This window comes from Luteimonas sp. MC1828 (genome assembly GCF_016461615.1).
GTDB lineage: Bacteria > Pseudomonadota > Gammaproteobacteria > Xanthomonadales > Xanthomonadaceae > Luteimonas.
The window spans coordinates 845,121-959,117 of record NZ_JAEMNY010000001.1; the positions used below are offsets into that span (position 1 = coordinate 845,121).

At 67.6% G+C, this 113,997-nt stretch carries 104 protein-coding genes, 5 tRNA genes and 3 pseudogenes (2 of these 112 running past the window's edge); 24 read left to right on the forward strand and 88 right to left on the reverse strand.

Features of this window, described 5'->3' with window-relative positions; translation table 11 throughout:
* On the reverse strand, positions 1–710 hold the 5' portion of the coding sequence (locus tag JHB91_RS03955; RefSeq protein ID WP_199471616.1) for a Fe(3+) ABC transporter substrate-binding protein. It extends 382 nt beyond the left edge of the window; 710 of the gene's 1,092 nt are visible here — the first part of the coding sequence; its start codon is at positions 708–710; its stop codon lies beyond the left edge, outside the window.
* A 183-nt stretch (positions 711–893) separates the two neighbouring features.
* On the opposite strand from JHB91_RS03955, the gene JHB91_RS03960 reads away from it, so the two are divergent.
* Positions 894–1,451 carry a YaeQ family protein gene (locus tag JHB91_RS03960; protein WP_199372485.1) on the forward strand — a complete coding sequence of 186 codons (558 nt, stop codon included), beginning with the start codon at positions 894–896 and terminating at the stop codon, positions 1,449–1,451.
* On the opposite strand, the gene queA is transcribed toward JHB91_RS03960, so the two are convergent.
* Complete coding sequence (gene queA, locus JHB91_RS03965; protein ID WP_199471619.1) at positions 1,436–2,467, reverse strand: tRNA preQ1(34) S-adenosylmethionine ribosyltransferase-isomerase QueA; 1,032 nt, start codon at positions 2,465–2,467, stop codon at positions 1,436–1,438. The genes JHB91_RS03960 and queA overlap by 16 nt on opposite strands.
* Positions 2,468–2,480: 13 nt before the next feature.
* Positions 2,481–2,912, reverse strand: a complete 432-nt coding sequence (locus JHB91_RS03970) for an Lrp/AsnC family transcriptional regulator (protein WP_199372483.1) — start codon at positions 2,910–2,912, stop codon at positions 2,481–2,483.
* Positions 2,913–3,047: 135 nt separating this feature from the next.
* On the opposite strand from JHB91_RS03970, the gene JHB91_RS03975 reads away from it, so the two are divergent.
* Positions 3,048–4,538, forward strand: coding sequence for an aminotransferase class III-fold pyridoxal phosphate-dependent enzyme (locus tag JHB91_RS03975; protein WP_199471621.1), 1,491 nt, complete (start codon positions 3,048–3,050; stop codon positions 4,536–4,538).
* A 371-nt stretch (positions 4,539–4,909) separates the two neighbouring features.
* Here the strand turns inward: JHB91_RS03975 and JHB91_RS03980 are convergent, their stop codons facing one another.
* Together JHB91_RS03980 and JHB91_RS03985 are read right to left on the reverse strand one after the other, a co-directional pair.
* On the reverse strand, positions 4,910–6,346 hold the full coding sequence (locus tag JHB91_RS03980; protein ID WP_199471624.1) for a metallophosphoesterase family protein: 1,437 nt from the start codon (positions 6,344–6,346) through the stop codon (positions 4,910–4,912).
* A complete protein-coding gene (locus JHB91_RS03985) occupies positions 6,343–7,467 on the reverse strand; it encodes a phytase (protein WP_199471627.1) in 1,125 nt (374 codons plus the stop codon). The genes JHB91_RS03980 and JHB91_RS03985 overlap by 4 nt, the downstream gene beginning before the upstream one ends.
* A 163-nt stretch (positions 7,468–7,630) precedes the next feature.
* Between JHB91_RS03985 and JHB91_RS03990 the strand changes: the two genes are divergently transcribed.
* The 3 genes from JHB91_RS03990 to JHB91_RS04000 all read left to right on the forward strand — a co-directional run bounded on the left by JHB91_RS03990 (position 7,631) and on the right by JHB91_RS04000 (position 11,359).
* Positions 7,631–9,949 carry a TonB-dependent receptor gene (locus tag JHB91_RS03990; protein ID WP_199471630.1) on the forward strand — a complete coding sequence of 773 codons (2,319 nt, stop codon included), beginning with the start codon at positions 7,631–7,633 and terminating at the stop codon, positions 9,947–9,949.
* Positions 9,950–9,993: 44 nt separating this feature from the next.
* Positions 9,994–10,623, forward strand: a complete 630-nt coding sequence (gene upp / locus JHB91_RS03995) for a uracil phosphoribosyltransferase (protein WP_199471633.1) — start codon at positions 9,994–9,996, stop codon at positions 10,621–10,623.
* Between the two features lie 82 nt (positions 10,624–10,705).
* Positions 10,706–11,359 carry a winged helix-turn-helix domain-containing protein gene (locus JHB91_RS04000; RefSeq protein WP_199471635.1) on the forward strand — a complete coding sequence of 218 codons (654 nt, stop codon included), beginning with the start codon at positions 10,706–10,708 and terminating at the stop codon, positions 11,357–11,359.
* A gap of 8 nt (positions 11,360–11,367) precedes the next feature.
* Here the strand turns inward: JHB91_RS04000 and JHB91_RS04005 are convergent, their stop codons facing one another.
* From JHB91_RS04005 to rsmD, 7 genes are all read right to left on the reverse strand, one after another.
* Positions 11,368–12,264, reverse strand: coding sequence for an MBL fold metallo-hydrolase (locus tag JHB91_RS04005; protein ID WP_199372476.1), 897 nt, complete (start codon positions 12,262–12,264; stop codon positions 11,368–11,370).
* A 26-nt stretch (positions 12,265–12,290) separates the two neighbouring features.
* Positions 12,291–12,908, reverse strand: coding sequence for a hypothetical protein (locus tag JHB91_RS04010; RefSeq protein ID WP_199372475.1), 618 nt, complete (start codon positions 12,906–12,908; stop codon positions 12,291–12,293).
* Between the two features lie 15 nt (positions 12,909–12,923).
* Positions 12,924–14,705: a gamma-glutamyltransferase gene (ggt, locus tag JHB91_RS04015; RefSeq protein ID WP_199471637.1), complete on the reverse strand. Its 1,782-nt coding sequence runs from the start codon at positions 14,703–14,705 to the stop codon at positions 12,924–12,926.
* Positions 14,702–14,956 carry a YfhL family 4Fe-4S dicluster ferredoxin gene (locus JHB91_RS04020; protein ID WP_199372473.1) on the reverse strand — a complete coding sequence of 85 codons (255 nt, stop codon included), beginning with the start codon at positions 14,954–14,956 and terminating at the stop codon, positions 14,702–14,704. Before JHB91_RS04020 ends, ggt begins: the two co-directional genes overlap by 4 nt.
* A gap of 63 nt (positions 14,957–15,019) precedes the next feature.
* Positions 15,020–15,517 (reverse strand): hypothetical protein, encoded by a 498-nt coding sequence (locus JHB91_RS04025; protein WP_199471640.1) that lies wholly within the window; start codon positions 15,515–15,517, stop codon positions 15,020–15,022.
* A 49-nt stretch (positions 15,518–15,566) separates the two neighbouring features.
* A complete protein-coding gene (gene coaD / locus JHB91_RS04030; RefSeq protein WP_199372471.1) occupies positions 15,567–16,070 on the reverse strand; it encodes a pantetheine-phosphate adenylyltransferase in 504 nt (167 codons plus the stop codon).
* 67 nt (positions 16,071–16,137) lie between these two features.
* Positions 16,138–16,761, reverse strand: coding sequence for a 16S rRNA (guanine(966)-N(2))-methyltransferase RsmD (gene rsmD / locus JHB91_RS04035; protein WP_199471642.1), 624 nt, complete (start codon positions 16,759–16,761; stop codon positions 16,138–16,140).
* A 69-nt stretch (positions 16,762–16,830) separates the two neighbouring features.
* Here rsmD and ftsY point away from each other — a divergent pair, with 69 nt between their 5' ends.
* From ftsY to JHB91_RS04050, 4 genes are read left to right on the forward strand one after another with little or no spacing between them, the layout of a single operon-like run.
* A complete protein-coding gene (gene ftsY, locus JHB91_RS04040) occupies positions 16,831–18,126 on the forward strand; it encodes a signal recognition particle-docking protein FtsY (protein ID WP_199471643.1) in 1,296 nt (431 codons plus the stop codon).
* Positions 18,123–19,361, forward strand: coding sequence for a hypothetical protein (locus tag JHB91_RS13880; RefSeq protein WP_233398509.1), 1,239 nt, complete (start codon positions 18,123–18,125; stop codon positions 19,359–19,361). The genes ftsY and JHB91_RS13880 overlap by 4 nt, the downstream gene beginning before the upstream one ends.
* Positions 19,358–20,440: an A/G-specific adenine glycosylase gene (gene mutY / locus JHB91_RS04045; protein ID WP_343225050.1), complete on the forward strand. Its 1,083-nt coding sequence runs from the start codon at positions 19,358–19,360 to the stop codon at positions 20,438–20,440. The genes JHB91_RS13880 and mutY overlap by 4 nt, the downstream gene beginning before the upstream one ends.
* On the forward strand, positions 20,437–20,712 hold the full coding sequence (locus JHB91_RS04050; RefSeq protein ID WP_199471645.1) for an oxidative damage protection protein: 276 nt from the start codon (positions 20,437–20,439) through the stop codon (positions 20,710–20,712). Before mutY ends, JHB91_RS04050 begins: the two co-directional genes overlap by 4 nt.
* On the opposite strand, the gene JHB91_RS04055 is transcribed toward JHB91_RS04050, so the two are convergent.
* A complete protein-coding gene (locus JHB91_RS04055; protein WP_199471646.1) occupies positions 20,688–21,143 on the reverse strand; it encodes a DUF6491 family protein in 456 nt (151 codons plus the stop codon). The two genes, JHB91_RS04050 and JHB91_RS04055, sit on opposite strands and share 25 nt — an antisense overlap.
* A gap of 151 nt (positions 21,144–21,294) precedes the next feature.
* Between JHB91_RS04055 and JHB91_RS04060 the strand changes: the two genes are divergently transcribed.
* Positions 21,295–21,370, forward strand: a tRNA-Phe gene (locus JHB91_RS04060).
* Positions 21,371–21,456: 86 nt separating this feature from the next.
* A complete protein-coding gene (dinG, locus tag JHB91_RS04065) occupies positions 21,457–23,586 on the forward strand; it encodes an ATP-dependent DNA helicase DinG (protein WP_199471647.1) in 2,130 nt (709 codons plus the stop codon).
* Positions 23,587–23,594: 8 nt separating this feature from the next.
* Here dinG and JHB91_RS04070 read toward each other — a convergent pair whose 3' ends face one another.
* The 4 genes from JHB91_RS04070 to JHB91_RS04085 all read right to left on the reverse strand — a co-directional run bounded on the left by JHB91_RS04070 (position 23,595) and on the right by JHB91_RS04085 (position 28,486).
* Positions 23,595–23,804 carry a hypothetical protein gene (locus tag JHB91_RS04070; RefSeq protein ID WP_199471648.1) on the reverse strand — a complete coding sequence of 70 codons (210 nt, stop codon included), beginning with the start codon at positions 23,802–23,804 and terminating at the stop codon, positions 23,595–23,597.
* Between the two features lie 89 nt (positions 23,805–23,893).
* Entirely contained in the window at positions 23,894–24,928 is a 1,035-nt protein-coding gene (locus tag JHB91_RS04075) for an SDR family oxidoreductase (protein ID WP_199471650.1), read from the reverse strand.
* An 87-nt stretch (positions 24,929–25,015) separates the two neighbouring features.
* Positions 25,016–27,484 carry a DNA ligase D gene (gene ligD, locus JHB91_RS04080; protein WP_199471652.1) on the reverse strand — a complete coding sequence of 823 codons (2,469 nt, stop codon included), beginning with the start codon at positions 27,482–27,484 and terminating at the stop codon, positions 25,016–25,018.
* 9 nt (positions 27,485–27,493) lie between these two features.
* Positions 27,494–28,486, reverse strand: coding sequence for a Ku protein (locus JHB91_RS04085; protein WP_199471655.1), 993 nt, complete (start codon positions 28,484–28,486; stop codon positions 27,494–27,496).
* A 150-nt stretch (positions 28,487–28,636) separates the two neighbouring features.
* Here JHB91_RS04085 and JHB91_RS04090 point away from each other — a divergent pair.
* Positions 28,637–28,711, forward strand: a tRNA-Val gene (locus tag JHB91_RS04090).
* 55 nt (positions 28,712–28,766) lie between these two features.
* On the opposite strand, the gene JHB91_RS04095 is transcribed toward JHB91_RS04090, so the two are convergent.
* The 6 genes and pseudogenes from JHB91_RS04095 to JHB91_RS04120 form a co-directional block, all read right to left on the reverse strand.
* Positions 28,767–29,990: an EAL domain-containing response regulator gene (locus tag JHB91_RS04095; protein WP_199471658.1), complete on the reverse strand. Its 1,224-nt coding sequence runs from the start codon at positions 29,988–29,990 to the stop codon at positions 28,767–28,769.
* On the reverse strand, positions 29,987–30,361 hold the full coding sequence (locus tag JHB91_RS04100; protein ID WP_199471660.1) for an Hpt domain-containing protein: 375 nt from the start codon (positions 30,359–30,361) through the stop codon (positions 29,987–29,989). Before JHB91_RS04100 ends, JHB91_RS04095 begins: the two co-directional genes overlap by 4 nt.
* Before the next feature lie 123 nt (positions 30,362–30,484).
* Positions 30,485–31,135 (reverse strand): M15 family metallopeptidase, encoded by a 651-nt coding sequence (locus tag JHB91_RS04105; RefSeq protein ID WP_233398600.1) that lies wholly within the window; start codon positions 31,133–31,135, stop codon positions 30,485–30,487.
* 54 nt (positions 31,136–31,189) lie between these two features.
* Positions 31,190–32,791 (reverse strand): annotated as a pseudogene (locus tag JHB91_RS04110) (serine hydrolase); the annotation flags it as partial.
* 19 nt (positions 32,792–32,810) lie between these two features.
* Positions 32,811–35,861: a carboxypeptidase regulatory-like domain-containing protein gene (locus JHB91_RS04115; RefSeq protein ID WP_199471662.1), complete on the reverse strand. Its 3,051-nt coding sequence runs from the start codon at positions 35,859–35,861 to the stop codon at positions 32,811–32,813.
* 41 nt (positions 35,862–35,902) lie between these two features.
* Positions 35,903–37,426, reverse strand: coding sequence for a transglutaminase domain-containing protein (locus tag JHB91_RS04120; protein ID WP_233398511.1), 1,524 nt, complete (start codon positions 37,424–37,426; stop codon positions 35,903–35,905).
* Between the two features lie 184 nt (positions 37,427–37,610).
* Here JHB91_RS04120 and JHB91_RS04125 point away from each other — a divergent pair, with 184 nt between their 5' ends.
* The 4 genes from JHB91_RS04125 (at position 37,611) to JHB91_RS04140 (ending at position 42,289) form a co-directional block, all read left to right on the forward strand.
* Complete coding sequence (locus JHB91_RS04125) at positions 37,611–38,996, forward strand: SH3 domain-containing protein (RefSeq protein WP_199471664.1); 1,386 nt, start codon at positions 37,611–37,613, stop codon at positions 38,994–38,996.
* A gap of 37 nt (positions 38,997–39,033) precedes the next feature.
* The gene (locus tag JHB91_RS04130) at positions 39,034–40,134 is read left to right on the forward strand and encodes a dipeptide epimerase (RefSeq protein WP_199471666.1); all 1,101 of its coding nucleotides are present in this window, start codon (positions 39,034–39,036) and stop codon (positions 40,132–40,134) included.
* Positions 40,135–40,146: 12 nt separating this feature from the next.
* Entirely contained in the window at positions 40,147–40,998 is an 852-nt protein-coding gene (locus tag JHB91_RS04135; protein WP_199372451.1) for a MurR/RpiR family transcriptional regulator, read from the forward strand.
* Positions 40,999–41,059: 61 nt separating this feature from the next.
* Positions 41,060–42,289: a cation:dicarboxylase symporter family transporter gene (locus JHB91_RS04140; RefSeq protein ID WP_199372450.1), complete on the forward strand. Its 1,230-nt coding sequence runs from the start codon at positions 41,060–41,062 to the stop codon at positions 42,287–42,289.
* Between the two features lie 43 nt (positions 42,290–42,332).
* On the opposite strand, the gene JHB91_RS04145 is transcribed toward JHB91_RS04140, so the two are convergent.
* Positions 42,333–43,961 carry an FMN-binding glutamate synthase family protein gene (locus tag JHB91_RS04145; RefSeq protein ID WP_199372449.1) on the reverse strand — a complete coding sequence of 543 codons (1,629 nt, stop codon included), beginning with the start codon at positions 43,959–43,961 and terminating at the stop codon, positions 42,333–42,335.
* 124 nt (positions 43,962–44,085) lie between these two features.
* On the opposite strand from JHB91_RS04145, the gene JHB91_RS04150 reads away from it, so the two are divergent.
* Positions 44,086–44,265, forward strand: coding sequence for a hypothetical protein (locus tag JHB91_RS04150; protein WP_199373275.1), 180 nt, complete (start codon positions 44,086–44,088; stop codon positions 44,263–44,265).
* 8 nt (positions 44,266–44,273) lie between these two features.
* On the opposite strand, the gene JHB91_RS04155 is transcribed toward JHB91_RS04150, so the two are convergent.
* The 6 genes from JHB91_RS04155 to JHB91_RS04180 form a co-directional block, all read right to left on the reverse strand.
* Positions 44,274–44,360, reverse strand: a tRNA-Leu gene (locus JHB91_RS04155).
* A gap of 102 nt (positions 44,361–44,462) precedes the next feature.
* On the reverse strand, positions 44,463–45,611 hold the full coding sequence (locus tag JHB91_RS04160) for an MraY family glycosyltransferase (RefSeq protein WP_199471668.1): 1,149 nt from the start codon (positions 45,609–45,611) through the stop codon (positions 44,463–44,465).
* A 278-nt stretch (positions 45,612–45,889) separates the two neighbouring features.
* A complete protein-coding gene (gene galE, locus JHB91_RS04165; protein WP_199471670.1) occupies positions 45,890–46,900 on the reverse strand; it encodes a UDP-glucose 4-epimerase GalE in 1,011 nt (336 codons plus the stop codon).
* A complete protein-coding gene (locus JHB91_RS04170) occupies positions 46,897–47,907 on the reverse strand; it encodes an NAD-dependent epimerase (RefSeq protein WP_199471672.1) in 1,011 nt (336 codons plus the stop codon). The genes galE and JHB91_RS04170 overlap by 4 nt, the downstream gene beginning before the upstream one ends.
* 73 nt (positions 47,908–47,980) lie before the next feature.
* Positions 47,981–49,480 (reverse strand): catalase, encoded by a 1,500-nt coding sequence (locus JHB91_RS04175; RefSeq protein ID WP_199372445.1) that lies wholly within the window; start codon positions 49,478–49,480, stop codon positions 47,981–47,983.
* Between the two features lie 142 nt (positions 49,481–49,622).
* Positions 49,623–50,492, reverse strand: a complete 870-nt coding sequence (locus JHB91_RS04180) for a MerR family transcriptional regulator (protein ID WP_199471674.1) — start codon at positions 50,490–50,492, stop codon at positions 49,623–49,625.
* Positions 50,493–50,589: 97 nt separating this feature from the next.
* Here JHB91_RS04180 and JHB91_RS04185 point away from each other — a divergent pair, with 97 nt between their 5' ends.
* The 3 genes from JHB91_RS04185 to JHB91_RS04195 are packed head-to-tail and all read left to right on the forward strand — an operon-like array spanning position 50,590 to position 52,828.
* Positions 50,590–51,138, forward strand: coding sequence for a fasciclin domain-containing protein (locus tag JHB91_RS04185; RefSeq protein ID WP_199471676.1), 549 nt, complete (start codon positions 50,590–50,592; stop codon positions 51,136–51,138).
* A 35-nt stretch (positions 51,139–51,173) separates the two neighbouring features.
* The gene (locus JHB91_RS04190) at positions 51,174–51,404 is read left to right on the forward strand and encodes a DUF378 domain-containing protein (RefSeq protein WP_199372442.1); all 231 of its coding nucleotides are present in this window, start codon (positions 51,174–51,176) and stop codon (positions 51,402–51,404) included.
* Positions 51,404–52,828 (forward strand): deoxyribodipyrimidine photo-lyase, encoded by a 1,425-nt coding sequence (locus JHB91_RS04195; protein ID WP_199471677.1) that lies wholly within the window; start codon positions 51,404–51,406, stop codon positions 52,826–52,828. The genes JHB91_RS04190 and JHB91_RS04195 overlap by 1 nt, the downstream gene beginning before the upstream one ends.
* Before the next feature lie 61 nt (positions 52,829–52,889).
* On the opposite strand, the gene JHB91_RS04200 is transcribed toward JHB91_RS04195, so the two are convergent.
* The 54 genes and pseudogenes from JHB91_RS04200 to JHB91_RS14090 form a co-directional block, all read right to left on the reverse strand.
* Entirely contained in the window at positions 52,890–53,420 is a 531-nt protein-coding gene (locus tag JHB91_RS04200) for an outer membrane beta-barrel protein (protein WP_199471679.1), read from the reverse strand.
* Between the two features lie 150 nt (positions 53,421–53,570).
* Positions 53,571–54,284, reverse strand: coding sequence for a hypothetical protein (locus tag JHB91_RS04205; protein WP_199471680.1), 714 nt, complete (start codon positions 54,282–54,284; stop codon positions 53,571–53,573).
* A 276-nt stretch (positions 54,285–54,560) separates the two neighbouring features.
* Entirely contained in the window at positions 54,561–54,914 is a 354-nt protein-coding gene (locus JHB91_RS14050) for an excalibur calcium-binding domain-containing protein (protein ID WP_343225051.1), read from the reverse strand.
* 83 nt (positions 54,915–54,997) lie between these two features.
* A complete protein-coding gene (locus JHB91_RS04215; RefSeq protein ID WP_199471685.1) occupies positions 54,998–56,344 on the reverse strand; it encodes a phosphomannomutase in 1,347 nt (448 codons plus the stop codon).
* Positions 56,345–56,413: 69 nt separating this feature from the next.
* Entirely contained in the window at positions 56,414–56,893 is a 480-nt protein-coding gene (locus JHB91_RS04220; protein WP_199471687.1) for a VanZ family protein, read from the reverse strand.
* 21 nt (positions 56,894–56,914) lie between these two features.
* Complete coding sequence (locus JHB91_RS04225; RefSeq protein ID WP_199471689.1) at positions 56,915–57,493, reverse strand: GNAT family N-acetyltransferase; 579 nt, start codon at positions 57,491–57,493, stop codon at positions 56,915–56,917.
* Complete coding sequence (locus JHB91_RS04230) at positions 57,490–58,188, reverse strand: sugar transferase (RefSeq protein ID WP_199471690.1); 699 nt, start codon at positions 58,186–58,188, stop codon at positions 57,490–57,492. The genes JHB91_RS04225 and JHB91_RS04230 overlap by 4 nt, the downstream gene beginning before the upstream one ends.
* Position 58,189: 1 nt before the next feature.
* Positions 58,190–59,377 carry a UDP-N-acetylglucosamine 4,6-dehydratase gene (locus JHB91_RS04235; RefSeq protein ID WP_199471691.1) on the reverse strand — a complete coding sequence of 396 codons (1,188 nt, stop codon included), beginning with the start codon at positions 59,375–59,377 and terminating at the stop codon, positions 58,190–58,192.
* Positions 59,374–60,552 (reverse strand): LegC family aminotransferase, encoded by a 1,179-nt coding sequence (locus JHB91_RS04240; protein WP_233398512.1) that lies wholly within the window; start codon positions 60,550–60,552, stop codon positions 59,374–59,376. The genes JHB91_RS04235 and JHB91_RS04240 overlap by 4 nt, the downstream gene beginning before the upstream one ends.
* Positions 60,545–61,693, reverse strand: coding sequence for a glycosyltransferase family 4 protein (locus JHB91_RS04245; protein WP_343225052.1), 1,149 nt, complete (start codon positions 61,691–61,693; stop codon positions 60,545–60,547). The genes JHB91_RS04240 and JHB91_RS04245 overlap by 8 nt, the downstream gene beginning before the upstream one ends.
* A complete protein-coding gene (locus JHB91_RS14085; protein WP_233398513.1) occupies positions 61,690–62,361 on the reverse strand; it encodes a glycosyltransferase in 672 nt (223 codons plus the stop codon). Before JHB91_RS14085 ends, JHB91_RS04245 begins: the two co-directional genes overlap by 4 nt.
* 544 nt (positions 62,362–62,905) lie before the next feature.
* Entirely contained in the window at positions 62,906–64,042 is a 1,137-nt protein-coding gene (gene wecB, locus JHB91_RS04255; protein WP_233398514.1) for a UDP-N-acetylglucosamine 2-epimerase (non-hydrolyzing), read from the reverse strand.
* A complete protein-coding gene (locus tag JHB91_RS04260) occupies positions 64,039–65,145 on the reverse strand; it encodes an NAD-dependent epimerase/dehydratase family protein (protein ID WP_199471694.1) in 1,107 nt (368 codons plus the stop codon). The genes wecB and JHB91_RS04260 overlap by 4 nt, the downstream gene beginning before the upstream one ends.
* Before the next feature lies 1 nt (position 65,146).
* Positions 65,147–66,181 (reverse strand): polysaccharide biosynthesis protein, encoded by a 1,035-nt coding sequence (locus JHB91_RS04265; protein ID WP_199471696.1) that lies wholly within the window; start codon positions 66,179–66,181, stop codon positions 65,147–65,149.
* Between the two features lie 19 nt (positions 66,182–66,200).
* The gene (locus JHB91_RS04270) at positions 66,201–67,382 is read right to left on the reverse strand and encodes a glycosyltransferase (protein WP_199471700.1); all 1,182 of its coding nucleotides are present in this window, start codon (positions 67,380–67,382) and stop codon (positions 66,201–66,203) included.
* A gap of 12 nt (positions 67,383–67,394) precedes the next feature.
* Positions 67,395–68,096 (reverse strand): class I SAM-dependent methyltransferase, encoded by a 702-nt coding sequence (locus tag JHB91_RS04275; RefSeq protein WP_199471701.1) that lies wholly within the window; start codon positions 68,094–68,096, stop codon positions 67,395–67,397.
* 84 nt (positions 68,097–68,180) lie between these two features.
* On the reverse strand, positions 68,181–69,098 hold the full coding sequence (locus JHB91_RS04280; protein ID WP_199471704.1) for a glycosyltransferase family A protein: 918 nt from the start codon (positions 69,096–69,098) through the stop codon (positions 68,181–68,183).
* Positions 69,098–70,330, reverse strand: a complete 1,233-nt coding sequence (locus JHB91_RS04285; RefSeq protein ID WP_199471707.1) for a glycosyltransferase — start codon at positions 70,328–70,330, stop codon at positions 69,098–69,100. Before JHB91_RS04285 ends, JHB91_RS04280 begins: the two co-directional genes overlap by 1 nt.
* A gap of 8 nt (positions 70,331–70,338) precedes the next feature.
* Positions 70,339–71,589 (reverse strand): hypothetical protein, encoded by a 1,251-nt coding sequence (locus JHB91_RS04290; RefSeq protein ID WP_199471710.1) that lies wholly within the window; start codon positions 71,587–71,589, stop codon positions 70,339–70,341.
* The gene (locus JHB91_RS04295; RefSeq protein ID WP_199471712.1) at positions 71,586–72,608 is read right to left on the reverse strand and encodes a hypothetical protein; all 1,023 of its coding nucleotides are present in this window, start codon (positions 72,606–72,608) and stop codon (positions 71,586–71,588) included. Before JHB91_RS04295 ends, JHB91_RS04290 begins: the two co-directional genes overlap by 4 nt.
* A gap of 20 nt (positions 72,609–72,628) precedes the next feature.
* On the reverse strand, positions 72,629–73,921 hold the full coding sequence (locus JHB91_RS04300; RefSeq protein ID WP_199471714.1) for an oligosaccharide flippase family protein: 1,293 nt from the start codon (positions 73,919–73,921) through the stop codon (positions 72,629–72,631).
* Positions 73,918–75,885, reverse strand: coding sequence for an acyltransferase family protein (locus tag JHB91_RS04305; protein WP_199471716.1), 1,968 nt, complete (start codon positions 75,883–75,885; stop codon positions 73,918–73,920). The genes JHB91_RS04300 and JHB91_RS04305 overlap by 4 nt, the downstream gene beginning before the upstream one ends.
* Positions 75,875–76,327 carry an NAD-dependent epimerase/dehydratase family protein gene (locus JHB91_RS04310; protein ID WP_233398515.1) on the reverse strand — a complete coding sequence of 151 codons (453 nt, stop codon included), beginning with the start codon at positions 76,325–76,327 and terminating at the stop codon, positions 75,875–75,877. Before JHB91_RS04310 ends, JHB91_RS04305 begins: the two co-directional genes overlap by 11 nt.
* Positions 76,328–76,351: 24 nt before the next feature.
* Positions 76,352–77,635 (reverse strand): Vi polysaccharide biosynthesis UDP-N-acetylglucosamine C-6 dehydrogenase TviB, encoded by a 1,284-nt coding sequence (gene tviB / locus JHB91_RS04315; protein ID WP_199471718.1) that lies wholly within the window; start codon positions 77,633–77,635, stop codon positions 76,352–76,354.
* A 28-nt stretch (positions 77,636–77,663) separates the two neighbouring features.
* Entirely contained in the window at positions 77,664–79,004 is a 1,341-nt protein-coding gene (locus tag JHB91_RS04320; RefSeq protein ID WP_199471720.1) for an O-antigen ligase family protein, read from the reverse strand.
* 132 nt (positions 79,005–79,136) lie between these two features.
* Entirely contained in the window at positions 79,137–79,565 is a 429-nt protein-coding gene (locus JHB91_RS04325; RefSeq protein WP_199471722.1) for a hypothetical protein, read from the reverse strand.
* Between the two features lie 148 nt (positions 79,566–79,713).
* Positions 79,714–80,133: a hypothetical protein gene (locus tag JHB91_RS04330; RefSeq protein ID WP_199471724.1), complete on the reverse strand. Its 420-nt coding sequence runs from the start codon at positions 80,131–80,133 to the stop codon at positions 79,714–79,716.
* A gap of 116 nt (positions 80,134–80,249) precedes the next feature.
* Positions 80,250–81,416 carry a hypothetical protein gene (locus JHB91_RS04335; protein WP_199471727.1) on the reverse strand — a complete coding sequence of 389 codons (1,167 nt, stop codon included), beginning with the start codon at positions 81,414–81,416 and terminating at the stop codon, positions 80,250–80,252.
* A complete protein-coding gene (locus JHB91_RS04340) occupies positions 81,413–82,756 on the reverse strand; it encodes a DnaJ domain-containing protein (RefSeq protein WP_199471730.1) in 1,344 nt (447 codons plus the stop codon). Before JHB91_RS04340 ends, JHB91_RS04335 begins: the two co-directional genes overlap by 4 nt.
* 12 nt (positions 82,757–82,768) lie before the next feature.
* Positions 82,769–85,072, reverse strand: coding sequence for a polysaccharide biosynthesis tyrosine autokinase (locus JHB91_RS04345; RefSeq protein WP_199471733.1), 2,304 nt, complete (start codon positions 85,070–85,072; stop codon positions 82,769–82,771).
* 30 nt (positions 85,073–85,102) lie between these two features.
* A complete protein-coding gene (locus JHB91_RS04350) occupies positions 85,103–85,807 on the reverse strand; it encodes a polysaccharide biosynthesis/export family protein (RefSeq protein WP_199375640.1) in 705 nt (234 codons plus the stop codon).
* Between the two features lie 33 nt (positions 85,808–85,840).
* Positions 85,841–86,632 carry a CpsB/CapC family capsule biosynthesis tyrosine phosphatase gene (locus JHB91_RS04355; RefSeq protein ID WP_199471736.1) on the reverse strand — a complete coding sequence of 264 codons (792 nt, stop codon included), beginning with the start codon at positions 86,630–86,632 and terminating at the stop codon, positions 85,841–85,843.
* Between the two features lie 494 nt (positions 86,633–87,126).
* Positions 87,127–87,200 (reverse strand) — tRNA-Cys (locus JHB91_RS04360).
* Positions 87,201–87,277: 77 nt separating this feature from the next.
* Positions 87,278–87,353: transfer RNA gene (locus tag JHB91_RS04365), tRNA-Gly, on the reverse strand.
* On the reverse strand, positions 87,344–87,991 hold the full coding sequence (pgsA, locus tag JHB91_RS04370) for a CDP-diacylglycerol--glycerol-3-phosphate 3-phosphatidyltransferase (RefSeq protein ID WP_199375636.1): 648 nt from the start codon (positions 87,989–87,991) through the stop codon (positions 87,344–87,346). Before pgsA ends, JHB91_RS04365 begins: the two co-directional genes overlap by 10 nt.
* Positions 87,988–89,871, reverse strand: coding sequence for an excinuclease ABC subunit UvrC (uvrC, locus tag JHB91_RS04375; protein WP_199471738.1), 1,884 nt, complete (start codon positions 89,869–89,871; stop codon positions 87,988–87,990). Before uvrC ends, pgsA begins: the two co-directional genes overlap by 4 nt.
* The gene (locus JHB91_RS04380) at positions 89,868–91,292 is read right to left on the reverse strand and encodes a redoxin family protein (protein WP_199375632.1); all 1,425 of its coding nucleotides are present in this window, start codon (positions 91,290–91,292) and stop codon (positions 89,868–89,870) included. The genes uvrC and JHB91_RS04380 overlap by 4 nt, the downstream gene beginning before the upstream one ends.
* 72 nt (positions 91,293–91,364) lie before the next feature.
* Positions 91,365–91,763, reverse strand: coding sequence for a hypothetical protein (locus tag JHB91_RS04385; RefSeq protein WP_199375631.1), 399 nt, complete (start codon positions 91,761–91,763; stop codon positions 91,365–91,367).
* Between the two features lie 102 nt (positions 91,764–91,865).
* A complete protein-coding gene (gene kdsB, locus JHB91_RS04390) occupies positions 91,866–92,645 on the reverse strand; it encodes a 3-deoxy-manno-octulosonate cytidylyltransferase (protein WP_199471740.1) in 780 nt (259 codons plus the stop codon).
* Between the two features lie 2 nt (positions 92,646–92,647).
* Positions 92,648–93,649, reverse strand: coding sequence for a tetraacyldisaccharide 4'-kinase (gene lpxK / locus JHB91_RS04395; protein ID WP_199375627.1), 1,002 nt, complete (start codon positions 93,647–93,649; stop codon positions 92,648–92,650).
* Entirely contained in the window at positions 93,646–95,466 is a 1,821-nt protein-coding gene (gene msbA, locus JHB91_RS04400) for a lipid A export permease/ATP-binding protein MsbA (RefSeq protein WP_199471742.1), read from the reverse strand. The genes lpxK and msbA overlap by 4 nt, the downstream gene beginning before the upstream one ends.
* Positions 95,463–95,909: a biopolymer transporter ExbD gene (locus JHB91_RS04405; protein WP_199375623.1), complete on the reverse strand. Its 447-nt coding sequence runs from the start codon at positions 95,907–95,909 to the stop codon at positions 95,463–95,465. The genes msbA and JHB91_RS04405 overlap by 4 nt, the downstream gene beginning before the upstream one ends.
* Positions 95,910–95,916: 7 nt before the next feature.
* Entirely contained in the window at positions 95,917–96,597 is a 681-nt protein-coding gene (locus JHB91_RS04410; protein WP_199471744.1) for a MotA/TolQ/ExbB proton channel family protein, read from the reverse strand.
* A gap of 31 nt (positions 96,598–96,628) precedes the next feature.
* Positions 96,629–99,007 carry a DNA internalization-related competence protein ComEC/Rec2 gene (locus JHB91_RS04415; RefSeq protein WP_199471747.1) on the reverse strand — a complete coding sequence of 793 codons (2,379 nt, stop codon included), beginning with the start codon at positions 99,005–99,007 and terminating at the stop codon, positions 96,629–96,631.
* Positions 99,008–99,511: 504 nt separating this feature from the next.
* The gene (lolD, locus tag JHB91_RS04420; RefSeq protein WP_199471750.1) at positions 99,512–100,252 is read right to left on the reverse strand and encodes a lipoprotein-releasing ABC transporter ATP-binding protein LolD; all 741 of its coding nucleotides are present in this window, start codon (positions 100,250–100,252) and stop codon (positions 99,512–99,514) included.
* Positions 100,245–101,486 (reverse strand): lipoprotein-releasing ABC transporter permease subunit, encoded by a 1,242-nt coding sequence (locus JHB91_RS04425; RefSeq protein ID WP_199375616.1) that lies wholly within the window; start codon positions 101,484–101,486, stop codon positions 100,245–100,247. Before JHB91_RS04425 ends, lolD begins: the two co-directional genes overlap by 8 nt.
* Positions 101,487–101,512: 26 nt before the next feature.
* Complete coding sequence (locus JHB91_RS04430; RefSeq protein ID WP_199471753.1) at positions 101,513–101,983, reverse strand: hypothetical protein; 471 nt, start codon at positions 101,981–101,983, stop codon at positions 101,513–101,515.
* On the reverse strand, positions 101,913–102,161 hold the full coding sequence (locus JHB91_RS04435; RefSeq protein ID WP_199375757.1) for a succinate dehydrogenase assembly factor 2: 249 nt from the start codon (positions 102,159–102,161) through the stop codon (positions 101,913–101,915). The genes JHB91_RS04430 and JHB91_RS04435 overlap by 71 nt, the downstream gene beginning before the upstream one ends.
* Before the next feature lie 5 nt (positions 102,162–102,166).
* Entirely contained in the window at positions 102,167–102,592 is a 426-nt protein-coding gene (locus JHB91_RS04440) for an MAPEG family protein (RefSeq protein ID WP_199471756.1), read from the reverse strand.
* 52 nt (positions 102,593–102,644) lie between these two features.
* The gene (locus tag JHB91_RS04445) at positions 102,645–103,436 is read right to left on the reverse strand and encodes a succinate dehydrogenase iron-sulfur subunit (protein WP_199471759.1); all 792 of its coding nucleotides are present in this window, start codon (positions 103,434–103,436) and stop codon (positions 102,645–102,647) included.
* Positions 103,437–103,448: 12 nt separating this feature from the next.
* The gene (gene sdhA, locus JHB91_RS04450; RefSeq protein ID WP_199471761.1) at positions 103,449–105,239 is read right to left on the reverse strand and encodes a succinate dehydrogenase flavoprotein subunit; all 1,791 of its coding nucleotides are present in this window, start codon (positions 105,237–105,239) and stop codon (positions 103,449–103,451) included.
* A 15-nt stretch (positions 105,240–105,254) separates the two neighbouring features.
* The gene (gene sdhD, locus JHB91_RS04455; RefSeq protein ID WP_199471763.1) at positions 105,255–105,668 is read right to left on the reverse strand and encodes a succinate dehydrogenase, hydrophobic membrane anchor protein; all 414 of its coding nucleotides are present in this window, start codon (positions 105,666–105,668) and stop codon (positions 105,255–105,257) included.
* Positions 105,665–106,054, reverse strand: coding sequence for a succinate dehydrogenase, cytochrome b556 subunit (gene sdhC / locus JHB91_RS04460; protein WP_199375606.1), 390 nt, complete (start codon positions 106,052–106,054; stop codon positions 105,665–105,667). The genes sdhD and sdhC overlap by 4 nt, the downstream gene beginning before the upstream one ends.
* A gap of 84 nt (positions 106,055–106,138) precedes the next feature.
* A pseudogene (locus JHB91_RS14090) lies at positions 106,139–106,225 on the reverse strand (DUF1674 domain-containing protein); the annotation flags it as partial.
* A gap of 106 nt (positions 106,226–106,331) precedes the next feature.
* On the opposite strand from JHB91_RS14090, the gene JHB91_RS04470 reads away from it, so the two are divergent.
* The 4 genes and pseudogenes from JHB91_RS04470 to JHB91_RS14030 all read left to right on the forward strand — a co-directional run bounded on the left by JHB91_RS04470 (position 106,332) and on the right by JHB91_RS14030 (position 109,575).
* Complete coding sequence (locus JHB91_RS04470; protein ID WP_199472652.1) at positions 106,332–107,219, forward strand: folate-binding protein YgfZ; 888 nt, start codon at positions 106,332–106,334, stop codon at positions 107,217–107,219.
* Positions 107,220–107,343: 124 nt separating this feature from the next.
* The gene (locus tag JHB91_RS04475) at positions 107,344–107,829 is read left to right on the forward strand and encodes an OmpA family protein (RefSeq protein ID WP_199471764.1); all 486 of its coding nucleotides are present in this window, start codon (positions 107,344–107,346) and stop codon (positions 107,827–107,829) included.
* Between the two features lie 100 nt (positions 107,830–107,929).
* Positions 107,930–108,352 (forward strand): annotated as a pseudogene (locus tag JHB91_RS14025) (transporter substrate-binding domain-containing protein); the annotation flags it as partial.
* Between the two features lie 65 nt (positions 108,353–108,417).
* Positions 108,418–109,575: an EAL domain-containing protein gene (locus tag JHB91_RS14030; RefSeq protein ID WP_199471766.1), complete on the forward strand. Its 1,158-nt coding sequence runs from the start codon at positions 108,418–108,420 to the stop codon at positions 109,573–109,575.
* A 21-nt stretch (positions 109,576–109,596) separates the two neighbouring features.
* Here the strand turns inward: JHB91_RS14030 and JHB91_RS04485 are convergent, their stop codons facing one another.
* The 4 genes in view from JHB91_RS04485 to JHB91_RS04500 are tightly spaced (at most 60 nt apart) and all read right to left on the reverse strand, a layout consistent with a single transcriptional unit that may run on beyond the window.
* Positions 109,597–111,879, reverse strand: a complete 2,283-nt coding sequence (locus JHB91_RS04485) for a thiamine pyrophosphate-dependent enzyme (protein ID WP_199471768.1) — start codon at positions 111,877–111,879, stop codon at positions 109,597–109,599.
* A gap of 19 nt (positions 111,880–111,898) precedes the next feature.
* Positions 111,899–112,540: a glutathione S-transferase family protein gene (locus JHB91_RS04490; protein WP_199471770.1), complete on the reverse strand. Its 642-nt coding sequence runs from the start codon at positions 112,538–112,540 to the stop codon at positions 111,899–111,901.
* The gene (locus JHB91_RS04495; RefSeq protein ID WP_199471773.1) at positions 112,537–113,091 is read right to left on the reverse strand and encodes a GNAT family N-acetyltransferase; all 555 of its coding nucleotides are present in this window, start codon (positions 113,089–113,091) and stop codon (positions 112,537–112,539) included. Before JHB91_RS04495 ends, JHB91_RS04490 begins: the two co-directional genes overlap by 4 nt.
* Before the next feature lie 60 nt (positions 113,092–113,151).
* Positions 113,152–113,997, reverse strand: partial view of an acyl-CoA dehydrogenase family protein gene (locus tag JHB91_RS04500; protein WP_199375594.1) — the 3' portion only. It continues 324 nt past the right edge of the window; only the last 846 of its 1,170 coding nucleotides appear in the window; the start codon falls outside the window, past its right edge; the stop codon is at positions 113,152–113,154.

Sequence of the window (113,997 nt, forward strand, 5' to 3'; positions counted from 1 at the left end):
TTGGCCAGGCCGATGTCGCAGATGCCGGCGAGGATGTCGCGGGCCACGTCGCGGTCGCCGCCGGCCGCCTTGCGCGCCAGGTTGGCCTTGACGCCGCGCAGCCAGGTTTCGGTGGCCTCGGCGCCGTCGTGCGCGATCATCGCGGCGAACAGGCTGGTGTTGTACGGGTGCTGGCCGGAGCGGATGCACACCCTGCCCTTCCACTTCGGATCTGCAAGGTCCTCGTAGGCGAAGGAGTCCAGCGCCAGGTCGCGGTGCGCGTACAGCACGCGGTCACGCAGCGACAGCGCGAACCAGTGGCCGTCCGCGCCGCGCAGGTGCGCCGGAATGGCGGCCTCGAGCACGTCGGAATCGATCGCCTGGGTATGGCCCGCCTCGACGACATCCAGCAGGTTGCCGGTGTCCACGGTCATCAGCACGTCGGCCGCCGAACGCTCGCCTTCCGCCTTCAGGCGCTCCATCAGCCCGTCCTTGAGCAGCACCGTGTTGACCGTGATGCCGGTATCGCGGGTGAACGCGTCAAGCAGTGGCTGGATCAGTCCCGGCTCGCGCGTGGTGTACAGGTTCACCTCGCCCGCCGCGGCATCGGCCTGCGGCGTCGTGGCGCCGGCATCCTCCGCGGACGGCGCCTGCTTGCCGCAGGCGGCGAGCAGCAGCGCGGCGCATGCGGCAGCGAGAAGTGCGGCGGGACGGTTGGATCGGGACGGCATCTGCACGGGAGCTCCTGGGATCGTTCGCGGGCGTGGCCACGGCTGCAGCCGTAACGGGCGGTAATGAGAATCACTATTGTCTCACCGGTCGCCGGCAGCGGCTAGCCACAGGCGCGCGGGCCGGGCTCGAGGCCGGAGCCCGGCCGAAAGCGCCTACAATCGCCTGCTTTGCGCGGACCCCCCATGGCCCCCAACGCCACCGTCTACAAGGTCGAGCTGCAGGTCAGCGACATGGACCGGCACTACTACGCCCTGCACAACCTCACCCTGGCGCAGCACCCGTCCGAAACGCCCGGCCGGCTGATGGTGCGCCTGCTGGCGTACGCGCTGTTCGCCGAAGAGCGCCTGGAGTTCGGCCGCGGCCTGAGCAACGAGGAAGAACCCGACCTCTGGCGCCGCGACTACACCGGCGACATCGAGCAGTGGATCGACCTGGGCCAGCCCGATGAAAGCCGCATCCGCAAGGCGGCAGGACGCGCCAGGCAGGTGGTCGTTGTGACCTACAGCGGCGGCGGCGCCGCGATCTGGTGGGGCAAGAACGCGGCCGCGCTGGCGCGCATCAGGAACCTGGTCGTGGTCGACATCGGCGCCGACACCGTGGCCGCGATGGAAGGCCTGCTCGAACGCGGCATGCGCCTGACCGCGATGATCCAGGACGGCGAGCTGCAGCTGATGAGCGATGCGGCCAACGTCGTGTTCACCCCGCGCTGGCTGCAGGGCGGCCCTCAGTCCTCCGGATAAAGCAGCATCGCGTCGCCGTACGAGAAGAAGCGGTAGCGCTCGCGCACCGCATGCGCGTACGCCGCGAACACCCGGCCCTTGCCCGCGAACGCCGACACCAGCATCAGCAGGGTCGATTCCGGCAGGTGGAAGTTGGTGAGCAGCACATCGGCCGAGGTGATGCGGTAACCGGGGAAGATGAAGATGCTGGTCTCCCCCGCGAACGGCCGCAGCACGCCGTCGACCGTCGCCGACTCCATCGCCCGCACCACCGTGGTGCCCACCGCCACCACGCGCCCGCCGGCCGCGCGCGTCGCGTGCACCTGGTCCACAAGCTCCGCACCGACGTTGATCCACTCGCTGTGCATGTGGTGGTCGCGCACGTCGTCCACGCGCATGGGCTGGAACGTCCCGGCGCCGACGTGCAGGGTGACGTGGCCGAAGTCGACGCCGCGCGCGCGCAGCGATTCCAGCAGCACTTCGTCGAAATGCAGGCCCGCGGTGGGCGCGGCCACCGCACCCGACTCGCGTGCGAACACCGTCTGGTAGCGCTCCGCGTCGTCGGCGCCGGCATCGCGCTGGATGTAGGGCGGCAGCGGCAGGCGGCCGGCCTTCAGCAGCCACGACTCCAGTGCCCCCTCGACATGGAAGCGCAGGTGGTGGAAGGCGCCGTCGCTTGCCAGCACTTCGGCCTCGCCGCCGGCGTCGAACAGGATCCGGTTGCCAGGCTTCGGCGTCTTGCTGGCGCCCACCTGCGCACGGGCCTCGTTGCCCGGCAGCAGGCGCTCGATCAGGATTTCCACGCGCCCGCCGGTGCCCGCCTTGTGGCCGAACAGGCGCGCCGGGATCACCCGTGTGTCGTTGAACACCAGCAGGTCGCCGCTGCGCAGGAACTCCGGGAGGTCACGGACGTGGCGGTCTTCGAACGTCGCCACCGCAGGCGGCACCACCAGCATGCGGCTGGCCGAACGCTCGGCCAGCGGCGCCTGTGCGATCAGCGCCTGCGGCAGGTCGAAATGGAAATCGGACTTCTTCACTGCAGGGGTTCCGTCAGCGCTGGAATTTGGTGGAAAGGACGAGCGACGAGGTGGTGCGCTCAACACCGTCGAGCGCACCGATGTGGTCGGTCAGCGCATCCATGTCGCCGATCGTCGGCACCACGGCCTGCGCCACCAGGTCCCACGGTCCGCTGACCGACTGCAGGCTGCGGAGTTCCGGCATGTTCCGCAGCGCCTCGACCACCGCCGGCGCCTGCTTGGGGAACACGGTGACCATGATCAGGGCGCGGATGCGCTCGCGCTCGTAATCATCCTTCACCCGCACCGTGTAGCCGGCAATCACGCCCATGCGTTCCAGGCGCTCGATGCGGCTCTGGACCGTGGTCCGCGACAGTTGCAGGCGCCGTGCGATCTCGGCGGTGGACGCGCGCGCGTTCTCGCGCAGCAGCGACAGCAATGCCTCGTCGGAGCCGGTCAGTTTCATCTCGCCCATTCCGTACGTCGATTCGACGAAAGCTACCCGACTATTGCGCAATTCGCACCTACCAAGCGCCGAACCCATGGCGATAATAGAAGGCGAGGCGCCGGAGGGTGCCACTCCAACCCGAGGATCCGCACCATGTCCGTGACCGCCAAGCTCGCCACGCTCCGCGCCCGCAAGGGCCACCGCCGCACCACCGGCCTGGATGACGCCACCGTGGAGCGCCTGGCCGCGGGCCATGCCGACCTCGCCGCCGTGATCGACGCGGCCGCCGCGGAATTCTCCCGTATCGAAGCCGAGTTCGACGACCTCCTCGACCTCGACGAGGATGCGCAGATCCAGGCGGTGCAAGCGGGCTACGTCAACTTCTATCCGCAGGACGGCGTGAACCCGTATGTCGCACTCGTCGCGCGCGGGCCGTGGATCGTGACCCTCAAGGGCGCGGTGCTGTACGACACCGGCGGCTACGGCATGCTCGGCTTCGGCCACGCGCCGCAGGCGGTGATCGATGCGATGGCCAGGCCGCAGGCGATGGCCAACGTCATGACGCCCAGCCTGTCGCAGCTGCGCCTGGACCGCGCGCTGCGCACCGAGATCGGCCACAGCATCGGCGGCTGCCCGTATGCCGCCTTCATGTGCCTCAACTCCGGCTCCGAGTCGGTGTCGCTGGCCGCGCGCATCGTCGACACCAACGCCAAGACCATGACCGACCCCGGCGCCCGCCACGCCGGCCGCACGATCAAGCGCCTGGTGGTCAAGGGCGCCTTCCACGGTCGCACCGAGGCGCCGGCGCTGTACTCCAACTCCTCGCGCAAGGCCTACGAGGGCGCGCTGGCCAGCTACCGCCACGAGGACAGCGTGATCGTCGTGCCGCCCTACGACCTGGCGGCGCTGAAGCAGGCCTTCGCCGATGCCGATGCCAAGGGCTGGTTCATCGAGGCGATGTTCCTGGAGCCGGTGATGGGCGAAGGCGATCCCGGCCGCGGCGTGCCCGTGGCGTTCTACGCCGCCGCGCGCGAGCTCACGAAGGCGCATGGTTCGCTGCTGCTGGTCGACTCCATCCAGGCCGGCCTGCGCGCCACCGGCGCGCTGTCGATCGTCGACTACCCCGGCTTCGAGGGGCAGGAGGCGCCGGACATGGAGACCTACTCCAAGGCGCTCAACGCCGGCCAGTACCCGCTGTCGGTACTTGCGGTCAACGCGCGTGCTGCCGGCGTCTACAAGCGAGGCACCTACGGCAACACCATGACCGCCAATCCGCGCGCCGCCGATGTCGGCGTCACGGTACTGGGCCTCGTCACCCCCGAAGTGCGCGCCAACATCCGCGCCCGCGGCCAGCAGGCGCTCGAGAAGCTCGAGGCGCTCAAGGCCGAGCTCGGCGGCCTGATCACCAAGGTGCAGGGCACCGGCCTGCTGTTCTCCTGCGAGCTGGCACCGGGCTTCAAGGGCTACGGGGCGGGTTCGTCGGAAGAGTGGCTGCGCGAGCGCGGCCTGGGCGTGATCCATGGCGGCGAGAACTCGCTGCGCTTCACCCCGCGCTTCGAGATGTCGGAAGACGAGCTGGACCTGGTGGTGTCGATGGTCAAGCGCGCGCTTCTCGAAGGCCCGCGGGTGCAGGCTGCGGCCTGATCACCTCCCCCTGCTACTCCGTGGCCTGACGGGCCCCGTGGTGGCCGTGAGGCCTTCGCGGCTCATGTCCCCCGGCATCCGCCTCGCGGCGGATGCCTCCTCCTTGACTTCCCCGCGAAGGCCTCACGGCCACTTTGGGGCCGGGTGGCGGCTGTGGGTGCGGGAGAGCAAAGGCCAGGCCGAGGAGCAAAGGCACCGACCAGAGAGCAAAGCATCAGATCGCGGGGTGTGCCTTTCAACCCCCGCGTAATGCGGCGCAGCGGGTGCCAAGGGCCTTGAGGGCGAAGTCAAGGAGGAGGCATCCGCTGCAGGCGGATCCGGGGGACATGAGTCCTCAAGGCCCTTGGTACCCGCCACCCAAGTGAAGCGCCCTACTCCCAGCAGCGGTCCGTACGGCCTTTCAGCGTCGCCGAGCGGCCACAGTCACGCTGCTCGATACGGTCTTCGGTGTGTTCGACAATCCGCCGCCCCGAAACCCGGTCGCCGATGAGCGAGAAGGCGTCGTAGAGGCGGCCGGTTGCGGTGCGTGCCTCGTAGCGGAGCGTGTCGCCGTCGATGCGGATGACCTGGAAGAGCTGGGTGTCTTCGGCCACCGGCGCCATGGTCTCGCGGGCTTCCATCGAGAGCAGGTACTGCTTGGCGCCGGCCACCGACACCACGTACTGCGGCGTCGCCCTGCCGGCATCGCCGGCGCGGCGACCGTAGGTGTGGTCGTGGCCCTGCAGCACCAGGTCGACGGAATGGCGCTCGAGCACCGGCATCAGGTGCCGGCGCAGCACCCGGTTGTCGCGACCCTCGCGCGGCGAATACATCGGCTGGTGGATGGCCACGATCGTCCAGGCGCGCGGGCTGTCGCGCAGCACGCCGTCGAGCCATGCGGCCTGCGCCCTGGCGGTACCGAGGTCCAGCGCCGAGGTGCCGTCGAGCACCACGAAACGCGCGTCGTGCATGTCGAACCAGTAGGTGGTGGCCTCCGCCCCCGGCGCGCCGTTGCCGGGCAGCGCGAACATGTGCGGCCAGTGCGCGCCCAGCACGCGGCGCTCCTGCGGCGTGTCCTCGAACTCCTCGAAATACTCGTGGTTGCCGGCCAGGGGCGCGAGCAGCATGGTCGACGCCAGCGGTGCCGCGATGTCGGACCACTCGCCCCACTCGTTGTCGTCTTCGCCGTCGCCACCGCTCACCAGGTCACCGGCGAACAGCGCCAGCCGCGCCTTGGGGGCGTGGCGCATCGCCTCGAGCACCACGCGCGTGACGAGGCTGGCGTTCTTGTTCTGGGTGTCGCCGAAGTACAGGAATTCGAGAGGCGTACCCGGAGCCGCCGCCGTGCGCAGCTGCCGCCACGGGCTCCACCAGCCGTTGCCGCCCTGCACGCGGAATGCGTACAGCGTGTCGGGCTGAAGACCGCCCACCGTTACCTGGTGCTGGTGACCGGCGCCGTTCTCCGTGGTGAACGCGCGGCTGTGCGCCGCCAGGCTGCGCGTCACGCCCATGTCGGGCGAATCGCCGGCGACCACCAGCTCCAGCCTTGGCGCATCCACGCCGTAGGCAGTGCGCCACGACACCTGGAAGCCGCTCGCAGGATCCCCGGCCGGTGAGGCGACGATGCGGTCGGGGTGTGCGGCCGGCGCGTAGCGCAGGTCGCCGGCGGGCACCAGGGTGTTGGGCTCCACTTCGCGGGTGTCGCCCGCTGCGGTGCCTGTCATGTCTCGCGACGCCGCCGGGCTGGCCACGGCCAGCGCGAAGAGCACCGCCAGCAGCAGGCGGCCTGCCCCGCGCGACGCCATGCCACCCACGGTCAGCGCGTTCATCGGGTGCATGCCGGCAGGTCGAGCGCGGACGCGATCTCGCGCCAGTCGATCGCCACCGCGCCCTGGTCGTCGTGCACCGCATACAGCACGCCGTCGGGAAACTGCGCGGTCGGTGCGTCATGCAGCCAGATGCCGTCGGTGTTGGCGACCGTCGACCCTGCGACTGCACCCGCATGCTCCAGCGTGTCGCGCGCGAACAGATGGAATGCGGTGCTGCCCTTGCCCTGTTCGGTGGTGATCCACCAGCCACCACCATCCGCGCAGGTCTTGAGCACGATGCCCTCGGCCTGCGCCTGCAGGAACTCGGCACCGATGGTGCGGCCGCTGAACGCGCCGGCCAGATCGTAGACCTTGAACTCGTTGGCGTAGGTCTCGTCTTCCTCGGCGATCAGCAGGCGGTCGTTGGCGGGATCGCCCCACAGGGATTCGACAACGCGCAGCGCGCCATCAGCTGACGTGTCGCCGAAGGCACCGACATGGCGGGTAGCGAAGCCGTCGCCCCGCGGCGAGAGGGCGAAGCGCTGCACGCGTCGACCGAGTTCCTGCAGCGGCGGCAGGATGTCATCGCCGGCCGCGTCCACGCCGGCCATGTAGGCGTCGGTGACATACACCTCGTAGCCGCCGTCGACTTCGCCCACCCACAGGCCGTATGGCAGCTGCAGCACGTCGGCGCCGAACTCGGCCACCGTCTCCATGCCCGGTAGGCGCAGCACCTGCACGCGCCGGTTGTCGCGCTCGACCACGAACGCGAAATCATCGACCACGGCGATGCCGTTCGGCCGGTCGAACTGGCCCGCGCCCGCGCCGCGCCCGCCGACATGACGCAGGAATGCACCCGTGCCGGCGTCGTACACCACCAGCCGATGCGTGGCCTTGGCTGTGGCCAGCAGCAGCACGTTGCCATCGGCGCCGGTCCAGCTGGCAACCGAGTCGATGTTGTCGTCAGGCGTCATCGGCGTGGCGAAGGCTTCAGGCACAGCGACAGCATCGATGCTTGTGGCCTGACGCGCGGCTTCCCGTGCCCGGTCGGCGCGGTCTTCGCCATCCTCGACCGCCGGCTTGCCGGAACAGGCAGCAAGCAACAGGACGGAAACGGCAACGGAAATCAGGCGCTGGGGCATCGGGGATCAACCTTGGATCAGGGGCGCGCGTGTCACGCAAGCGAAACATCATCCCCGCGCTCCATGACGACTGGATTGCAGGGCATCGGACCCGGCAACGGTCACATGCATGCCATGCGCGTGCCATTCAATACGCCGATCACTTCGCTTCCGGATCCGCTGCATGAACCGCATCTTCAAGGCCACCCTTCTTTCGCAGGCGCTCATGCTTGCACTGGTGGCACCGGCCGCACTTGCACAGGCCACGGCCCCCGATGGCTCGGCCGATGCGGCAGGCGAACCCAGGCAGCTCGATTCGGTTGTCGTGCAGGGCGAGATCACCTATCGCAACCGCACCACCGACACGGCGCCGGTGCTCAGCTACGACCTCGAGTATTTCCAGCGCTTCGAGCCGAACACGGTGGGCGACATGGTCAAGCGCCTGCCCGGCGCGGCGTTCGTCGGCTCCGACATCATGGAGTTCGACGGCGTGCAGCTGCGCGGCATGGGCGGCGGCTACACCCAGGTGCTGATCAACGGCAAGAAGGTGCCGGGTGCCGGCGACGACCGTTCGTTCTGGGTCGACCGCATCCCGGCGGACATGGTCGACCGCATCGAGATCCTGCGCAGCAACAGCGCCAACCGCTCGGGCGACGCCATCGCCGGCGCGATCAACATCATCCTGCGCGATGCCTACGAGTTCGACGGCGGCTACCTGCGCGTCGGCGTGAACCGCGCGCACGACGGCGAAGTGAATCCGACGTTCGGCGCCGTCGCCAGCGGCGAGGCGCTCGGCGGCCGAATCCTCGCCGGCATCAACGTGCAGGACCGCTACCGCGCCAAGTTCAAGCGCTCCGACCGCTTCACCGATCCATCGATGGAGGAACTGGTCAGCTGGGAGGACCAGACCGAAGTGAAGGACGGTCGTGACTATTCCGGCAACCTGTCCTGGACCGCGGACGTGGGCGACACCGGGCGATTGAGTGTCGACGGCTTCTACGTCAAGACCGACCGCGACGTGACCGAAGTGTCCTTCGAGGAGGAATACGACGACGGCGAGGTGATCACCTCCAACGTGCCGGGCCTTGGCACGGTCAACCAGAAGAACTGGGGCCTCGGCGCCGAGTACCAGTTCGACATGGCGGGCGGCCGCACCACGTTCGGCGTCGACCACGCGCGCTTCGAGGACGACAGCATCGAAAGCGAGGAGGCGCATGCCTACGTCGACGGCGAATGGGACGAATCCGAGGCCGAGGCCGAGGCGCTGGATGCGAAGGACGCCGAAACAAGCTTCACGGTCGCCCACAAGCGGCCGCTGGGCGCCAGCGACATGGAGTTCGGCCTCGACTACCGCGCGAAGAAGCGCGACCTGACGTACTCGTTCTATGAAGGTGCGGCCGACAACGAGGGCGACCCGCTGGTCTACGCGCTCGACGGCATTGTCGCCAGCGTGATCGAGGAAAAGCGCCTCGATCCCTACCTGATGTTCTCAGGCACGCACGGCATCCTCTCCTGGGAGACCGGGCTGCGCCTGGAGACCACCAGGTCCGACATCCGCTACAGCGAGGACGGCGAGGTCGAGGGTGCCGCGAGCAAGGACTACAACGAACTGCTGCCGTCGCTGCACCTGAAGTGGGCCCTGACCGATGCCGACCGCCTCAGCCTGTCGCTGGCCGGCAGCATCAAGCGCCCCGACTTCAACGAGCTGGTGCCGGCCCTGCTCGACGGCGAATTCGGCGACAACGACTACATCGGCAATCCGCAGCTCGACGCGGAAACCGCCAACGGCCTCGACTTCGGCTACGAACGTCGCCTCGGCAAGCGTGGCGTGGTCGGCATCAACCTGTTCTACCGCGACGTCAGGAACCTGATCGAACTGGTGAATACCGGCGAGCCTAGCGAGGAAGCGCGGGACGCCTGGGACGACATGGTGGAGGACGGCGACTACGCCAGCGTCGAGGAGGCCATGGCGGCGGAACCGGCCGAAAGCTGGCTGTTCACGTCGGCCAACGTCGGCGACGGCAAGGTCTACGGCGTCGAGTTCGACCTGTCGACCCCGCTGTCGGCGTTCGGCTTGGACAGCACCGGCGTGTTCCTGAACTACGCGTACGTGAAGTCGGACGTCGAAGACTTCATGGGCAAGCGCCGCTTCAACAACCAGGCCCGATCGGCGTTCAACGTCGGCTTCATCCAGGATCTGCCCTCGCTGGCCGCGAGCTTCGGCGTGACCTATCGCAAGCAGGGCGACGCCTACGAGCGCATCGTGGGCGAGGAAGTCACCATCCGCTACGGCGAGGACCTGGAAGCGTTCGTCGAGAAGCGCATCGGCAACAGCCTGTCGCTGCGCCTGTCAGCCGCCAACCTGCTGGATGCGTCGAAGGACGAGTTCTTCCACAAGTTCGACACCCTCGGCGACCAGCTGGCGCGCGACCACAAGGAGTACGAGCTGGAGACCGAGGAAGCCGGCCCGGCCTGGCAGCTGGTCATGCGCTGGGCGTTCTGACCCGCTTGCTGCAGACTTCCCGCATTCGCACGCCGGGAACCCGCATGAAGATCGTCGAAGTCCGCCATCCGCTGGTGCAGCACAAGCTCGGCCTGCTGCGCCGCGCCGACAACAGCACCAAGACCTTCCGCGAGCTGTCGGCCGAGGTGGCAACCCTGCTCACCTACGAGGCCACCGCCGACCTCGAGACCGAAGAGGCCGAGGTGGCCGGCTGGGCCGGCCCCGTGCGCGTGACGCGCATCAAGGGCCGCAAGGTGACCCTGGTGCCGATCCTGCGCGCGGGGCTGGGCATGCTGCCCGGCGTGCTGGATCTGATCCCGGCCGCCAAGGTCAGCGTGGTCGGCATCAAGCGCGATGAAGCGTCGCTCGAGGCCGTGCCGTACTACGAGAACCTGGTGGGCGAAATGGCCGACCGCACCGCGCTCATCCTCGATCCGATGCTGGCCACCGGCGGAACCCTCATCGCGACCGTCGACATGCTCAAGGCCGCCGGCTGCAGCCGCATCAAGGGGCTGTTCCTGGTGGCGGCGCCGGAAGGGCTGCGCGCGCTGCAGGCACGGCACCCGGATGTCGAAGTATTCACCGCCGCGATCGACGAACGCCTGGACGACACCGGCTACATCCACCCCGGCCTCGGCGACGCCGGCGACAAGATTTTCGGCACCCGCGCCTGAGTCCATTGGCGCGGCGCGCGACTGGCCGGGCCGGTGGCCTGCCTGGTGCACGCCTGGCGTTGGGCCAAGTGTGGCCAGCCCCTTGTTCACGCTGTTTTCGGGTCCTGCCGGCTCCCGCCGGTCGCATGCGACCGACGGCGCACTGGCCGGTGCGCACTGGCTGTTCGGACGCAACCGCCTCGACATCGAAAGCCACCAGCTGATCCGCGACGGCTACCGCACGCAACTCGACGAACGCGCCTTCGCGGTGCTCACCTGCCTGCTTCGCCACGCTGAGCAGGTCGTGCCACGCAGCACGCTGGTGGCCGACGCCTGGCCGGGCGTCGCCCATGTGAACGACAGCGCGGTGTCCAAGACCATGCGCCGGCTTCGCATCGCACTCGGCAGCGAAGCCGGCCGGACCCTGTCCACCGTCTACGGCGTGGGCTACCGGCTGACGACGCCGGCGGTCCTGGTACCGGCGGGGGCAACCCTGCCACAAGCCAACGGCACGGCGGTGTCGGTTCCAGGTTCGCCACGTCCCCGGCTGCCAGGCCCCGGCGTACCGGAGCCGGCGCGCGCGCAGGACATTCCCGCGCAACCCGAAATCTCGACCGCCGCAGGCGTCCGCCCTGAAGCGGCCAGTGTGCGCGAACGCACCGACCGCGCCCGCCGGCACCGCCAACTGGTCATTGCCGTGCTGCTGCTGTCGGCGCTGCTGGCCGCCTGGCTGCTGCTCGCGCCCGTGGCACGCTGACCGCCGGGTCAGCCCGTGGCGCCCAGGCTCCGCGCCTGCAGCCCTGCCATGCGGTGCTCCGCCGTGAACCGGCCGCGGTCGTCGCGCGCCAGCTGTGCCAGTGCGAATTCCGGGTCATGCGTGAAGAACAGGTGCACGTTGCGCGCCAGCTTGTCCTCCAGGAACGCCTGCTTCTCGTCGATCAGGGTCTCCGCGCAGCGGTCGTAGCCCATGGTGATCGGCACGTGCACCCAGGGCAGTCCCGGCACCAGGTCGGCGCAGAACACCACGCCGCCGTGCGGCTCGCCGTCGCGCAGGTCCGGGCCCAGGATCTCGGCCAGCATCATCCCCGGCGTATGCCCGTCGCTGTAGTGGAAGCGCACGCTGTTGCCGAGCGCCGGCGTGTGCACGCCGTCCACCAGCTCCAAGCGCCCGCTGGCCTCCAGCAGGCCGGGAAGCTCGGGGATGTAGCTGGCACGGTCGCGCGAATGCGGGTGCGTCGCGCGTTGCCACTGCTCGCGGCCGACCACGAAGGTGGCGTTGGGGAACAGCAACGACGGCGCGGCACCCTCCGACCACGCGGCCAGCAGGCCGCCGGCGTGGTCGAAGTGCAGGTGGCTCAGCACCACCACGTCGATGTCCTCGTGGCTGAAGCCCGCGGCCGCCAGCGAGTCGAGCAGCACGTGGCGGTCCTCGGTGACGCCGAAGCGCTCGCGCAGCTTTGGCTCGAAGAACGCGCCGATGCCGGTTTCGAACAACACCGTGCGACCGGCGAGTGGCGTGGCCAGCAGGCAGCGCGTGGCGAGCGGGATGCGGTTGGCGTCATCGGGCGCCGCCCACTTGGCCCAGACCGCACGCGGTGCGTTGCCGAACATCGCGCCGCCATCGAGCTTCTGGGTGTTGCCGTCGATCGACCAGAGTTTCATGGGCCGATAGTAGACCTTCGCGCGCCTCAGTCGGCCGAAGTCGTGCCGAAATGCAGCATGAAACGGCCATCTTCGGGATCGGTCGCCACCACCTCGACCGGCGCCATGGTTCCATCCAGCGCCAGCCTGCCCTGCCCGCTGGCATCGGGCTCGGCACTCGGCAGCCGCAGCCGGCTGCCACGCCAGGCCTTGACCGTCACCAGCGCCCCCGCGGCGGCAACCCGGAGCCTGGTCCGCGCGTCGGCCGGAAGCGCGACGTTGCGGCCGGCGGCATCGTCGAGGGCGTCCTGCTGCAGCACGAACAGCGGCTCACCATCGGCTTCGACCGCGAAGCGCCAGTCGGTGGTGCCGACCGAGCCATCGCGCAGCACGACGATGCGCTCGAGCTGCAATCCGAGGCGGCGTTCGGCCGGCGCGACCGGCGGGGCATCGGCAGCGCCCGCGATGCTTGAGGGCGAGGAAGGTGCCGGCGCAGCGGCGATGGCAGCGGCAGGCGCGTCCTGCAGGGCTCGGGCGCGACGCTGGGCGTCGAGTTCAAACAGGTTGCCGATCAGCGTGGTCAGCGCGACCAGGAAGAACACGGTCGCGGCGAGCTTGGCCGGCAACTTCAGGTACCACGGCTTTGCTGGCTGCTGTCCGGACACGGCGGGCCCCCGGGCTTATCGGCTGCGCGCCGGCGCCGCGGCTTCGACGGCCGCCTTGCCGACCGGATTGCGCGGGTCGCTGCCGCCCTCGAGTGCGTCGGTCGTGCGGTCCCACGCCACCGTCTGCAGGTTGCCCCACACGTGGCTGGAGGCACGGCCGTCGGGCTCGGCCTTCGGCAGGTCGACCACGTGCCCCATCGCCTGCAGCGCGCGCGCGACTTCAGGGGTGAACGTACCGGTCTCGGCCGAGATCCGGTCCGGCATCCACTGGTGGTGGTAGCGCGGCAGGGCGGCGACGTCCTGCGCTGACAGCCCCGCGTCGTAGCCGAGCATGCCGAGCAGCACCATGGTGATGATGCGCGTGCCGCCGGGCGTGCCGAGCACCGCGATGCGCTCGTCGGAGACCATGAAGGTCGGTGTCATCGAGCTCAGCATGCGCTTGCCGGGCTTCGGTGCGTTGGCGTCGTAACCCATCACGCCGAAGGCGTTGGGCGTGCCCGGCATGAGCGCGAAATCGTCCATCTCGTTGTTGAGCAGCACGCCGGTACCCGGCGCCACCAGCCCGGAGCCGTACAGCAGGTTCACCGTCTGCGTCGCGCCGACGCGGTTGCCTTCCGCGTCGATGATCGAGAAGTGGGTGGTCTCCTCGTCTTCCAGCGGCGTGGGTGCGCCGGACAGCAGTTCGCTGGGCGTCGCCTTGTCGGGATGGATGGTGGCGCGCAGGCCGGCGGCGTAATCCGGGCTGGTGAGCAGGCGCTGCGGCACCTTCACGAAGTCCGGGTCCCCCAGGTAGAAGGTGCGGTCGCGGAACGCGCGGCGCATCGACTCCACCACCAGGTGCGTTGCCTGCGCCTCGGGCAGTGCATCGAGGTCGTACGGCGCCAGGATCTGCAGCATCTGCGCCAGCGCGATGCCGCCCGACGACGGCGGCGGCGCGGTCACCACTTCCCAGTCGTGGTAGCGGAAGCGGATCGGCTCGCGCACGCGCACGCGGTAGGCGGCGAGCTCTTCGGCCGTCCATTCGCCGCCGGCGTCGCGCACGCCGGCCACGAGCTTTTCCGCCACGTCGCCGCGATAGAAGCCGTCGAAGCCGCCGTCGGCCAGCGCCTGCAGCGTCCGCGCCAGGTCCGGTTGACGGAACACGTCGCCTTCGGCGATCGGCCGGCCACCGGCCAGGTACACCTCGCGGGTGCCGGGATAACGCTCCATCACTTCGCGCCGCGCCTGGTAGCCGCGCGCCATGCGCGCATACACCGGGAAGCCCTCGCGGGCGATGCGGATCGCCGGTGCCAGGCTGCGCGAAAGCGGCAGCCGGCCATGTTCGGCCTGCAGGTGCACGAACGCGGCCGGCAGGCCGGGGATGCCGGCCGACCATGCGCCGTTGGTGGCGCGGTCGCGGTCGAAGCCGCCGTCGGCCAGCACATAGCGCTCCGGAGTGGCCGCGGCCGGCGCGGTCTCGCGCGCGTCCACGAACAGGTCCTGGCCGCTGGCGGCATCGTGCAGCAGGAAGAATCCGCCGCCGCCGATGCCGGAGCTGATCGGCTCGACCACCGACAGCACCGCCGACACCGCGATCGCGGCGTCGAAGGCGTTGCCGCCGTCGGCCAGGATCTCGAGGCCCGCATCGGTGGCCAGCGCGTGCGCCGAGGCCACGGCGACGCCCGGCGGCCTGGCCGCAGGCGCGCCGGAGGTCGCGGTGGCGGCAACGGCTTCGCCATCGGCCACGCTGGCGCACGCCGGCACGAGGGCCAACAGCAGCGACAGCGCGCCAAGGTGCAGCAGGTTGCGAAGGCTCATGCAGCGTTCTCCCGCAGCCGCATGAGCTTGGCAAGCAGCTGGTCGTGGGTTTCAGGGATGTCGGGATCGGGGTCGATGCACTCGACAGGACACACGACGACGCACTGCGGCTCGTCGAAATGCCCCACGCACTCGGTACAGCGCGCGGGATCGATCACATAGATGGTCTCGCCCTGCGATATCGCATCGTTCGGGCATGCCGGCTCGCAGACGTCGCAGTTGACGCAGAGCTCGTTGATACGCAGGGCCATGGGCTCATTGTAGACCTAGCCCGCAAGGACCGCCGCCGGGGGATGCCGGCGGCGGCGCCTGGATCACTTCGCTTCGATGAAGACGTAGTCGACGCCGGCGGGGGCAACCGCGGCCGCGACGCGCTCGTTGTCGGCGGCAGCACCGATGAACAGCACGCGCACGCCCTTCATGGTGTCGGCCGGCACGTCGGCGAACGACTGCACCACGATGTCACCCATGCGGGTGGAATCAGCCGAGGCGTAGGCCAGCAGGTTGCCCTTGACGATGCCGCGGGCCACGTCGCCCTTGGCCTTGTCGAGCAGGCGCTCGTAGGCGCCGGTCTGGTCCTCGGCGCCGGCCGTGGACGGCAGGAAATACACGTAGGGCTGGTTGCTGATGCCCTCCATGTTGCGCGTCACCACGTCGGAGACGTAGGCGCGCCACGCCGAGTCGTCGGAGCCGGCGGCAGGTGCGGTCAGCGCGGCCTGGACGGCGACCGGCGCGGCTTCTTCCTTCTTGCACGCGGCCAGCAGCGGGAGTACGAGGCAGGCGGTCAGGAGCAGGCGGGACATCGTGTTCATTTCAGGTTCCCCATGTTTTCTGGAAGGCCGGACCATATGGTTCCGGTGGTCAAAGCTTGGTGCGCCGCCATTCGGCCTGCAGCGCATCGGCCACTGCCGCCGGCACGAATCCCGAGACATCGCCGCCAAGGCGTGAGATCTCGCGTACCAGCGATGATGAGATGAAGCCATATTGTTCCGCGGGGGTCAGGAACAGCGTCTCGACTTCGGGAATCAGGTGGCGGTTCATGCTGGCCAGCTGGAATTCGTACTCGAAATCCGACACCGCGCGCAGGCCGCGCAGCAGCACCCCGCCGCCGACCTCGGCAACGAAGTGCGCCAGCAACGAGCCGAAGCCCAGCACTTCCACATTGGGGTGCGCGGCCAGCGCTTCGCGGGCCAGCTCGACGCGCAGCGCCAGCGGCAGTGCCGGACCCTTGCCCGGGCTTTCGGCAACGCCGACGATCAGTTTCTCGAACAGCGGCGCCGCCCGGTCCACCAGGTCGACGTGGCCGTTGGTGATCGGATCGAAGGTGCCGGGATAGACGGCGATCCTGTTGCGTGCTGTGGTCATCGCGTCGCTGCGCCGGGTCGGGTGGCTTGGGCCGCGGCGAGTGTAGCAGCGCGGCGGCAGGCCGGGCTCAAGCGGGTCCGTTCCCGGCGGCGTCGGCAGTCGCGTGGCGATAGAGCGCGTGGCGCGCATCGCGCGTTGCGGACTCGCGGTGCAGGCGCCAGCCCGCACCGGGATCGGGTGCCACGCCGGCGGGCGATTCCAGGTACAGCCACGCGTCGCGCGCGAGCCACGGCGGCAGGCGCTGCAGCGCCGCGGCCCAGGCGCCGTCGGCGAACGGCGGGTCGAGGAACACCAGATCGAAGCGGCCGTGCACGGGCAGTCGCAACCATTCCAGCGCGTCGGCACGCACCACCTTGGCGGCGTCGCCTGCGTGCAGGCGTTCGCAGCTTTCGTGCAGCGACTGCACCAGCGCCGGATCGCGTTCGACCAGCAACGCTTCGGCGGCACCGCGCGACAGCGCTTCAAACCCGAGCGCACCGCTGCCGGCGAACAGGTCGAGCACGCGCGCACCGTGCAGCATCGGCTGCAGCCAATTGAACAGGGTCTCGCGCGCGCGGTCGGACGTCGGGCGAAGGCCCGGCGCGTCGGCCACCGGCAGCTTCGACCCACGCCACTGGCCGCCGATGATGCGGACGCTGCCCGCGGGCCTGGCGCGTGGCGAAAGGGTCGGAATGTGGGCCGGTGGTACCATGCCGCGTCATTGTCCGCGCTCGCGCGGCCATGTGCACCCCCTCCCCCACACGGTCCGGTTGCCATCGCAATGGTCAGCTTTTTCCGCCGCAAGAAACCCGAAGCAGGCACCGGCGGAGGGCATGCCGGCAGGCCGAAGCTGGACATCGAGGCGCTGGCGGCGGCGTTTCCGAACGCCCCGGGCACAGAGCCGTCGGGTTCCGACGCAGGCGACCACACCGACGACGCGCGCGCCGCGCCGGTCGCCGATGCGATCGACGCGACCGCCGGTACTTCGCCGTCGACGGAAGCCGAGACAGCAGCCGAAGCCAAGGTGCAGGCGTTCATGGATGCGGCGGTCGCCGCGCCTGTTGCCGCCCAGTTGCCACCAGCGCAGGTCCCGATCGAAGCGCCGATACCGACCACGCCCGGGTCATCCGGAACCCAGGAAAAGCCGGCCGCGGCACCCGGCAAGTCGGGCTGGCGCGAACGGCTGAAGGGCAGCGGCTTCGCCCGCGGGCTTGGCGGCCTGTTCTCGCGCAACCCGCGCCTTGACGACGACCTGCTCGACGAGATCGAGACCGCACTGCTCACCGCCGACGTCGGCGTCACCGCCACCACCCAGCTGGTCGAGTCACTGCGCAAGCGCATGAAGGCCCGCGAGTTCGCCGATGCCAACGCGATGCTCGGCGCGCTGCGCGGCGACCTGATCGCCATGCTCGAGCCGGTCGCGCGGCCGCTGGTGATCGACCCGGCGGTGCGCCCGTTCGTGATCCTCACCGTGGGCGTCAACGGCGTCGGCAAGACCACCACCATCGGCAAGCTGGCGCGGCGCTACAAGGACGAAGGCCGCAGCCTGATGCTGGCCGCCGGCGACACCTTCCGCGCCGCGGCGGTCGCTCAGCTGCAGGCCTGGGGCGAGCGCAACGGCGTGCCGGTGATCGCGCAGGGCCAGAACGCCGACGCTGCCTCGGTGGCGTTCGACGCGCTGCAGGCGGCGCGCGCGCGCGGCACCGAAGTCCTGATCGCCGACACCGCCGGGCGCCTGCACACCCAGCAGGGGTTGATGAACGAGCTCGGCAAGATCAAGCGCGTGCTCGGCAAGCTCGACGACGCCGCGCCGCACGAGGTGCTGCTGGTCATCGACGGCACCACCGGCCAGAACGCGCTGTCGCAGCTGCGCCAGTTCCACGCCGCGGCCGGCGTGACCGGGCTGGTGGTCACCAAGCTCGACGGCACCGCCAAGGGCGGCGTGGTGTTCGCGCTGGCGCGCGAGTTCGGCATTCCGATCCGCTACGCCGGCATCGGCGAGCGCCCCGAGGACCTGCGCGTGTTCGACGCCGAGGCCTTCGTCGACGCACTGCTGCCGGAAGCGCTGGGCGCGTGACGCGGCGCCGCGTTGCCGCCTGGCTGGCGGGGACGCTTGCGCTCCTGCTGCTTGCCGCCGCCATCGTGCTGTCGCTGCTGGCACAGCCGCAGCGACTTTCGCGGCTGGCGCTGGACACGGTGGGCGGCATCCTCGGGCTGGAGATCAGCGCTTCGGGTGAAGCGCGCTACCGCCTGCGCGGCACGCCGATGCTCGAAGTGCGCGACGTCGTCGCGCGCCAGCCTGGTGCCGCCACGCCACTCTTGCGCGCAGAGCGTGTGTTCCTTTCCCTGCCATGGTCCACGCTGCGCAACCGCGCCGCGCCGCTCGAGCTCGACCGCATCGAACTCGACGCTCCCCGGCTTGATGTCGCTGCGCTCACGGCCTGGCTTGCCACGCGGCCACCCGGCGACGGCCGGATCCCCACGCTGCGCAATGGCCTGCTGGTCAACGACGGTCGCATCGACGGCGACGGCTGGCACGTCGAAGCGCTCGGGCTGTCCCTGGACGCGCTGCGCGCCGGCGCGCCGCTGGCCGCGAAGGCACGCGGTCGCCTCGTGCTTGCGCCGCCCACGGCGGTCCAGTTCGACCTGCGCATCGCTGCCGAACGGGTCGAGAACGGCAGCGGCGCCGCCGTCACCGGCCGCGCCACGCTGGACAATGGCAACTGGCGACTGCCCGCCTACGTCACCGTATCCGGGCCGCTGCGCTACGACGCCGGCACGCTCCGCGTGCAGCCGCTGCGCTTCGGCGCAAGCGCGCGCTACGACGGCGGCGACACCACGCTGCCATTCGCGCTCGGGCTGCATGGACCGCTGCGCCTGCGCGACAGTGCGTGGTCGCTCGCGCCGGCCGAGATCGTGCTGCACGGCGAAGGCGTGGTGCCCACGCTCGATGCGCGCGGCCGGATCGCACTGTCGCGCGCACTGCTGCTGGAGCTGTCCGGGCGCATGGCAGCATGGCCGCAGGCCTGGCCGACGCTGCCGCCGCCGCTGGACGCACCGGACAAGCCGCTGCCCTTCTCCATCGCCTACGCCGGCTCGGCGTCGCGTGGCGACCCGGTGGCCGTGCAGCTTGCGCGTGGCGACGCGCGCGCCGAAGCCGTGTTGCGCATCGCCGAAATCCTCGCCTGGTCGCAGTCCGCCGCGGACGACTCACCGCTGCCGCCGCTGCGTGCCCGCGCCACCGCGCCGCGCATCGAAGTGCCGGGTGGCGTGCTGGAAGGCGTGGAAGTGACGATCGAAGAATCGCCGTGAGCGAAGTTGCCGACAGCGGCTTCGCGCCGCGGCTCCTCGCGTGGTTCGACATCCACGGCCGCCATGACCTGCCCTGGCAGCACCCGCGCTCGCCGTATCGGGTGTGGCTGTCGGAAATCATGCTGCAGCAGACCCAGGTGCGCGTGGTGGTGCCCTACTTCGAGCGCTTCGTGGCCGCCCTGCCCGACCTGCCGGCGTTGGCCGCCGCGCCGCTGGACGACGTGCTCGGGCTCTGGTCGGGTCTGGGCTACTACGCGCGCGCGCGCAACCTGCACGCCGCGGCGCGCGCCTGCGTCGACCACCACGGCGGCGAACTGCCGCGCGACTTCGACGCACTGCTGGCGCTGCCGGGCATCGGACGCAGCACCGCCGGCGCGATCCTGTCGCAGGCCTGGGGCGACCGTTTCGCCATCCTCGACGGCAACGTCAAGCGCGTGCTGGCACGCGTCCACGGCGTCAGCGGCTGGCCCGGCCTGCCGGCGGTCGAGAAACAGCTCTGGCAGCACGCGCAGGCGCAGCTGCCCGACGCGCGCCTGGCCGACTACACCCAGGCGCAGATGGATCTCGGCGCCACCCTGTGCACGCGCCACGAGCCGGCGTGCATCCTCTGCCCGCTGCAGGACGGCTGCGTCGCACGCTTCCAAGGTCGCGTCACCGAGCTGCCCACGCCGAAACCCGGCAAGGCGCTGCCGCAGCGCGAAGCCGTTCTGCTGCTGCTTCGCGACAGCGAAGGCCGCGTGCTGCTGCGCCGCCGCCCGCCGGCCGGCGTCTGGGCCCAGCTCTGGTCGCTGCCGGAGGCCGACGACCATGACACCGCGCGTGCGCTGTTCCACGCCCATGTCGACGGTGACTACTCGCAGGGCGAGGCCCTCGAGCCGATTGCCCACGCTTTCAGCCACTACCGGCTGAGGCTGCTGCCGCTGCGCTGGCGCGCAGTCGCCCCCGCCGCCGCGGTGGGCGACAATGACGACCTGCGCTGGGTATCGCTAGACGCGATCGATGCCCTCGGGATCCCGGCGCCCGTCAGGACACTGCTCGACGCGCAGTTCGCCGAGCAGCAGGAGGATCCGCCGCCATGAGCCGCACCGTGTACTGCGAATACCAGAAACAGGAGGCCGAAGGCCTCGCCTTCGTACCGTGGCCGGGCGAACTGGGCAAGCGCGTCTTCGCGCACATCGGCAAGGCCGGTTGGGCGGCATGGCTGGCGCACCAGACCATGCTGATCAACGAAAACCGGCTGTCGCCGCTGGATCCCGCGCACCGCGCCTTCCTCGAAGGCGAGATGGAGAAGTTCCTGTTCGGCGGCGGCGCCGAAACGCCCGCCGGCTACGTGCCCGAAGACGCTTCCTGATCTTCGCGGGCCGCCTTCTCGGCGGCCTTGACCTTGCTGGTGTCGAGCGGACGGATCTCGCTGATGCGGCACGGGATCTGCATCGAACCCTGGCCGCTCGCCAGCACCTTGTCGAAGCGCGCCGAAACGCGCCCAGCCTGGCTGCTGGTGACCGCGATCACCGGGGTGTAGTCGATGTCCGGGCAAGGGCCGTCCAGGTCCAGCAGCCACGCGCGCCTCGGGCCGGTCCACAGCGCGATCGCGCCGTCGCCCAGCGGCGTCCAGCCGGTGATGCTCCCGTGGAACGGGAAGCTGTTGACCGGCGAACCCGCCGCGGCGCGATAGATCGCGAGTTTTTCCGCGGCGCCGACTCCGCCACCCGTCGCACAACCCGACACCAGCAATACCGCCGCCAGGGCCATGCCCATCCGGGCAATCGTTTTCGTGGACATCGTCGCCTCCCGCCGCAGTGCGGCATCTACCATCCGTAACGCCATCATGCAACGCGCGGAATGCGCCCGGAGCGACACCCCACAAGCAGGTTCAGCTGCCGTGATGCTTGCCGCACGCGCCCCGCCGCCGTATCATTCCGCGCTCGCCAGTGGCCGGGTAGCTCAGTTGGTAGAGCAGGGGATTGAAAATCCCCGTGTCGGGGGTTCGATTCCCTCCCCGGCCACCATTGCGAGGAAAATCGTGGACCCGTAAGCCCTGCATGGCATTCGCCCTGCGGGGCTTTTCGTTGGTGGACGTGGGAAAATCCACGCCATGAATGATTCCGGGCCGCAGCCCACGGCCCAACAGGCCACCGCCACCACGCGCGTCCTCACCGAAGCACTGAAGACCGACATCCGCGCCGCCTACAGCAGCCTGCAGGACAACACGCCCGGCTTCAGCACGCGGCGTGCGCAGAGCCACATGATCGGCGTGGTCTCGCGGGCCCTGGCTACCAGCGGCGGCATCGGCATTGCCGAAGCGCCGACCGGCGTCGGCAAGAGCCTCGCCTACCTGACCGCCGGCGTGCCGATCGCGCTGGCCACCGGCAAAAAGCTGGTCATCAGCACCGGCACCGTCGCCCTGCAGTCGCAGCTGGTCGGGCGCGACATTCCGGCGTTCCTCGCCGCGACCGGGTTGCAGGCACGCGTGGCGCTGGCCAAGGGCCGCACGCGCTACCTGTGCACGCGCAACGCGGCCGAGATGCAGGGGGGATCGAGCCAGGATGCGATGTTCCCCGACGAGGAGCCGCTGTACGACCGTCCGCTGTCCCCGTTCGAGATCGAAGCCGCGACGCGCCTCCTCGAGGCATATACCGATCGCCTGTGGGACGGCGACCTGGATGCCGCGCCGGAAGTCGTCAGCCCTGCCCTGCGCAGCCAGATCACCACGCCGGCATCGGCCTGCGCGGGACGTCGCTGCGGCTATGCCGCGCAGTGCCCGGTGCTGACCGCGCGCACCACCGTGCGCGACGCGCAGATCGTGGTCACCAACCACGCATTGCTGCTGTCGTCGCTGTCGCTGGGTGATGCGGAAAACAGCCAGCCTTTGCTGGCGGCGCCCGCGGACATGCTGCTGGTGCTCGATGAAGGCCACCACGTTGCCAGCGTCGCCATCGACCAGGGCGCGGCGCGCCTGCCGCTGGGCGACATGGCCAAGCGCGTGGCGCGGATGCAGGGCCTGGTGACCGCCAGCTACCGTCTGGTCGGCAAGGAGACGATCGGCACGCTGCTGCCGAGCGACGCCGTCGAGCTGGCGGCGCGCGTGGCCAAGGCGCTCAAGGCTTTCCGCGTCGAACTCGAACACGCCTGGACTCCCGAACCCGGCGATCGCGATCCGATGTGGCGCGCGCCGCACGGCCGCCTGCCGGTGGACTGGATGCCCGCCGTGGAAGAGCTCGGCGACGACACCCGCAGCCTGTTCAACTGGGTGCACGCCGCGCAGCAGATGGTCGCCAAGTCGAAGCAGGATGATCCGGCCAAGGAGCGCCTGCAGCGCAACCTTGGCATGGCGCTGGAGATGGTCGAGGAACAGCACGCGCTGTGGTCGGGCTGGCGCCGCGAAGACCGGGAAGGACAGCCGCCCATGGCGCGCTGGCTGACCCAGGCCCGCGACGGCGACCTGGTCTGCCACTGCTCGCCGGTCTCGGCCGCGCAGGTGCTGCGCCAGCTGCTGTGGAAGGACGTCGACTCGGTGGTGATGACATCGGCCACGCTGACCGGCGGCGGCGATTTCCAGGCGTTCGCCATCGATACCGGGCTGCCGGATCACGCCGAGATGGTGAGCCTGCCCTCGCCGTTCGACCTGCCGCGCCAGGCGCAATTGATCATCCCGAAGTTTCCGGCCACGCCCGATGACCGCGAAGGCCATCCCGTAGCCGTCGCCAACTACCTCGAGCGCGAGCTGGACTGGGGCAAGGGCAGCATGGTGCTGTTCACCTCGCGCTGGAAAATGGAAAAAGTCGCGGAGCTGATGTCGGATGCGCGCCGCAGGCAGATCCTCGTGCAGGGCATGGGCAACAAGTCGCAGACGGTTGCCGACCACGTCGCACGGATCGCCGCCGGCAAGGGTTCCGTGCTGTTCGGCCTGAACTCGTTCGGCGAGGGCCTCGACCTGCCCGGCGAGGCCTGCACCACGGTGGTGATCACCCAGGTGCCGTTCTCGGTGCCGACCGACCCGCAGACCGCCACCTTGAGCGAATGGCTGGAGAGCCGTGGCCACAACGCCTTCAACCTGATCGCGGTGCCGCACGCGCTGCGCACGCTGACACAGTTCGCCGGGCGGCTGATCCGCACGTCCACCGATACCGGGCGCGTGATCATCCTCGACTCGCGGCTGCTCAGCCGCCGCTACGGCAAGCGCATCATCGACGCGTTGCCGCCGTTCGAGCGCGTGATCGGCTGAGGCGCCGGCTAGGGCTTCGCGGGGCCGCGCGGCTTCGGATCGGATTCGGTCGTGCGTTGCGTGCCGCCGTGGAAGTTGCGATCCACATCGTCCGGCGCTTCCGGCGATACCGTGTTGCGGTCGCCGGACCCGTGCGGGTATTCGCGCTGTTCGCGGTGTGCGTCCTCGCCTGCGGGACGGTCCTTGCGGACGTCGGGCTTCTTGTCACCGTGGGGCATGAGATTGGCCTCGCTTGCGGGGTATCCGATGCTCGTCCAAGGCGCGTGCGCTGCGCGTCAATTCCACGACACGAGCGCGTGTACGCGCGTCACCCGCGCGGCCCGCCCATCACCGGCAGGATCACGCCGTTGACGTACGACGACATCACCGGTGATGCCAGGAACACATACGCCGGTGACACTTCCTCAGGCTGCGCAGGGCGTTTCATGTCGCTGTCCTTGCCGAACTCCGCGACGTCCTCCGGCGGCTTGTCGGCCGGGTTGAGCGGTGTCCACACGGGGCCGGGCGCCACGCAGTTCACGCGGATGCCGCGCTCCAGCAGGTTGGACGCCAACGACATGGTGAATGCGTGGATCGCGCCCTTGGTCGCCGAATAGTCGAGCAATTTCGGACTGCCGAAGATGCCTGTCTCCGAGCCGGTGTTGATGATGCTGGCGCCGCGCTCCATGTGCGGCAGCGCGGCGCGCGCCATGTGGAAGTAGCCGGCGATGTTGGTCTGCAGCGTTTCCTGCAGATGACGGTTGCCCAGGTCTTCCAGGCGCTCGACGTGCTGCTGGAAGGCAGCATTGTTGACCAGCACGTCCAGCCGGCCGAAGGCCTTGACCGCCTTGCGCACGGCCTTCTTGCAGAATTTCGGATCGCGCACATCGCCGGCGATCACCAGGCAGCGCCGGCCTTCGGCCTCGACGTGGCGCTTGGTGAGCGCGGCATCTTCGTCTTCATCGAGGTGCATCACCGCGACATCGGCGCCTTCGCGTGCGAACAGCACCGCCACCGCGCGGCCGATGCCGGAATCGCCGCCGGTGATGATGGCCGCCATGCCCTCGAGCTTGCCGCTGCCGATGTAGTCCGGCGCCTCGAAGCGTGGTGCGAGTGCCAGCGCATGCTCGTGACCCGGCTTGGGCAAGTGCTGCGCGGGCATCGGATTCTCGGGCTGTCGACGCGTGCCGGCCTGCGTCGCCTTTTTGGCGGCCTTCTTGCCCGCCTTCTTCGACACGCGCCTGGAGGCGGCGTCGGCCTTCGACTGGATGTCGCGCTGGCGCGCCACCGTGGCGCTGGCGCCGTCGTCGCTCGCCACCGTCGCGGCCGTGGCTGCCTTGCGCTTGGTCGTCTTCTTCGCCATGTCCATGCTTCCAGGTCCACCGGTGGTCCGAGACTGCCACCACCTCCGTGGTCACTCCGTCATGCAGGCCCTCACCGCAGGCGCGCGTCACTCCCAGCTCGGCAGTTCCTGCTCGAGCGTTGCGAATCCTTCCCACGGATCCTTGCGCAAGCGCGCGGCCCGCTGCTTCGCCTTGGCGAGGTCGAACGCCGCGGGCCCGGCCACCTTGCCCAGCTCGTCCCAGCGGATCGGCACCGCCACCGGCGCGCCCTTGCGCGCGCGCAGCGACCACGACGCCACGCTGGTGGCGCCGCGCGCGTTGCGCAGCCAGTCGATGAACATCTTTCCGGAGCGCTTGGCCTTGGACATGGTGGCCACGTAGCGGTCCGGAGCCTGCAAGGCCATCGCTTCGGCAAAGCCACCGCAGAACGCGCGCACGTCGTCCCAGTCCGGGCCGCGCGTGATCGGCGCCACCACGTGCGCGCCCTTGCCGCCCGACAGCCGCACGAAGCTCTCGAGGCCGGCTTCGGCGAGCCGCGCCCGCACATCGCGCGCCGAACGCACCACGTCCGCCCAGCCCAGCCCTTCGCCGGGGTCGAGGTCGAACACCAGCCGGTCCGGCAACTCGGGATCGTCGACCCGCGAACCCCAGGGATGGAACTCCAGCGTGTTCATCTGCACCAGGTCGATCACGCCGGCGATGTCGTCGATGTAGAGGTACGGTTCCTTGCCGCTCTTCTGCTTCAGCACGATCGAGCGCACGTCGTCGCCGAGACTCTCGGCGTGGTGCTTCTGGAAGAAGCACTGGCCCTTGGTGCCGTCAGGGCAGCGCAACAGCGAAAGCGGGCGCCCGGCCAGTTCCGGCAGCATCCAGTCGGCGACGCTGCGGTAGTACTCGGCCACGTCGCCCTTGGTGTACTTGGCGCCTTCGAACACCACCCGGTCCGGGCTGGTGATGCGCCCGGCCGTCACTTCGTCCTTCGCCACCTGCGGTTCCTCCACGTCTCGCGCCGCCTTGTCGATGCGCAGGCGCTTGAAGGCGGCCTGGCGAAGCAGGCCCTCCTTGGCCCACCCGCGGAACGCCACTTCGGCCACGAGTTCCGGGCGCACCCAGTGCACGGTGCGCAGCGGCAGCGCGATATGGCCGGGCAGCTCCACCGTCGCCTGCTTTTGCTCCAGCTTGCGCAGCCGCGCGGTGAGGTCACGCAGCATGGCGTCGTCGAAGCCGGTGCCCACGCGTCCCACGTAGCGCAGCCCGCCGCGCTCACGGGTGGCCATCAGCAGCGAGCCGAAGCCGGTGCGGCTGCGCTTGGGATCGGTGTAGCCGACCACCACGAACTCGTCGGCCGTCTCGTGCTTCACCTTCAGCCAGTCGTTGCCGCGGCCACCTCGGTAGAGACTGTCGGCACGCTTGCAGATAACGCCCTCGATGCCTTGGCGTCCGGTCTCGGCGAACACCTCGGCACCATGGCCGACGACGTGGTCGCTGTAGGCCAGCAGGTGCGGCGCCGCGGGCAGCAGCGACTTCAGCAGCGTCTTGCGCTCGGTCAGCGGCGATCCGCGCAGGTCGATGCCGGCCAGGCCGACGAGATCGAACACCAGGTAGCGCAGCGCGGCCTTCGAGGTGCCATCGATCACCCGCTGCAGTTCGGAGAAATCGCTGTGGCCGTCAGGGCCCAGCACCACCAGCTCGCCATCCACGCAGGCGTCGGACACCGGCAGCGCGCCGACGGCTTCGACGACTTCGGGGAAGGTCTTGTCCCAGTCCAAACCACCGCGAGAGCGCAGGCGCGCCACGCCATCGACCATGTCGACCATCAGCCTGTAGCCGTCCCATTTGATCTCGTGCAGCCAGTCGTCGCCCGGCGGTGCCGCACCCCGCAGCGTGCAAAGCTGCGGTTCGAAGCCGGCCGGAACGCCCGTGTCCTTCGCGCCCGAAAGCGCCAGTGCGGCCTTGCGCCAGCGGGCGTCGGCCTTGCGCGGGGCGCGGGGCTTGGCGGGCTTGGCGGGCTTGGCGGCCTTCGCGGCCTTGGTCGTCTTCGCGGCGCGGCGCGGTTTCGACGGCGCCTCCACCAGGTCGTCGGCCTCCATGTCCGCGGCATACGCGTCGCTGCGCTTCATCAGCAGCCATTGCGCCTGGCGCCCCGCCTTCTTCGTGCGCACCAGCTTCCACGCACCCTTCAGCTTGCTGCCACTGAGGGTGAAGTCGAGCTTGCCCGCGGCGATGCCCTCGAGCGGGTCGCCGTCGCAGGCCCAATGGCCATGGTCGAAGACGTCCACGTGGCCGGCGCCGTAATGCCCTTCGGGGATGTCGCCGGCAAAGCTGGCGTAGGACAGCGGATGATCTTCCACCTCCACCGCCAGGCGCTTTTCCCCGGTGCGCAGCGAAGGGCCTTTCGGCACGGCCCAACTCTTCAGCGCGCCATCGGCCTCGAGGCGGAAATCGTAGTGGCGGCTGCTGGCGTGGTGCAGCTGCACCACGAAGATCGGGCGGTGGCCGACGCTGGTCGGGGCTTCACCCGACGGCTCGGGGGTCCCGTCGAAGCGCCGCTTGCGGGCGTATTCGCGCAGGCTCACGGCGCAGCCTCACCCGGCCTTGAGGGCAGGACCCTTCTCGGTCTTGCGCGCAGCCGCCTTTTTCGTGGCCACGGCTTTCTTCGCGGGAGCCTTCTTCGCCGCGGCCTTTTTCGCCGCCTTCTTCGCAGGCGCCTTTGCCGCGGCGGCCTTCTTCGCGGCTGGCTTGCCGTCGTCGACCGCGGCCTTCTTCGCGGGCGTGCGCTTGTTGCTGCCGATGCTCTTCTGCAGCAGCGCCATGAAATCCACGACGTTCGTCGCCGCGCCCTCGGGCGCCTCGAACTCGCTTTCAGGCGGCCTGGCCACCGTGCCGTCGGCCTTCATCTTGTCGCGGATGACCTTTTCCAGCCGCTCGCGGAACTCGTCCTTGTAGCCCGCCGGATCCCACTCGCCGCTCATCGACGCGATCAGCTGCTTGGCCATCTCCAGCTCCTTGGGGCTGATCCGGTAGTCGGCGGACTTGCCCTCCGGCAGGCGGTAGTCCGCCGGTTCCACCAGCTCCTGCGGGTAGCGCAGCAGCATCAGCATCAGCGCGTCGTCGCGCGGCAGCACCGCGGCCAGGTATTCGCGGGTGCGGATCACCACCCGCGCGATGCCCGCCTGCGCGGTGGCCTTGAGGGTCTCGCGCAGCAGTACGTAGCCTTTCTCGGCCTTCTTGGCCGGCACCAGGATGTAGGGCTTCTCGTAGTACTCCGGCGGGATGGCGGAGGCGTCGACGAAGGTCTCGACCTCCACCGTCTCATGGCTCTCCGGCGCGGCGGACTTGATGTCCTCCTGCTCCAGCACGACGTAGCTGCCCTTGTCGTACTCGAAGGCCTTGACGATGTCCTTCCAGGGCACTTCCTCGCCGGTCTCGGCGTTGACCCGCTCGTAGCGCACCGGATTCTTGTCGCGCGAATCCAGCATGCGGAAATGCAGGTCGATGCGGCGCTCGCCGGACATCAGCGATACGGGGACGTTGAGCAGGCCGAACGACAGGGTTCCGGTCCAGATCGGGCGCGCCATGGCGTGCCTCGCGAGAGTGTGGGGTTGTCGACGCTAGGACGGGCGCGGTGAGACACGGGTGAAGCCTGCGGCGGCCATTGCGGGCCGTATTGCCACGCCCGGACCCTTGCCATGCACCGCGGGTGCTGCTGTATACTTGCCAGCTCTTTCGGGCGGTTAGCTCAGCGGTAGAGCATTGCCTTCACACGGCAAGGGTCACAGGTTCGATCCCTGTACCGCCCACCAGATTCGCGCTTGCAAAAACCCCCGGTTTCCCGGGGGTTTTTTGTTGGCCGCGACCTCAGCTGCCGAGCACGCCCTCGCGCAGGCGCGGCCAGGCGTCCAGCCATTCCGCCACGTCGCCGGCCGGCATCGGCTCCGCCACCAGGAAGCCCTGGAACATGCCGCAACCAAGCGCGCGCAGGCAGGCGAGATCCTCGGCGTTGTCCACGCCTTCGGCCACCGTGTCGACATCGAGCTCGCGCGCCAGCGCCAGCGCGGCCTGCACGACCGCGCGCCGCGAGGCGTCCCCGGCCACGCCCTGCACGAATGCCCGGTCGATCTTCAGCTCCGAGAACGGCATGTCGCGGAGTTGCGCGAGCTTGGTGAAGCCGTTGCCGAAGTCATCCAGCGCCAGGCGCACGCCTTTCAGCCGCAGCCGGCTCAGGATATCGAGCTGCGCGCGCGGCTCCGTCGGCAGGCGCGATTCCGACAGCTCCAGCACCAGGCGCTCCAACGGAAAACCGGCCTCGTCGGCCAGGGCTGCCAGGCGGTCGGGGAAGTCCAACCTGCCGAGGCTGGCGAGCGACACGTTCACGGCCACATCCAGCCCGCCGGGCACCTTCCAGGAGCTTGCGTGGTCCAGCGCATTGACCAGCACCGTCCGCGTCAGCGGCGTCACGAGGCCGGCGCTCTCGGCCAGCGGCAGGAACTCCGCTGGCGGGACGACGCCGCGCACCGGGTGCTGCCAGCGCGCCAACGCCTCCACGCCCACGACCGCGCCGGTGCGCAGGTCGATCTTGGGCTGGTAGTGATTGAAGATATCGCCCGCGAGGATGGCCGCTTCCAGCTCGGCGGCGTCCGCGGACGAGGTTGATTGCGTGGGGCCATCAGTCCACGCCGCGCCGACGCCGGCGACCTCGCGCGCCTGCAGCAGCGTGCGCAGGCTGCCAGGGGTGACCGGCTTGGCCAGGCTGCCGAGCACGTCCAGGCCCTGCTGGCGGGCAAGCTGCTCGACCACCTGCAGCACGCGCGGCTCCGCGCCGCTGATCAGCACAAGCCCGCCCCGGAATTGCGTGTCGGCCAGGTGGCGCACGAATTCCACACCGTCCATCCCCGGCATGCGCAGGTCGCAGAACACCAGACCGAAGTCGGCGGGCGCCTGCGCCAACCGTTCAATCGCGTCCGCACCACTCGAACTCAGTTCGATGCCGGCGTAGCCGCTGTCCTTCAGGCCCATCGCGCGCAGCTGGATCTGCAGCAGGCGGGTGGTGAAATCGTCGTCGTCGACTATCAGGATCTTCAAGCGTTGCTCCTTCCCTGCCACGGCGACGCAGGCGGCTGCGCCGCACGCCAATGCCGCATCGCCGCGAGCGCGGCATCAAGTTCCCCCACCACCGCGGTGACCGCGGGTTTGATCCGGGCGAGGCGGCCCGCCCCCCCGTACGCCTCGAGTTCGGCGCACAGTTCTCCCAGCACCATCGCGCCCAGCGCGCGGGACGAGGATTTCAGCGAATGGGCGAGCATGGCCGCCTGTCCGGCATCGCCGGCCGCTGCGGCCTGCAGCAGGCCCGCACGCATCCCGGTCGCGACCTCGTCGAAGCATTCGACGAGTTCCACCATGGCTTGTGGCTCGTCACCCGAAATATCACGCAGCACCCGCACGTCGAATGGCATGCCCCCTCCCCTGGAGCAGCTGGATCACGACGATTGCTGCCTTGCAACATGCTACCGGGAGCGCCTCTAGCGGCCCGTGCGGGCTGTCACACACCCGGGTTACAAGTTCAAACCGGAACTGGCCTACCGCACAGGGAAATCGTGGAAGGTCGCCGGCGCCGGCTCCGGAGCCAGCGTGTAGTGCCACCACTCCATCGGATAATTGGCGAAGCCCGCCTCTTCCATCGCGGTGCGCAGCAGCTCGCGGTTGCGGCGCACCTCCGGCTCGGTGCCCGGATGGTCGGTATTGGCACTCGCGTCGAAGAAATCGAACGGCGTGCCCATGTCGAGTGCCTCGCAGCGGTCGCCCTCACAGCGCAGCAGCGTCAGGTCGACGGTCGCGCCGCGGCTGTGGCCGGAGCGTTCGGAGATGTAGCCGCCGAGCAACGCGTGCTTGTCGATGTCCGGGTAGTACGCCGCCTTGGTGGACTGGTCGGTCGGGTCGGTCGCCCAGCGCACGAAGCTGCGCACGGCGCGCATCGGCCGGTAGCAGTCGAAGATCCGCAGGCGGTGACCATCGCGCCGCAGGGCAAGCTCGACCCGGGCCAGCGCCTCTGCCGCCGGGCGCAGCAGGTAGCAACGCGGCGCTTCATAGCCGTCCACCGGTGCCCCGGTGAAGTTGTCGCTGCCCGAATAGCGGATGTCGAGGTCGATGCCCGGTGCCAGCGTGGCGATGTCGACCATGCCTGCGGCTGCCGTTTCGCCGCTCTCCACAGCACAATCGCCGACGCGCATGAATGCCAGGTCCTCAAAGTCGTAGCTGAAGTCCGCGTCGGGATCGACCTTGGCCATCGCAAGCCGGGCCGGTCCACCACCCTCGCCTGCGCGGAAGTCGAGCCAGGCGTGCGCGTCGCTGTCGAGCGTGTCCCACTCGACCAGCATGCGATCGCCGGACGCCATGACCCGGCCGGCAAGCCTGGGCGACTTCGCGGCCGCGATGCGGACCTCGCCGCCGCGCTGGCAGACCGATGCTTCGCCGAACCACGGGTCGCGGTAGACACCCAGCCAGCGCGCCATCTCAGCCGGCTCCACAGGCGTACGCGCCACGGCGACGGTCTGCGAAGCAGCGGCGCCATCAGCGCCAACATCGTCATCAACGCGCATCGCTGCACGCTCCGCGGCCAGCGCATCGGCGTAGTAGGCCACCGTGCGCGCTTCCTGCGGCGCGGTGAACTGCTTCACCAGCACCTGGTTCAGCACCGTGCGCGCCTCGTCCGCGTCGCCATTGACCAGCAGTACGAAACCGACCCCCTTCTCCGGCAGCAGCGTCAGCGCCGAGTACATGCCCGACAGCGTGCCCGTGTGCGAAACCTTCCACGTGCCGTCGACGTCGGTCAGCCGCCAGCCATAGCCGTACGCGGAAAAATGACTGCCATCCCATTCGCGCATGCGCCGCGACAGCGGCATCGGCATGTGCGCCACCCACGCCGCCTCGCGTTGGCCCTGCGAAAGCCAGGGCTTGCCATCGACCAGCCCGTGCCGATCCGGCTGCAGCCACATCCGCGCCCAGGCCAGCATGTCGTCCAGGCTGCAGCGGATGCCGCCGGCCGCGGCCATCGGCATGTTCGCGACCACGTCGCCATCGCTACGCACCGCGACATTGCGCCCATCGCGGCGCGCGTGCGGCAACGCCACATTGCCCGCCTCGACGGCGTTCCACTCGCCAACGCGGCAGCGCTCAAGTCCGAGTGGCGCAAACACCTCGCGCCGCATCAGCTCTTCGTACGACGCCCCACCCGCTGCCGCCGCGACCTCCCCGGCCACGATGTACAGCGTGTTGTCATATGCATAACGCGAACGGAAGCTCCAGCGCGGCTTGAGGTGCGCAAGGCCGGCCACGACTTCGGCGCGAGTGAACGCGTTGGGCTCCGGCCACAGCATCAGGTCGCCCGCGCCCGGCCCCAGCCCACTGTTGTGGATCAGCAGGTCGCGCACCTGGATCTCGCGCGTCACCCAGTCCTCGTGCATGCGGAAGCCCGGCAGGTGATTCACCACCGGGTCGTCCCATGCGAGCTTGCCGGCGTCGACCAGCCGCGCGAGAAGCGCCGCGGTCATCGCCTTGGAATTGGATGCGATCTTGAAAATGGTGTGGCGATCAACGGGAACGCCACTTCCGGCTGCGAGCTCGCCGCGAACCTCGACCTGGCGCACCTCACCGTCGACGATCACACCAACCGCGATGCCCGGCAGGTCGTAACGCGCGACCGCGTCGTCCACCGCCGCGGTGATCGCCGCGGACGGCGCTGCCCCGCCGGCGTGGCCCGGGCCAGGCACGAAGAAAGCCGCGACGGCCAGCGTCGCGGCGCAACAAGCACGATTCAACATGTCAGGCCCTGCCCCTGGAGTCTTCGCATGCCCACCGGCGGCTGACCGGCGGTGGGCATGCATCATCACGACTTCGAACCGCGCATCAGAAGTTCCAGCTCACCACCAACTGCGCGTAGCGCGGCGACTGCCAGCGGGTACCGGTGCCGAAGGTGGAGCGGCGCTGGCCCGGGTTGCCTTCGTAGCGGCCGCGCACGTTGATCACTTCCTGGTCGTTGAGCAGGTTGTAGACCGACAGGCGGGCCTTCAGATCGATGCCTTCCACCGGCAGTTCCCAGGTGACGTTGGCGCCGAGGTTGTAGGTCCACGGCATACGGCCGAAGGCGCCACGCTCGGTGCGCTCGTACACGCGGTCCTGCCAAGGGCCGGTGCAGCTGGCCACGCACAACCAGCCGGTGCCGCCGCCGCTGCCCTCGCTGGTGTAGCTTGCCACCGCGAAGTTCTCGTCCGGCCAGGTGACGCCGAATGCCGTGATCGGCCCGCCCGACAGCGCGGTCAACGTGCCACCAACGCTCCACATCTCGTTGAACCGGTAGCTCCCGCGCAGCTTGATCTGGTGGCGGCGGTCATTGAACAGGTCACCGTAGCGGTCGTTGTTGGCCGGGTGGTCCCAGTGCTGGACCATGCCGGTGTCGCCGTAGTTGGTGTCCGAGTTCACCGGTCCCTCGTGGTTGCCCTCCGACTTCGACCACAGGTAGGAGGCGTTGAACGCCCACTTGTCGTCCCAGGCGCGGTCGATCTGGAACTCAACGCCGGTGTAGGTGCGCTTGGGCTTGGAGTACCCGATCACCCGGTTGCTGCCCCCGGTGATGTAGCCCTCCTTGGAGGTGTCGATGGTCACCCAGCCGTCCTGCGCACAGCCCTGCCGGGTGGTGCCCCAAAGCGTCAGCGTGTCGCCCGGGTTGGCAATCGGCCACAGGTCGATGCTGCTGCTGCCAGGGACCGCCGACATCGGGTGGCGCACGCCGCAAAGTGCGTTGATGCGGATGTCATCCATCGCGTTGGGCATGCGTCGGTAGGTGGCGTTGACGCCCCAGGACCACGCTTGGCTGATCATGGTCTGGAAGCCTACGATTGCCTCGTCCTGGTACACCGCGTCGATGTCCCGGTCCACGCTCTGGCGGGTGTCGCGCACGCTCAGGTTGAACTGGTCGTCGACCGCGCCGATCTGCGGGCCGATGATCGGCGCCATGTACGGCGCACCCGTCACCGGGTTGGTCGCGGCGTTCCAGCCATTCAGCGCGTAGAACGTGCGTTCGTCGAGCAGGCCACCGGCGAAGTTGTAGCTGATGATGCTGGTGACCGGCATGTAGTAGCGGCCCAGGTTGCCGAACAGCTTGGTGGTGCCGTCGCCCTTCATGTCCCAGGAGAAGCCGAACCGTGGCGACACCAGGTCGTCCATCTTGATGAAGCTGGCTCCGGTCGCGTTCTTGTTGTCGAAGGTGTCCACGCGCACCCCGAGGTTGACCAGCAGGTTCGGCGTGACGCTCCAAACGTCTTCCAGGTAATAGGCGCTGGCCTCGATGTCGAACACGCCGCCGTCCGCGCGCTCGCGCGCCATCAGGAATGCATTGACCCCCACGGGAAGCGGCGTGCCGTTGTCGAGCACCTGGGTGGGGCTGGTGCGGCCGTACGCGGTGTACTGCACGCCGTCGCCCGGGTAGAAGGTCACCCGGTCGGTGGTCATCAACTCGTGGTCCCAGCCGAAGCGCAGCAGGTGGTCGCCCACCGCCCACTCGAAGTCCAGGCGCTTCGCTTCGCGCTCATCCTCGTGCGAGACCACGTTCGACCCAGGGTGGCAGCCGAGCTGAGGGCTGCCCATGCCGCGGTAGACGGCGCCGTAGGACGCGTTGTTGTAGGTGACCCAACTGCAGAGCGCATCCTGCGGCGAGCGCAGGAAGCTGCTGCTGCGGTTGAGGCCGTACATGGCCTTGGCGGTGAAGTTCTCACCGAAGTGCCCCGTATAGGTGAGCGATCCGCTCTTGCCGCCGCTCGACGACGTCGACTGGCTGGGCGGCGCGGTGCCGACCGTGCGGCTGGCAAAATTGTAGTTGTAGAGCGCGGTGTCGGAATCGCCCTCGTCGGAGAACGCAAGCAACTCGAGAAGGTGGTTGTCGGACAACGCCCAGTCGACCTTGGTGCCCCAGAATCCGTTGCTGCCCTCGCGTTCGCTCCAGCTGCTGCCGCCGGCATTGGTGAAGCCCGCGTTGCTCTCCCGCTGCTCGTACATGGCGAACATGAAGAGCCGGTCGCGCACGATCGGACCCGACGCCCAGACGTTGGCCTTGGTGAAGCTGCTGCGATCGTGGCTCGCGCGCACGTTGACGCTGCCATCGGCGTAGAAATGGTCATCGCCCGAGCTCTGCCATGCGCTCGGTTCGAAGGTGAGCTCCATGCCGCTCTCGAATTCGTTTCCGCCGGAACGGCTCACGGCGTTGATCACGCCGCCGGTGCTGCGACCGAACTCCACGGAGTAGCCGCCGGTCTTGACCTGGAACTCCCTGAAGAACGCGAACGGCGCCGTCGAGAAGCTCTGGCGACGATAGAAGTCGGTGACGTTCAGGCCATTGATGAAGACCGAATTTTCCGCCACCGACGAGCCGCCGAACGACATGCCGCCGAAGCTCGAGTTGCCACCGATCACGCCGGGCGCCAGCATCGCGACCGAACTGAGGCTCTGGTCGACCGGCAGTCGCGAGATCTCCTCGCGGGTCACGTTGGTGGCGGTCTCGGTCGATTTGACGTCGACGCGGTTGACCACGCGCTCACCGACCACGGTCACTGCGGCCATGTTGGCCACGCCACCGCCACTACCGAGGTTCACAGTGGTCGTGCCGCCAAGCGACACGGCCACCGGCACCGGCTCACCGACCGCCTGCCCGTCGCGGATCACCTGCACGTTGTAGTTGCCGACTTGCAGCGAACCAAGGCGGTAGGTGCCGTCCGCACTCGCCGTGACGTTGCGCGTGGCGCCCGTGTCCACGTTGGTCACCTGGACCTGGTCGCCTGCGCTGGCGCGGCCCGCCACCGAGCCGGTTGCGCTCTGCGCCATCACCATCGGCGTCATGGTGGACATGCACGCTCCCAGCGCGATGCTGAGTGCGGCGCGACGGAATCTGGTACGGCTGGCCTTCATTGCGGTTCTCCCCGGAACATGTGCGTGATGATTGGCTGTGGTCAGGTACGTTCATCGGCATCGGGCGGCAGCAGCTGCCACTCGAAGCCGTAATCCCACTGGTCGAAATACAGGTTGCCCCCCGTCCACTCGGCTTCCCCGCGCTGCAGGTCGACGGTCTCCGAGCGGAAGTGCTGCTTGGCCGGCACGAGTTCGCGCGACCAGTCGTCGTTGAAGGCGATGCGGTACGCATCCATGCCGCCCAGGTAGAACCCTGCGAGCGCATCGCCGGCGCCCGGCAGGCGGCCGAAGGTGACATCCATCGGCACCCAGCCATACGGGGCCAGGTACATCCAGCCCCAGTCGTGCATGTTGTTGTAGTCGCCGTCGGAGAAGATCCAGCCCGACTGCCAGCGCGCGGGAATGCCGTTCATGCGCAGCAGCGTGATCAGCAGCAGCGTCTGCTGGCCGCAATCTGCGTGGCCTTGCTCGAGCGCGTGCTGGCCGATGTTGCTGATGGTGGAGTACTCGCGCGCGCCAGCCCACGGCAGCGCATCCACCGCAGCGAACAGCTTCTGCGCGATGCGGTACGGGTTGGTCTCGCCAGCCACGACCTGTGCGGACTTCAGCCGCATGGCATCGTTGAACACGACGTGCGGCGCGCGTTCGGCCACGAACGGCGCGAGCTCCGGCGTGATCTTCGCCGCCACCACCTTGTCGGGATCGATGCCGGCGTACTGGCCGAACGTGGTCAGTTCGTAGCTGATCGAGAACGCGGTCGGCTTGCCGGCAACGGCGGGGGCCTCGAGGTACACGGTCCGCTGCAGCGTGCTTTCGGGCGCGATGCGGTGCGCGCCGGGCACGCTCGACAGGAACCGGATGTCTTCCTGCTGCCCCGCAAGCGCGCGCGGATACGGGATCCACACACGTACGGTCTCACCGGCCGGCACCGCATCGGCATCCACGGTCAACGACTGGGTCACGCGCACGCGGCGCGGCGCCACGGCGCGCGCGCCGCTGGCCAGGGCAGCGTCGCGCACCTCGGCGTGGTGCGGATGCGCGGCTTCAAGCGGGCTGTCGTTGAACTTCGGCGGCGCGGCGCGGCGCTGCCGGGCTTCCCCGCTCAGGCGATACAGGTTGGAGGGCCCGCGGTTGAACCAGCGGCGCTGGCCATCGATCACCCGCGCTTCGATCAATCCGGCCGCATCCCAGCGCGCGAACTCGGAGTCGTCGAGGTCGGGAATATCGCGGCGCAGGCGCGCCTTGGCCGCATCTTCGTCAAGGCTGAAGTCGATCAGGATGCGGCGCATGCGCTCGCGCTGGAATTCAAGCGCCATGCGCTGGCCGGAGGTGAGTCCCTCCTGCGCGAGTGCGGCGGCGATCAGCTTGTCGGCGCCGGCAAAGTCGCCGGCATCCACCAGCTCCACGATCGCCACAGGTGCCGCGAGCCGCGCGCCGATGTCGGCGTTGGCAGTGCTGGCGTGCGAAGCCAGCGGCGACTGGCCGGCGCTCGCCTGCATGGCAGTCGCAAGCAACAGCACGCACGCTCCCCATCGCAGCAGGCTGTGGCCCGCACGTCGTGGCATCCGGTCGGAAAAAACGCCTGCGATCTGCACCCCTGACCCACTCCTCGCCCCTGGGGAACGGCTTCGATGGCTGTGTAACATGGCGTTCACAGGTCGTCAATAATTTATTCTTTTGTATTGATTTCCGCGAATGATGTATTCCATGATCAAGCCCGGCCTCGACATTCCGGGGAGGGGACGACCCATGCGATTCGCAGCCCTGCTGCTCTGCCTGCTGTTCGCCGCGCCCGCGCTGTCCGCGCGTGAACCGGTCTCCACGCCTGCGCACGACGTGCCGGGCATCGTCGAGGCGCAGCTCGCGCCGGACTACTGGATTGCGCGCCTGCGCCAGCCCGACCGCGTGATCCTCAGCCGCGACCAGATCGCGCAGCAGAACGTGCGCATGCACGACGAAGATCCCTCACTGCACGACATCGCTGCCCTGCCCGGCACGCTGGAGGCCGACCAGGTCACGGCGTGGATCACCGCGCTGTCGGTGATGCCCGAACGCGAGCTCTACGACGAGACCGGCGCCGTGGGCACCAAGCGGCAGATGGCTCGCATCGAGGCCAACCTCGCGCTGAAGTCCATCCCGCAGACCCAGGTCACCCGCTACGGCATGGCGGTGCGCCGCGCGGCCCTGCGCACCTTCCCCACCCGCCTGCGCGTGTTCAATTCGCCCGGCGACACCGACATCGACCGCTTCCAGGAAAGCGCGCTGTTCCCCGGCGACCCGGTGGCCATCGTGCATGAGAGCCGCGACCGCGCCTGGTACTTCGTGGTCAGCCAGCGCTACGCCGCGTGGGTCGAGAAGGACGCCATCGCGCAGGGCGACAAGCAGGCGGTGCTGGAATACGGCCGCCGCGCGCCCTACCTGGTGGTCACCGGCGCCACCGCGCGCACCGTCTACACCCCCGAGCGGCCCGAGGTCTCCGACGTGCAGCTCGACATGGGCGTGCGCGTGCCGGTGCTGGCCGACTGGCCGGGCGACCGCGAGGTCAACGGCCAGCATCCCTATGCCGGACACGTCGTCGAACTCCCTGTGCGTGCCGCCGACGGCACGCTCGCATTCGCGCCGGCACTGATCCCGCGTTCGGCCGACGTCGCCAACGACTACCTGCCGCTGACCGAAGCCAACCTTATCCGCCAGGCGTTCAAGTTCCTCGGCGAACGCTACGGCTGGGGCCACTCGTACAACGCACGCGACTGCAGCGGCTTCGTGTCCGAGGTCTACCGCAGCTTCGGCGTGCTGGTGCCGCGCAATACCCGCGACCAGTCGGTCAGCCCTGCGCTGAACCGCCTCCCGCTCACCGCGGAGGACGATCACGACAAGCGCCGCAAGGTACTGCGCGAGGCGCGCGTCGGCGACCTGGTCTACATCCCCGGCCACGTGATGATGATGCTCGGCCATGTCGATGGCGCGCCGTACGCCATCCACGACACCAGCGGCATGACCTACCGCCGCGACGACGGCGAGCTGCGCCGCCTGGACCTCAACGGTGTGGTCATCACGCCGATCCTGCCGATGCTGTCGAACGCGGACACGCCGACCATCGACCGCATCACCAGCATCCAGCGCATCCGGCCCTGATGCCGACACGCGTGCCCCCCAACGAGCGCAGCCGCCCATGAAGATCACCGAAATCCGCCTCGGCATGCTGCGGGTGCCGTTGAAGACGCCGTTCAAGACCGCGCTGCGCACGGTCGATACCGTCGAGGACATCGTGGTCGAGGTCCACACCGACAGCGGCCATGTCGGCTACGGCGAGGCCGCGCCCACCGCGGTGATCACCGGCGACACCCACGGCTCGATCGTCGAAGCCATCCGGCGGGTGATCGGCCCGCGGCTGATCGGGCGCGAGGTCGCAGATCTCAACCGCAACGTCGCGCTGGTGCAATCGGCGATGGAGCGCAACACCAGCGCCAAGGCGGCGGTCGAGATCGCGCTGTACGACCTGTTCGCGCAGCTGTATGGCGCCCCGCTCTACCGCGTGCTCGGCGGCGGCGGCGACCCCGTGGTCACCACCGACATCACCATCAGCGTCGACTACATCGACAAGATGGTCGCCGACTCGCTGGCCGCGGTGGAGCGCGGCTTCGAATCGCTGAAGATCAAGGTGGGCAAGGACATCGGCGTCGACATCGAACGCGTCAAAGCCATCCATTCCGCGGTCGACGGCCGCGCCCTGCTGCGCCTGGATGCCAACCAGGGCTGGACGCCGAAGCAGGCGGTGCGCGCGGTCAGCACGCTCGAGGACGCCGGCGTGGCGCTGGAGCTGCTGGAGCAGCCGGTGCATGCGCGGGACATCGAGGGCCTGAAATACGTCACCGAACGCGTGCTGACGCCGGTGATGGCCGATGAAAGCGTGTTCGGCCCGGCGGAAGTCATCGACCTGATCCAGCGCCGCGCCGCGGACATCATCAACATCAAGCTCATGAAGACCGGCGGCATCTCCAACGCCGTGCGCATCGCCGACATCGCCGCGGTGTACGGCGTGGAGTGCATGATCGGCTGCATGATCGAATCCAGCATCAGCGTGGCCGCCGCCGTGCACCTGGCCATCGCCAAGGGCAGCGCCATCACCAAGGTCGACCTCGACGGTCCGTCGCTGTGCCGCTTCAACCCGGTCGATGGCGGCGTGGAGTTCAACGAATCCGAGATCTCGGTGGGCGACGCGCCCGGGCTTGGCATTCGCGGCATCCGCGGCCTGGAAGCCATCCCGGCCTGACCGGCGGCGCACATGCCTCCCCTGCTCAGGATCCGTGGCGAACGCGACCGCATGTCGGCCATCGAGCGGCGCATCGCCGACTTCATGCTCGAGAACGCCCACCTGCTGCGCGACTACTCGTCGCAGCAGCTGGCCAACGCGCTCGGCATCAGCCAGTCGAGCGTGGTGAAGTTCAGCCAGAAACTCGGCTTCAAGGGCTATCCGGACCTCAAGTATTCGATCGGCGAATCGCTGGCGCGCCATGACGGCGAGGATGACGGCTCCGGCATCGAGCCCGGCGCGGACATCGGCGATCCCTACTCCGCCCTGGCCGACACCCTGTGGCGCGCCAAGTCGCAGGCCGAACAGGCCACGCGCGTGCTCAACCCGCACGAGCGCATCGATGCCGTGGCCGCGGCCATCCGCGGCGCCGACAAGGTCTACTCGGTCGGGCTGGGCCACGATGGACTCAACGCGCGCGCGTTCGCGATCAAGCTGGCGCTGCTTGGGCGCACCGCGATCCACCTGTTCGATCCGTCGCTGATGGGCATCGGCACCTCGTCGGCCGCGCCCGGCGACGTGCTGCTGGTGTTCTCCGAACACGGCGAGGAGGGCGCGCTGTGCCATACCGCGCGCCTGTTCCGCGCGCGCGGCGGCAAGGTGGTCACCATCACCCGCCACACAGCGAACGCGCTGCGCGCGAGCGCCGATGTCGGCCTGCTGGTGTCGGCGCATGACCCGCGCGGCCATGTCGAGCTGCTGCTTTACCAGGCGGCGCTGCAGCACCTGCTGGACCTGGTGTTCCTGCTGCTGTGCGAGGACGACGCGCACCTGCGGCGGCTGGTGGCCAACTTCGCCGAAAGCCTGCAGGCACCCGGCACATGACGCGCCATCCTGGCGCTACCTTTCCATCTGACGCACAGGCGATGATCCAAGCATGAAGCGAATGTCCACCGCCGCCCGCGTCCTGCTCGCACTCGTCCTCGGTGCCGTCGTCGGGCTTGCCCTCGCCTTCCATGACGCAGCGCTCGCCGCCAATGTGGCCGACGCCGTGCAGCCCGTCGGCCGGCTGTGGCTCAACGCCCTGCAGATGACCGTGGTGCCGCTGGTCGCGGCGCTGGTGGTGCTGGGCGTCAACACGGCAGCGGATGCCGCGGCATCGGGCCGCACCGCGCGCCGCGCGATGCTGGTGTTCGCGGTATTGCTGATCGCGTCGGGCACGTTCACCGCGGTGATGGCACCGACGTTGCTGTCGCTGGTACCACGCGATGCGTCACTGGTGGAGGCGTTCCGCGCCGCGATCGGCGCCGAGGCCACCCAGCCCGGCCGCGCCGCGAGCTTCGGCGAATGGATCGCCACCGTGATCCCCAACAACGCGCTGGCCGCGGCGGCGGCCAACGCCATGCTGCCGCTGGTGGTGTTCTCGCTGTTCTTCGGTTTCGCCGCCACGCGCATCCTGCCCGAACGGCGTGCGCAACTGCTGGCGCTGGTGCAATCCATCGCCGACACCATGATCGTGATCGTGCGCTGGGTGCTGTGGGCGGCGCCGGTAGGCGTGTTCGCGCTGGTGCTGGCGGTGTGCGCGCGCGTCGGCGCGGGCGTGCTCGGCGCGCTCGGCTGGTACGTGCTGCTGCTGTGCACGCTGTACATCATGGTCACCGTGCTGCTGTACGTGGTGGCGGCGGTGGTGGCGCGCGAGCCGGTGCGGCGTTTCGGCGTCGGCATCGCGCCCGCGCAGGCGATCGCCGCCAGCACGCAGTCGTCGCTGGCGTCGCTGCCGGCCATGGTCGACTGCGCGCGCGAACGCCTCGGCTATCCGCTGCACGTCACGTCGCTGGTGCTGCCGATGGCGGTCTCGCTGTTCCGCATCACAAGCCCGGTGCAGTACATCGGCGTGGTCAGCTTCATCGCCTGGATGTACGGCATCGAGCTCGGCAGCGTGCAGGTCGGCACCGCGATCGTGCTGTCCGCGCTGATCAGCATGGGTTCGGTGGGCCTGCCCGGGCAGGTGAGCTTCATGACCAACAACCTGCCGGTCACCCAGGCCATGGGCCTGCCGGTGGAACCGCTGGCGCTGCTGCTGGCGGTGGACAACATCCCCGACGTGTTCTCCACCGTCGGCAACGTCACCGGCGACCTGACCGCCACGAGCATCGTCGCGCGCCAGGACGCGTAGCGCGTAGCGCGCGCCACGCGCTGCGGCGCGGCGGCCTGCAGCGTCAGCTCTCCTTCGAGGCCCGCATCGCCATCACCCGCCCGGGTGCCGCGAACGTATCACTGCGCGACGCCGCCCAGAACGCCTGGAAGACCGCGTGGTCGGGCACCTCGCCGCTCAGCAACTGGCCGGGCTTGAGGTAGTTGTAGATGCCGGCCAGCGAGCGTACCTGCACCTTCGACATGCGCCGCAGGATGTGTTCCGGCCCCAGCTCCCCCGGGCCCTGCAGGCCTGCGGCGCACAGCAGGTCGCGCAGCGCCTTGAGGGTGTTCTGGTGGTAGTTGGCGACTCGCGTCGCCTTGTTCTCCACATCCAGGCGCGTCCAGCGCGACGGGTCCTGGGTGGCGATGCCGGTCGGGCACTTGTCGTTGTGGCAGCTGCGCGCCTGGATGCAGCCCAGCGAAAACATGAACGCGCGGCCGGCGTTGCACCAGTCCGCACCCAGCGCCAGGGTGCGCGCGATCCCGAACGCGCTGGTGAGCTTGCCCGCCGCAGCCACCTTCACCCGGTCGCGCAGGTCCAGGCCCACCAGCGTGTTGTGCACCAGCATCAGCGCCTCGTTCATGGGCACGCCGATGTGGTTGATGAACTCCACCGGCGACGCACCGGTGCCGCCCTCGGCGCCGTCCACCACGATGAAGTCCGGCAGGATCCCGGTTTCGTGCATCGCCTTGGCCACCGCGAACCACTCCCAGGGGTGGCCGATGGCCAGCTTGAAACCCACGGGCTTGCCGCCCGACAGCTCGCGCAGCCTGGCCACGAACTCCAGCAGCCCGCGGGGCGTGGTGAAGGCCGAATGCTGCGACGGCGAGATGCAGTCCACGCCCGCCGGCACGCCGCGCGCCAGCGCGATCTCCTCCGTCACCTTGGCCGCCGGCAGCATGCCGCCCTTGCCGGGCTTGGCACCCTGCGACAGCTTGATCTCGATCATCTTCACCTGCGGATCCACGGCGTTGGCCGCAAAGCGCCCGGCATCGAACGCGCCACGGTCGTCGCGGCAGCCGAAGTAGCCCGAGCCGATCTCCCACACCAGGTCGCCGCCGAACTCGCGGTGGTACGACGAGATCGAACCCTCGCCGGTGTCGTGGTAGAAGCCGCCACGTTTGGCGCCCAGGTTCAGCGCGCGGATGGCATTCGCCGACAGCGAGCCGAAGCTCATCGCCGAAATATTGAATACGCTCACGTCGTACGGCGCCGCGGACGACTCGCCCACGCGCACCCGGAAATCGTGGTTGTGCAGGTGGGTCGGCACCAGCGAGTGGTTGATCCACTCGTAGTCGTCACCGTAGACGTCGTGGACGGTGCCGAAGGGCACCGTGTCCTGTTCGTGCTTGGCACGCTGGTAGATCAGCGCCCGCTGCTCGCGCGAGAACGGGACCTCCTCGGTGTCGCGTTCAATGAAGTACTGCCGGATCTCCGGCCCGATGCCTTCCAGCCCGTAGCGGAAGTGCGCCAGCACCGGATAGCAGCGCCGCAGCGTGCTGGTGCGTTGCAGCACGTCCGCCGTGCCGAGTGCCGCTGCCGCGCCGAACACCACCACCGCCGCCCACCAGCCGGGCGACCACGTGATCGCGGCGACGAGGGACAGCACCGTCAAGGCGATGCTGAGGGCGTAGGCGGAATAGCGATGCATGGCAGGTCGGCGACGGAAGCGCGCACGGCGCGGGGGCCGCATGATCCCACAGACGCCGCAGGTCACGCCGCCACAACGCGCGAAGCGCTACACCATGGGCCCCACATCCACCCGGTGCGCCCCCGTGACACGCGACCGCAAAGACCTGCCCAACGACTCGTGCAAACCCGACCTGCCGGAAGACCCGCAGCACCGCCGCGAGCGCAAGCAGCATGAAAGCGAGAACCAGGACGAAGCCCTGGACGAAACCTTCCCGGCCAGCGATCCGGTCTCGCCGTTCGTGCCGGCCAAGACGCGCGAATGATGCTGGCGTGGTGCCCGGGGCGGGGATCGAACCCGCATGGCCTTGCGGCCGAGCGATTTTAAGTCGCTTGCGTATACCAGTTTCGCCACCCGGGCAGATCGAGCATCGGGACGCGTTGCGCGGCCCCAGCAGGCATAACGCAGCAAGCGCCGGTCAACGGCCTTGCGTGGCGTTCGAGTGGCGCGAGGCGCCCGGGTTCAGGCGCCGTCGGACTCGACGATGTCCACGCCCGGCCGCGGCTTTGGCCGCTGCGGCGGCATGCCGAACACGGGTAATCGACGCAGCGTGGCAAAGAACGCCAGCGCGCGCAGGCGGTCGGCACTCACCCAGTACCAGCCCGCGCACAGCAGCAGGAACGTCACCAGGATCACCGGATGCGGGATGTCCAGGCGCATCGCCTGTCCCGCGGCCAGGCCGCAGGCCACGCTGAAAGCCGCAAGCAACAGCGCCGCCTGGGTCGGGCCGAAGCCGCCGTCCTGCATGAAGTGGTGGATGTGGTCGCGGCCGGCCGAGAACGGCGAACGGCCTTCGCGCGAACGGCGCACGGTCAGCACCAGGCAATCCATCACCGGCACCGGGATCAGCCACAGCGCCAGCACCGGGTTCACCGGATGGCTGGTGTTCTGCGTCAGGCGGAATACCACCCACGCCACCACCAGGCCCAGGAACGCGCTGCCGGCGTTGCCCATGAACGCCTTGGCGCGCGGCTGCCACGGGAAGCGCATGTTGTAGAGCAGGAACGCCCCCACTGCGCCGGCGATCGTCAGTGCCAGCCGCGACAGCCAGGTGTTGCCGGCATACAGTGCCGCTGCCGCCAGCATGGTCAGGCACGCGGCCACCAGCAGGCCGGCCAGGCCATCCGCGCCGTCGATCATGTTGATCGCGTTGATGATGCCGATGGTCGCGAACACCGTGAACGGCACTGACAGCCAGCCCAGCGCCAGGTCGTCCATGCCGAATACCGCCCCCAGCTGCTCCACGCGCACGCCGGCGCCGTAGATCATGATCAGCGACGCGATGACCTGCGCCAGGATCCGCCAGTACCAGCGCAGGTCGTTGCGGTCGTCGTACAGGCCCACGGCCACCAGCAGCACCGAGGCGCTGGTGAACGAGATCATCGATGCCATCGCATACGCGTCGAGCGTGGTCAGCACCACGGCAATGAACGCCACCGCCATTGCCAGCCCGCCGGTGATCGCGGTGGGGTGTGCGTGGTCCTTGCGGCCCTTGGGGAAGTCCAGCAGGTTCAGGCGGGGTGCGAAGGGATGCAGCACCTTCATCATCAGCCAAGTCAGGGCCGCGGCGGCGATCCCCTGGAACAATCCGGTGTCAATCAAAAAATCCATGTCTCGACTGCGCTCTCCGATGCGCTACAACCTTCCAGTGACGGAATGTAAAAGCAATTTCCGCGCCAATATTTCCGCACTGCATTTTACGCCGCCGTGCGCGAGCGCGGGGCTTGAACGATCACAAAGTCGGGCAGTCCGCGAGAAACACCGCAACCCGTTCATTTACATGATGGTGCAGTGCACATCGCAGCGTCATGACAGGCACCTGGCCGACGTCTGTCGCGCGCTTCCCCCGCCGCTGATAATGCGACAACGGTCACGCTTCAAGAAGCGCTTCAGGCGGAGCGATAGCCCGCGGGGTTCGCCGACTGCCAGCGCCACGCGTCCTCGCACATGCGCTGCAGATCCAGTCGTGCACGCCAGCCGAGCACTTCAGCGGCACGCGACGGGTCGGCCCAGCACATGGCCACGTCACCGGCTCGGCGCGCGATGACCCGATACGGCACTTTGCGCCCCGAGGCTTCCTCGAACGCGCGCACCAGTTCCAGCACGCTCACGCCCTGCCCCGTGCCCAGGTTCACCGCCTGGCAGCCAAAGCCAGGGCGCAGCGTCTCCACCGCGCGCACGTGCGCCTCGGCGAGGTCCATCACGTGGATGTAGTCGCGCACGCCGGTGCCGTCGGGCGTCGGATAGTCGCCACCGAACACGCTCAGGCAGTCGCGCGCGCCCACCGCCACCTGGCTGATGTAGGGCATCAGGTTGTTGGGGATGCCGCCGGGGTCTTCGCCGATGCGTCCGCTGGGGTGCGCGCCCACCGGGTTGAAGTAGCGCAAGAGCAGCGCGTTGAAACCAGGCCGTGCCGCGCACAGGTCGCCGATCAGCTCCTCCACCACCAGCTTGGTGCGGCCATAGGGGTTGGTGACGCGCAGCGGCGCGTCCTCCCGGATCGGCACGCTGTCCGGGTCGCCATACACGGTGGCCGACGAGCTGAAGACCAGGTTGGCGACGCCCGCGGCTTCCATCGCCTGCAGGAGCGTCACGCTGCCACCGATGTTGTTCTCGAAATACGCCAGCGGCTGCTCGCAGCTCTCACCCACCGCCTTGAACGCGGCGAAATGGATCACGGCGTCCACGCCTTCCAACGCCGCGGCAAGCTGCGCCGCGTCGCGGATATCGCCCTCCACCAACGCCACCGGGCGCTCGGCCAGTTCGGCGATGCGCTCGACGGCGACCGGCGAGCTGTTGGAGAAGTTGTCGTAGATCACCGCATCGTGGCCGCGCGCCGCCAGCGCCACGCAGGTGTGGCTGCCGATGTAGCCCGCGCCGCCGCAGACCAGGATCTTCATGCGCCGTGGTACTCGCGGTACCAGCGCACGAAGTTGGCCACGCCTTCCTCCACGCCCACCTGCGGCCGGTAGCCCACGTCGGCCACCAGCGCGGACACGTCGGCCTCGGTATCGGGCACGTCGCCGGCCTGCAGCGGCAGCAGCTCCATCACCGCCTTGCGGCCCAGGCACTGCTCGAGCACCTCGATGTAGCGCAGCAGTTCCACCGGCTCTTCGTTGCCGATGTTGTAGATGCGGTACGGCGCCACGCCGCTGGTGCCAGGATCCGGCGCCTCGCCCTTCCATGCAGCGTCGACGGTGGGCACGCGGTCAAGCGCACGCACCACGCCTTCCACGATGTCGTCCACGTAGGTGAAGCTGCGCCGGTGGTGGCCGTTGTTGAAGACCTTGATCGGCTCGCCGGCAAGGATGGCGCGGGTGAACAGGAACAACGCCATGTCCGGCCGGCCCCACGGCCCGTACACGGTGAAGAACCGCAGCCCGGTGGTAGCGGTGCCGTAGAGGTGCGCATACGAATGCGCCATCATCTCGTTGGCCTTCTTGGTGGCCGCGTACAGCGTCAGCGGGTGCTCGGTGCCCTGGTGCTCGTTGAACGGCATGGCGCGGTTGGCGCCATACACCGAACTCGTGGACGCGAACACCAGGTGCTCCACGCCGTGGTGGCGGCAACCTTCCAGCACGTGCAGGAATCCGGTGACGTTGCTGGCCACGTACACGTGCGGGTTTTCCGCCGCATAGCGCACGCCTGCCTGCGCCGCCAGGTTCACCACGCGCTGTGGCTTGTGCTTCGCGAACACGTCTTCCACCGCCGCACGGTCGGCCAGATCCGCCTGCACGTGGGTGTAGCCCGGGTGGTCCATGAAGCGCGCCAGGCGCGCCTTCTTCAGGTTGACGTCGTAGTAGTCGTTGAGGCTGTCGAAGCCGATGACCTCGTCGCCGCGCGCAAGGAGCTTGAGGGCGACATGGCTGCCGATGAAGCCGGCAGTGCCGGTGACGAGGACTTTCATGCAGGGGCTCCGGTGGGAGGGGGAATGATAACCCCCGCCCACCTGCACGCCCCTCGCTGTGCCGCCGTGCGGCCTAGCTTTCGCCCATGCCCGCCGCCGGTTCCGGCGCGCTGCCGGCGCGCACCTTCTCCTCGATGCGCCGGCCCACGTCGGCATCGATCGACGTCCAGTAGGCGAACGCGCGCTCCAGCACCGGGCTGCGCACGCCGCCCAGCAGCGCACCGGACACCGTTTCCACCAGGCCGTCGCGGTCGGCATCGCTGAACACCTCGCGCACCAGGATCCCCGGCTGGGTGAAGTCGTCATCGTCGGCTCGCAGGGTGTAGGCGCTGCGCACCATCGTGCCGTCGGCCTCCCAGCCGTTGTCGACCGCGCCGGTCTCGTCAGACCACGCGCGACCGCCGCTGTTGGTCGCGTATACCGGCGCACTGCCACTGTGCTGGTAGGCCATTTGCCCGTCGAACATGTAGGTGTTCACCGGCACCTTCGGCTGGTTCACCGGCAGCTGGTGGAAATTGGTGCCGATGCGGTTGCGCTGCGCATCCGCGTAGGCGAACGAACGCGCCAGCAGCATCTTGTCGGGCGACAGGCCGATGCCCGGCACCGTGTTGCCCGGCGAGAACGCCGCCTGTTCGATCTGCGCGAAGAAGTTCTCCGGGTTGCGGTCCAGCGTCATGGTGCCGACCTCGATCAACGGATAGTCCGCGTGCGGCCACACCTTGGTCAGGTCGAAGGGATTGATGCGGTAGGTCTTCGCATCCGCATACGGCATCACCTGCACGGACATCACCCACTGCGGGTGCTCGCCGCGCGCGATGGCGTTGAACAGGTCGCGGCGATGGAATTCCGCGTCGGCGCCGGCCATGTCCCGGGCCTCGCCGTTGTTGAAGAAGCCCATGCCCTGGCGGGTGTGGAAGTGGTACTTGACCCAGGACTTCTCGCCGGCCGCGTTGACCCACAGGTAGGTATGCGAGCCGTAACCGTTCATGTGCCGCCAGGTGCGCGGCAGGCCGCGCGGGCCCATCAGGTAGGTCACCTGGTGCGCGGTCTCGGGGTTGTTGGTCCAGAAGTCCCACTGCATGTGGTTGTCGCGCAGGCCGGAATCGGGCAGGCGCTTCTGGCTGCGGATGAAGTGCGGGAACTTCATCGGGTCGCGCACGAAGAACACCGGCGTGTTGTTGCCCACCAGGTCGTAGTTGCCCTCGCTGGTATAGAACTTCAGCGAGAAGCCGCGCACGTCGCGCCAGGTGTCGGGGCTGCCCATCTCGCCGGCCACGGTGGAAAAGCGGATCAGGAGCTCGGTCTTCGCGCCCGGCTGGAACAGCGCGGCCTTGGTGTAGCGCGACACGTCCTGCGTGGTCTCGAACGTGCCGAACGCGCCCGCGCCCTTCGCGTGCGGCTGGCGCTCCGGCACCTTTTCGCGGTTGAAGTGCGCCATCTGCTCGAGGAAGTGCACGTCGTGCAGCACGATCGGACCGTCCGGCCCGATGGTCAGCGAGTTGCGGTCGCTCACGGCGGGCGCACCTGCGCCGGTGGTGGAGGGCGGGTGCGCCTTGTCGGCTGGATTGCTCATCTGGCTGGGTCCTTTTGCTTGGAGGAATCGCTGCAAGCGCCGCAGCGCGGGTGCAGACGATCATCGCCCCGGCGTGGACCTGAATACCAATGAATTGAGCTGGCGCATTCGATAGCCGGCCCCTATCACGACAGCGATCAGCTCACACCGCGTGGCGAGCCAGCTCCGTCGCATCGCTCACCGCTCGCACCCGCGCGATGCCCAGCGCCTCGGCGAGGTAGCGGGCATTCGCACCGCCCACGCAGATCGCCACGCCCGTCGGCAGCGCGTCGTGCAGCATCTGCAGTTCGTGCAGAGCGGTGCGTGCCTGGCCCGGATCGACCGAGCTGATCGCCACCGCCGCCGCGCCCAGGCGCTCGGCCACGCGCGCCAGCTCGCGCGCGGGCAACTCGGTGCCCAGGTACAGCACGGGCGCGCCGGCCTCGTACGCATGCAGCGCCGCACCGATCAGGCCCAGCTCGTGGCGCTCGCCCGGCAGCGTGGCGAACAGCACGCGCGGTCGGCCGCCGCGCGGCTGCTGGTTGAGCACCGACAGCAGGCGTGCGCGCAGCATGCTGCTGACCAGCCGCTCCTGCGCGATCGCCAGACGGCCATCGGCCCAGCGCACGCCCACCTCGCGCAGCAACGGCGTGACCACGCGCGCCATCAGCACCGGCAGCGGCAGCGTGGTGATCGCCACCGCCAGGTCACGGTCGAACACGTCCACCTGGTAATCCGCGATCGCATCGAGCATGCGTTCGGGCAGAGTTTCCACGCCGCCGTAGCCCGCGTGTCGGCCCTCTTCGAGCAGCTGGTCGAGCGCCGCATCGTCCAGCGCGGCAAGGTCGCGGATCGGATGGCCGCGGTCGGTCAGCCGGTGCAGGCGCGTGAGGCGCTCCACCATCGCGCCGTCGTACAGGCGCCGGCCCTTGTCGTCGCGGTGCGGCAGCACTGCCGCGTGGCGGCGCTCCCACGCACGCAGGGTTTCGGGGGTGAGCCCGCTGAGCTCGGCGGCGGCCTTGACGGGGAACATGCCGCGCAATGTACAACACATGTACAGCCTTGGCTTGTACAACCGATTAACGGCCTGTTGCGGACACTGGCGCCACACCCCAACAAGGACATCTCCGATGACCAGCACCAACTCCACCCGCCAGGCGTCCACCCTCCGCACCCTGACCGTCGCCCTCGCCCTCGGCCTGTCCGCGCCGCTGGCCTTCGCCGGCTCCACCGGCACCGCCGCCGCCGCCAAGCCCGCGCAGGCCCAGGCCGACATCGTCGACACAGCGGTTGCCGCGGGCCAGTTCAAGACCCTGGCCGCGGCCCTCACTGCCGCCGACCTCGTCGACACGCTCAAGGGCAAGGGCCCGTTCACCGTGTTCGCGCCTACCGATGCCGCATTCGCCGCGCTGCCGGCCGGCACCGTCGACGACCTGCTGAAGCCCGAGAACAAGGCCAAGCTGGTCGCCATCCTCACCTACCACGTGGTGCCGGGCCGCTACCCCGCGGCGCGCGTGTCCGGGCTGGACACGGCGGCTACCGTCAATGGCGATTCGGTCGACATCGCCGCCGCCAACGGTGGCGTCACGATCGATGGCGCCAAGGTGGTCAAGGCCGACGTCAACGCCACCAACGGCGTCATCCACGTCATCGACAAGGTCCTGATGCCGGGCGGTTGATCGCCACACCATCCCCGAGCAACCTGGAGACAACCATGAAAGTCCTCAACATCGTGACACTCGCGCTGGTGATCGTCGGCGGCATCAACTGGGGCCTGGTGGGCGCAGCCCAGTTCGACCTGGTGGCCACTCTCTTCGGCGGCCAGGACGCCATGCTGGCGCGGCTGGTGTATGTGCTGGTCGGCCTGTCCGCGCTGTGGCAGATCCTGCCGCTGATGCAGGCCAGCGTAGCCACCGACGACGGCCGCGCGGAGATGCGCCGCTGATGCCAGCCCCCGCAGCGCTGGTCTGGTTCCGCAACGACCTGCGCCTGCGGGACAACCCGGCCCTGCAGGCCGCGCTGAGCACCGGGCTCACCCCGGTGCCGGTGTACGTCCACGCGCCACATGAGGAAGGCGCGTGGACGCCCGGCGCGGCGTCGGATGCATGGCGCCACCGCGCTCTCGTCGCACTTGATGGACAGCTCCGCGAGCGTGGCTCGCGCCTGCATGTGTTTTGCAGCGATACCCTCCCCTCGCTGCTGGCCGCGGCCGCCTCCTCCGGGGCGTCCGCGGTGTTCTGGAACCGCCGCCACGAGCCCGCGATCGATGCGCGCGACACCGATATCCGCCGCGAGCTGCGTCGTGCCGGCCTGCGCGCCGACGCCTACAACGGCAGCCTGCTGTTCGAGCCCTGGCAGGTGGAAACCCGCCTCGGCGATCCGTACCGCGTGTTCACCCCGTACTGGAAAGCGGCGCTCGCCAACTGGAATCCGCCTCGCCTCCTCGCTGCGCCGCATCAGCTTCCCCCGTTCGACGCCACGCTGCCCGGCGAAGTCACCCTCGACTCACTCGGCCTGCAGCCCACGCCGCGCTGGGATGCCGGCTTCTGGAACACGTGGACGCCCGGCGAACACGGCGCCGATGCTGCGCTGCGCACGTTCGCCAGCGAAGGCCTGCACGACTACCGCGACGGCCGCGACCGCCCCGACCGCTCGCTCACCTCGCGCATGTCGCCGCACCTGCACTTCGGCGAGATCGCACCCTGGCGCATCGCCGACGCGCTCGCCAATGCCGGCCCCGAAGACGAACGCGCCGCCTACGTGCGCGAGCTCGGCTGGCGCGAGTTCGCCCATCACGTGCTGCACCACTTCCCCCACACCCCCGACACCGACTTCAACCCGCGCTTCGCCGACTTCGCCTGGGCCGACCCCGCGCCCGGCCTGCTGCAGGCCTGGCAACGCGGCCGCACCGGCGTGCCGATCATCGATGCCGGCCTGCGCCAACTCTGGGCCACCGGCTGGATGCACAACCGCGTGCGCATGATCGTCGCCAGCTTCCTCACCAAGAACCTGCGCATCCACTGGCGCCACGGCGCCCGCTGGTTCTGGGACACCCTGGTCGATGCCGACCTTGCCAACAACACGCTCGGCTGGCAGTGGGTCGCCGGTACCGGCGTGGATGCCGCACCCTACTTCCGCGTGTTCAATCCGGTGTTGCAGGCGCAGAAGTTCGACCCGCAGGGCGAGTACATCGCGCGCTGGGTGCCGGAGTTGCGTGGGCTGCCCGCGAAGGGGCGGCATGCGCCGTGGGAGGTGGCGTCGGGTGATCGCGCTGGCATGGGGGATTACCCGCGGCGACCGATCGTGGATCTTGGCGACAGCAGGCGCGATGCGCTGGACGCATTCGCACGATTGGCCAAAACGCCCTGAACAAAAAAGGGCCGCCGGCATGCAGCCGGCGGCCCTTGCTCACGCTTGACGCGCGACCGACTCAGAAGTCGAAGCGCACCTGCACCTGTGCCAGGTCCACATCCACATCGTCCATCTCGAAGCGGCTGTACTCGCCGCGCAGCGCCACGGTGTCGGTGAACCGGTACTGCAGGCCCAGGCCATAGGTCGGGTCGGTGCCGTCGTCGGAGAGGCTGCCGTAGCCTGCCGCGCGGGCGTCAGCATCCCAGCTGTGGAAGCCTGCCTTGGCATAGCCCGAGAACTTCTCGGTGAAGGGCAGCGTACCTACGGCGACCAGCGACACCGTGTCGGCCTCCAGCGAGGCCACGCCCGCGTACTCGACCTTGCCGAAGTCGGTGTAGCCCAGCTCGAAGCCCCAGTTCGGGTGCAACTGGTAGCCGCCGAAGACCTGGAAGCCGGTCTCTTCCTCATCGAGCACGCCTTCGTCGATCATCGACTGGCCGACACCGGCGCCGGCATAGAAGCCGACGGGCTCCGCGGCCTGGGCGCCGAAGGACAGCGCGCCGAGGGCAGCGGCAAGGACGGTACCGGCAAGCAGGTTGGTCTTGTTCATGGGTGGAGCTCCTTGGGTTATGTGAGTCACGCCCAGGAACATGGAGACCCCACGCGCGGAACGAAGTAACGAAATCGTCACAAATCGTTCCAGCAGCGGACTTCCCTTTGATGCGGCGCACTGCTCAAGCTGCGCGCCGCCTCCACCGGCTCAGCCTTCCGCTCTCGGGCCGGTCGTGCGCAGGCTGCCCAACATCGCCCGGAAGCTCGGCGGGATCCCTTCCAGCGCCTCGCGGTGCGGAAGGTGCTGCGTCACCCGGTAGCGCCCGCCATCGATGCGCGCCACCAGCATCGCCATGCTCACCCCGTCGCCCACCGCGCGCATCGAGAGCTCCACGTCGGCGCGCGCCTCCGGCGGAAAATACGCCTGCATGCCCGCGTCCTCCGCCGGGCCTACGTTGGACAGGGCGAGCTGCATGTTCTCGCGCAGCGTGGCGAGGTCCATCGCATCGTCGATGCGCTCGATGCGCATGAAAAAGCCGTCGTCCACGCGCGCGTACGCCAGGTCGCAGCAGGGCTCTTCGGGCGTCATCTCGAGCTGCGGCAGCACGTAGATGGCATAGCCCTGCGGACTCTTGAACAGGCGTGCCTCGCGGGCCTCGCGCTGGCCTTCGACGGTGACGTCGAGCTGCCGCGTTGGCGCCAGGGATTCGATCGGGGTGTAGGCGACCGCGGACTCCGCGCTGGCATCTGGCCGTCCGGACGCGCTACCGGGATGCGATTCGCTCAGCGGCTCGACCGCCGGCGTCTCCATCGGATCTTCGGGACCAGCGGCGGGCGACCGTGCATCCGGCGCGTCCTGCCGGCCGCATGCGGCCAGCAGCGCCAGGATCACGATCGCTGCCATCGACTTCCGTGGATTCATCACGCACTCGCATCGGGAAAAGACGCCAGACGGTAGCGCCACTCGCATGGCAATCGCGTAGAGACCCAAGCCTCATGCGCGAGGTTGCGGAGGTCAATGACGAGGTCTGGAGCCTCATGCGCGGGGTTGCGGAGGTCAACGATGAGGTCTGGAACCTCACGCATGAGGTTACGGAGGTCAACAACGAGGCCTGGAACTTCATGCATGAGGTTACGGAGGTCAACGACGAGGTCTGGAACCTCATGCACCAGGTCTGGAACCTCGTGCCCCCAGCGCCTACCTCCCCCGGTACGGCTCGCACCCCACCCCATCGTTGTCCCGATCCAGGTGCGCCCCATAGCCCGGATCACCGCGCCGCACCGGCGCAGCCCCGGCCGCACGGGCCGCGTCGCAGTTCACAAAGGGTCGTGTTCCAGCCGCAGCGCCAGCGGGCGCCGAGTTGGCGGGCGCAAAACGTTGCGCCGCAGGCGGTGCAGGCGCGGCCGTACGCGCCGGGCCGCGATGGCAGTGGTATTCGCCGGTGCTGCGATTGGTGTGGCAGCCCTCGCTGTTGAGGCCACCGCTATGCGCGGCAACGGGCCCCGCGGCCAGCAGCAGCGTGCAAAGCATCATCTGTTTCAACACAGGCATTCCCTCCCCCAAGGTTCGCCACCTGCCAATCCACCCACGACGTTCAACGCCGCACCCTCAAGCTGAGACCTACCCTCCCGCCCTCACCCCATCAACAACCCACTGATCTCCCCCACCTTCTCCCGCAGCAACTCCTCATCCCCCCGCGTCTCGATGTTCAACCGGATCAGCGGCTCCGTATTCGAGCTGCGCAGATTGAAGCGCCAATTCCCGAAATCCGCCGACAACCCATCCGTGTAATCCAACTCCGGCTGCAACGCACTGAAATGCGCCAGTACCGCCGCGATCGAAGCCCCCGCATCCGCCACCGTGAAGTTGATCTCGCCGCTGCACGGGAACTTCGCCATCCGGTCTTCCACCAGCTCCGCCAGCGACAGCCCGCTCGTCGACACCAGGGCCGCGATCAGCAGCCACGGGATCATCCCGGAGTCGGCGTAGGCGAACTCGCGGAAATAATGGTGCGCGCTCATCTCGCCGCCGTAGAGCGCGTCCTCGGCGCGCATCTTCTCCTTGATGAAGGCGTGGCCGCTCTTGCACAGCACGGGCGTGCCGCCGGCCTCGCGCACCATCTCCACCGTGTTCCACAGCAGCCGCGGGTCGTGCACCACCTTGCCGCCCGGGCTGCGCGCCAGCAGCGCCTTGGCCAGCAGCCCGACCAGGTAATAGCCCTCGATGAAGCGGCCGGTGTGGTCGAAGAAGAAGCAGCGGTCGAAGTCGCCGTCCCAGGCGATGCCGAAGTCGGCGCCATGCGCTTTCACCGCGTCGGCGGTGGCGGCACGCGCGTCGGGCAGCAGCGGGTTGGGAATGCCGTTCGGAAAGGTGCCATCCGGCTCGTGCTGCACGCGCACGAACTCGAACGGCAGGTGCGGCGCCAGCAGGTCGATGACCGTGCCGGCGCCGCCGTTGCCCGGGTTGCTGACGATCTTCAACGGCTTCAGCGCAACGCCCGCCACGTAGGTCAGCAGGTGCGCGATATACGCCGACTTGTCGGTCATCGCGCGTCTGCCGCCGGTGCCCTGCCCCGCGGTGAAGTCGTCGGACAGCGCACGGTCGCGGATGGTGAACAGGCCGGTGTCGGCGCTGATCGGCCGCGCGTTCTCGCGCACCAGCTTCAGGCCGTTGTAGTCCATGGGATTGTGGCTGGCAGTCACCATCACGCCACCGGCCGCACCGAGGTGATCGGTCTGGAAATAGACCTCCTCGGTGCCACAGAGGCCGATATCGATGACCTCGCGGCCGGCTTCGCGCAGGCCCTGCGCCAGGGCCGCCTGCAGCGACGGACTGCTCAGGCGGATGTCGTGCCCGATAACAACCGCACCAGGGCCGAGCAGCTCCGAGGTGGCCGCGCCGATGCGCATGGCCAGGGCTTCATCGAGTTCATCGGGGACCCGGCCGCGGATGTCGTAGGCCTTGAATGCTTTCGATGACAAAGGTGTGCTCCAGCGGTGCGGGGACTCGGATCATACCGGTGGGCTCCGATGCCGACCGCTATGCTGCGATCAACGACTGCCGCGCCCCCCGCATAGAGCGCTGCTCACGACCGTGATGCCAACGCCAACCAGTAACCCGGCCATGCCGCCCGCAAGATTCAACAGGACGTCATCGACCCGCGGTTCTCTGGCAGGCGCCAAGCCCTGCGTCAGCTCCGCAGCAACCGCGAGCCCCACCACCAGTCCCCAGGCCTTCCAACCCCGCAAGTCCGCGCGACACAGCCAAACCAGCAGACCCAGCCACACAAAGATCACGAAGTGTGTCCACTCGGAGACATCCAACGGTGTGCGGGCAGCAAACTGGTGCAATGCACCGACCCCATCCTTGCCGAGGAGCCCGGTGATCTGCTCTCCAGGCAGGAACAGCAGGGCAGACATCACCATCGCGGACCCGAAGAGTGCCACGCGCGCAACAGGTCCACTGCGCCACGCCAGCAGCAGGCCTACAACCAATGCCATGGCGCCAAGCAACAGGTCCGTCGGCCCCATCAGAAAGGCCCGTCGTCCGGATCAGATGCGATGCACATAAACCTTCGAAGGCTCGCCCCCATGGACTTCAACCTTGCCGACTACTTCCGCGCCCATGCGCTGGTAGAACCGGTGCGCGGGGCCTAATGCTTCACCTACTGTGATGCGGAATGCCTCCACACGGCGCTTCCGAAAGTCCTCGACCAGCCGACCGTACAGCCGATCGGCAACCGCCTTGCCGCGCCATTCGGGGGCCACCGCAATGCTCAGCAACTCGGCCTCGGGCAGGCCCGCGGGCAGCACGCCAGCGCCGGAGTACCGCACGATCTCGAGGATGCGCCGCACCTTGGAGGGGCGCACGAGTGCCGGGGCGAGCGCCAGCGCCAGCCTCACGGGGCTGCGTAGCATCCGCTTGTAGATGGCGCCCATGCCGGTGCCGCCGGTGACGAAGCCCTGCACCTGCCCGCTGTCTTCTTCGACCAGCAGCGTGGTTTCGTCCGCGCGGTCGATCGCTTCGTACATCAAAGCGAGAAAGCCTTCGCCCAGGGTGGCCAGAAACCCCTGATCCAGGCAGCGCACATGCAGACGCGCGACCCGTCGGTAGCGCTCGGCCTGGGTCATTGCGCGATCGGCGTTGCGGCGCCTTGGGCACCGCCGGCAGCAACCAGCTCTTGTGGCGGTACTGGCAGGCCGCGGAACACGCGCCACATGGCGTTCGACGCTGGCACCAGCACCACCCATGCCGTCACCACGATGCAGCGCAGGTACGTCCACAAACCCCGGTTGGCCACGTACCACTCTTCGAGGCGTCCCTTGTACGGCATGATCACGTCGTCGTAGAAACGCTCGGGTTCAGCGCTCGCGTGCATCAGGTCCTCTTCGTCTCGAAAGACGATGGAGCCCACGCCGGACAAGCCGGGCCGCACCTTGATGATCTCAGCCTGCGAACTCGCGGGGAAGGCGTCAAAGCAGCGCTTCGTCTGCGGCCGCGGCCCGATGACGCTCATGTCGCCCTTGAAGATGTTCAGCAGCTGCGGCAGTTCGTTGAGCTTGGTCTTGCGCAGAAAGCGGCCCATCGGCAGCACCCGCGGGTCGTGCTTCACGGTCACGGTGCCGGTGCCCAGGTTGGGGCTGTCCTTCAACATGGTCGCAAACTTGTACAGGCCAAAGAGCCGACCGCCTTGGCCGATTCGCTGCTGCACGTAGAACACTTCGCCCTCGCCGCTCAGGCGCAGTGCGATGGCGATGGGCACCAGCAGGGGCGAGAGCACCAGCAGGGCCACGCCGGAAAACACAATGTCGAGCAATCGCTGCATGTCACATCCTATTGTCGAGATATTTGCCCGTTTCCTTGTGGGCAAAGTCCGCAATCATGTGGTTGAAGAGGTCGACGATCTCAGGCTTGTCCCAGGTGGCGCCACCGCGGATAGCGTCGATTGTTGCCAGGAAGTACTCCAGCCGCGCGTCGTCGAACGATGGCTCATTGAGGATCACGCCGATGTTCGCGAATCGCTCCATGTCCAGCGTTTCGGCCTCGGTGAAGAACTCCTCGAAGTCCTTCTCGCCCGTGGTGTCGCTGGCAAAGAAGTAGACCGGCCACTTCTTGGCGGCGATCAGCTCGTCCGCACGGTCGCGGGCCTCGTCCTCGCTGTCGCACTCGTGGGGCTCGAAGCCCAGCGACTCCAGGTAGCGCGCCGCGATATCCGAGAAACGCGTCAGGTCCAGCTCTTCGCTCAGCTTGGGGAAGAAGATGTCCCGATTCCCGCCTAGCAGGCACGAGCTCAGGCACAGCTCACCCGACTCCTGCGGCGTCACAAAGTAGCGCCGCACGTCATTGGGCGCAGAAATCGGCTGCCGCTTCGCAAACCGCTGGTTGAACCCGTGCAGCAGCGACCCATCCGAGAACGCCACATTGGCAAACCGCGCCGTGGAAATCGGCAGCTCCAGGCTGGCGCGCATCAGGAACATCTCCATGATCCGCTTGCTGGCGCCCATCATGTTGACCGGGTTCGCCGCCTTGTCGGTGGACACGCAGAAGTACTTGCGCGCCCCGCCCGCCTGCGCCTGGGCGATGGTGCTGATGGTGTTGAGCACGTTCACCTCGATCAGCCGCATCAGGGTGAACGGGTCCTTCTCGCTGCGCACGTGCTTGAGCGCGGAGAGGTTGAGCACGTAGTCGTAGCCCTGCCCCGCCGCCATCAGCGCGGCGAACTCGCGGCTGCCGCAGTCGATGGCGAAGGTGCGGAAGTCGCCGTCGATGTAGCCCAGCGTGCTGCGGATGTCCCGCACCAGCTCGACCATGTTGTTCTCACTGATATCCACCACGTGCAGGGCACGGGGCTTGCGCTTGAAGATCTCGCGGGTAACGGCCTGGCCGATGGAGCCGGCGCCGCCGATCACCAGAAAGCGGCCGGAATGCACCAAGCTAGAGAGTTCGGCTTCGTGGCGCTGGATGTCGGTGTCGAAGAGCGGCGCTGTGCGGCCGATCAATTCAAGAATGTTCAAGCACGCAACCTCGGAAAATCGCTTTCAGGAACACTGGACGGCAGGTTCACCACCCGTGCTTCCAGCCAACGGGAGTTCTCCAACCCGTCATGCTGGCAGTGCTGGAACATGGGCAGGCGCGACATCAGGCGCCAGACCGGGCGGGTCATCACCTCGCGGCTGTTGGTGTACTGCAGGAAGGCGTCACGCTCCTCCTCGGAGTCGAGCACGATGGCGTTCAACCAGTAGTTGGCGGTGGTACCAGGGAGCGGCTCGACGAAGCGGGTGCCAATGCCAGCAAAGAACTCCCGGTAGCGCTGCGCAACCTCGGCCTTGATCTCCAGCATCTTCGACAGCAGCTCCATCTGGGCGCAGCCGAGCGCAGCATTGAGGTTGGGCATGCGGTAGTTGTAGCCGATCTCGTCGTGCACGAACTCGTACGGGTGCGGCACCTTGGCCGTGGTGGTCAGGTGCTTGGCGCGCTTCGCCAGCGCCTCGTCGTCGGTGATGACCATGCCACCGCCGCCGGTGGTGATCACCTTGTTGCCGTTGAAGCTCAGCGTGGCCAGCTTGCCGAACGTGCCCGTATGGCGCGCGCCGACGTAGCTGCCCAGCGACTCGGCCGCGTCCTCGACCACCGCGATGCCGTACTCTTCGCAGATGGCGACGATCTGCTCGATTCGACACGGATGGCCGAAGGTGTGCATTGGCAAGCAGGCCGCCAGGCGCCGGCCGGTGCCCTTGTTGTAGACCTGGCCGTCGCGTACCTCGGCATGTTCGGCAAGGAATCGACGCAACGCGTCCGGGCTCAAGCCCATCGTGTCCCGGTCGACATCGACGAATACCGGCCGCGCGCCCGCATAGCTCATAGCATTACACGTGGCAATGAACGTCAGCGTCTGGGTGATCACCTCGTCGCCGTGTTTCACGCCAACCAACTCCAGCGCGACGTGCAGTGCCGCGGTGCCGTTGACCGTGGCCACGGCAAAATTCGCCCCGGTGAACGCAGCGATTTGCTGCTCGAACTCGACTACCCGCGCACCCACCGACGACACAAAATTTGAGTCGATGCAATCGACCAAATACTGCCGCTCGTTGCCCTCGAACGCCGGGCGGTGGAGCGGGATGAACCCCCCGCCGTACATCGACCGGACAAGATCCACCATTGGTTGGAACAACGCAGCTCGCTCAACCATGTTGCGTCACCTTCAATATCTCCTGATCGAAGAGGCCCATCTCGCGGAGCATCACCTCGTTGACCTTGTGCACGTCGTACTTGTCCTCGGCCATCTGCCGCGAGCGAGCGCCCATCCGCGCTGCCAGCTCGGGATTGTCGATGAAACGCAGCATCGCAGTCACCAGCGGGTCCACTGACCTGACAGGCACCAGGAAGCCATTTTCGCCGTCCACTACGGTCTCCCGGCAACCAGGGGCATCGGTAGTGATGATGGGGCGACCCATGGCCATGGCTTCCAATACGGTACGTGGGGTACCTTCGCGATATGACGGCAGGACGTACACCGTGCTGTCCGCGATCGCGGGACGCACGTCGCTTAGTCTGCCTAGGAACTGCACGGTGCCTCCCGCGGTCCAGGTGTTGAGCTCGGCCTGGGCAATTGCATCGGGGTTCGTATCGAGCCAGCCGACAAGGCGAAAGCTCACGCGGGGATGGTGTGCCTTGATGCGCCGAGCGGCTTCCGCGTATTCACGTATGCCCTTGTCGCCCAGCAGGCGGCCGATCAACAGGAAGACGGGTGCGCCATCGGGCAGAGCTCGAAAAGTGTACGAGGCTACGTCGACGCCGGATCCATTCACCACCACGGAAGGGATGTTGGCGGGGAGCAAACCCATTTCCCGGAATTCGCGCTCGTCGTCCGGATTCTGGAAGAACACTTTGTGCACCCTGCTGAAGGCCAAACGGTACAAAGTTCCGACAATGCGCCTGATGGATCCCGTGCGATCACCAGTGAACGCGTACCCGAGTCCCGTGACTAAGGCGAACCGCCTTGGCACACGGGCCAGCCACGCAGCCAAACTCCCATAAATCACAGGCTTGGCCGTGTAGGGCAAGGTCACGTCAGGACGCAGCTTTCGCATCAAACGCCACAAGGCGATCATTGCGCTCAGATCCGTCAGGGGATCGGTGTCTGTCCGCTTGATTGGAATGTCGTGGAAGCGGTCTCGCGACAGACCGAGCGCCCCGCCAATATCTAGCCCCCACTTCAATTCGGGTGCCGCAATATGAACCTCACAACCGGCATCCGTGAGATCACGGATCAGTGCCCCTCTGAAGGCGGCAATCGAGTCGGCGAAGCCGGCAAGGATCAGTACTTTCACCGGGTTTCCGTCGCGGGCCACCCACGCACTGCGCTCACCATATCCATCAACGCATCTACTTTTGCATCATCATTCAGCAATTCCCTGGGATAGCCGCCCCGCGCGAGCCGCTCGCGCAATTCAGCATCGCGAATAAGCGACGAGAGCCCGTCGCAAATGGCCCCCAAATCTTGCTCCACAATCAAACCATTTACGCCGTCCTCGATCTGCTCTTCGATTCCCGCGAACCGGGTCGCGATGACGGGGCGTTCGAGTCCGCGCGCCTCATTCACGACGCCGCACAATCCTTCGTAGCGAGAGAGAACGGCGCAGATGTCGGCATGTTTGTAAAACGGAAACGGGTTCTCGATCGCACCATGCAACTTGAAGGTCGTGGATACTCCCTGAGCACGGATCGCCTGTTCGAGCAATGCGCGATCCGGCCCATCGCCCACGACATGCCAGAGGTGGGGAACGCCTGCTTCCAAGAGTCGCCGATGCACCTCCACCATCCGCAGCAGACCCTTCGACACCTCCTGCAAGCGACATACGGTGAGGACACATAGGCTGTCCGGGCTTGCCCCAAACGGGTTCGGGTATCCATCCGCCCTCGCCAGCATCTCATTCACATTCAAAAGATTATAGGAAGTAACACATTTCTCACCGACCTCGGGGTACTCGATCTGCATCGAACGTCTCACAGAATCAGACACGCAGAGATAAGCATCAATGCAACGGTGAAAGTTGCGGATGTTGCCGCCCCACCGCCCATCGGCAACCATCCCCGGATCGCTGCGTATGAATACGAAACGCTTCCGTGCATCCACCACATTGCATATGAAGTCTGGTGAGAGCCCTGCCGACCCGCAAATGGCAGCATCAAATCCAGTTGACCGAAATCGGCGACGACGCCATGTCTCTTGACATCGGGCCGCTAGCCACTTCGCAGTGAGCAAAATCGTTCCAAGTACGGGAATAGTGCTGACCGGCAGCCAAGTGCGTATCGTTCGGAGATGATGGATCGTCACCCTCGCATCGACGTCAGGTTCGAGCGCGCCGCCCGCGCTGGTCAACACTAGATGCACCTCACAACCACGCTCTGCGAGCGCTGTCAGCAATCTCAGTATTGACTTCTCGGCCCCCCCGCGATTCAACACCGAGTAATGGACCAACAACCGGACGGCGGCTCCCTCCACCAAACTAGTTCTGCTCGCGACAGAACTCATCTCGGGTTCACCATTTCCGCCACACCACTTGGTTTACGTAATCCACGTAACTATGGATGATGCGAACGACCTTCTCAGACACGTTCGGCATGCTGTAGTCCGCCACCTGGCGTAACATTCGTGCTTCACCGACGTGTTGCGATCCTAGTATCGCCAAACCCTGCATAACGCGCTCGGTGTTCATCCCGACCATCATCACCGCAGCTTCTTCCATGCCTTCGGGGCGTTCATGCGTATCGCGGAGGTTGAGCGCCCGGAAGTTGAGAATGGACGCCTCTTCGTTGATGGTGCCACTGTCGGAAAGCACCGCCCTTGCGTCTCTCTGCAACCGCACGTAATCGCTGAAGCCCAACGGCTTGAGCAACTGCACTCTGCTGTCGAGCTGGATGCCCGTCGCATCAATGCGCTTGCGAGTGCGCGGGTGTGTGGAAACCACCACCGGCAGTTCGTAGGTGGCGGCGACCATATTTAATGTTTCGATCAGGCCGGCGAAGTTGCGGTCGCATTCGATATTCTCCTCGCGGTGCGCGCTGACCACGAAATACTTGCTTGGCTGCAATCCGAGCCGATCGAGCACATCCGAAGCAACGATCCTTGGTGCGTAATGCGCCAGCACCTCGCACATCGGACTCCCAGTCTTGATGATCCGATCCGGCGGCAGGCCTTCGGCCAGCAGGTATTCGCGGGCGATGTCACTGTAGGTCAAGTTGATGTCGGCGGTGTGGTCGACGATGCGGCGATTGATCTCCTCCGGCACGCGCATGTCGAAACAGCGATTGCCGGCTTCCATGTGGAAGGTGGGGATCTTGCGGCGCTTGGCCGGGATGACCGCCAGGCAGCTGTTGGTATCTCCCAGCACGAGAACCGCATCTGGCTGGATCTGGGCCAAGGCGCCATCGGCGGCGATGATCACTTTACCGATGGTTTCCGCGCCGGTTGCACCCGCCGCCGCAAGGAAGCAATCCGGCTTGCGGATGCCAAGGTCCTCGAAAAAGATGCCGTTCAGCTCATAATCGTAGTTCTGGCCGGTGTGCACCAGAACGTGGTCGCAATGTTCATCCAATGCTGCCATCACGCGCGACAGGCGGATGATCTCTGGGCGCGTACCAAGTATGGTGGCGACCCTCAACTTGCGCATGTTCATACCTCGCTTGCCACGGTATCCGGATATTGACGATCGAAGACTTCATTGGCCCACAGCATCACCACCAGTTCTTCAGCGCCGATATTAGTGATGTCATGCGCCCAACCGGGGATGGTTTCGACCACTAGCGGCTGGCTCCCGTCACTTTCGACTTCAAAGGTTTCGTCTGTTAGCAGGTGTCGGAAGCGGTAGCGCGCATGGCCTTTAATGATGAGAAACTTCTCGGTCTTGGTGTGGTGGTAATGTCCGCCGCGGGTGATGCCGGGGTGGGCGGTAAAGAACGAAAACTGCCCACAATCCGGAGTCTTGAGCATTTCGACGAAGACGCCGCGAGCATCACTGTACTTGGGCACACCATAGCTAAACGCATCCGGCGGCAGGAAGCTCACATAGGTGGCGTAGAGCGCGCGCACCAGCCCGGTCCCGACTCGTTCGGTGACTAGGGTGCTGCGCACCTCGCGAAAGGCCCTAATCTGGCTCGCCAGCTCACCGACCGTTGTGGCGTAGACCGGCTCTGCCTCGGCCAGGCGTACGCCCTGCCCCGGATCAGCCAAGAAGCGCAGCAATTCGGCCACCACATCATCCACGTAAACCAGCTGCACGGTCGCGGCAGAGTCATCGATACGGATAGGCAGGCCACGCGCAACGTTGTGGCAGAACGAGGCCACCGCGGAGTTGTAGTTCGGGCGGCTCCACTTACCGAACACGTTTGCCAAGCGATACAACGCAACGGGCCCGCCACTCGCCTGTGAGTACTGCCGCAAATGCTCTTCTGCAGTACGCTTACTGATGCCATACGGAGTGTCGAGTTCGACGTGAATGGAAGACGCAAATGCGACCGGCACGGGTTTGCGCGTCGCTAAGATCAGGTCGCATAGACGGCTGGTGAAATCTGCATTGCCCACGGCGAACTCGGCCGGATCCTGCGGTCGGTTGACTCCGGCCAGATGAATCACGGCGTCCGCGTCCACCACCGCAGCGGCGAGATCCGCGACACTCGTGCTGCGGGTGATCGGAAGCACTTCGTAGGCTTGGCGTTCCGCCAGCATCACGCACAGGTTCTTGCCGATGAAGCCGTCGGCGCCGGTAACCAAGACCTTCATCTCAATCCACCGGTCTGGCGGGGCGACCAGCCACGAGATCCTGGATGAAGTCCAGCTTCATCAGCAGGGCCTTCATGCCCCCCAGGTCCAGCCGTTCCGTATTCGCGGAGGTATAGTCGGTGGCGTCGCTAATGCGCTTTTCACCCTGCTCCACGAATTTGCCGTAGTTCAGATCCCGCAAGTCTGGCGGCACCCGGAAATATCCGGGTAGGTCTTGCGCATGGGCCATTTCCTCTCGGCTCATCAGGGCCTCGTGTTTCTTTTCGCCGTGGCGCGTACCGATGATGCGAATGGGATGATCGGGCTTACCCAGCAATTCGATCAGCGCTAACGCTAAGGTGTGCATCGTCGCAGCGGGCGCCTTCTGAACGAAAATGTCACCGCTGTTCCCATGCTCAAACGCGTACAGCACCAGATCCACGGCATCGTCCAATGTCATCATGAACCGGGTCATTTCCGGGTCTGTAATGGTGATAGGAGTACTGGTATTGATCTGTTTGACGAACAGCGGGATTACAGAACCACGCGAGGCCATCACGTTGCCGTAGCGCGTGCCGCAGATCGTCGTCTTCGCGGGGTCGACATTACGCGATTTGGCCACGAACACCTTCTCCATCATCGCTTTGGAGATGCCCATGGCGTTGATCGGATAGACCGCCTTATCGGTACTCAGGCAGATCATGCGCTTCACGCCGCACTGGATCGCGGCCTCGGTCGTGTTCTCCGTGCCTACGATATTGGTCTTCACGGCCTCCATTGGATGGAACTCGCATGACGGGACCTGCTTCAATGCGGCCGCATGGAACACGTAATCCACCCCGCGCATCGCGTTCATAACGCTGGCCGGGTCGCGCACGTCGCCGATGTAGAACTTTAGGTTGTCGGACGCATAACGCTTGCGCATGTCGTCCTGCTTCTTCTCGTCGCGGCTCAGGATGCGGATCTCGCCTATGTCGGTCCGCAAGAAGCGGCGCAGCACGGCATTACCGAAGGAGCCGGTGCCACCACTGATCAGGAGCGTGTTGTTCTGAAACATCCAAATTCCTTCCGTTTTTTCACGTGGAGATTCCTACATCGACAAGGTCTCGCAAGGCATCCACGTACCCGGCGGGATGAAACGCACCCCATGCTTGTGATATGCAGGCCTCGCGCATGGACCGCATAGCCGCTTCGTCCAATCCCAGCGCGCGCGACAAAGCTGAAGCAATGCCGACCGAGTCCGGCCTCTCGCACACGAACCCCGTCAGCCCCTCCCGTAAATGCAGATGCATATCACTGGTGAGGTTGGCAATTACGGGTGTTCCTGAAGCGAAGCTTTCCACGAACTTAGTGGGGAACCCCGCCTGCGACAATCGACCTTTCCGCCGGGTAAAGACGCTAAAATCCGCACCACCGACGACCTTCTGAACGTCGTCGTGGTTCAACATGCCTGGGGTGCTCAGCCAAGGAAGCTGTTGACCTGACGGTCCACCAAGCATACTCATGACCTGCGCCGCGTCAGGCCCCGCTACGGTCAGATGGATCGAAGCCCCTTGCACTACCAGATTCGCCACCGCACGCAAAACAGCGCCCAGATCATCCTTGGTGCCAGGATTGCCTGCGTAGCAAAGCCGCAGTTGCCTGCTCGGCTGCCAGTCATGTAGGGCGATTGTGCTGGTGGTGGGAGGTACGACCGCTACCTGCAGGCCAAGGTCATGGTAGTAATCCGCAAGATATCGGCTTATCGCGATAACACCATCGACCTGTGGAACTAAACGACGCATCGCCCATTCAATATTCCATTGATAGGGAGAAGTCAGATACCCCCACGGTCGCGCCGGCTCGTACCATTCAACAGCATCAAAAATCAAGCGTACATTATTGCCCTTGCACCAGGGCAAGAGGCGCTGAAGGTAAGGCGAATAACCGCTGTAGAGAATAACCGCCTTCGGTCTCGTCGGCTGCGACGCCAGCCAGTCCACAGTGCGTCCGCCCATCCATGCATACCGCAGACGTCGTAAGGCGCGTGGCCAGTTCTCGGCAACGCGTTCATTCAAATGGCAATAGACGATACCGTCTTGCTGCGCAACCACCCTGCCCTCATCTTGGGATGACTCCCCAGCGCCACTCGCAATTACAACGTCGAGCCCCGCCAGCGAAAGGCTTTCCGCGACACCCAAAACACGTCTGGAAGCGGCCGCCCCTTCCGGATAGGGAAAGGGTCCAACATAGGCCACCCAGGGGCGCTTATCGCCCATCATCGTTGATCATCATTTCTGCGCGCTTTCTCGAGCCGGGATCGCCATCGCCTGATACCGACTGCGGACATAGGGGGTCCATGCGGAGTTCATCTCACTCAAGAAAACTCCATCGAGATAACGCGTCTGGAAATCCAGAGACTGGCTCTTCTCCAACTCTAGGAACTCCGCATCGCCGCAGGGGCTCTTCTTGAACGCGATGCCCGAATGGCTCTCAAGGAACTGCCTCGTGTCGAGAACTTCGCCTGCAGCTGAAGAAATCTCACACAAGTTGTCGCAATCGGCATGCGGCAACTGCGATGGCGCGCATGACTCGCTGGCTCTGAGGACAAAGTGGATTCTGGCGTTGGACTCATTCTTTAGAACTCGGTTGACTTCAGAAAGGAGATTAAGTTTGTCCGGCACAAAGAAGGTCGTCGCAATGCTGTAAATGAAATCAAAGGTTTGGTCCGGAAACGGCAGCCCCGCGCCAGCATCACAATTGACATACGCAGGGAAACCATATTTGCTCTCGTACGTATATATTTCCCAAGGCCAGAAACATCGCTTTTTCACGCCCTCGACGAGCGCTCTGCGCGGATCGTTGAATTTCGCATCTCTGTTGATGCCGGTAATGTTTATGCTGTCGCCGAATTTACGCTTCAATTCCAGCATTGGCAGGCCAAAGCCGCACCCAATCTCGAGGATATCCACCACTCCACGCGCATCGATCAAGTCCGAAATGATCGTCTCGACGGGACCTAGCCTGTACCTAACGCCGCGAAGGGGTCTATTTTTTGCCATTTCGATTCTCCAGGTTCATGCAATTCGCGGCGGAAAGATGTTGAGCAAAAACCTCTTCAACCGACCCAGTGCGCCGCCAGAATAGACTTTATGGAATGCTTTTATGACCGTTTCATTCGGATCCACTTCATGTATTCTCAATCCATGCACCGATGTATCGATATCCGAGAACATTTTATCGACCGCCCGGGTATGAGTACCGCTTCCATCGAAACCAATGTTGTTCACCATGTTTCTGCGCGGGTAGATCGTATATTTATTTTCCAAGATCAACCAAGCTTGGAAAAGAATGGCCCAAGTTCGAATCACGCCGGTCACTTGGCGACGAAGCCGGTATAGCTGATCTTCCCCGGTCGCAGTCATACGCGCGCGCAGCAACCGATTGGTCCAGATTTCAGAGTAATCGCGCCGCTCCCAATCGACCGACATCCACCGATCCCTCCACGTACCCCAGCCATGACTACACATCCGGGGAACAGCCATCAGGTCGTATTCGTATGCATCCGGAATCTTCGCCAAGGGGCAGTAACCTGACACGGAGGCTATACCGTGGGCGCCTGTGAACAGGTCGAGGCAGTCATTCATATACTTCAAGAACCCATCGGCCACGACCAAATCATCCTCCAATACAATCACCCTATCGAAATCGACGAGAATCCCGGTCACGCCTCCGATTATCGACGCCGCCAAACCGCGATTAGCACTGGAGCATCTGAGTTCGAACTCAGCAAAGCTCTGTTTCCACCTAGGGTCGCTGATCAATTCTCGGACCGCCGAGACCCCGGCATTATCATGCTCACCCCGTGGCCCGTCCGCCATGACGTAAACCTTGGTTTGCGGGGCTAGACTGTCTGCCGCCAAGGCAGTAAGGCACTGGGACAGATGGGCAGGCCGATTGAATGCAAAGACAACTACCGGGGCAAGTTCGCCCATCACGTATCGATCCTCGAAATGGAGAGAGAGCGGTAGGCATCGAACACTGTGCCGACGATCAGCGCCTCATCGTGGTTCTGGATTGCCCTAGTTCGCGCATGGCTCGAGAGTTCGTCACACAATCCATCATTGTCAAAAAGTCTACTGATCTGTTCGGCAAGCATCATATGATCCGTCGCGCTGTAGAACAGCGCTTCCTTCTCGTGGGCCGCGACTGACGGTACGCCGCCGACGAACGAACACACGCTAGGAATTCCCATCCACATCGCTTCGCCCAAGGTGTTCGGGCTATTTTCGATGAGTGACGGCAACAGGTAAACGTGTGCGCGCACCATGTGATTGGCCATGTCCTCTGGATTGAGCACCCCGAGGAACTCCACATTCCCATCAAGGCCCATGCTTGAAATCAGGCGTCGCAGATATCCCAAGTATGTGGCCCACGCACTAGGGTTGGCGCTTGAGATGGAGGGTCCGGCAATCTTCAGCAATACGGATGGATACGTTCGCTTCAGCACCGCAAGCGCTCTCAGCGCAATATGTGCCCCCTTCAGGGGAACGGACGCATTACCCATGAACAACGTATGGGGCAATTTTCCTACATTGGTCCAGCGCTTGGCGAAGAACTCTTCGCGAAGCATCTCGCCGCACTGCACGTAGTGAGCATCGGAATTGACGGCGCGGGAGTAGGCACGATCCCACGCGGTCCTTCCCAGCACCACGTGGGCGCGCCTCAAGCAAATGTTCTCAGCCGCAACTCGCGGGGTAAAAACAAAGCGCGACTTCGCCCGCAACATTGCGATCATGACTATATCCGCCAATGAAGCGGCCCTAATGGTCCCGCCTCCTTCCAGCATGGGCAGTATGCCCGAGAGAATTCCCTGCAGACTCAACACCTTTGGACCATTCCACATTGACATGAAGCGAGCAGTGGACGCCATCTCCGAACCGTGTGCATGCAGGATATCGGGCGAGAAATCTTCGAGGATACGCGCACAAACCACAGGATCAATATCGTGACGATTCAATATGGAAGACGGAAATACATGATATTCGACACCATCCCTAACCAGTTTGCGATGCGATTTCACATTAGCGCGCATCGCAACTCCCAGGCGGAGACCCTGGTGAGCAGCCAATGACGACAAGAGCGATTGCAACCAGCCACCGAATGGCGTAATCGGCAGTCCGAAATCATTTGCAACTGAAGGAAGCACGATGTTCGTCGTCCACAAGATTCGCACTAGAGACTTACCCCGCCGACTCCAGACTCGCCATTGCTAGGACGTTTGCGCCTGATCATTGTCGCGGCCACTGGAAACATCACGTAAACAGCGATTCCAAATGCTCCTACCAGTGTATTCAACACGGTTACGGGGACGAATGCGGCCATGAATGCAAGTGAAACACCAACCCCCGAACCACCGGCTCGCAAATCACGCAGCGGTACAAAAAACAGGATCCACACAAAGAGTATGCCAATGAAGAGACCATAGCGTCCGAACTGGTCTAGGACAGCGGAGTGCCCTCCGCTTTGTAATGAACCAAAAACAGGGTTCGCCACGAAAGATTCGACGCTTCTCGAATACATATCAACTCTATCCCCCAGAGTTCCCGCAGCGCTTGTTGCCTGAAGCGAATTCAGAAGATCGGAGATCTTCTTTTCGAAAAGTGTTCCATCCATGAGGATGAGGAGCTTTTGTAGAATGTTCGGCAGATATGCCAGCACGATGAGGAAACAGACCATCACGACGAGTGCACGAACAATCAAACCCGCGCCAGCACTGCGATTGAACGCGAGAGAGAGCGAAACACCCAACACCGTCGAGTACAGAGCGATTGAATAGCCTGCGGAGGCAATCAAGGCCAACCCGAAAACAATGCATGCAAACAAGGCCAACTTGGCGGCATAGGTCCTGGCCTTGCTAGGGCGGAGATTGGCAAGCAATTGCGTCGAGTGCAGTGGAACCAAGCTCACCAGCACTGGCATCAGCAATACAGAAAGATATACCAAGCCATAACCGCCAACCCCCTGAGATGAAAGTTCCAAGGCCTCTTGGGAGTCTCGTACCAGCATTCTTGCGACTCCTGGATTCAACTGCAACGCGCCGTACGTCTTGTACATCCAGACCGGCAACGTCGCCACAACACACCAGAACACCGGCTCCAGAGTTGAAATTTCCCGCCTTCTACTCTCATAAACGGCAAAGAAGAAGAGAAATATATAGAGCTGGGCTAGCGTCACCGCTCCACGGGGTCCAAAGATCACTTCGATGGTACTCAGGCATAGAATATACGCCAGCACCAGCAAGGCCCGCCGCGTGGGACGCCTGACCAGCCCTCCCGGGCGCCCGGCCTCGAGTGCGAACCAAATCAACACAAGCAGCGCGACAATTATTCGATACAGTCCGCCATACGCCAACGTCGGCGCCGTTGCCCAGATAGCTACACCGCTGACCGCGATGTTCTGAGCCGTCAGGATTCGAAGTTTCATCGTCGCAAGGGAGATTTGGCACGCTGAAGGCTATTCCCAATGCCCTTGAATACGGCACCAGCAGCATACGCAAGGGCCCCCGGCGTGCCCCTTGTATCGATGAGGGCATTGATGTCTTGCCAGAGGGCAAGCATCGCACCCGGGTCGTCTTCAAGATTAGCCCTCACGATTCTATCCCGCGAGGCTCGCACTCCGTGCACTTCCAAATTATGTAAGGCCCAACCATTGAGCAGTGCATCGATGGCTGAGGGATCTAGCGTCTTCAACTGCAGGGGCGCTTTCTCTGCAATACCCAATGAACACCAGGCCTCATTCACGTGCTTCAACCGCTTGTCGATCGTGACGCTCTGACGCTCGCGAATCCCGAAGGCTGCTCCTTCGATCGCAACCCTGAAATCCGGATCCTCCACCGATAACTCACGCCAGAGCGGAAGCAACCGTGGCAAATGCAGCAAGTGCTTGTTCGCGTGCACGTAGGACTTGCGGAAAATATCCTCGAAACCTTGTTCAAAGTCGTGAACACCTGAAACAAACGGCAACAAATGCCACGCATGGCCTTCGCGTGCCATGGCCTGTTTCAACGCTGTTTCGGGCCGGATGGACGCGCTACTTATGCGCAGCAACTCCAAAGCCCTGGGCAAGTGCTCACTTCTGTAGAGATGGACCCCCGCTGTCCTTATTGAGATCGTGAACTTATCTAGAATTAGGGAATTAAGCCCCAGATCCGAATTACCAAGAGTCTCGGCGCGCGCTAGCAGGGTAGCTATTGCTCCACCGCGGAACACCATGTCGGCGTCGACGCAGAATGTCCATTTACATCCTGACTCCACCCCAAGCTCGAAAGATCGCACCAAGGCCTGACTGAATGGAGCCTCGTTGACAACACGTACCGAGTGTTCCGGGACGCCCGCTGCAGCTAAAGACGCGATGCACGCTTGTTCGGTACGTTCGCCCACCGATCGCACGATGAACACTGCATTTGTTTCACTGAGACCCAGACCACCTTCAACGCTTGTCATATCCGCCCACTCTCAATTATTCAACTTGCGACCCGGCTACCCGTGCTCGGCAACCATTTTCTCAGTATTCCGCGCCAATAGAGAACAATCACGACCGAAGTGACCAGCACGCCGCACGCGCCTCCAGCGAGTCCGAAGAGCATGGCCAGCGTCGTCACGGCCGATAGCATCACGAGGCCGTAATAGACATTGGCCCGGATTGAAATACCAGGGTTGATGGAAAGTGCCAGGCCGCGCGTCCACCACAATTGCTGCAAGAGCAGTGTGCTCGCCAGCAAGAACACGAATGCGAGGACATTGGTCGCTGTCATCGGAAGCCCCACCGTAACCCAATAGATGGAGATAGCCACGGAAATACACAGGGACAAGACAGCCGACCATTTCCAAATCTTAGTGCCAACGTCAGTAATTGTTTGCAGGATGTCGACAAACCGCTTGTCCGCAACTGCGCTGACAAACCGTGGATGAATTTGCTCCGTGAACGGACCCACAAGAATTAACAAGGGACTGAGGAATTGCTTGATCAGTCCATAAAAGCCAGCCGAAGCGGGACCTGCAACGCCCCCAACGATCAAGCTGTCTACATTCTGGGTAGCAGCCTTTAGTGAAGACGACACAAAAGTGCTCACAGTGAACCTGAAGTAGCGTCGCAGCTCAGACAGGGGCAAGACCTGGCCCGCAGATGCCACCAATTCGCTAGAGACCAACCCTAGAAGGCATGCTGTGGTAAATCCGGTCACCAGCAAGATGACCCACACAATGTTCTCCAAGGACAACTCAATCCCGATGTACAGCATCCAAATCAGGATGAGGAGTTTGCCCAACTGCTCCATGACGATAAACACATTGATCACCTTGAATCGATCACGCGCCGCCAGCAACCCGATTCCGGTTCCCCGAACGAAGATCGCGACCATTACCCAAGAATACAATTCGACGCTAGGCGCCAAGGCGGCATCTTTCAACAGGAGCTTGGAGATGAGGGGCGCGAGCAGATAAGCGGACACCAAAATCACGCAGGCGCCGATGGCATCTAGCGCAAGACCCGCCAGCAGTGCAAGCCTCGCCATACCATGATCGCCCTGATGCTCGGCCAGCCGATGGAACTGAACGACGGCTTCATTGGTCCTGAAAGTCAGTAGTGCAGATGTCATCGCTGCGAGCGCAGTCAATAGCGTGATGGCGCCATACAATTCGATGCCAGCCTGCTTGACCAGTAGCGTTGCCCACGCAAATCCTAGGGCCAACTTGAGAGCTTGCGAACCGTAACTAAACAAGACGTTTGAGCGAAATGCCGCGTCGATAATCTTCATTGCGGATTGCCAGCTACGACACGCGCCTTTTCCAACTGACTTGCGGCGAACAGTGCGCCAGCAACGCTCAAATGATCGCTATCCCGATATAGAAGCCGACCGTCGTCGATATAGCGACAATGCTCCAGATTGCAAAACCATGATTCGGGGTTGAACGCGACGACATCCGCAGCGTACGGCTGGACAGCGCGCCAGAAATTCTCCGATATGTCCCGATACAATTGGATGGGGGCTTCATCAGGCACCGCCAAACGCTTCCAGCGTGCCATAGCTAACTTGTAAGGCAGGGCGTCAACCGCACCGGGCGTAGGTCCCACCACCACGATCTCTTTTACATATGGCCGGATACCCTCGATCGTCCGTCCCAGCGCCGGTGCGAAAATGTGTTCGTTTCCGGTCGAACCAGAGGCGGTATCGACTAGGTCATATCCTCCCTCGGAATTGGACCATGCGGGCCAGTGGGCGATCAGATAGACGCGATCGGGCCTGTTTGCCTCGATCCAGTCGACAACACCGTCGTTGAATCCACTGCACTTCCGGTTCCTAGGATTGGAGAGACCTATCAATGGCGCACAGGCATGCTCAACCGCCAGGGCACCGGCCCACTGGTGCGCCTTCAGGGCCTCATCCAGACCTGGCGCCCATGCCAAGGCATGGCTGTCTCCCCAGATCAGCGCCCGCTTCTGCCCCCCGTACGTGCCGATTCCACAGTCGGTGTCCTTGCCGGGCAATACCCTGTGGCACTTCGCGAATGGGATTTCCGCGGAACGCGCCCGATCCAGCTCCGCCACGACTCCAGCAACGCGCACGGGAAACCCGTTTTCACTCACTAGAGAAAGCCCGATTGCGACCAATGCGGCTCCGGCCAGAATCGATGTTAAGAAGACCTTTGGTTGCGTAATATTCGCGCTGCCACGCCCTGACTTTCGGAATGGCCGCTCAACCAGATAATAACTGGCGACTGCGAGCAGGAAGGTCACGACCAGCAAGACCAGCGAGGCCGCTGACGAAAGCGGCTCCATGCCGGCACGGTATTTCGCCAACACCAGCAAGGGCCAGTGCCATAGGTAGAGCGAATAAGAAATCAGGCCAATGAACACCAGTGGTTTCCAGGACAGCGCAGCGCTCACGCGCGATCCGCCGCTTGCCCCGACATGCAACAACAGCGCCGTTGCCAATACGGGAATGGCCACCTTCCACCCAGGAAAGTCGATGCCTTCTCCCATCAACGCAACCGCCCCCACCAATGAGCATAGCGCCACGATCGCAATGCCATTGCGCGCTGCAGCGTACTTAATTGACGGAATCGCGCCGATGCCCAGCAGCGACCCGAGCAGCAACTCCCATGCGCGAAAAGGGGAGAGAAAGAACGTCGCCTTGAAGTTCAGTGGCTGAACTACTACGCACGCAATGAACGAGACTAAAGCGCAGATCGCAAACACCTTGCCAAGGCCACGCGCCCAGAACCGCCCAACCAGCAACATCATTAACGGCAGGCCCAGGTAGAACTGCTCCTCCACGCCCAGCGACCACGTGTGCAATAGAGGATTGAAATCCGAGTTCGCATCGAAGTATCCGCTCTTCAGCAAATACAATACATTGGAGACGAACAGGATTGTCGCGATACTTGCCTTTCCCAACCAAGCGAGGTCGCTCGGCAGCAGTATCCAGAGACTGGCAATCATCGTGGCGAGAAGGACGACAAAAAGCGCGGGGAATATGCGACGGGCACGACGCTCGTAGAAACGCCCAAGCGTGAACTCGCCGCGCTTGATTTCCGAATGAATAATGGCGGTGATCAGATAGCCGGAAATGACGAAGAACACGTCTACACCGACGAATCCGCCCTTCAGGCCGCCAATGCCGAAATGATAGAAGACCACGCTCAGGACTGCGATCGCGCGCAGGCCATCAATATCCGGCCTGTACGTAAGGCCTGCCGATCCCACTTCATCACTTCGCATGCAATGTCTCGCGTTCGTCGGCCGAGCTAGTGGAGGCGAATACAAGGTGTTTCACATCGTGATGGCGACAGAGTTTGAGGACGTGCAGGAATTTCGTGACGTTTTTGCTGACATACAGGTGCCGATTGGTGTTGGCGTAGCGCACGCCAGCATGCGCAGTAAGCTTAACGACGCGCTGTGGCTTGCGGGTGGCGGATACCTCCTCAACCGCGTTGGGGTCGGCTAGCTCAGCATGCACGTGCACATAACCGTGAGAGGCCGCGAAGGGCGCCAGCCGTGCCTCCTTCAGCGTGACGTCGTAGTAGTCGGACATGTTGTCGACTCCGATGACGTCTTCGCCGCACCCCGGAAGCCGCTTGGCGGCGTGGGAGCCAATAGAGCCGGCGGTGCCGGTGACTAGCGTTTTCATAGTGGTCTCGCGAGGTAGGGCGGTCGCGGCCATGGGCCGCTCTATACAGCGGACTAGTCAGAGGCGGCCGTCGACTGCTTCGCGCGGGAGGACATACTTGACGTCGTACAGGACCGATTCCGGCTTACCGTACGCGCGGATCCCGTCGACCCCCAGGGCCCGGAACTCGTCATGCCCCACGGCTACGATCACCGCGTCGTAGGCGCGCTGCTCCGGCTCCATCGTCACCAGCCCGTACTCGTGCTTCGCCTCGCCCGCATCCACCCACGGGTCGCACACGTCGACGCGCGCGTTGTAGCCCTGCAGCGCGCCAATGATGTCCACCACCCGAGTGTTCCGCAGGTCCGGGCAGTTCTCCTTGAACGCCAGCCCCAGGATCAGGATCCGTGCACGCACCGGGTTGATGCCGTTGCGCACCATCAGCCGGATCACCTCGCCCGCCACGTACGCGCCCATGCCGTCGTTGGTGCGGCGGCCGGCCAGGATCACGTCCGGGTGGTGCCCCACTTCCTGCGCCTTGTGCGTGAGGTAGTACGGATCCACGCTGATGCAGTGCCCACCCACCAGGCCCGGGCGGAACGGCAGGAAGTTCCACTTGGTGCCGGCGGCTTCCAGCACTTCCAGCGTGTCGATGCCGAGCTTGTTGAACAGGATGGCCAGGTCGTTGACCAGGGCGATGTTGAGGTCGCGCTGGGTGTTTTCGATGACCTTGGCGGCCTCGGCCACCTTGATGCTGCTGGCCTTGTGGGTGCCGGCGGTGATGATGCTGGCGTACAGCGCGTCCACGAAGTCCGCGGCGGCCGGCGTGGAGCCGGAGGTCACCTTCATGATGGTGGTGACGCGGTGCTGCTTGTCGCCGGGGTTGATGCGTTCCGGCGAATAGCCGCAGAAGAAGTCGACGTTGAACGTCAGCCCGCTCACCTGCTCCAGGATCGGCACGCACACTTCTTCGGTGCAGCCGGGATACACGGTGGACTCGTACACCACGGTATCGCCAGGTTGCAGCACCTTGCCCAGCGACTCGCTCGCCTTGCGCAGCGGGGTGAGGTCCGGGCGGCGGGCGCTGTCGATGGGCGTGGGCACGGTGACCACGTACACGTTGCAGTCGCGGATGCCTTCAAGGTCGCTGGTGAAGCCCAGCTGCGTGGCGCTGGCCAGGAGCTCCGGCTCCACCTCGAGCGTGCTGTCCTTGCCGGCGCGCAGTTCGGCCACGCGCGCGGCGTTGATGTCGAAGCCCACGGTGGCGTACTGCTTGCCGAACTCGACGGCGAGCGGCAGGCCCACGTAGCCCAGGCCCACCACGGCGATGCGCGTGGCGCCAGGCGCCGGAAACTGGTTCATGCGGTAACCCCTGACAAGTTGATGGCGATTATCCCGTCTTGACGGGCAGTCGATGCGGGTCGCGGCCATGGCTTGCGCGCATGGCCTGCGCCGCGGCAATCCCGGCCAGCGCGGCGGCCACCGCCAGCATGGCCGGCGTGCGCAGCGGGTAGTCGACGATGGAGTGCGCCAGGATGGCCGCCAGCGCCACCAGCGCGGTCACGCCCAGGCCGCGCGCATCCGCCGGCAGCCGCCACAGGCCGCGCACGGTCAGCGCGAGCGCCGCGGCGCCCAGCACCATGGCGATGAGCGCCGGCACGCCGGCCTCCAGCCACCACTGCGCGTACTCGTTGTGGGCGTGGTTGATGTAGTTGCCCATGAGCATCTCGCGCGGGGCTTCCTGTTCGAACACCGGCACGTAGCTGCCCAGGCCCGAGCCCGCGGGCGCGAAGCGCGCGGCGATGTCCCCGGTGACGGCGCGCAGCGGGGCGCGCAGCTCGTCCACGGTGTCCACCTGCATCCAGCGCAGCGCCGCGAGCAGGCCGACCCCCGCCAGCGCCAGGCTTGCGGCCAACATGACGCGGCCGCGGCGGCTGCCACGCCACGCCGGCCAGTGCGCCGCCACCACCACGCCGCAGGCGAGGATGAAAAGCACCACGCCGGCGCGCGAGCCGGTGAGCGGCAGGGCCACGGCGGCCAGCAGCATCACAAGTGCTGAAACCGCCATGGTCGCCGCGCGGTGTGGGCGCCCGCTGGGCCAGCGGCCCACGGCCGTGGCCAGCCGCGCACAGGCCAGCGTGGCGGCGACCACCAGCAGCGTGGCCTGGTGGTTGGGGTTGGCAAAGAAGCCGTTCATGGCCGGCTGCCACTGCGGGTAGGGGTTGAGCGCGCTTTCCTGCGGGGCGCCGAGCTGGGCGATGCCGAGCAGCAGGCTGGCCACGGCCATCAGCACCACCACCACCGCCAGCCTGCGCTGCGCCTGCGTGGGCAGCGCCAGGGTGAGTGCGAACACCGCGAGTGCGGGCAACAGGGCGAAGCCGGCATCGCGTGTGGCGGCGGGCGCGAGCGTCCACTGCGTGGGCGCTTCCGCACCGAAGCGCTGCAGGTCCTGGGCCAGCTCTGCCCTGCCCTCGCCGCCCGCCATGGCGCCGGGCAGCCACAGCTGCAGCAGCGGGATGGCCAGCACCGCGGCGATGAAGGCGAGCCACGCCCACGGCACGGGGCCCGTGGCGGGTACGGCGCTGTCCGCGCGGCTGTAGAGCAACACGTAGGCACCCCAGGCGATCAGCGGCAGCGCCAGCAGGCGCGCGGCGAATACACCGCCGCCGGATTCCTGCGAACTGCCGCCGGCGACCAGCGACAACACCAGCAGCGCGACGACGGCAGCCAATGCCGCCGTGTCACGCCCGCGTAAACCTGCGGTGGCTGATGCGCCGTCCATGCGTTGATCGATTCCCCAATAAAAACGGGACGGGGCAAGCCCGTCCCGTCGGATGTCTGCCGGCCCCGTCAGGGGCGTTGGTCAGCGGCTGACCGGCGGCGGTGCGACGTAGTCGACGTCATCCATGCTGGCCAGGCCGGCCGCGCCCAGCACGGCTACCCCGGAGATGATGGCGGCGCCGCCCAGGTCCACGCCGGCAGTGGCAGCGGCGTTGGAGCCGCCCGCGCCACCGGCCGCAACGCAGGTCGCCGGCACGCCGTACACGCCAGCGCTGCGCATCGGCTGGGTGCAGCCGTTGGGATACACGAGGGTGGCGCTGCTGCCTTCGGCAAGCATGACGCGCGAGCCGCTGCGCACCTGGGTACCGGACGCCGCCGTGGCGAACTCACCGCCCGTGCTCACCATGGCGCTGCCGCTGTCGATGCGGAGCGTGGCACCGGCACCCTGCGCCAGGACAGGCGCGGAGAAAACGGTGGCGAGTGCAACGGTAAGCAGCAGCGAGGTCTTCATGGAATCCTTCCAGATATTGCGAGGGGAGCGGCATGACGCGCCGCAACACAGGGTAGTGCAATCAAGCGGACGCGCGCAACCGCAAATAGCGTTGAATTCCCTGCATTTTCAACAGGATGGTTCAGCGGGATGACGGCTGCGTGACAGCTCAGCGGCTGATCGGCGCGTTGTTGTTGTCGTCGTCGCCGCCACCGCCGCCGGCAACCGCGGCGATCACCGCAACGCCACCGACGATGCCGAGCACCGTGCCGGTGCTGACGCCGCTGCGTGAAGTGCTGGCGAGGTTGCAGTCCGGGGTGACCGTGTAGACGCCGGCTGTGGACAGCGACTTGCCGCAGCCGTTGCCGTACTGCAGCGACGCGCTGCCGCCTTCCGGCACCAGCACGCGATGGCCGGGAGCGATGGCCTGCCCGCTTGTGGCCTGGGCGAACTCACCGCCGGTGCTGACCAGCACGCTGCCGCTGTCGACGTTCAACGCGATGGCGGGTGCCGCGCTCTGTGCATGCGCGCTGGCGGCGCACGCACTGGCTAAGAAGAGGCTGGCGATATGAAGGGCGATGCGTGACATGTGGTAGTCCGTCCGTGGGTTGGCGCTGTGCAACAACGCGACATCATGCAGGAATCGTGCCAGTCGGTCCAGCCGAGCCGGGCCTTGGCGTTGGGGGCTGCGCCCGATGGATGACGTCAGTCGACGCGCGTGATGGTGACGTCGGTCACATGCAGTTCGCCGCGCAGCACCTGGGCCACGCCACGTGGCGCCGGGTTGACCAGGCGCAGCCACTGGCCTTCGCAGCCGTCGCTGGCCGGCACTTCCAGCGGAAGTTCCAGCGTGGTCCAGTCGCGTGCCTCGCGCACGCGCGCGCCCTGCGCGATGCGGGTGCGGCCGTCGCCGCAGGTGAGGGTCCATTCCAGGCCCTGGTCAGAATGCAGGCCGCGGGTGCGGGCGCGAAGGGTCAACAGGTGACGCCCCGGGGCCAGCAGCAGCGGATGTTCCAGCCCGACATTGGCCACCGGCCGGCCCAGGAACGCGAAGCGCGCGGCGTGCGCGCCGCCGGGCAACGCGATGCGGTCGAAGACCACGCCGTTGGTGCGGAGCAGGCGCCAGTCGAAGCCGCTGGACGTGGGCGTGCGTGCGAAGTCGCCGTTCCACGGCACCGGCAGGCGCTCCGGCACCACGTCGAGGCCACTCACCCAGCGTGCGTAGGCGCTGCCCCAGCGGCCGTCCTTGAGCATGCCGTCGATCCAGCGTGCCACCTCGTCCGGCGCGAGTCGGCCGTGCGCGCGCAGGGCGCCGTGCAGGTTGTCGGCGGCATCCGGCAGGCCGGAACTGGCGGCAGCGCGCAGGATGGCCGGGCGCCAGCGCGGATGGTGTGCAAGATGCGTGGCCAGCGCTTCGGCAAAGGCCGGATCCTGCGACAGCTGGGCCAGCATCGGCATCAGCTCGCGGTGGCTGCTGCTGGCGACGCTGAGCATGGCGTCCAGGTGATCGATGGCGCTGGCGTATTCGCCCGCCTCGAGCGCGCGGGTGGCGAGCCAGCCGCGCACGTGCAGGTCGCGTGGCGCGCGGCGCACGGCGGACTGGTAGCGCTGGCGCACGTCGTGGGCGCTGCCCTCGCCCGCCAGCGCGGCGGCAAGGATGCCGAAGGCGCGGCCCTGCGCCGGTTCGCGCGCCAACACGCTGCGGGCGATGGCGGCGGCGGACTGGTTGTCACCGGCGCGCAGTTGCGCCCGGGCTTCGGCGAGGTCGGCCGTGATCGCCGCCGTGTCGCCGCGGCTCGCGACCAGGCGCACGCCGGTGAACGCGAGCGCCGCCAGCAATGCGGCGAACAGCAGCCAGCGCGCGGCGCTCATCGCGCGGGCTCCAGGTGCAGGCGGGCCACGCGCCAGACATCATCGTGGCGCGCTAGCTCGACGCGCAGCAGGCCGGTTTCGACGGTGCCGCGGCGATCGCTGACGCGGTAGGCGCCGAGCATGGTGGCGACGTGGGTATCGAGGGTCCAGCCGGGCGCGTCGACGGCCATCCGCAGCCGTGCGCCGCCGGCGTGGCGAGCGCGCAGCTGCGCGCGGATGCCGGCACCTTCAAGACCGGTGTTCATGTCGAGCCACGCGGGATGCGCATCACCCTGCCCGGCCAGGTAGATGCGGATACCGCGCACCGCGTCTTCGGCTTCGGAGAACAGGCGCAGGGGATCTTCCTGCGACGCCGCTTGAGTCACATCCATCGCCGCGAGCGCGCGTGCTTCCGTGGGTGTCGGCTTCTCGCGGCTGGCGTCGACCGAGGCGGCCTGGCGTTCGCGTGTGGCCGGATGCCTGCTTGAAGCCTCGGGCGTCGGCGCGTACGTGGTGGCGGCCATCGCCGTGGCTGCAGCGGGCGCAGCCGGCTCGGACGGTGGCATGTGCGCGGGCACCGCCATGGATGTCGCCGCCGATGCGGGCGCCGCGGTGGTCGCGGGTGCCGCCGCGGGTCGCTGCTCCGCCGCTATCACTTCGACCTCATCGAGCCGGTGCGGGAGCGACGTGATCATCTGCGTTGCGATGTCCGGCGCGGCGCGACGTGGCGCGGCCGGTGCGGTGCCGAACGGGTCTTCGAAGTTGTCTTCGCGGTGCACCGCAAACCAGGCCAGCACGACACACAGCAGCGTCAACAGCAGCACGGTGAGCGGGCCGGCGATCTGGTTGCGCGGGCGCTCGACCATCGCAGCGTCCCGCCGTGGACGCACCGCCGCAGCTGTTGCGCCGGGGCCATCCGGTGCACCGAGGCTGGCGTCGTAGTCGCTGCGCGCGGACTGCAGGCGGAGCTGGTTCCAGGCCTGGTTGACGCGGGTGGCGAACGCGGAATCCCAGTGCGCGCCTTCGCTGCGGTCGGGGTGCAGCCAGCGCAGCAGGTGGCGGTGGTGGTCGCGGATCTCGGTGTGCGCCGCATCGCGCTGCACGCCGAGCACGCGATAGGCGTCGGCATCCTCGGCCAGCAACACCTGCTGCACGTAGAAGCGCGTGGCTTCGAGCAGTTCGCCCTGCGCATGCCCGGTGCGGTCGGCGGCGGCGCGTGCGCGCTCCGGCGAGCCGGAAGCGATGGCCAGCAGCTCGCCCATGCCGTCCGGCAGCGCCCGCGCGCGCAGCGTGCTGCGAAGCGCGGGGGCACGCAGCAGCCCGAGCGCCACATCCAGCGCGTCGTCGCTCCCCGTGGTCATCCCCGCGCCCCGTTACTTGCCGGCGAGCTTCGGCGTGGTGCCGTAGGAGTAGTACGAGGCGTAGTCGTAGCCGTAGCCGGCGACCTTGGCGTCGTAATGCGTGAGCAGGCCGCCGATGACGCGCGCGCGCGCCGCGGCCAGGCGCTTGAGCGCCGCCTGCGCGGTCTTGATGCGCGTCTCGCCGGCCTGCACCACCAACAGCGTGCCCGACACCACGTTGGACAGGATCGGTGCGTCGGCAATGCCGAGCACCGGCGGGCCGTCGATGATCACCTGGTCGTAGGTTTCCGCGGCGACGGTCAGCATCGACAGCAGGCGGCTGCCGGACAGCAGCTCCGCCGGGTTGGGCGGCAGCGGGCCGGCGAGGATCACCTTCAGGCGCTCGTCGTCGGTATCCATCACGACTTCGCTGGCGCTGGCGGCGCCGGCGAGCAGGCTGGACAGCCCGGTTTCCGAACGCACGCCGAGCACCTTGTGCAGCGACGGGTTGCGCAGGTCGGCTTCGATCAGCAGCACGCGCTTGCCGAGCTGGGTGAAGTTGCGCGCCAGCGTGTGCGCGGTGGTGGACTTGCCTTCCGACGCGCTGGGGCTGGTGACCAGCAGCACCTTGGGCACGCCGCGGTCGGTGGAGAACTGCAGTGCGGTGCGCACCGAGCGGTAGGCTTCGGAGAACGCCGAGCGCGGGTCGCCCATGGCGGCGGCCACGCTCTGCTTGCGCAGGTTGGGGATGATGCCGAGCACGGCGAGGCGCAGGTGTTGCTCGATGTCTTCCGGGCTCTTCAGCGTGTCGTCGAGGAACTCGAGCACGAACGCCAGCAGCACGCCCAGCATCAGGCCGAGCAGAAGCCCGATGGCGAGATTCTTCGACAGGCTGGGCTTGAAGCGGCCGGTCGGCACGATGGCGCGGTCGACGATGGAGATGTTGTTGGCGCCCACGCCCGCGCCGCCGGCGACACCGATCTCCTTGTAGCGCTGCAGCAGGCCGTCATACAGCTGGCGGTTGGTATCCACCTCGCGGCGCAGGATGTTGTAGTCGATGGAGCGGCTGTCGACGTCCAGGGTCTTGGTGCGCAGGCTGTTGAGCTGCGCGACCAGCATGGTCTCGCGCGCCTGGGCGGCGTCGTACTCGGCCTTGATGGAGCCACGCACGGACGCGCGCTCCTGCCCGATCTGGCGGTCGACTTCGTCGATCTGGCCCTTCAGCGCCTGCATGCTCGGGTATTCCGGCTTGTAGGTCTGCAGCTGCTGCTGGTACTGCGCGTTGAGCGTGGCGCGCTGCTGCTGCAGGGTGTTGAGGATGGAGGTGCCGATGGCCGCGGCCGGCAGCGCGCCGCCGCCGCTGACCTGGCTCCACGCGGCCTGGGCGCGGATGCGATCGTCCTGGGCGCTGGCCAACGCCGCGTTGAGCGCGCCGAGGTTCTGGCTTTCCAGCGACTGGCTGCCCTCGCCGCTGGCGACGATGTTTTCCTTGGTGGCGAACGCCACCAGCGCGCGCTCGGATTCTTCCAACCGGCCCTTGGCGAGCGCGAGCTGCTCTTCCAGGTACTTGCTGGCGTATGACGACGCGTCGAACTTGCGCTCGATCGCCGACGCGATGAAACCGTCGGCCACCGCGTTGACCACGCGCGCGGAGAACGCGGGCAGCGTGGAGTCGTAGTGCACGCGCACCAGGCGCGAGTTGCGCACCGGCTCGACCGTCAGGCCGCCACGGACGATGCCGACGGCCTGGCCGAGATTGGCCAGCTCGTCGGACCCGGTGTTTTCGTCGATGGGCTCGGGCAGCGCCTCGGCATCGGCGGCGGCATCGGCCTTCGATTCCGGGCGCAGCGCACCGGTGGCACGCTTCCACCAGGTGGTGGAACCGAGGTGGTCGACGGTGGCGGCATCGATCTGCAGCTCGTTGGCGACGCGCTCGGCCAGGCTGCGGCTCTTGAGCAGTTCGTACTGGGTCTGCAGGAAGTCGGGCGCGGAGCCTTCGGCGTTGCCCACGCCTTCGATGTTCATGACCTGCACCGACTCTCGGTCGATCTGCAGCGTGGCCGAGGCGCGGTACACCGGCGGCATCATCAGCGTGGCGATCAGCGCCAGCGCCACCACCGCGCCAAGCACGCCGAGCACCAGCCAGCGGCGCTTGACCAGGATGCGCCAGTAGGCGAGCAGGTCGATCTCGTCGTCGTCGCCGCGCTTGTCGTCGAAGAGGTCCAGCGCCAGCGTGCGCCCGTCAGTGGTGGCGGGCAGCTGCGCGCCTTCGCGGCGCACCGGAAGGTTGCTCCTGGAATCGTCCGCCGGATGGCCCGGCAGCTTGTCGTCTTGCATGCGTGTTGTTGTCCGTAACCGTAGTGGCGCTCAGAGCGCGAAGAACAGGCCCAGCGCAGGCACCGTGCGCAGGAATTCGCGGAACGCCGACTTGCTGCCGGAACGCTCGATCACGATGATGTCGTCGCCGTACACCTGCGCATCCGGCATGTCGCCGCGGCGCACCGCGGCCAGATCAAACGCGGCGGCCATGCGCTTGCCCTCGACCTGGCGGAACAGCACCACGCCTTCGAGGTCCGCGAACTCGTCCAGCCCCTCGGCCATCGCCACTGCCTGCAGAAGCGTGGTCTTGCCGGTCAGCGGATAGATGCCCGGCTTCTTGACCGCGCCCTCCAGGGTGACACGCTGGCTGGTGTACTCCTTGACGAAGATGCTGACCTGCGGGTTCTGCAGGTAGCCCTGGGCGTACTTGGCGGCGAGCTCGGACTCGAGCTCGGGCACGGTCTTGCCGCCGGCCATCACGCTGCCGACCAGCGGCACGTTGATCAGCCCGTTGGAGTTGACGCGCGCCTGGTGCTTCAGCTCATCCACGCCGAACACGCTGATGTCCAGCAGGTCCTGGGCGCCGACGCGGTAGTCGGTGGCGCCTTCGTAGGCGCCGGACGCGGTGGTGGTATCCGGCGGCGGCAGCACCACGCCCATGTTGGCGCGGTGCGCGCTGCGGTTGGGCGAGGCGCAGGCGCCCAGCACCAGGGCCAGCAACACCGCGAACAGGACGATCCAGGACTTACGCATATATATAGCCTCGTGACAGAAGCGCCGTCGCCGTCATGCGGAACGGAGCAGGCGCGACCAGAACGGCTTGCGCGCCCTGGCAGGTGGTGCGGGAAGGGGCGGCAGTGTATCTCCTGCGGAATTCAGGATCATGGCGGCCGGCCGGGTGACAACCATGTGCCCGGCCTCTTCGGCGCCCACCAGGCGGGCCGCGGCTTCGCGGCCTTCGGCCAGCAGCGGCGGCCGGCGCGTGGGATGGTGGGCATCCGTGGCGAGGATGTGGCAGTGACCTTCGCCCACGAACCGCTCGCCCCAGTACTGCGCGCGGCGGCCGAAGCGGCCGGTCAGCGCGCCGGCGGTGACCTGCATGAACACCCCGCGCCCGGCGAGGCGCACGAAGGTGTCGTAGTGCTGCTCCACCCAGGTGAGCCGCTCGGGATGTGTGACCACGGGCACATAACCCGCGGCCATGAGTCCGAACATGGTGTCTTCCAGCCGCGGCGGCGCCACGTGGTGCGGCGGCTCGAACAGCAGGTAGCGCGAGCCGGCGAGCGTTGGAATGCGGCCGTCGCGGATGCCCGCGGCGAGGCCCTGGTCGAGGTGCACGTCGGCGCCTTCCACCAGCTTCAGGGCGATGCCCTCGCGGTCCAGCTCGGCCTGCAGCGCCACGATCGCGGCGCGGATGTCCGGGCCCTTGTTCTCGTACATGCCGGGGTAGATATGCGGCGTACACGCCGTCACCGTGATGCCATCGGCCACCGCGATGCGCGCCATCTCCAGCGACATGGCAAGGTCAACCGCCCCGTCATCGATCGCGGGGAGCAGGTGGCAATGGAGATCGAACATGCCGCGGATCCGTGTGGCAGCGCGCAGGGGGCGCAGCCGGGCACTTTACCACCCCAACCTTTACCCCTCCTCACACTGGGCGCCGCCGGTGTGGCACGAAGCCCCGAGTGCCGTGTGGTGGCCGCCCCGAGTGCTCTTTGGTGGCCGTGAGGCCTTCGCGGCTCATGTCCCCCGGATCCGCCTGGCGGCGGATGCCTCCTCCTTTACTTCCCCGCGAAGGCCTCACGGCCACTTCGGGTCTGTTTGGCGGCTGCGGGTACCGGAGAGCAAAGCAGCCGCTCGCGGGGTGTGCCTTTCGGCCACGCGCAATGTGGCGCACCGGGTGCCAAGGGCCTTGAGGGCGAAGTCAAGGAGGAGGCATCCGCCGCAGGCGGATCCGGGGGACATGAGTCCTCAAGGCCCTTGGTACCCGGCACCCGGCACCCGCATTGAGCAAAAAAAAAGGATCAGGTCCATTCGCCCGTCGGCAAATGCACCTGACCCTTTTCGTTCTTTGGAGGCCTCAGTCGGAATCGAACCGGCGTACGCGGATTTGCAGTCCGCTGCATGACCACTCTGCCATGAGGCCCACGTAAAACTGTTCAACGCGGCGCATTGCTGCGCCTGACACAACAAGACCCCGTTGCCGGGGTCTTGTCTCAAAACTGGAGCGGGAAACGAGACTCGAACTCGCGACCTCAACCTTGGCAAGGTTGCGCTCTACCAACTGAGCTATTCCCGCGTTGAGCCAGGCATTTTACGTGTCGCGGATACGTTGTCAACAGGTGCGCCCTCACTTGCGCGAAGTATCGGCCACGCCGCGCGCAGGTACTCGAATCCGGACCACAGCGTGAGCAGCGCGGCCACCGCCAGCAGCCAGTCGCCGATGTGGAAAATGGGCTCGCCGAGCCACGCCGACGGCCGCGGCGGATTCTTGTCGGGCGTCACCGCGTACAGCAGCGCGAGCAGCGCCACCATCTGCACCACCGTCTTGATCTTGCCGATGGTGGCCACCTTGACCGTGGCGCTCTGCCCCAGCTCCGCCATCCACTCGCGCAGCGCCGACACCGCGATCTCGCGGCCCACGATCACCGCCGCCCAGAACGCCATCCACGGCGTGGGATGGCCCTGCACGATCAGGAACAGCGCGGTGGCGACCATCAGCTTGTCGGCCACCGGATCCAGGAAGGCGCCGAACGCCGAGTACTGGTTGTAGCGGCGCGCGATCCAGCCATCCAGCCAGTCGGTGATGGCGGCGAAACCGAAGATCGCCGCGGTCAGGAAATTGCTCCACTGCCAGGGCAGGTAGAACATGAGCACCATCACCGGAATGAGGATGATGCGCAGCAGGGTGAGCCAGGTAGGGATGGTGAGCTTCATTGGTCTCGCGTGGCCTTGGCGCCCGACGCGGGGGCGTCCAGGCCGTGCAGTGTGGCGTAAATCCGTTCCGCGAGCGCCTGGTTGACGCCTTCGACGCGCGCGATTTCTTCGATGCCGGCCGCGCGCAGCCCACCCAGCCCGCCGAAATGCTTGAGCAGGCTGGCGCGCCGGCGCGGGCCGATGCCGGGGATGTCTTCGAGCCGACTGGTGCTGCGCGCCTTCTGCCGGCGTCCGCGATGGCCGGTGATGGCGAAGCGGTGCGCTTCGTCGCGCACCTGCTGCACCAGCTGCAGGCCGGACGATGCGGCGCCGGGCTGCAGCTCGCGGCCGTCCGGGAGCAGCAGCGTTTCATGCCCGGCCTTGCGCGCTTCGCCCTTGGCCACGCCGACCACGGTGACGCCCTGGATGCCGAGTTCGCCGAGCACCGCATTGGCCTGCGCCACCTGCCCCGCGCCGCCGTCGATCAGCAGCACGTCGGGCAGCAACGGACCGTCGCCCTCGCCCGCCGCGCTGTCGGCGGCGCGGCGGAAACGCCGCGACAGCGCCTGGTGCATGGCGGCGTAGTCGTCGCCCGGCTCGATGCCGGCGATGTTGTAACGCCGGTACTGGCCGCGCACCGGACCCTCGCCATCGAACACCACGCACGAGGCCACCGTGGCCTCGCCCATGGTGTGGCTGATGTCGAAACATTCGATGCGCCTTGCCGGCGCCGCCAGGCCCAGCAGTTCACGCAGCGATTCCGCGCGTGCGGCCTGCGCCGCCTGGCTGCCGAGCATGGTGGCCAGCTGCTGCTCCGCGTTGCGCCGCGCCATGTCGAGATACCCGGCGCGCTCGCCGCGCACGCTGGGCTTGATGACCACCTTGCGCCCGGCCTGCAGCGAGAACGCGTCCTGCAGCAGGTCGATGTCCTCGATGACACGGTCGAGCACGATTTCCTGCGGCGGCACCTGGCCGGTGTAGTACTGCGACACGAACGCCGCCAGCACTTCGGCCGGTTCGTCGACGCCGTTGGTTTTCGGGAAGAACGCGCGGGTGCCGAAGTTGCGGCCGTCGCGGAACGCCAGCAGCAGCACGCAGGCGTGCGTGCCTTCCATGGCGATGGCCAGCACGTCGAGATCCGCGGCGCGGCCGTCGACATATTGCCGCGCCTGCATGCTGCGCAGGCTGGCCAGCGTGTCGCGCAGGCGCGCGGCGCGCTCGAACGCGAGCGCGGCACTGGCGGCTTCCATGCCGGCTGCGAGCTCGTCGACCAGCTGGTCGCTGCGGCCTTCGAGGAACAGGCGCACGCGGCGCACGGCGTCGTCGTATTCCGCCCGCTCCACGAAGCCCACGCACGGCGCGCTGCAGCGGCCGATCTGGTACTGCAGGCAGGGCCGCGTGCGGTTGCGGAACACGCTGTCCTCGCAGCTGCGCAGCTTGAACAGCTTGTGCAGCAGGTTGAGCGTCTCGCGCACGGCCATCACGCTGGGGTATGGGCCGTAGTAATTGCCGGGCACGGCCTGCGGGCCGCGGTGCATGGTGATGCGCGGCGATTCCTCGCGCGTGAGCAGGATGTAGGGATAGCTCTTGTCGTCGCGCAGCAGCACGTTGTAGCGCGGCTTGAGCGATTTGATCAGCTGGTTTTCGAGCAGCAGCGCCTCGGCCTCGGTGCGCGTGACCGTGACCTCCATGCGCGCGACCTGCGCCAGCATGGCCATGGTGCGTGGGCTCTTGGGGCTGGCGCTGAAGTAGCTGGCGACGCGCTTGCGAAGCGCGCCGGCCTTGCCGACATACAGCACGCTGTCGTCGGCGGCGTGCATTCGGTACACGCCCGGTGCGGTGCTCAAGCCACGGACGAAGGCCTTGCCGTCGAACACGTTGCCGCTGCCGGCCGCGGTCATTCGCCGATGGGGACGTGGCGCAGCGCGCCATCCCGGGTGTCGAGGCGCAGCACGGCGTGCGCATCGGTATCGGCAATCCAGACCACGCCGTCGGCGACGGCCAGGCCGCAGGGCGCGTGCAGGCGCTGCGGCAGCGGCCAGGTGCTGAGTTCGCCGCCACCAAGGCGCAGCGAGCGCAGGCAATCGTTGCCGCTGTCGGCGATCCACAGCACCGGCGATTTGGGATCGAGCGCGATCGCCTGCGGCTGCTGCAGCGCGGCTTCGGTGCGCGCGCCATCGGCGTCGCCGTGGTTCCAGGCGTCGCGGCCCACCAGGGTGGTGACCTGGCCGCTGCGCGCGTTGAGCGAACGGATCGCCGAGCCGGCGGCATCGCAGACGTAGACGACCTGTTGCACCGATGCCAGCGCGACCGGCTCGGCGAACGCCGCCGTGCCGCCCGTGCCATCAACCACGTCCAGCTCGCCCGAACCGGCCAGCAGCGTGATGCCCGGCGTGCCGAGGTCGTAGCGCCACACGCGGTTGTCGCCGGCGGTGGCGATGAACATGGCGCCCGCGGCCAGCGACACCGCGCGCGGCTGGTCAAGGGCCACCATGCGCGGATCCACGACCGGGCCTTCGGTGGGCGTGCCCGGGCGGCCAGCGCCGAGCACGGTGTCGATATCGCCGCTGCGCAGCTGGATGCGGCGCACGGCGTGGTTGCCGGCATCGGCGACGTAGAGCATGTCGCGCTCGATGCACAGGCCCTGCGGCCGATTGAGCGCGGACAGCTCCATCGGGCCGTCGATGAAGCCCGGGCCGCCGGAGCCGAACTGGCGCAGCACGCGGCCGGAGTGGTCGCACTCCAGCACGCGGTGGTGGCCGCTGTCGGCCACGTAGAGGTAGTTGCCGGACAGCGCGATCCCCACCGGGAAGCGCAGCGGCAGCACCGGCTCGCCGACGCGGCGCATCTCGATGGGCTCGACGTTGCGCGAGCGCGGCTTGGCCTCGGCGCTCAGCGCCGCGACCGCCGAGTCCAGCTCGCGCAGCTGGCCGTCGCCGGTGAAGCGCTCGCGGATGCGGCCATCGGCGTCGATCAGCACCACCGTCGGCCAGGCTTCGATGCCGTAGTGCTGCCACAGCGTCCAGTCGGCGTCGTGGACGATCGGGAATTCGAAGGTCTGTCGGTTCAGGCGCTTGGCGACGCGGCGCGGGTCGCGTTCATGGTCGAAGCGCGGCACGTGCACGGCCACGACGTTGAGCCGTTCGCCATGGCGTCCGCGCAGGTGCGCGAGATCGACCATGCGCTGCATCGACCACGCCGATCCCGCGTTGACGAACGCCAGCGCGCAGACACGACCGCGCAGCTGCGCCATGCGCACCGGCGCGGTGGTGTTGAGCCATTCCAGGCTGGGCGGGAATTCCGGGGCGAGGACTGCATCCATCGCTCGATTATGCCTGTCTTCCAGGATCGGGCGCACCGCGCCCGGCCTGACGCATCCGCTACGGCGTGCCCGTTACTGGTTGGCGTGCTGCGCCGGCTTGAGCAGGCTCTCGCGCTGGCGGCGCTGCTGGCCCGCGGTCGAGCACTGGGTCGTGGGCATGCGCGACCCGGTCTTGAGCTCGCGCTTGCAGACCACGCGGCTGTCCGCCTCGGCGTCCTGCAGCAGCGTATTGACCAGCTGCTGCGCGCTGGCGACCTCGCGCCGTGACTCTTCGGACAGCGACGCCACGGTGCCGGCGGTCTCCAGCTGGCTGGAAATGACATCCAGCGACGCCTTGACCCTGGTGGCGTTGGCGGCGGAAAGCTCCGAGTAGATCTCGCCGCGTGCAAGATCCGCTTCGATCCTGGCGCGCTGCTCCACGAACGGCTTGGCGGAGGCGACGTCAAGCTTGTTTTCGTTCGCCCATGCCAACGCGGGAACAGCGGAAAGCAAAACGCACAGCAACAGAATCCTGTTCATCTTTTTCCTGGAGGGGGTGTCGAAAAACGCACCCGTTTTTCGCAGATCGACCGATCAGCTGTCAATCCCGGCCATGCGCCGCTCGGCCCGCAGCAGGTCGTCCGGTGTATCCACTCCCGGCGGGAAGGGCTCGGGCGTCAGCGCCACGGCGATACGGTGGCCGTGCTCCAGGGCGCGCAGCTGCTCCAGCGATTCGGTGCGCTCCAGCGGCGTCGGCGGTAGCGCCGCGAAGCGCCGCAGGAAGCCTGCGCGGTAGCCGTAGATGCCGATGTGGCGCAGCCAGTGGCCACCGGCGGGCATGCGCTCGCGCCCGCCTTCGGCTGCGAACGCGTCGCGCGGCCACGGCAGCGGCGCGCGGCTGAAGTACAGGGCGTCGCCGCTGGCCGCGCGCACCAGCTTGACGGCATTGGGATCGAACAGCGTGGCGACATCATCCACCGGGGTGGCCAGCGTCGACATCTCGGCGCCGGACGCCACCAGTGCCGCGGCCACGGCGCGGATCCCCGCCGCGGGCGCGAACGGCTCGTCGCCCTGCAGGTTCACGACCACGGCGTCATCGGCCCAGCCGGCGATGTCGGCGCATTCGGCAAGGCGGTCGCTGCCGGACAGGTGCTCCCTCGAAGTCATCGCCACGCGGGCGCCGCTGCCCTCCAGCGCGCGCGCGATGCGGTCATCGTCCGCCGCCACCCAGACCTCGCGGGCGCCGGCGGCGAGCGCGCGGCGCGCCACGTGCAGCACCAGCGGCTCGCCGCCGAGCAGCTGCAGCGGCTTGCCCGGCAGCCGCGACGCGGCGAAGCGCGCGGGAATGGCGACGATGAAGTCGAGCGCGTCCATGGTCAGGCCGCCGGTTCGCGCAGCCGTGCGAGCAGCGCGATCCAGAACGCTTCGGGAAGATCGGCACGCACCGGCACCATGTAATGCCGCTCGGTGACGAACGCCGCGCACTTCACCGCGTCCTTCGCGGTCATCAGCACCGGCAGGTCGCTGCCGAAGCGCAGGTCGTCCTCGCTGTAGGTGTGATGATCCGCGAACGCATGCGGCACCACGGCGATGCCGAGGCTGCGCAGCATGGTGAAGAAGCGCTCCGGGTCGCCGATGCCGGCCACGGCATGCACGCGCTGGCCGATGAACGCCGCGAGTGGCCGTGGGCGGCCGCCGGCGAGCGGCATGGCGTCGCCCGGCGCCAGCCACATCGGCCATTCGCCGAAACCGGCCACGAGGTCCGGATCGCTGCCGACGTTGAGTACGCGGAAGTCGCAGCTGGCGGCGCGTTCGGCGGGTTCGCGCATCGGCCCGGCGGGCAGCGGCAGGCCGTTGCCGTGGCGGCGGCGGCCGTCGATGACTTCGATCTCGATGTCGCGCGCCAGCGCGTAATGCTGCAGGCCGTCGTCGCAGACCACCACGTTGCAGCCGGCGGCAACCAGCGCGCGCGCGGCAGCCGCGCGGTCGGCATCGACGCGCACGCGCACGCCTGTCTGGCGCGCGATCAGCACGGGCTCGTCGCCACCGATGGCCGGCGCCGTGCCCGCATCGACCCAGGCGGCGGCGCGCGCATCCTTGCGGCCGTAGCCGCGGCTGGCGACGCCCGGGGTAAAGCCCGCGGCCTTGAGGCGCTCGACGATGGCCAGCGTGAGCGGCGTCTTGCCGCTGCCGCCGGCGATCAGGTTGCCGACCACGATCACCGGCGCGCCCGCCTTCTTCCGCCGCAGCAGGCCCTTGCGGTACAGCGCGACGCGCGCGGCAACCGCCGCGGCGTAGAGCTTCGACAGCGCGCGCGCATGCAGCGGCGGCGTGCTGCCGTCGAACCACCAGCGCGGCGCCTGGCGCACGCGGCTCATGCCGGGCCACCTTCGCGGAACTGCATGCCGTGCAGGTGCGCGTACAGCCCGCCCTGGGCCAGAAGCTCGGTGTGCGTGCCCTGCTCCAGCAGCCGGCCCTGGTCGAACACCAGCACCTGGTCGGCGTGTTCGATGGTCGACAGGCGGTGCGCGACGACCAGCGTGGTGCGGTCGGGCATCAGCCGCTGCAGCGCGTCCTGCACCAGGCGCTCGGACTCGGTGTCGAGCGCGGCGGTGGCTTCGTCGAGGATCAGGATCGGCGCGTCGCGCAGGATGGCGCGCGCGATGGCCAGGCGCTGGCGCTGGCCGCCGGACAACAGCGCGCCGTTCTCGCCGATCGGCGTGTCCAGGCCCTGCGGCAGGCGCTCGATGAATTCCCAGGCATTCGCGGCTTCGGCGGCGGCGCGGATCGACTCGCGTGGGGCCTCGATGCCGTAGGCGATGTTGGCGGCCACGGTGTCGTCGAACAGCGCCACGCGCTGGCCTACAAGGGCGACCTGGCGGCGCAGGTCGGCGAGCGCGTAGTCCGCCAGCGGCGTGCCGTCGAGGGTGATGCGGCCGGAATCGGGCTCGTAGAAGCGCGGCACCAGGCGGATCAGGCTGGTCTTGCCGCTGCCCGAACGCCCGACGATCGCGGTGACCGTACCCGGGCGCGCGGTGAAGCTGACGTGGTCCAGCGCCACCCTGCCCTCGCCGCGCGCGTAGCTCAGGCTGACGTCGTCGAACACCAATTCGCCGCGGGCGCGATCGACCGCCTTGCGGCCGCGGTCGTCCTCCTCGACATCGTCGAGGATCGAGAACAGGCGCTCGGCCGCGGCCACGCCGCGCCCGATCACGCTCTGCACGTTGGTGATGCGGCGCAGCGACGGGATGATGCCCATCATCGCGGTCATCAGCTGCATGAACTCGCCCGGATCCAGGCGGCCCTCGAGCGCCTCGCCGATCGCCACCCACACGATCGCCGCCAGCGCCAGCGCCGCGAGGATCTGCACCATGCCCGACGACAGCGCGCGGGTGGTCTCGACCTTCATGTTCAGGCGCAGCACGCGGTTGGCGAGCGACGAGTAGCGCGCCTGCTCGAACGCCTGCGCGCCGTGCACCTTGACGTCCTGCTGCGCGGCCAGCGACTGCTCGGCGCTGTGCGCCAGGTCGCCCATGCTGCTCTGGATGCCGCGGCTGATGCGCCGGTAGCGGCCGCCCACGTACCAGACCAGCACCCCGATCAGGGGCGCGATCAGGATCATCGCCATGGTCACCTTGACGCTGGTGTAGAGCATCAGGCCGAACAGGAACACGATGGTCAGGCCGTCGGCGATGATGATCTTCAGCGCATCGGCGCTGGCCTGGGTGACCTGTTCGGTGTCGAAGTTCAGGCGGCTGACCATGTTGGGCACGGCTTCGGTGTCGAAGCGGCTGCTCGGCAGGCGCAGGTACTTGCCCAGCACCAGCTCGCGCAGGTCGCGCACCACGCTGCGCCCGGAACGCGCCATGCCGTAGTCGGTGCAGAAGGTGGCCACGCCGCGGAGCAGGAACAGGAAGATGATCGCCAATGGCAGCAGCACCGCCATCTCCGGCTTGGGATTGACGAAACCGTCGTTGGTCAACGGCTTCATCAGCCACACGAACGCGGCGCCGGCGCCGGCCTCGATCACCATGCCGATGGTGGCCACGGTGAGCAGCGGCCAGTAGCGCGCGGCGAAGCCGAGCAGGCGGCGGTAGGTGACCCAGGCGCTGGGCGCGGCGTCTTCGGCCGCGGACCCGGTTGCGCCTGCCGCGGTCTTGCCGGCAGCGGCGGTCTTGCCGGTGGTGTCGCTCATTGCGCCGCGGCCGGCGCGGCGCGGGCGCCGGCTTCGGGCGCCGTGGCGATGGCCACGCGCTTGAAGCCGAGCTGGCCGAGTGCGTCCATCGCGGTCACCACTGCCTGGTGGGGCGTGCGCGCGTCGGCGCGCAGCAGCACCGCGCGCTCGCGGTCGTCGCCGGCGACTTCGAGGATGGTGGCCTTCAGCGAGTCGACGTCGGTGCGCAGCGCCTCGCGGTCGTCGATGAAGTAGCGGCCGTCGGCATTCACCAGCACGCTCAGCGCCTGCGGGTCGTTGTCGGCCGGCCGCGCCTCGGCGCTCGGCAGCTCGAGCTTCAGCATGGAACGGGTGTCGAAGGTGGTGGTGACCACGAAGAAGATGATCAGCACCAGGATCACGTCGATCAGCGGCACGAGGTTGATCTCGGGCACGTCCTCGGCGCGTCGGTCACGGATGCGCATGCGGCGCTCAGGCCCGCGCCGGGGCGGCGACGTGTCCCGCGTAGCCGGCGTGGGCATCCACGGCCGGTTCGGCAGCGCGCCTGGCACGGTGGTCGATGGCGTCCATCAGCTGGATCGCCTCGTGCTCCATGTCGATGATGTAGCCGTCGATGCGCGCGCGGAAATAGCGGTGGAACATCAGCGCCGGCACCGCGACGATCATGCCGGCCGCGGCGCACACCAGCGCCTTGCCGATGCCGCCGGCGAGCTCGTTCATCTCGCCCATGCCGACGTCCATGATGCCGAGGAACATCTGGATCATGCCGACCACGGTGCCGAACAGGCCGAGCAGCGGGCCGGCGGCGGCGATGGTGCCGAGCGCGTTGAGGTAGCGCTCCATGCGGTGCACCAGGTGGCGGCCCACGTCCTCGACGCGCTCGCGCATCTCTTCGCGCGGGCGGTTGCGCATGTCCAGCACCGCGGCCAGCAGCGCGCCGAGCGGTGAATTGCCGCGCAGCGACTCGATGTGCGCGGGGTCGAGATGGCCACCGCGGCCGGCCCAGTCGCGCACTTCGCGACCGAGGCCGGAGGGCACCACCACGCTGCGGCGCAGCGTCCAGTAGCGTTCGACGATGATCGCCAGCGCCACCGCCGACAGCAGCAGCAGCGGCAGCATCGGCCATCCGCCAGCCTTGACCAGTTCCAGCACGCCTTGCTCCCCGGGCCGGGGGGCCCGCCGTTCAATCCGGCGGATAGGATAGCGCGGCGGGCGAATGCGCCGCCCGTTCGAGCCTGCGCACCGCGTCCCACAACCGCGGTCGCCGCTGCCGCTCGGTGCCCGCCTCCAGGCCATCGGCGCCGAGGCGGATGCGCAGCCCGCCGCCCGTGGCGGTCTCCAGTACGGTCGCGCCGGCGGCCTGCCAGCGCGCCACCACCCCGCCATCCGGGTGCCCGAAGCGGTTGCCGTGGCCGGCCGAGACCAGCGCCAGGCGCGCGCCGGTGGCGCTGACGAAGCCCGGCGTGGACGAATGCCGCGAGCCGTGGTGGCCGACCACGACGACGTCAGCCGGGAGGTCGCCCGGCACGCGCCCCACCAGCCGCTCCTCCACCGGTGCGCCGATGTCGCCGACCAGCAGCATGGCGCCGTGCGCCGTCTCGATGCGCAGCACGCAGCTGGCCTCGTTGCGCAGGTAGGGGAAATGCAGCGGCGGATGCAGGATGCGGAACGCCACGCCGTCGCGGCGCCACTGCGTACCGGCCAGGCACGGCGCTGCACCGTCGATGCCCGCGCCTTCCGGCGCCAGCAGCCGGGGCGCGGGGAAGCGCCGGCGCACGGCGGCCAGCCCGCCGGCGTGGTCGGCATCACCGTGGCTGACCACCATCGTGTGCAGCCGGCGCACGCCCAGCGCATGCAGCGCCGGGACCACGGTGCGCTCGCCGGCGTCGTAGCCCTCGGGGATCGCCGGGCCCATGTCGTACAGCAGCGCGTGGCGCGCGGTGCGCACCAGCAGCGCCAGGCCCTGGCCGACATCGATGACCACCAGCTCGACTTCGCCATGGCGCGGCAGCTGGCGATCGGGCCACAGCAGCGGCAACCACAGCAGGGCCGCCAGCGGCTTGCCCGGAATGCCGCGCGGCAGCAGCAGCCAGAACGCCGCGGCCAGCGCCATGGGCAGGGCGAACCAGCGCGGCTCCGGCAACCACCACAGCGCCAGCGGGCTCGCGCCAAGGCGCTCGAACGCCGGCCACGACAGGTCGAAGGCCCAGGCCGCGAGCCGCCAGGCGCCACTCCCCCAGCCCCCGTGCAGGCCTTCGAGCGCGGTGCCGACGAGCGACAGCGGCACCACCACCAGGCTCCACCACGGAATGGCCACCAGGTTGGCGAACGGCCCGGCCAGCGAGGCCTGGCCGAACAGGATCACGGTCAGTGGCAACAGGCCCAGCGTGGCGACCCACTGCGCCGACAGGAACTCGCGCGCGATGTTGCCGCCGCGCGCCTGCGGAAGGCACCACACCAGCCACGCGACGCCGGCGAAGCTGAGCCAGAAGCCCGCCGACAGCACCGCGAGCGGATCGACCAGCAGCACCGCGATCGCCGCCAGCGCCAGCGCGTCGGCGATGCGCAGCGGGCGACGCCACAGGCGCGCGGCCACCACCACCGCGATCATCAGCACCGTGCGCACCGTGGGCAGCGCGAAGCCGGCGACCGCGGCATAGCCGACCGCCCCGGCCAGCGCCACCGCCGCCGACGCCTGCGGCCGCGGCACGATGCGCCCGAGCCCCGGCAGGAGTCGCCACAGACCGGCACCGAGCAGCGCGAAGAAGCCCGCGACCATGCCGACGTGGAAGCCGGAAATCGCGATCAGATGGGTAAGCCCGGTGGCGCGCAGGATCTCCCAGTCGTGGTCGGCGAGCGCGCGGGTGTCGCCGAGCGCCAGCGCACGCACGTAGCGCGACGAGGCGCTTGTGACCACCACATCGATCCGCGCGGCCATGCCGTCGCGCCAGGCGTCGATGCCGCGCGGCCGGCCGCGCTGCACGGCATCTTCCGGGGCGCGCACGTAGCCGGTGGCCACCACGCGCTGCGCCATGGCGTGCTTCTCGCTGTCGAAGCTGCCCGGGTTGCGCAGGCCGCGCGGCGCGCGCAGGCGCACGCGCAGCTCCCACTCGCCACCGGCGACGATTTCGCCGCGCCGCGATGGCGCATCGGACCATTCGTTGTCGTACCAGGACAGCCGCAGGCGCGCGCCGCGCAGGAAGTCCGGCAGCGCGGGATCGTCATCGACGCGCAGGTCGAAGCGCGTGCGCCGCGCCTCGTGCACCGGCAGGCCGATGACGCGCCCGCCGACCTGGAAATCGTCGCGTTCGTGCGCGGGCGGCAGCTGCGCGTGCAGCGATGCCGCCGCGTGCAGCCCGCACAGTCCGAAGCCGAACAGCGCGGCCGCCGCCCATCGCCAGCGATCGCGCCGCTGCCACCAGGCGACGAGGCCGACGAGGAGCAGTGCCGCGAGCGCCGCCACCGGAGCCAGCGCGGGGAGCAGCAGGCAGGCCAGTGCGCCGACCACCAGGGCCGCTGCCGCGCCGACTCCAAGCGGCGGGGCTGCGATGATTCCGCTCATGACGACTGCCCGGGCGCAAAGAAGGCCAGCGTGGCTGTGTCATGAGGGAGTGGCGATCACCCTCGGCCCCACTGAGCCGTCAGGAATCCAGTCCTTGGTTGTTGCGAACTTTTCCCGTTCCGGGAGCGTCGAGCTGAAGGGCCCCGTGGTGGCCGGAGCCCCGCGAGCCGAGCCCCGTGGTGGCCGGGAGGCCTTCGCGGCTCATGTCCCCCGGATCCGCCTGCGGCGGATGCCTCCTCCTTTACTTCCCCGCGAAGGCCTCCCGGTCACTTTGGGGCGTTCCGCCGGCTGCCAGTGCCGCGACCAAGCGCGAGCTTGCGGGCTGTGGCTTTGCTCCTCAAAGCACCGCGAGGTACGGCGTACCGGGTGCCGAGGCCCTTGAGGGCGAAGTCAAGGAGGAGGCATCCGCCGCCAGGCGGATCCGGGGGACATGAGTCCTCAAGGGCCTTGGCACCCGGCGCGCGGCGCCCCGCCCCCCGCGCCCCGCGTCAAATCAGCGCGTGCTCACGCACTCGCCGGGTCGATCTCGCGCAGCTTGCCTTCGTGCAGTTCGAGGACGCGGTCCAGCCTGCGCGCCAGGCTGCGGTCGTGCGTGACCAGCACCAGCGCGGTGCGCTCGGCGCGGTTGAGCTCGAGCATCAGCTCGAACACCGTGGCCGCGGTCTTGTCGTCGAGGTTGCCGGTGGGTTCGTCGCCGAGCACGCAGGCGGGGCTGTTGACCAGCGCCCGCGCCACGGCCGCACGCTGGCGTTCGCCGCCGGACAGCTCACCCGGCTTGTGCTCCAGGCGATGGCCCAGGCCGACGGATTCCAGCAGCGCACGCGCGCGCGCCGCAGACTCCGGCACTGCCGCGCCGGACAGCATCACCGGGAGCATCACGTTTTCCAGCGCGGTGAACTCGGGCAGCAGGTGGTGGAACTGGTAGACGAAGCCCAGCGCGCGGTTGCGCAGCCGGCCGCGCTCGGCGTCGGGCAGCGAGCCCATCGCCTGCCCGCAGACGAACACCTCGCCCGCGGTAGGCGTGTCCAGCCCGCCCAGCAAGTGCAGCAGCGTGCTCTTGCCGGCGCCGGATGCACCGAGGATGGCGACGGTCTCGCCGGCGTCCACGCGCAGCTCCAGGCCGTCGAACACCGGCGTGCGCAGCTTGCCCTCGGCGTAGGTCTTGCCAAGGCCTTCGGCGCGCACCACTTCGCCCTGGTGGCCGTTGCCGTGGTTGATGCGCGGTGCCTGCGCGTGCTCACTCATAGCGCAGCGCCTCCGCCGGGGCCGTGCGCGCCGCGCGCCAGGCCGGATAGATGGTGGCCACGAACGCCATCGCCAGCGCCACCGCGGCGATCCACGCCACGTCGTGCGGGTTGAGTTCGGTCGGCAGGCCGGTGATGTAGTAGACGTCGGCCGGCATCAGTACCACGCCGAACACTGCCTCGATGGCGCGCAGGATGTGCTCCAGGTTGAGGGTGAGCACGATGCCGCCGACCACGCCCAGCACCGTGCCGATCACGCCGATCAGCGTGCCCTGCACCATGAACACCTGCATCACCCCGCGCGGCGTGAGGCCGAGCGTGCGCAGGATGGCGATGTCGGCCTGCTTGTCGGTCACCAGCATCACCTGCGACGACACCAGGTTGAACGCACCCATGGCGATGATCAGCGACAGCAGGATCGCCATCATGGTCTTCTCGAGCTTGAGCGCGCGGAACATGTTGGCGTTCTCGCTCGTCCAGTCGCTGACCCGGTACGGTCCGTCGAGCTTCAGCGCGAGGTCGCGGGCGATGTCGAACGCCAGGTCCATGTCGTGCATCTGCAGGCGCACGCCGGTGACGGCGTTGCCCATGCGCAGCAGGCGCTGGGCGTCCTCGAGGTTGACGATGGCCAGGCCCTTGTCGAACTCCTGGTAGCCGGCTTCGAAAATGCCGCTCACCGTGAAGCGCTTGAGCTGCGGCACCGCGCCCATGGGCGAGGCCTGGTAGTCGGTGGTGGCGATCACGCTGTCGCCGACGCGCACGCCGAGCCACGCGGCGAGCTCGCGCCCGAGCACGATGTTGTAGCTGCGCGCGGCCAGCGTATCGAGGCTGCCTTCGACCATGCGCTCGCCGAGCACCGACACCTGGGCTTCATCACCCGGAACGATGCCGCGCAGGATGGCTGGCTGGCGGCGCTGGCCGGAGAGCAGCGCCTCGGTGGAGATGTAGGGCGCGGAGCCGGCGATGCGCGGGTCGCGACGCGCGACGTCCACCGCCTCCTGCCAGTTTTCCATGCGCGCGCCATCGGCGGAGACCGTGGCGTGCTGGGTCATCTCGAGCATGCGGTCACGGATCTCGCGCTGGAAGCCGCTCATCACCGCCAGTGTGGTGATCAGCGCGGTGACGCCCACGGCGATGCCGAGGATGGAGGCCAGGGAAATGAAGGAGATGAAGGCGTTGCGGCGTTTGGCGCGCAGGTAGCGCAGGCCGATGGCCACGGGGATGGGCTTGAACATCGGGTCTCGCGCGGGCTCGAAGGCCGCTATGGTGCCATCTGCGGCGTCGCGCGGGCGGGAATCAGGTTGTCGGCGGCCAGCCGCAGTTCACGGCGGCGAGGTGCTGGCAGGGTATCCGGCCACCAGGTGCGGTGCCGGGTGCGGCCGCGGGCATCCCGCCAGGACAGTACCGCCAGCGGTCCGCGCCACTGCAGGCGCGGCTGCGCCACCACCACGCCATCGACCAGCACGCGGCGCTGCGCATCGATCGCGACCAACCCGGGCGCCGTGCTCCAGTGGCGCCGTGCCGATGCCAGCCCGCATGCCAGCACGACAGGAACCAGCATCCATGCCAGCGGCGCAGGCAGGCCGCTCGCCGGCAGCGCGCATGCGGCCAGCGCCGACAGCAGGATCAGCGCGGCCAGCAGCCAGCGCGATGGGTGCCACTCAATGCGGCAGGTCGGCGATGCGCCTGACCAGTGCGGCGAGTTCGGGGTCATCGGGCTGGGCGTGGCCAAGGAACCATTTCCAGAGCCTATCGTCCTCGCTGTCCAGCAGCCGCAGGAAAACCGCGCGCTCGTCGGCCGGGGATTGCCGCCATTCGCGCTCCAGCCAGCGTTCGAGCAGGCGGTCGAGCTCGCGCATGCCGCGGCGGCACTTCCAGCGCAGGCGGCGGATTTCGGTGTCGTCGTCCAGCGTGCTCATGCCGCCAGCAGGCACCAGGCCAGGCGGACCCAGAACAGCATCAGTACTGCGCTGCCGGCAAGGAACGCCTTGAAGCGGTGCATGACCTTGTTGTAGCTGCAGTGGATGGCGCTGTGCACGATGCGAAGGGCGACGAAGCCCCACGCCAGCCCGAGCAGCCACCCGTCATGCAGGCCGAGCGCCAGCATCACCGCCACGCCGAAATAGAACAGCACCGGCAACTCGGACAGGTTGCGGAAGTTGTCCGCGGCGCCGCTGTCGGTGAGCTTCTGCGCGGCCTGCGCCGAGGTGGCGACGGCCTGCGGGTGGATGCGCTCGCGCTTCATCTGCGCCACGCGCGTCACGTACATGCGCACCATGACCACGAAGGTCAGTGCCACGAGCACGAATGCGGGCAGCAGGATGGAATGGGTTGCCAGCATGTGTTCCGTTCCCCCGAAACGACCGCGCCGGCGGGTGCCGGCGCGGGATGGATCAGACCTGGCGTGCCAGCATCAACTGCTTGATCTCGCCGATCGCCTTGGCGGGATTGAGTCCCTTCGGGCAGGTGCGCGTGCAGTTCATGATGGTGTGGCAGCGGTAGAGCTTGAACGGATCCTCGAGGTCGTCGAGCCGCGCGCCGGTGTCCTCGTCGCGCGAGTCGACGATCCAGCGGTAGGCCTGCAGCAGGATCGCCGGGCCGAGGTAGCGGTCGCCGTTCCACCAGTAGCTGGGGCACGCGGTGCTGCAGCAGGCGCACAGGATGCACTCGTACAGGCCGTCGAGCTTGGCGCGGTCCTCCTTGGTCTGCAGGCGCTCGCGGTCCGGCGGCGGCAGGCTCTGGGTGCGGATCCACGGCTGGATGGACGCGTACTGCGCGTAGAAGTGCGTCATGTCGGGGATCAGGTCCTTGACCACCTCCATGTGCGGCAGCGGGTAGATCGGCACTTCGCCCTTGCCCTTGCCGCAGTCCGCGATGGCCTTGGTGCACGCCAGCGTGTTGGTGCCGTCGATGTTCATCGCGCACGAGCCGCAGATGCCCTCGCGGCACGAGCGGCGGAACGTCAGCGTGGGGTCGATCTCGTTCTTGATCTTGATCAGCGCGTCGAGAACCATCGGGCCGCACTTGTCGAGGTCGACCTCGTAGGTGTCGGTGCGCGGGTTCTCGCTGTCGTCGGGGCTCCAGCGGTAGACCTTGAATTCGCGCACGCGCGAGGCCCCGGCGGGCGCCGCGAAGCGCTTGCCCTTGTGGATCGTCGAGTTCTTCGGGAGTGAGAATTCAGCCATCTGCCTTTGATCCTAGTAGACGCGCGCGACGGGCGGCACGACTTCGACTTCGTCGTCGAGGGTGTACATGTGCACCGGGCGGTAGTCGATGCGCGTGTTGCCGGCATCGTCCACCCAGGTCAGCGAGTGCTTCTGCCACTCGGCGTCGTTGCGGTCGGGGAAATCCTCGCGGGCATGCGCGCCGCGCGATTCCGTGCGGTTCTCCGCGGCCACGATGGTCGCCAGCGACTGGCCGAGCAGGTTCTGCAGCTCGAAGGTCTCGATCAGGTCCGAGTTCCACACCAGCGAACGGTCGCTGACCTTGACGTCGGCGAACGAATCGTTGATTTCGCGGATCTTGCCCACGCCCTCGGCCAGCGTCTCGCCGGTGCGGAACACCGCGGCGTCGGCCTGCATGGTGCGCTGCATGCGGTCGCGGATCACCGCCGTGGGCGTGTCGCCCTTGGCGTGGCGCAGCTTGTCGAGGTTGGCCAGCGAACGGTCGCAGGCATCGGCCGCCAGCGGCTTGTGCGGCCCGCCCGGACGGATGGTCTCGGCGCAACGGTTGGCGACCGCACGCCCGAACACCACCAGGTCCAGCAGCGAGTTGGAGCCGAGGCGGTTGGCGCCGTGCACGGACACGCAGGCGGCCTCGCCGATGGCGTACAGGCCCGGGACGATCGCGTCCGGGTTGCCGTCCTTCAGCTGCACCACTTCGCCGTGGTAGTTGGTCGGCACGCCGCCCATGTTGTAGTGGACGGTGGGAATGACCGGGATCGGCTGCTTCTCGACGTCGACGCCGGCGAAGATCCGCGCGCTCTCGGCGATGCCGGGCAGCTTCTCGTGGATGTCCTTCGGGTCGAGGTGCGTCAGGTCGAGGTGGATGTGGTCCTTGTGCTCGCCCACGCCGCGGCCTTCGCGGATCTCGATGGTCATCGAGCGGCTCACGACGTCACGCGACGCCAGGTCCTTGGCGTTCGGTGCGTAGCGCTCCATGAAGCGTTCGCCGTTGGCGTTGCGCAGGATGCCGCCTTCGCCACGCACGCCCTCGGTGATCAGGCAGCCGGCGCCATAGATGCCGGTGGGATGGAACTGCACGAACTCCATGTCCTGCAGGCCGAGGCCCGCGCGCAGCGCCATGCCACCACCGTCGCCGGTGCAGGTGTGCGCGGACGTGGCCGAGAAGTACGCGCGGCCGTAGCCGCCGGTGGCCAGCACCGTGCCCTGGGCGCGGAACAGGTGCAGCGTGCCTTCGGCCATGTCGATGGCCAGCACGCCGCGGCAGGCGCCGTCGGCATCCATGATGAGATCGAGCGCGAAGTACTCGACGAAGAACTCGGCCTGGTGCGCCAGCGACTGCTGGTACAGCGTGTGCAGGATGGCGTGGCCGGTGCGGTCGGCGGCGGCACAGGTGCGCTGCGCGGTGCCCTTGCCATAGTGCGTGGTCATGCCGCCGAAGGGGCGCTGGTAGATCTTGCCCTCCTCGGTGCGCGAGAACGGCACGCCCTGGTGCTCGAGCTCGATGATCGCCGGGATGGCCTCGCGGCACATGTACTGGATCGCGTCCTGGTCGCCCAGCCAGTCGGAGCCCTTGATGGTGTCGTAGAAGTGGAAGCGCCAGTCGTCCTCGCCCATGTTGCCGAGCGCGGCGGAAATGCCGCCCTGCGCGGCCACGGTGTGCGAACGGGTCGGGAACACCTTGGTGATGCAGGCGGTCTTCAGGCCCTTGTGGGCGAGGCCGAACGTGGCGCGCAGGCCGGCACCGCCGGCCCCCACCACGATCATGTCGTACTTGTGTTCGGTGATCTTGTAGGCGTTGGTCATCTTGGGCTTCGCAGGTCAGGCAAGCAGCGCGATGCGGGCGATCGCGTACAGCGAAGCCAGGGCACCGAGGGCGCAGAGCAGTGAGTTGAGCACCAGCAGGGTCAGTTCGACCGCGCGGGCGTGCACGTAGTCCTCGATCACCACCTGGAGGCCGAGCTTCGCGTGCCAGAACAGCGCCACCACGAGCGCCGCCATGAGAATCGCGTTATAGGGGCGCGACAGCACCGAATAGGCGGTGGGGAGATCGGCACCGACCAGCGACACCAGCGTGCCGACCAGCCACGGCACCAGCAGCACCAGCACGATGGCGGTCAGGCGCTGGTACCAGAAGTGGCCGGTGCCGGTCTTGCCCGAGCCCAGTCCACGGGCGCGCGCCAGTGGCGTGCGCAGGTCGCGGCGCGCGGCGGCGCCTGTTTTCACGTCGCTCATGCCGCACCTCCCAGCGCGAAGAACCAGATGGCCGCGGTCAGCACCACGGTCAACACGAACACTGTGTAACCGGAGCGGTACACCTCGGGCAGCTCGAAGCCCCACCCGGCATCCCACAGCATGTGGCGCACGCCGTTGAGCAGGTGGTACATCAGCGCCAGCGAGAAGCCGAACAGCGCGATGCGGCCGAGGGGCGACGCCAGGCAGGCGCTGGCCGAGGCGTAGGCGTCTCCGCCGGCGGCAACGGCAAGCAGCCACCAGGCCAGGCCGAACGCGCCGACCACCAGCGCGATGCCGGTGGCGCGATGCAGGATCGACATCAACATGGTGATCTGCCAGCGGTACACCTGGAGGTGTGGCGACAGTGGGCGGTTTGGATGGGTCATCGCGGCGGGCATCTCTCGCTGGGCGGCGATGTCTGCCGCGTTGGCTGGTGGGGGTATGGCAAGCCGCCGTGGGCGGCGAACGCATCAGAAGTCGATGCAGCGTCCGTTCTTTTCCCAGTCCCCGTAGCGGGTCGGATCGGGGCCGTCGCGGCCCCCGTACTCCGGCGCGGGCGGCGGCGTTGCCACCGCGTCCGCGGAAGGCGCGGGGACGGCTGGGGGCGGCGTTTCGCCTATGATTGCGGGGTCAGGCACGAGTGAAAGTCTAGTTCCCATGGCCATGTTGGACAAGCCGGACGTTCCGCGGACGGGTTTCTTCGCACTTCCCGACCACGGCGTCATCACCCTCGAAGGCCGCGATGCGCTGGCGTTCGCGCAGGCGCAGTGCATGAGCGACGTGGCCGCGCTGGCCGACCACGGCTGGCAGTGGAGCGGCTGGCTGACGCCCAAGGGGCGGGTGATCGCGCTGTTCGCGGTGCTGCGGCTGGGCGCCGAGAGCGCCTGGCTGCTGGTACCGGATGGCGATACCGAATCCCTGGCGGCGCGGCTGCGCGGCCTGGTGTTCCGCAGCAAGGTCAAGGTCGAGGCGCGCCCTGACCTGTTCGTGGCCGGGGCGTTCGCGGCACCGGCGGCGGCCCGCGACGCGACGCTCTCGGGCGACGCCAACGGCGGCGTCGAACTCGACCTGGGTGATGGCACCCTGCCCCGCTGCCTGCGCGTCTCGAACGTCGCCGTCGAACCCGACCCGGCGGCGCAGGCACGCTGGCACGCCTTCGACCTCGCCCACGGATGGCTGCGGCTGCCGCCGTCGCAGACGGAACAGTGGACGCCGCAACAGCTGTCGCTGGACCGGCTGAAGGCCTACAGCGTGAAAAAGGGCTGCTATCCCGGCCAGGAAATCGTGGCGCGCACGCATTTCCTGGGCAAGGCGAAGCGTGGGCTGGTGCTGTTCGGCGCACCGCTTGCGCCCGCGGCGGGCAGCGAGGTGCTGGCTGACGGCAAGGCACTGGGCACGGTGGCATGCAGCGGCGACGCCGCCGGCACCGGACTTCCCGCTGCGGCGCTCGCCCTGGCGGTACTCCCGCTGGAGCGCGACGACTCCGCCACGCTCGAGGCCGACGGCCAGTCGCTGGCCGTGCTGCCACTGCACGACGGCCTTTCGCGCTGACGATCCCGAACCGCGAAGCGCGTCGCATCGCGGTTACATCCTGACGCTATGCTCGGCCCCGGGGGAATCCGCGGTGCGGGCGGCCGTCCGGCCGACCCGGGACAATCACGCAAAGGGGAAATGCATGACCCGTTCGATCGCACGCGTGGCAGCGTTGCTTGCCACCTGCCTGCTGGCCGCCTGTGCATCCAGCCCGCCACCGCCCGCCCCCGCGCCCGAGCCGGCCCCGGCGAGCTTCGACCAGACGCTGTCGGGGGACGCGCTGTTCGAATTCGGCAAGTCCGGCATCGACAACATCAGCCCCGCCGGGCGCGCCGAACTCGACCTGCTCGCCGCGCGCGTGCGCGCGCTGCCGGCTGTCGAGGTGGTGCATGTCATCGGCCACAGCGACCGCATCGGCACTGCCGCGGGCAACGTGGAACTGTCGCGCAAGCGCGCGGCCGCGGTGCGCGATTACCTCGCCGCGGCCGGCGTGCCCGCCGACAGGATCACCGCGGTCGGGCGCGGCAGCGTGGAGCCGGTGGCCGCGTGCGTGGGCGAGAAGGGCCAGGCGCTGATCACCTGCCTGGCGCCCAACCGCCGCGTGGACATCAAGGTGGTGATGCCGTAACCCCGGCGACAGCCGGGGCGCGTCGACGACGCACCCGGCTGTGCTACACATGGCGCACGGTCAAACCGGATGCCGCGCAATGGAAGCCTTGGGGAGGGCGATGACCGGCCGCGGCAGGGCCGTTGCGCGGGGGGCCGGTTGGCTGCTTGCAGCCATCGCCCTGCTCGCCCCGGCCTTCGCAGGCGCCAGGGAGGCGGAAACGCTGCGCATTGGCGGCGATGCCGATTATCCGCCGTACCACTTCCTTGACGAGGACGGCCAGGCCGACGGCTTCGACGTGGCGCTGGCGCGCGAGGTCGCGCGTGACCTGGGCATGGAGCCGCGCTTCGAGCTGGGCGCATGGGACGACGCCCTGGAGCGCCTCGCCCGCGACGAGGTCGATATCGTGCCGATGTTCTGGTCGGCCGAGCGCGAGCAGCGCTTCCTGTTCACCGAGCCGATCCTGATCCGCCACCATGCCCTGTTCGGCCCGCGCTCGCGGGCGGTGCTGGATTCACTCGACGAACTCGCCGACGTGCGCGTGGCGGTGCAGCATGCGGCCTTGCCTGGGAAGCGCTGCGCGCGCAGGCCGGTCCGGGCGTGGTGCTGGTGGAACTCGACAACGAGGCGGACACGCTGGCGGCGGTGGCCCGCGGCGACGCCGACTATGCCCTCGCGCCCACCGGCATCGGCTACTACGCCATCCACCAGCACCAACTGCGCGACATGGTCGCACTGAGTCCGCCGCTGCTGGAACGCCGCTATGTGTTCGCGGCGCGCCACGGCCGCGCCGACCTGGTGGCCCGGATCGATGCCTCGCTCGAACGCCTGCGCGCCAGCGGCACGCAGAACGACCTGTACGTGGAATGGATCGGCAACCTGAGCGCACGCAAGGCCCTGCCCTGGCCGGCGATCACGGGCGGCGTGGCGGCGCTGCTGGTGATCGGCGGAAGCACGCTCGCGTGGCGCAGGCGCCGACGGGACAGCCCCGTGGTGCAGTACGCCGGCCAGAATGCGGCCTTGCTCGCCGAACTCCAGGACGCGATCGACAACGACCGCCTCGGTTACCAGTTCCAGCCCAAGCTGGACCTGCGCAGTGGCCGCTGGCTGGGCGCCGAGCTGCTGGTGCGCTGGGACCATCCGCAGCGTGGCCCGATGTCGCCCGAAGAGTTCGTGCCCATCGCCGAACAGGCACGCGTGATCGGCGCCATGAGCCTGCACCTGGTGCGCTGCGGCCTGCGGCAGCGCCAACAATGGCCCGCTGCAGACCCGCCGCTGCACGTCTCGGTGAACATCTCGGCCAACGACCTGGCCGACCCGCGGCTGGTCGACGCCATCATCGCCCGGCACCGCCAGGACGGCCCCGGGCTGATGCTGGAGATCACCGAGACCGACGTCATGCGCGAGCCCGGACTGGTCGCCGAGGCGGTGCCGCGGCTGCGTGCGCATGGCATCCGCATTTCCGTGGACGACTTCGGCGCCGGCCATTCCTCGCTGGTCAACCTGCGTCGCCTCGCCCCCGACGAACTCAAGATCGACCGCTCGTTCGTGACCTCGCTGCTCGACTCACGCTCGGACCAGGCCATCGTGACCGCGATCATCGGCCTTGCGCACGAACTGGGCGCCACCGTGGCCGCCGAGGGCATCGAGGACGACGCCACCCGCGACTGGCTGGCCGCCGCGGGCTGCGACATCGGCCAGGGTTTCCGCATTGCGCGGCCCATGGGCGCAGCGCAGCTCGCGACACTGCTGCGCGCGCAGGCCTAGCGCGCGCCGCGTGCGGACGCGTTACGGCGCGACCGCAGCCAGTCGATCGGCAGCCGCCACGATCTCGGCGTCCGACGGAATCACCAGGAACGCCGCACCGGCGAGCGGCGTGAACGTGTCGGCACCGACCACGCGCTGCAGCGGCCGCGCGCCGAATCCGCCCTCGACCACGGCGGTGATGATGCCCTCGCCCACGCCGGCGCTGCGCCGGCCTTCGTCGACCACGAGGATGCGCTTCGCGTTCGCCGCCTGCTCGCGGATGAAGCCGTCGTTGAGCGGCACCAGCCAGCGCAGGTCGACCACGCGCACCTTCCAGCCGTGCGTCTCCTCGATCGTGCGCGCGGCGCGCAGGCTCATCGGCACGCCGTTGCCGAAGGTGAAGATCACCAGGTCGTCGTGGCCTTCGCCGTACACCCGGCCTTCGCCGAGCGTCATCGCCTCGCCGGGTGGCGGGTAGCTGGTCAGCCAGCCGCCGTCGCCGGGCGCGTGCAGGTCCTTGGCCATGTACAGCGCGATCGGCTCGAGCAGCGCACAGACGCGGCCGTCGACCTTGGCCAGCGCGGCCAGCGTGCGCAGCATGGTCGCGGCGTCGTCGCCTCGACTCGGGCAGCCGACCACGAGGCCCGGGATGTCGCGCAGCGCGGTGATCGAGTTGTCGTTGTGGAAGTGCCCGCCGAAGCCGCGCTGGTAGCCGAGCGATGCGATGCGCACCACCATCGGGTTGCGGTACTGGCCGTTGGAGAAGAACTGCAGGCTGGCCGCCTCGCCGCGGATCTGGTCGCAGGCGTTGTGGAAATACGCCAGGTACTGGATCTCGGGCAGCGGCAACAGCCCCATGTTGGCGTAGCCCTGCGCCAGGCCGAGGATCACCGTCTCGTCGAGCAGGGTGTTGAACACGCGTCGCGCGCCGAACGCCTTCTGCAGGCCCTTGGTGACGGTGTACACGCCGCCCTTCTGCGCCACGTCCTCGCCGAACAGCAGCGTCTCGGGATACTTGCAGAACAGGTCGTGCAGCGCCTGGTTGATCTGGATGGCGAGGTGCTTCGGCGGCTGGTTTTCCGGCAGCCTGGCCTCGCCGCCGAACACCTCGAGCCGGCGCGCGTCGAAGTCGGCGCGCGTGGCCTCGGCCTGCACCGCCGCCGGGGTGTACGGCGCGAGCGGCGCCATCACGTCTTCCAGCGAGTCGAGGCGCGGGCGGCGGTCGGCATCCTCGGCGGCAGCGAAGCACCTGGCGCGCGTGGCCTCGTACAGCGCCAGCACGTCGTCTTTCGACATCAGCCCCGACTCGAGCGCGATCGCCGCGGAACGCAGCAGCGGATCGCTCGCTTCCACTGCGCACAGCTCCTCCAAGGGCCGCCATTCGATCTCGAAATCGGTGCCGGCGTGGCCCATGATCCGGGTGGTGCGCAGGTGCAGGAAGGTCGGGCGGCGCGTGCGCCGGCAGTGTTCGACCGCGCGCTGCACGTCGCCGTAGCCGGCGGCGAGATCAAGGCCGTCGGCGGCGAAGTAATCCAGGTCCGGGCGCTGCGCGAAGTTGCGCGCCACCCAGCCGTCCGGCGTCTTCACGGAAATGCCGATGCCGTTGTCCTCGCAGACGAACAGCACCGGCGCCGGCAGCTTCTGGTAGGCCGTCCACGCCGCGGCGTTGAACGCGGTCTGCGCGGTGGCGTGGTTGCTGGACGCATCGCCGAACGAGCAGATGGCGATGCTGTCGTCCGGGATCGGCAGCGCATGGCCGATGCGCCGGCCCTGCTCGATCGCCACCGCGGTGCCGAACGCCTTGGGCAGGTGCGAAGCAATCGTGGACGTCTGCGGCAGCACCCACAGCGGCTTGCTGCCCCACACTTTGTGGCGCCCGCCGCTGGCCGGATCATCCTTGCTGGCGGCGAACGACAGCGCCGAGTCCATCACCGGGTCCATGCCCGGCAGCTTGCGGAAGCGCTCGGCCATGAAGCCGCCGGAGCGGTAGTGCAGGAACGCGGGATCGGTATGCCGCGTCAGCCGCGCGACCATCGCATTGCCCTCGTGGCCGCTGGAACCGATGGTGTAGAAGACCTTGTCCTGCACGCGCAGCACGCGCGCCATGAGATCCAGGTGGCGGCTGATCAGCTGCGACTCGAACAGTTCGCGGAAACCGCGCGCATCCAGCGCGCTGCCGTCGAGGATCGCCTCCCCGGCCGCCGGGCGCGCGTCGACGTGGCCGTTCCAGCCGCGCACGAATTCGCTGAAGTTGACGTCGCAGATCTCGGCGCGGTTGAGGCCGCGCATGCGCGCGGGGATGGGCTGGGGAACGACCTGCGACATGGCGTGGCGATTTCCGTGGTCAGTGCGTCGCCAGCAGGGCGGCGACGTCGGGCGTGGGGGGTGGGATCGGCAGGAAGCCCGGCGTTGCGCGCACGCGCGCCAGCCAGCCGCCGATCGCCGGATAGGGCGTCAGATCGAAGCCGCCGTCGCCGGCAACGTCGGTGTAGGCGAAGAGCGCGATGTCGGCGATGCCGTAGCCGTCACCGCTGAACCAGGGATGCGCGGCCAGGTGCTGCTCCATCACCGCCAGCGCCTGGTGGCCGCGCTCGAGGCAGCGCGGCAGTTCCGCGGCGCGGCGTGGCGAATCGGTCGGGGTCCAGCCGCGGATGAAGCGCGCGACGGCGATGTAGGGCTCATGGCTGTACTGCTCGAAGAACATCCATGACAGCGCCTGGGCGCGCTGCCAGGCATCGCCGGCGAAGTACGGCGTGCCTTCGGCCAGCCAGCACAGGATCGCATTCGACTCCGCCATGCGGCGGCCGTCGTCGAGCTCGATCACCGGCACCCGGCCGTTGGGGTTGATCGCGAGGAATCCCGGCGTGCGGGTCTCGCCGCGGCTGCTGTCGGTTTCGACCCAGCGATAGGGGCGACCGAGCTGCTCCAGCAGCAGCTTCACCTTGTGGCAGTTGCCCGAGGGCGAAAAGCCGTGGACGGTGATCACGGCGCGCCGCCCGCGCCACGCGCGCGCCACTGTGCGCGGGTCTGCCCCCAGATGTCGACGGCTGCATCTTCGTAAGGCGCCGGCAATCGTCCCGGCCCGCGGAGCGTGGAACCCAGGCGCTTCGCGAGCTGTTGCGAAGCGACGTTCTCGGGCGCGATGCAGTGGATGAATTCGTCCCAGCCGAGATTCGCCAGCGCCCAGTCGATCGTGGCGATCGCTGCTTCAGTCGCGTAGCCCCTGCCCCACGCATCCGGGTGGAACGAGTAGCCGATCTCGTTGCCCGGCCAGCCCTCGGGCTTCCACGGGCCGACCTGGCCAAGCCAGCTGCCGCTGGTCTTCTCGACGACCGAAAACATGCCGAAGCCCTGCACGGCCCAGGCACCGGGCATCTGCAGGAACTTGCGCCACGCCGCCGCACGCGGCTGGTGACCGCCGATGTGGCGCGCGGCCTGCTCGTCGCCAAGCAGTTCGGCATAGCGCTCGAAATCGCCCAGCTGCGGCGGGCGCAGGACCAGGCGTTCGGTTTCAAGGCGGAGCTCGGGCAAGGCCATGGTGGACGCACCTCTATCGCGTGGACCGGTGGGCGCCGCGGCGCGGCGACCGGACAGGGCTCAGCCGGCGAAGGCGTTGATGCCGGTCAGTTCGCGGCCCACCACCAGCTGGTGCACGGTCTCGGTGCCCTCGTAGGTGATCACCGATTCCAGGTTCAGCGCGTGGCGGATCGGGCAGTGCTCGGTGGTGATGCCGGCGCCGCCGAGCAGGTCACGCGCTTCGCGCGCGATGTCGATGGCCATGCGGCAGTTGTTCCACTTCGCCACGCTCACCTGGGTCGGCTGCATCTTGCCGGCATCCTTCAGGCGACCGAGCTGCAGGCTCAGCAGCTGCGCGCCGGTGATGCGCCGCGACCAGTCGGCCATCTTCAGCTGCGCGCTCTGCGTGGCCGCGAGCGGGCGGTTGAACAGGATGCGCTCCTTGCTGTAGTTCAAGGCCTCGTCCAGGCAGGCGATCGCCGCGCCGATCGGACCCCAGGTGATTCCGTAGCGCGCCTGGGTCAGGCAGCCCAGCGGCCCCTTCAGGCCCTTCACGTTCGGCAGGCGGTTGGCCTCCGGAACGCGGACGTTGTCGAAGAACAGGCCGCTGGTCACCGACGCGCGCAGGCTCATCTTGTGCTTGATCTCCTGCGCACTGAAGCCGGCGAAATCCTTCTCGACGATGAAGCCCTGGATGCCGTCTTCGGTCTGCGCCCAGACGATCGCGATGTCGGCCATGTTGCCGTTCGTGATCCACATCTTGGCGCCGTTGATGATCCAGTCGCCGCCGTCCTTCTTCGCATGCGTCTTCATGTTGGCCGGGTCGGAGCCGCCGTGCGCCTCGGTCAGGCCGAAGCAGCCGATCACCTTGCCGGCGGCCATGTCGGGCAGCCAGCGCTTCTTCTGCTCCTCGGTGCCATACGCGAA

Bases quoted from the DNA above. Each gene is read 5' to 3' on its own strand.
- lpxK (WP_199375627.1), bottom strand. From the start codon at position 93,649: ATGAGCCGCGTGCGCCAGGCGCCGCGCTGGTGGTTCGACGGCAGCACG.
- JHB91_RS04205 (WP_199471680.1), bottom strand. From the start codon at position 54,284: ATGAATCCACGGAAGTCGATGGCAGCGATCGTGATCCTGGCGCTGCTG.
- JHB91_RS04270 (WP_199471700.1), bottom strand. From the start codon at position 67,382: ATGGGCGATAAGCGCCCCTGGGTGGCCTATGTTGGACCCTTTCCCTAT.
- JHB91_RS03980 (WP_199471624.1), bottom strand. From the start codon at position 6,346: ATGAACGCGCTGACCGTGGGTGGCATGGCGTCGCGCGGGGCAGGCCGC.
- JHB91_RS04070 (WP_199471648.1), bottom strand. From the start codon at position 23,804: ATGCCCCACGGTGACAAGAAGCCCGACGTCCGCAAGGACCGTCCCGCA.
- JHB91_RS04115 (WP_199471662.1), bottom strand. From the start codon at position 35,861: ATGAAGGCCAGCCGTACCAGATTCCGTCGCGCCGCACTCAGCATCGCG.
- JHB91_RS03985 (WP_199471627.1), bottom strand. From the start codon at position 7,467: ATGCCCCAGCGCCTGATTTCCGTTGCCGTTTCCGTCCTGTTGCTTGCT.
- JHB91_RS04485 (WP_199471768.1), bottom strand. From the start codon at position 111,879: ATGTCGCAGGTCGTTCCCCAGCCCATCCCCGCGCGCATGCGCGGCCTC.
- JHB91_RS04350 (WP_199375640.1), bottom strand. From the start codon at position 85,807: ATGCGTAAGTCCTGGATCGTCCTGTTCGCGGTGTTGCTGGCCCTGGTG.
- JHB91_RS14085 (WP_233398513.1), bottom strand. From the start codon at position 62,361: ATGCAGATCGAGTACCCCGAGGTCGGTGAGAAATGTGTTACTTCCTAT.
- JHB91_RS04140 (WP_199372450.1), top strand. From the start codon at position 41,060: ATGTCCACCGCCGCCCGCGTCCTGCTCGCACTCGTCCTCGGTGCCGTC.
- JHB91_RS04260 (WP_199471694.1), bottom strand. From the start codon at position 65,145: ATGAAGGTCTTGGTTACCGGCGCCGACGGCTTCATCGGCAAGAACCTG.
- JHB91_RS04160 (WP_199471668.1), bottom strand. From the start codon at position 45,611: ATGGATTTTTTGATTGACACCGGATTGTTCCAGGGGATCGCCGCCGCG.
- JHB91_RS04445 (WP_199471759.1), bottom strand. From the start codon at position 103,436: ATGGCTGAATTCTCACTCCCGAAGAACTCGACGATCCACAAGGGCAAG.
- JHB91_RS03960 (WP_199372485.1), top strand. From the start codon at position 894: ATGGCCCCCAACGCCACCGTCTACAAGGTCGAGCTGCAGGTCAGCGAC.
- JHB91_RS04020 (WP_199372473.1), bottom strand. From the start codon at position 14,956: ATGGCCCTGCGTATCAACGAGCTCTGCGTCAACTGCGACGTCTGCGAG.
- JHB91_RS04295 (WP_199471712.1), bottom strand. From the start codon at position 72,608: ATGACAAGCGTTGAAGGTGGTCTGGGTCTCAGTGAAACAAATGCAGTG.
- JHB91_RS04190 (WP_199372442.1), top strand. From the start codon at position 51,174: ATGAAAGTCCTCAACATCGTGACACTCGCGCTGGTGATCGTCGGCGGC.
- JHB91_RS04425 (WP_199375616.1), bottom strand. From the start codon at position 101,486: ATGTTCAAGCCCATCCCCGTGGCCATCGGCCTGCGCTACCTGCGCGCC.
- sdhA (WP_199471761.1), bottom strand. From the start codon at position 105,239: ATGACCAACGCCTACAAGATCACCGAACACAAGTACGACATGATCGTG.
- JHB91_RS04105 (WP_233398600.1), bottom strand. From the start codon at position 31,135: ATGCGCGTCGGCGATTGTGCTGTGGAGAGCGGCGAAACGGCAGCCGCA.
- JHB91_RS04380 (WP_199375632.1), bottom strand. From the start codon at position 91,292: ATGGATGCAGTCCTCGCCCCGGAATTCCCGCCCAGCCTGGAATGGCTC.
- pgsA (WP_199375636.1), bottom strand. From the start codon at position 87,991: ATGAAGCTCACCATCCCTACCTGGCTCACCCTGCTGCGCATCATCCTC.
- JHB91_RS04230 (WP_199471690.1), bottom strand. From the start codon at position 58,188: ATGCAGCGATTGCTCGACATTGTGTTTTCCGGCGTGGCCCTGCTGGTG.
- JHB91_RS04405 (WP_199375623.1), bottom strand. From the start codon at position 95,909: ATGCGCATCCGTGACCGACGCGCCGAGGACGTGCCCGAGATCAACCTC.
- JHB91_RS03975 (WP_199471621.1), top strand. From the start codon at position 3,048: ATGTCCGTGACCGCCAAGCTCGCCACGCTCCGCGCCCGCAAGGGCCAC.
- JHB91_RS04300 (WP_199471714.1), bottom strand. From the start codon at position 73,921: ATGAAGATTATCGACGCGGCATTTCGCTCAAACGTCTTGTTTAGTTAC.
- JHB91_RS04310 (WP_233398515.1), bottom strand. From the start codon at position 76,327: ATGGCCGCGACCGCCCTACCTCGCGAGACCACTATGAAAACGCTAGTC.
- JHB91_RS04280 (WP_199471704.1), bottom strand. From the start codon at position 69,098: ATGGGCGAACTTGCCCCGGTAGTTGTCTTTGCATTCAATCGGCCTGCC.
- JHB91_RS04335 (WP_199471727.1), bottom strand. From the start codon at position 81,416: ATGAGCGCCGCGCGCTGGCTGCTGTTCGCCGCATTGCTGGCGGCGCTC.
- tviB (WP_199471718.1), bottom strand. From the start codon at position 77,635: ATGAACCAGTTTCCGGCGCCTGGCGCCACGCGCATCGCCGTGGTGGGC.
- JHB91_RS04225 (WP_199471689.1), bottom strand. From the start codon at position 57,493: ATGACCCAGGCCGAGCGCTACCGACGGGTCGCGCGTCTGCATGTGCGC.
- JHB91_RS04495 (WP_199471773.1), bottom strand. From the start codon at position 113,091: ATGGCCTTGCCCGAGCTCCGCCTTGAAACCGAACGCCTGGTCCTGCGC.
- ggt (WP_199471637.1), bottom strand. From the start codon at position 14,705: ATGAGCCTTCGCAACCTGCTGCACCTTGGCGCGCTGTCGCTGCTGTTG.
- JHB91_RS04195 (WP_199471677.1), top strand. From the start codon at position 51,404: ATGCCAGCCCCCGCAGCGCTGGTCTGGTTCCGCAACGACCTGCGCCTG.
- JHB91_RS04180 (WP_199471674.1), bottom strand. From the start codon at position 50,492: ATGTTCCCCGTCAAGGCCGCCGCCGAGCTCAGCGGGCTCACCCCCGAA.
- JHB91_RS04220 (WP_199471687.1), bottom strand. From the start codon at position 56,893: ATGGGGCCGACGGACCTGTTGCTTGGCGCCATGGCATTGGTTGTAGGC.
- upp (WP_199471633.1), top strand. From the start codon at position 9,994: ATGAAGATCGTCGAAGTCCGCCATCCGCTGGTGCAGCACAAGCTCGGC.
- JHB91_RS04440 (WP_199471756.1), bottom strand. From the start codon at position 102,592: ATGCTGGCAACCCATTCCATCCTGCTGCCCGCATTCGTGCTCGTGGCA.
- coaD (WP_199372471.1), bottom strand. From the start codon at position 16,070: ATGACCACAGCACGCAACAGGATCGCCGTCTATCCCGGCACCTTCGAT.
- JHB91_RS04005 (WP_199372476.1), bottom strand. From the start codon at position 12,264: ATGAAACTCTGGTCGATCGACGGCAACACCCAGAAGCTCGATGGCGGC.
- JHB91_RS14050 (WP_343225051.1), bottom strand. From the start codon at position 54,914: ATGCCTGTGTTGAAACAGATGATGCTTTGCACGCTGCTGCTGGCCGCG.
- kdsB (WP_199471740.1), bottom strand. From the start codon at position 92,645: ATGGACGCGCTCGACTTCATCGTCGCCATTCCCGCGCGCTTCGCCGCG.
- msbA (WP_199471742.1), bottom strand. From the start codon at position 95,466: ATGAGCGACACCACCGGCAAGACCGCCGCTGCCGGCAAGACCGCGGCA.
- JHB91_RS04290 (WP_199471710.1), bottom strand. From the start codon at position 71,589: ATGAAACTTCGAATCCTGACGGCTCAGAACATCGCGGTCAGCGGTGTA.
- JHB91_RS04170 (WP_199471672.1), bottom strand. From the start codon at position 47,907: ATGAAAGTCCTCGTCACCGGCACTGCCGGCTTCATCGGCAGCCATGTC.
- JHB91_RS04175 (WP_199372445.1), bottom strand. From the start codon at position 49,480: ATGAGCAATCCAGCCGACAAGGCGCACCCGCCCTCCACCACCGGCGCA.
- rsmD (WP_199471642.1), bottom strand. From the start codon at position 16,761: ATGGTACCACCGGCCCACATTCCGACCCTTTCGCCACGCGCCAGGCCC.
- JHB91_RS04240 (WP_233398512.1), bottom strand. From the start codon at position 60,552: ATGGTTGAGCGAGCTGCGTTGTTCCAACCAATGGTGGATCTTGTCCGG.
- JHB91_RS04470 (WP_199472652.1), top strand. From the start codon at position 106,332: ATGTTGGACAAGCCGGACGTTCCGCGGACGGGTTTCTTCGCACTTCCC.
- JHB91_RS04085 (WP_199471655.1), bottom strand. From the start codon at position 28,486: ATGGCGCGCCCGATCTGGACCGGAACCCTGTCGTTCGGCCTGCTCAAC.
- JHB91_RS03970 (WP_199372483.1), bottom strand. From the start codon at position 2,912: ATGAAACTGACCGGCTCCGACGAGGCATTGCTGTCGCTGCTGCGCGAG.
- JHB91_RS04120 (WP_233398511.1), bottom strand. From the start codon at position 37,426: ATGCCACGACGTGCGGGCCACAGCCTGCTGCGATGGGGAGCGTGCGTG.
- JHB91_RS04340 (WP_199471730.1), bottom strand. From the start codon at position 82,756: ATGACCACGGGGAGCGACGACGCGCTGGATGTGGCGCTCGGGCTGCTG.
- JHB91_RS04200 (WP_199471679.1), bottom strand. From the start codon at position 53,420: ATGAACAAGACCAACCTGCTTGCCGGTACCGTCCTTGCCGCTGCCCTC.
- JHB91_RS04055 (WP_199471646.1), bottom strand. From the start codon at position 21,143: ATGTCCACGAAAACGATTGCCCGGATGGGCATGGCCCTGGCGGCGGTA.
- JHB91_RS04135 (WP_199372451.1), top strand. From the start codon at position 40,147: ATGCCTCCCCTGCTCAGGATCCGTGGCGAACGCGACCGCATGTCGGCC.
- JHB91_RS04130 (WP_199471666.1), top strand. From the start codon at position 39,034: ATGAAGATCACCGAAATCCGCCTCGGCATGCTGCGGGTGCCGTTGAAG.
- lolD (WP_199471750.1), bottom strand. From the start codon at position 100,252: ATGAGTGAGCACGCGCAGGCACCGCGCATCAACCACGGCAACGGCCAC.
- JHB91_RS04050 (WP_199471645.1), top strand. From the start codon at position 20,437: ATGAGCCGCACCGTGTACTGCGAATACCAGAAACAGGAGGCCGAAGGC.
- JHB91_RS04475 (WP_199471764.1), top strand. From the start codon at position 107,344: ATGACCCGTTCGATCGCACGCGTGGCAGCGTTGCTTGCCACCTGCCTG.
- JHB91_RS04305 (WP_199471716.1), bottom strand. From the start codon at position 75,885: ATGCGAAGTGATGAAGTGGGATCGGCAGGCCTTACGTACAGGCCGGAT.
- JHB91_RS04355 (WP_199471736.1), bottom strand. From the start codon at position 86,632: ATGTTCGATCTCCATTGCCACCTGCTCCCCGCGATCGATGACGGGGCG.
- JHB91_RS04330 (WP_199471724.1), bottom strand. From the start codon at position 80,133: ATGTCACGCATCGCCCTTCATATCGCCAGCCTCTTCTTAGCCAGTGCG.
- sdhD (WP_199471763.1), bottom strand. From the start codon at position 105,668: ATGAGCGACGTGAAAACAGGCGCCGCCGCGCGCCGCGACCTGCGCACG.
- JHB91_RS04185 (WP_199471676.1), top strand. From the start codon at position 50,590: ATGACCAGCACCAACTCCACCCGCCAGGCGTCCACCCTCCGCACCCTG.
- JHB91_RS04345 (WP_199471733.1), bottom strand. From the start codon at position 85,072: ATGCAAGACGACAAGCTGCCGGGCCATCCGGCGGACGATTCCAGGAGC.
- JHB91_RS04145 (WP_199372449.1), bottom strand. From the start codon at position 43,961: ATGCATCGCTATTCCGCCTACGCCCTCAGCATCGCCTTGACGGTGCTG.
- dinG (WP_199471647.1), top strand. From the start codon at position 21,457: ATGAATGATTCCGGGCCGCAGCCCACGGCCCAACAGGCCACCGCCACC.
- wecB (WP_233398514.1), bottom strand. From the start codon at position 64,042: ATGAACATGCGCAAGTTGAGGGTCGCCACCATACTTGGTACGCGCCCA.
- JHB91_RS04125 (WP_199471664.1), top strand. From the start codon at position 37,611: ATGCGATTCGCAGCCCTGCTGCTCTGCCTGCTGTTCGCCGCGCCCGCG.
- JHB91_RS04265 (WP_199471696.1), bottom strand. From the start codon at position 66,181: ATGTTTCAGAACAACACGCTCCTGATCAGTGGTGGCACCGGCTCCTTC.
- JHB91_RS04100 (WP_199471660.1), bottom strand. From the start codon at position 30,361: ATGCCATTCGACGTGCGGGTGCTGCGTGATATTTCGGGTGACGAGCCA.
- JHB91_RS04075 (WP_199471650.1), bottom strand. From the start codon at position 24,928: ATGGCGAAGAAGACGACCAAGCGCAAGGCAGCCACGGCCGCGACGGTG.
- JHB91_RS04025 (WP_199471640.1), bottom strand. From the start codon at position 15,517: ATGAACACGATGTCCCGCCTGCTCCTGACCGCCTGCCTCGTACTCCCG.
- JHB91_RS04415 (WP_199471747.1), bottom strand. From the start codon at position 99,007: ATGAGCGGAATCATCGCAGCCCCGCCGCTTGGAGTCGGCGCGGCAGCG.
- ftsY (WP_199471643.1), top strand. From the start codon at position 16,831: ATGGTCAGCTTTTTCCGCCGCAAGAAACCCGAAGCAGGCACCGGCGGA.
- JHB91_RS03990 (WP_199471630.1), top strand. From the start codon at position 7,631: ATGAACCGCATCTTCAAGGCCACCCTTCTTTCGCAGGCGCTCATGCTT.
- JHB91_RS04325 (WP_199471722.1), bottom strand. From the start codon at position 79,565: ATGAAGACCTCGCTGCTGCTTACCGTTGCACTCGCCACCGTTTTCTCC.
- sdhC (WP_199375606.1), bottom strand. From the start codon at position 106,054: ATGACCCATCCAAACCGCCCACTGTCGCCACACCTCCAGGTGTACCGC.
- uvrC (WP_199471738.1), bottom strand. From the start codon at position 89,871: ATGACCGCGGCCGGCAGCGGCAACGTGTTCGACGGCAAGGCCTTCGTC.
- galE (WP_199471670.1), bottom strand. From the start codon at position 46,900: ATGAAGATCCTGGTCTGCGGCGGCGCGGGCTACATCGGCAGCCACACC.